This window comes from Enterobacter cloacae complex sp. CARB60, assembly GCF_036487345.1.
Classification (GTDB): Bacteria; Pseudomonadota; Gammaproteobacteria; order Enterobacterales; family Enterobacteriaceae; genus Enterobacter; species Enterobacter asburiae_D.
In genome coordinates, this window is record NZ_JAZKLC010000002.1 from 4238677 (window position 1) to 4354019 (window position 115343).

Below are 115343 nucleotides of genomic sequence, written 5' to 3' on the forward strand. Positions count from 1 at the left end.
CGCCCGCTGCAATTAATAAGCAGAGACTTTTTTTCATTTTATTTATCCTGTGATTTATCTGAATATAATGTCCGCGATCGTAACGGACGTTGCGCTAATTAAATGATCTGCTGGTTTGCCATAACTGCGAACATCGTTCTGCCAGCGCCTGAGCCGGATCCCAGGTGAGATGACGAAACGGAGCCCTGGCAGCCTCCAGCGCAACAGGCACTTCGGTACAGGCCAGCACCAGTTTTTGCGCGCCACGGGCAAACAGTGCGTTGGCCTGCAACGCCAGCAGCTCACCGCCCTCAACCAGCGCGCCACGCTTTACCGCGTAGCAGCCCGGTACAAACCATTGGGCTAGCTCCTCGGGGGTCGGCACGACGACCTCAATAGCCTGCGCGGCCAGTCGTTCCTGATACCAGCCCGCGTCCAGCGTGCCTTTAGTGGCAATGACGCCAACCCGCTGAGGTTTTTCATCAGCCTGCGACAGCGCGTCCAGCGTCGCATCAACGATATGCAGAATAGGAGCGCTGCTGGCTTCACTCAGCGCGTCGTACCAGTGGTGAGCCGTATTACAGGGGATTGCGATATGGCTTGCCCCCGCCTGGTTAAGTTTCTCGACAGCGTGAAGAAGCTGCGGCAAGGGCGACGGGCCCGTACCCGCCAGCGCGTTCTGGCGATCGGCAATTTGCGGTACATTCCAGACGACCGTTGGGATCTGCTGTTGATCGCTCTGCGCAGGCGTAGCCTCCAGCAGGCGACGCAGAAAATCCAGCGTCGCAAGGGGGCCCATACCTCCCAGCACGCCAAGCAGGAAAGGCTTAGCCATGCTCCAGCACCTGACGATAGCCAAATAGTCCTGCTGACCCACCCGTGTGGATAAAGACAATATTTTCATCCTGACGGAAATGCCCTTTGCGGATCAGATCGATAAGCCCGGCCATCCCTTTTGCGGAGTAAACCGGATCGAGCAGGATACCTTCATGGCGGGCCAGCAGCCTCAGTGCTTCAAGCGTGCCCTCCGTCGGCAAACCGTATCCGTCACCGACATAATCGCTGTTAGCGACTACCGCATGCCGCGACAGTTCCCCCGGCACGCCCAACAGATCCAGCGTTCTGGATGCCAGATTCCAGACGTTCTCTTCCTGTTTATCTTTGGGAGCCCGCACGCTGATGCCGAGCACCGGGATATGGCTGTTAGTGGCGGTGAACCCTGCGACCAGCCCCGCCTGCGTGCCGGTACTGCCCGTCGCATGGACAACGTGATCGATGCGCAAACGACGCTCTGATGATTGGTAAAGCAACTCCTCCGCGCACGCAACGTAGCCCAGCGCCCCGATGGGGTTCGAACCTCCGCCAGGGATAACGTACGGACGGTGGCCTTGTTCGCGAAGCGTTGCGGCGTACTCTTCCATCGCCTTTTGCATATCGGTACCGCCTGGCAGATGTGCGACAATCTCGCCGCCCAGAAGGGTATCCAGCAGCACGTTACCCGAGCGCTGATAATCCTCACCAAAATCAGTCACGCGTTTTTCCAGCAGCGCTTTTGCCTGCAGGCCAAGGCGTGCGGCACCGGCGATTGTTTGACGTACGTGGTTAGACTGGGTCGCGCCCTGCGTCACGATGACATCTGCCTTTTGCTGCAGAGCATCCGCCAACAGAAATTCCAGCTTGCGGGTTTTATTCCCGCCGCTTGCAAGGCCCGTTGCATCGTCGCGTTTTATCCATATTTTAGGCCCGCCTAATAATTGGGTTAAATTATTTAACGGTTCCAGTGGCGTAGGAAAATGACCGAGTGAAATTCGGGGAAAACGGGCCAGATGCATAAACGCTCCTTGCTAAAAAGGGGGCTTTATAAAAGTGAAATTCACTATACACATCTGACTAACACGGCTAATCAAAAATAATAAATAACGATTACTGGAAAATGAATAAGCAGGGAAAACGGGTTGATAAGGCCGCTATCTATTCTGTTCTGGAATGACTTACGGCAAAAAAGAATAACCCCTTTCGTCGGAAAGGGGTTAGTGGGACAAAATTACTGCGCGGTATTTTTTTTCGCTGCGCGCTTCGCTTTAGTCGCGGCGGCTATTTTCTGCGTTTTCGCGGAAGGTTTTTTCGCCGAGCGGGCTTCTTTCTTCGCCGCCTTCGGCTTCTGTTTCTTCTCGCCGCGGAAGGCGCTGTCCGGCTCGAAGTTTACCTTCTTGCCCGCCTGACGACGTTTACCGCCGCCCGGTTTACCGTTACCGCCTTTTTTCGCTTTCTCACGCTCGGTTTTGCCGACGTTACGCGGCGCGCGCTCGCTGGAGATCAGGCTGAAGTCGATTTTACGGTCGTCCATATTCACGGCTTCGACCTTCACTTCCACACGGTCGCCCAGACGATAGGTCTGGCCGCCAGATTCGCCAATCAGGCGCTGACCGACCTGGTCGAAGCGGTAGTAGTCGTTATCCAGGCTGGAGACGTGCACCAGACCGTCGATGAACAGCTCGTCCAGACGAACGAAGAAACCAAAGCCGGTCACGCTGGCAATCACGCCTTTAAAGACGTTACCCACCTGATCGAGCATAAAGTCACACTTCAGCCAGTCCGCCACGTCACGGGTTGCTTCATCGGCACGACGTTCGGCCATGGAGCAGTGCTGGCCCAGCTGCAGCATCTCTTCCATCGAATAGTGGTAGCCACCGGTTTCGGTGGTGTTCCCTTTATGGCCCTGCTCCTGCGCCAGCAGATACTTGATCGCACGGTGCAGAGAGAGGTCAGGATAACGACGGATCGGCGAGGTAAAGTGGGCGTAAGACTGCAGCGCCAGGCCGAAGTGTCCCCGGTTTTCCGGATCGTAAATTGCCTGCTTCATAGAGCGCAGCAGCATCGTCTGCAGCATTTCAGCGTCAGGACGGTCGCCAATGGACTCCAGCAGCTCGGCGTAATCGCGCGGCTCTGGCTTGTTACCGCCAGGCAGCTCCAGACCGAGTTCGGCCAGCACGGAGCGGAACGACGTAATGGCTTCCGTGGTCGGCTTATCGTGAATACGGAACAGCGCCGGTTCTTTGGCTTTTTCGACGAAGCGTGCCGCCGAGATGTTCGCCAGAATCATACACTCTTCGATAAGCTTATGCGCATCGTTACGCTGGGTCTGCTCGATACGTTCAATGCGGCGTTCTGCGTTGAAAATGAATTTCGCTTCTTCACTCTCAAACGAGATCCCGCCGCGCTCTTCGCGCGCCTGATCCAGCGTTTTGTAGAGGTTATGCAGCTCTTCGATGTGTTTGACCAGCGGCGCGTACTGTTCGCGCAGATCCTGGTCGCCCTGCAGCATATGCCAGACCTTGGTATAGGTCAGACGCGCGTGCGAGCTCATCACCGCTTCGTAGAACTTGTAGCCGGTTAAGCGCCCTTTGGTGGAGATGGTCATCTCGCAAACCATACAGAGGCGGTCAACCTGCGGGTTCAGGGAGCACAGGCCGTTAGACAGCACTTCCGGCAGCATCGGCACGACCTGCGACGGGAAGTAGACCGAGGTGCCGCGGCTGCGCGCTTCGTTATCCAGCGGGGTGTGCGGACGAACATAGTAGCTTACGTCTGCAATAGCGACCCACAGACGCCAGCCGCCGCCGCGTTTTTTCTCGCAGTAGACGGCGTCATCGAAGTCGCGGGCGTCTTCACCGTCGATAGTGACCAGCGGTAGATCGCGCAGATCCACGCGGCCCACTTTGGACTCTTCCGGAACTTCTTCGCGCAGGCTTTCGATCTGCTCTTCAACCGCTTTCGGCCAGATGTACGGAATTTCATGGGTACGCAGCGCCATATCAACGGCCATGGTAGTGCCCATATTGTCGCCAAGCACTTCGACGATTTTACCTACCGCTTTGGTGCGACGGGTTGGGCGCTGGGTGAGTTCCACCACCACCACAAAGCCCATGCGGGCACCCATTACCTCTTCAGGTGGGATCAAAATGTCGAAGCTCAGACGGCTGTCGTCCGGCACCACGAAGCCCACGCCCGCGTCGGTAAAGTAGCGGCCAACGATCTGGCTGGTTTTTGGCACCAGAACGCGTACCACGCGCGCTTCGCGACGACCTTTACGGTCAGCGCCCAGCGGCTGTGCCAGGATCTGGTCGCCGTGGATGCACATCTTCATCTGTTCAGATGAGAGGTACAGATCGTCTTTACGGCCTTCCACGCGCAGGAAGCCAAAGCCATCACGGTGACCAATGACGGTCCCTTTCAGGAGATCGAGGCGTTCTGGCAGCGCGTAGCACTGGCGGCGGGTAAAGACCAACTGCCCATCACGCTCCATCGCGCGCAGGCGGCGGCGAAGGGCTTCAATTTGCTCTTCACCTTCAATGTTTAATTCAACGGCAAGTTCTTCACGATTGGCGGGTTTTTCGCGTTTTGTTAAGTGTTCAATGATGAACTCGCGGCTGGGAATAGGATTCGCGTATTTTTCGGCTTCGCGTTCCTGGAAAGGATCATGTGACATGTCGGTTCCTCCGTTGTCAGCTCCGGTGGAAATTTTCTTCATTCCACCAGCAATAATTTATAAAGCGGTTGATTCTCTTCAACCAAATCGGCCAGCGTGTAGTTATCCAGTTCCATGAGAAAACTTTGCACAGCCTTAGAAAGCGCCTGTTTCAGGCGGCAAGCGGGCGTGATGTGGCAGAACTCGCTGCTGCAGTTCACCAGAGACAGCGGCTCCAGTTCACGTACCACATCGCCAACACGAATACTCTGTGCCGGTTTACCGAGACGGATCCCACCATTCTTCCCGCGGACGGCAGCAACGTATCCGGCACGACTAAGTTGATTGATTATTTTGACCATATGATTACGGGACACGCCGTAGACCTCTGTCACTTCAGAGATACTGGTCATCTTCCCCTCGGGTAACGACGCCATGTAAATCAGCGCACGTAAGCCGTAATCGGTGAAACTTGTTAACTGCACATCAACCTCAGGAAAAAAGGGAAAACGCGGTCAAACCGCAGAGATATTCATTAATGATGATAAACCAGCCAGATAGTTAGCGGCTAATTTATTTGACAGACGGGGCGAAAAAGCGGAGATACAGGAGCGTTCGCCGGATGGCGCGACGCTTATCCGGCCTACGGGTCACCCCGCAGGCCAGCATTCACGAAGATTATGCGTCGAACGGGTCGCGCAGGATCATCGTTTCAGTACGATCCGGGCCGGTAGAAATAATATCGATCGGCACTTCGGTCAGTTCTTCAATACGCTTGATGTAATCCAGCGCCGCCTGCGGCAGGCCGCTACGCTCTTTCACACCGAAAGTGGTCTCAGACCAGCCCGGCATGGTTTCGTAGATTGGCTCAATGCCTTCCCAATCGTCAGCAGCCAGCGGAGTGGTGGTCACTTCGCGGCCATCTGGCATACGGTAGCCTACGCAGATTTTCACTTCTTTCAGGCCGTCCAGTACGTCCAGCTTGGTCAGGCAGAAGCCAGACAGGGAGTTGATCTGCACTGCACGACGCACTGCAACCGCATCCAGCCAGCCGGTACGACGACGACGACCGGTGGTCGCGCCAAACTCGTTACCCTGCTTGCACAGGAACTCGCCGGTTTCATCAAACAGTTCGGTCGGGAATGGACCCGCACCCACGCGAGTGGAGTACGCTTTGATGATGCCCAGAACGTAATCCACATAACGTGGACCCAGGCCAGAGCCGGTCGCCACGCCACCTGCAGTGGTGTTAGAGGAGGTAACGTACGGATAGGTACCGTGGTCGATGTCCAGCAGCGTACCCTGCGCACCTTCGAACATGACGAAATCGCCACGCTTGCGCGCCTGGTCCAGCAGATCGGACACATCAACAACCATACCGGTCAGAATGTCAGCGATCGCCATGACGTCATCCAGCACTTTCTGGTAGTCAACAGCGTCAGCTTTGTAAAAGTTCACCAGCTGGAAATTGTGATATTCCATCACTTCTTTCAGTTTTTCAGCGAAGGTTTCTTTGTCGAAGAGGTCGCCCACGCGCAGGCCGCGACGCGCAACTTTATCTTCGTAGGCCGGGCCGATACCACGACCGGTGGTACCGATCGCTTTCGCACCGCGCGCTTTCTCACGCGCTACGTCCAGCGCCACGTGATAGTCCAGAATCAGCGGGCAGGCCTCGGAGAGCAGCAGACGCTCACGAACAGGGATACCACGGTCTTCCAGACCTTTCATCTCTTTCATCAGCGCAGCAGGAGACAGCACAACGCCGTTACCGATGATGCTGGTGACGTTATCACGAAGAATGCCTGATGGAATAAGATGGAGGACGGTTTTTTCACCGTTGATTACGAGAGTATGGCCTGCGTTGTGACCGCCCTGGTAGCGTACAACATATTTAGCCCGTTCAGTCAGAAGATCAACAATCTTCCCTTTACCTTCGTCACCCCATTGGGTGCCCAGTACGACGACGTTGTTACCCATTTTTTTCAAAATCACCGTTTGCTTAAAAATGGATTCTACCATCGCTTTTTCAGATATACAGCACTTTTTGACCTCAAAATACGCCGATTGCGCCTACTTTTTGATCAGCCAATCGTTTTCCTCAACATGTAGTAGATCACGATGCCCGCAACCACAAGACCTCCGCCGAAACGACGCAAAATATTATCCGGCAGTTGGCTCATCGTGGCGATCATTCGACGCCAGGCGCGCGGATAAAGCATCGGTCCAAGACCTTCCAGCACCAGAACCAAAGCCAGTGCGAGCCAGATCGTTGAATTCATTTTTATTCCTTATAAAAGAAAACCACCGCTCCGTTGAGAGCGGTGGTTTGAATACTCAAACGAGCCTGAGTTTATCGCGTTGCGTTAGTCGGCGTCTTCATATAACGGAAGAAATCGCTGTCCGGGCTGAGCACCATCACATCCTGGTTGCTCTGGAAGCTATTCTCGTAAGCACGCAGGCTACGGATAAAGGCGTAGAAGTCAGGATCCTGGCTGAAGGCATCAGCGAACAGCTTCGCCGCTTCGGCATCGCCTTCACCGCGCAGGATACGGCCCTGGCGCTCAGATTCCGCCAGCGTCTTGGTGACTTCATAGTCCGCTGCTGCACGCAGCTTCTCAGCCTCTTCCTGGCCCTGTGAACGGTGGCGACGGGCTACCGCTTCACGCTCGGCGCGCATACGGTTGTAAATCGCCTCGGACACTTCTACTGGCAGGTTGATCTGTTTGATACGCACGTCAACCACTTCGATACCCAGCGCAGCCATGCTGTTCGGGTTGATCACCGGCACTTTACCGTTGGTCTCCGCCTGAACGCGTTCAGCCGCTTTGGCAATCGCATCATCTGCTGCCGGCGTTGAAACTTCATCTTCCGTGCCCGCTGTACCGGAGTTCAGCGCATCGCGAACTTCCAGGGTCAGACGACCACGGGAGTCGGTCACGATGTCTTTCACATCCAGACGACCAATCTCGGAACGCAGACGGTCAGAGAACTTACGTTTCAGCAGCACTTCTGCCTGAGAAACGTCACCACCGCCCGTTGCCAGGAAGTAACGGCTGAAATCGCTGATGCGCCATTTAATATAGGAATCAACGATCAGGTCTTTCTTCTCTTTGGTCACGAAACGGTCGGCCTGGTTATCCATGGTCTGGATACGCGCATCAAGCGTTTTCACTGACTGAATGAACGGCACCTTGAAGTGCAGGCCCGGCTCGTAAATCACCGGACGTTTGTCACCATCACGCACGACGCTGCTGAACTGGAACTTAATCCCACGCTCGCCTTCTTTCACCACAAAGATCGAGGTATAAAGCGCGACCAGTACGATGACGATAATCGCAATAACTGACTTACGCATCCTTATTCCCCCTGACGCTGGTAGTCGTTACGCTGCGCGTTAGCACGGCGTTGGTCCATAATGTCACCATCGTTCGAAGAAGGCGTTGTGTTCGTGCTGGCGCTGCCTGTTGAGGCTGGCGGCAGACGCAGCAGGTTGTTCGCGCCGCTGGTGTCGCCTTTCGCTGCTGGTGCAGAACCGCCTTTCAGCATCTGATCCAGCGGCAGAACCATCAGGTTTCCGCCTTTACTGTCGTTAACCAACACTTTGCGGGTGTGGCTCAGCACTTTTTCCATGGTCTCGATATAGAGACGCTCACGGGTAATTTCCGGCGCCGCTTTATATTCCGGCAGGATCTTCGCAAAGCGAGCCACTTCACCCTGAGCTTCCAGGATGGTCTGCGTCTTATACGCGCGCGCTTCTTCCAGAATACGCTGCGCCTGACCGTTAGCGCGTGGCTGAACTTCGTTGGTGTACGCTTCTGCTTCACGGATGTACTGCTGTTCGTTTTCACGGGCAGCAATCGCATCGTCAAATGCGGCTTTCACCTCTTCCGGCGGACGCGCGGCCTGGAAGTTGACGTCCAGCAGGGTGATACCCATGTTGTACGGACGAATGGTCTCTTCCAGCTCGCGCTGGGTATCGCTACGAATAACGGTACGACCTTCGGTCAGGATACGGTCCATGGTGTATTTACCGATCACACCGCGCAGGGCGCTGTCAGTCGCCTGACGCAGGCTGTCATCGGCGCTGGTGACGCTAAACAGATAACGCTCAGGATCGGTCACGCGGTACTGCACGTTCATCTCAACGCGCACCACGTTTTCGTCAGAGGTCAACATAACGCCAGAGGCGGCCAGTTCACGGACGGATTCCACGTTTACCGCGGTCACGTCGTCAATGAAGGTCGGCTTCCAGTTCAGACCCGGCTCAACCAGATGGCTGAACTTACCGAAACGTGTGACCACGCCGCGTTCTGCTTCTTTAATGGTGTAGAACCCGCTGGCTGCCCAGATGATGACTACCGCAGCGGCCACGATGCCCACTACGCGGCCACCCATTGGCGGGCGCGAACTCTGAGTGGAATTGCCACCCGAGCCAGAACCTTTTCCTCCGCCAAGGCCACCAAGCTTCTTGCTCAGTTTGCGGAAGATATCATCCAGATCCGGCGGCCCCTGCTCGCGACCACCTTTGTTGCCATTTCCCTCAGAGTTGCCGCCAGGTTTGCTGCTTCCCCACGGGTCGCGGTCTTGTCCGTTATTACCGGGCTGATTCCACGCCATGTATATGCTCCATATTTGTTATGCAAGGGCGAATTATTCAGGCATCCCCTTTCTGATCAGACGATATAGTCGACCAGCGCAGGTTCTTGTTTACAGAGGCGACGCCAGTCAACGATCGGCATACGCACCTGCATCCCCACGCTGCCGTCATCCTCCATCCACTCTTTTTCTATCGCCTGAAGCTGATAAAACCGGCTGCGCAGCCTGCCTTCCTGTGGCGGCAGTCGCAGCGTGTGCTGAGCTACCTCACCGGAAAGACGTTCTGTCAAAGCCTGGAAAAGCAGTGGCACACCAATACCGGTCTGGGCAGAAAGCCAGACCCGAATCGGTTTGTTTTCTTCATCTCTGTCGATACGCGGTTCGAAATCGTCCAGCATATCGATCTTGTTCATGACCAACAGCGTAGGGATCTCATGGGCGTCGATCTCTTCGAGCACCACGTTCACCGCGTCGATGTTCTCCTGCACGCGCACGTCTGCCGCATCAATCACGTGCAGCAGCAGAGTCGCCTGTCGCGTCTCCTGCAGGGTGGCTTTAAACGCCGCCACCAGGTCATGCGGCAGGTGGCGGATAAACCCTACGGTATCCGCCAGCACCGTTTCACCAACGTCTGCAACGTCAATACGGCGCAGCGTAGGGTCCAGGGTCGCAAACAGCTGGTCTGCGGCATACACCTGGGCCTCGGTTATCTGGTTAAACAGGGTGGATTTACCGGCGTTGGTATAGCCCACCAGCGACACCGTCGGGATGTCGGCTTTCGTTCGCGCCCGACGTCCCTGTTCACGCTGTTTCTCTACCCGTTCCAGACGTGAGAGGATCTGGGTAATTCGGCCACGCAGCAAACGACGGTCGGTTTCGAGCTGGGTTTCACCCGGGCCGCGCAAACCAATCCCGCCTTTTTGTCTTTCAAGGTGTGTCCAGCCACGCACCAGACGCGTAGCCAGATGGCGCAGCTGCGCCAGCTCAACCTGCAGTTTCCCTTCGTGGGTACGTGCACGCTGAGCAAAAATATCTAAAATCAAACCCGTGCGATCGATAACACGGCATTCGCAAAGGGCTTCCAGGTTGCGCTCCTGGGCTGGAGACAGCGCATGATCAAACAACACGACTGACGCGCCGGTTGCTTTAACGGCATCCGCAATTTCGACTGCTTTACCTTCACCAACAAAATACTTTGGGTGCGGCGCTTTACGGCTACCGGTAATCACCTGCATTGCTTCGACACCGGCGGAAGAGACCAGAGATTCAAACTCCTGGAGGTCTTCCATATCTTTGTCTTGCGAAAAATAGATGTGTACCAGCACCGCCTGCTCACCGGCATCATAACGGTCAAACAAGCGTAAACCTCTCTAAAAAGATCAGCGGGGAACGCAGGATCCCTGGCTCCCCGTGTGGATAACAGTGCGAAACCTTATTCGGTTTCGTCGCTGTCCTGCGCCGGCGTTGAAGAGCCCTGCGCGCTGCCATGATGGTAGTTACTACCAGTGCCGCCGCCAGTGTTATTGCTGTGATGAGATACCGGACGGGACGGAACAACAGTAGAAATAGCGTGCTTGTAGACCATCTGACTGACCGTGTTTTTCAACAGAATCACAAACTGATCGAAAGACTCAATCTGACCTTGCAGCTTAATACCATTCACCAAATAAATAGAAACTGGAACACGTTCCCGACGCAATGCGTTCAGGAACGGATCTTGTAAAGATTGCCCCTTAGCCATTCTATCTTTTCCTTATATGCTTGTTTTGTACTTAGAACCTTGCGATTCTGAAAAATTGCGCACGATACGTCTCAATTGTACACATTCAGTGAGCGATATCACCAACAACCTCAATCACTTCGTTTAACGCCTGTTGCGGTTTTTCACTGTCTAACCAGTGAACGCCGTCCCAACCGCGCAACCAGGTGATCTGGCGCTTCGCTAACTGTCTCGTGGCGCAAACACCTCTATAAACCATTTCATCGTATGAAATCTCACCTTCAAGATACGACCACATCTGGCGGTATCCCACACAACGAATGGAAGGCATGTCCGTATGCAAATCTCCACGGGCAAATAGCGCCCGCACTTCTGCTTCAAAATCTGAAGCTAACATCTGATGAAAACGCTGCTCAATTCGCTGATGGAGCAGTTCACGGCTCGCCGGGGCGATGGCGAACTGATGCACCTGATACGGCAGAGCGTCTCCTGACGTTTGCGTCAGTTCCGTTAAAGTTTTACCCGAAATGAAAAAAACTTCCAGTGCCCGGGAAAGCCTTTGCGGATCATTTGGATGGATCCGTGCTGCCGCAACCGGGTCAATCTCCGCCAGTTGCTGATGCAAAACGTCCCAACCCTGCTCTGCCGCCTGCTGCTCAATTTTCGCTCTTACTTCCGGATCCGCGGATGGCAGAGGTGACAACCCCTCCAGCAACGCCTTGAAATAGAGCATGGTTCCGCCAACCAACAGCGGTATACGTCCCGCCGCCGTTATCTCGGCCATCTCGGCTAAGGCATCCCGGCGGAAATCCGCTGCGGAGTACGCCTGAGCCGGGTCGAGAATATCCAGCAAACGGTGCGGTGCCGCACGCAACTCTTCTGCGTCAGGCTTCGCCGTGCCGATGTCCATCCCTCGGTAGATGAGGGCGGAGTCGACGCTAATCAACTCTACAGGCAAAACTTTACGCAACTCAATGGCTAGCGCCGTTTTGCCGGAGGCCGTAGGGCCCATTAAAAAAATTGCCTTAGGCAGGCTCGCCTTACTTGCGTCAATCATGTTTCAGGGCGTTCATCGCCGTTTGTAAATCAACAGGTTGTAATAACCCACCCGGCGGCGTTTTCACCAGATGCGGACAGAGGCGTTCCACCTCCGCCAGCACGCTAATGGCCTGCGCCATACTCCACGGCGCGTGTTCGCTTGCCAGATGGCGGGCGATCCACTGCGCGGTGTTGGCAGCATCAAACGATGTTTGCTGCGCCAGGTAGCCTATCAGTTCAGGAATCAAGTTTTGTAAATTTTGTTGGCGTAAGGGTAAAGGCACTGCACGAATTGTCACATGTTGTGGTTCGAGCACAGTTTCAATACCCATTTGCGCCAGCTGCGGCTCGGCGCGCTGCAATACCCTTGTTTCCTCAGGGGATATTTTCAGGCGAACCGGAATTAACAACGGCTGCGCACAGGCTGCATTTTCGCCTGGCGTGAGCTGCACTTGCTTGAGCCAGCGTTCGGCGACCGGCAGTGCCAGCAGCATCAATTTGCCGTCACGCTCAAGCAGTGCCATATCCGGCGCGATAATCGTCAGCACCCGACCAAAACTCTGGCTATGGCCGTCCAGAGAAGGCTGAGCGGCCTGAATGTGCTCTTTATGCTCCACGGCTGGCGTTTCCAGCAGCTTGCGGTACAGCGCTCCCTGCTGCTTCTGATAGCCAGGCTGAGCATTCGGGTAGTTCGCGCCCGTTGGACGCGGTGCGCTCCCTGCCGGGGAGAAACGCGGGGCTTCCGGTTCACGCGCGACGGCAGGCTCCGCAAAATGGTTGCGCCCTGCCGCCACACGGTTTTCCGGCAGCGGACGCGGTGCAGGGGCGTCGTTCTCCAGCGGCAGCGTTGGCTCTGCCTGCTGCTGCAATACGGCGGCCACGCCCTGATAAATGAAGTCGTGAACCAGACGCGACTGGTGGAACCGCACCTCATGCTTGGCGGGATGGACGTTCACATCCACCTGATGGGGGTCGATTTCCAGATAAAGGACGAAAGCAGGCTGCTGATCGGCCCCGAGTTTGTCTTCGCAGGCCTGGCGAATCGCGTGATTGATGAGACGGTCGCGCATCATGCGGCCGTTTACGTAGCAATACTGGATCTCGGCAAACGCAGCACTGCTCGCGTTTGGATCGGCAACCCAGCCGCGTAAAGCCAGATCGCCGTGCTGCCACTCAATGGCCAGCGCCTGTTCCAGAAACGGCGTACCGCAGATCGCCCCCAAGCGACGCTCTTTCTGTCCACCTTCCGCCACCGCGCGGTACTGGCGCATCACCTTGCCGTTGTGGCTGAGGTTGATGGTGACATCGAAGCGGGCCAGCGCGATACGGCGAATGATCTCGTCGATATGGCCGAACTCGGTCTTCTCGGTACGCATAAACTTGCGTCGGGCGGGAGTGTTGTAGAACAGATCCAGGACTTCCAGCGTCGTGCCGACAGGGTGCGCTGCGGGTTTCACCGTCACATCCATATCGCGCCCTTCGGCGTAAGCCTGCCAGGCTTCCTGCTGTTCAGCGGTACGGGAGGTCAGCGTCAAGCGCGAAACCGAGCTGATACTGGCCAGCGCTTCACCGCGAAAACCGAGGCTAATAATCGCTTCCAGGTCATCCAGAGAGGCAATTTTACTGGTGGCGTGACGGGCCAGCGCCAGCGCCAGCTCGTCTTTTTTAATGCCACAGCCGTTGTCGCGAATGCGGATAAGCTTCGCGCCACCGCGTTCGATATCGATATCAATGCGGGTTGCGCCCGCATCGAGGCTGTTTTCCACCAGCTCCTTCACCACCGACGCAGGGCGTTCCACCACCTCACCGGCGGCGATTTGGTTCGCGAGCTGCGGCGGTAGAACCTGAATCGGCATGAATTCTCCTTAGTTGGTCGCGGTCATCTCACCCGGTAGCGCTGCACTGGCCGTCTGGGCAGCGCCGCTCTGCGGCGCGGACTGCAGCGGATGGGCATCAAAGTATTTACGCAGACCGTTATAAATCGCTTCGGCAATTTGCTGCTGATAGCTGTCGCTTCCCAACAGACGCTCTTCACCGTTGTTACTAATAAAGCCCGTCTCTACAAGGATGGACGGGATATCCGGCGATCGCAGAACGCCGAGGCTGGCATGTTCCGGACGACGCTTATGCAGCACGCCAATGCTTTGCAGCTGGTTCAATACGTTAGTGGCGACATCATACCCGACGCGCTGAGAATGACCGAACTGTAAATCCAGCACCGCCTGGCTGAGGTACGGATCGGACTGGCTGTTTGCCAGCACGTCGCCCGCGCCGCCTAACAGTTCAGACTGCTTCTCATGCTCTTCCAGCCAGTTGGCCATTTCGCTGTTGGCGCGACGGTTCGACAGCACCCAAACCGAGGCGCCGGTGGCGCTACGATTCGGTGCGGCGTCCGCATGAATGGAGACCAGGAAGTTCGCGTTTTGCTTACGCGCCACATCCGAGCGTCCCATTACGGAGATAAAGTAATCCCCGTCGCGGGTCAACACGCCTTTAAACATAGGGTCGTCATTGAGTAGCGAACGCAGCTTACGCGCGATAGCGATAGTCACGTTTTTTTCTCGCGTGCCGCCAGGGCCAATCGCCCCCGGATCTTCCCCACCGTGGCCCGCATCAATGGCGATAATCACTTTGTCACCGCTGACCGTCGCGCGTCGCGCGCTGGCCGCCGGACGCGTCACCGTATTGCTGCTGGTTGCCGCAGTAATGCGATCGTTCTGCGATTTAAACGGATTACGCGCAGGTTCAGCAGGACGCGGCGTATACACCGGTTCTTCCACGCGCTTCGCCACGACCGGCGGCGGTGGAGGCGGTGGCGGTGCGTCGGCATTGATGGTAAAGACCACCGTATAGTTCGCCCCATTTTGCTGCTTCACCGCCTTCGTTTTGCCCTTTTCGGTCAGATCGACCACCAGGCGTAACGACTGGCTATCCTGCGGCGTTCCCGAACGGATACTTTTCACCAGGTTGTTACCGCTGAACCGCAGCGGTAGCCCCTGGATCACGCCAGTTTGTTTGATATCCAGCGCCACGCTGTGGCTGTCTGGCTGTGAAAATGCATATTCAGGATCGCCCATGAAGCTGAACGTGATCCGGGCCTGGCTTTCGCCGTTTGATACCTGAATATCTGAGAGGTTTGCCGCCCCGGCCTGCGCGCACAGCAGCACGGTGGCAGCCAACAACCAACCTTTAACGCGATTTATCATCCCGTCATCCCTACGCTTAACCGGCCAGTCGCGCCAGTAAGGAACTGCCTGATGAGGAAACAGCACTGATGCGTGCCTCACGCCCTTGTGCCTGGTAATCTAAGTGAATTTCGACATCCGGGTCAGGCAGCACACCCGCACCTTGTTGCGGCCACTCCACCAGGCAAATGGCGTCGTTGGCAAAATAATCACGGATCCCCATAAATTCCAGCTCCTCAGGATCCGCAAGGCGGTATAAATCGAAGTGGTACACCATGAGATTTTCAAGGGTGTACGGTTCGACCAGCGTGTAGGTTGGGCTTTTCACATTCCCGTTATGCCCTAACGCCTGCAAAAAACCCCGGCTGAAGGTGGTTTTACCCGCACCTAAATCACCATACAGATAAATGACGGTTGCCCCCTGACAGGCCTGCGCCACGCGCTTGCCGAGTTCTAAAGTGGCTTGTTCATCAGGTAAAGGAATCGCTCGATTAGTCATTTTCTACGTCAATCACATCCGGGTTAACAACACGCCGCAGCGTGCAAAAAAGATCGGTGGCCAGCATACCGCGTGTACCGTAACGCGCGGCCAGTTTATCCGCCGCGACACCGTGGGCCACGCAGCCCGCGCAGGCTGCATCATAAAGGGGAAGTTTCTGTCCAAGCAATGCGCCAATGATGCCGGAAAGCACATCGCCCATGCCGCCGCTTGCCATGCCCGCATTTCCGGCATCAATAATGCCCTGCGTCTCGTCACTGGCGACAACGGTTCCTGCCCCTTTCAAAACAGCAACACCTCCGTAACGTTTTACCAGACGCTGAGCAGAAAGTAAGCGATCGCTTTCAATTTCTGCCACGCTGCAGTTAAGCAGGCGCGCGGCTTCGCCGGGGTGTGGCGTCAGAATGCGATTGTGACGCTTATCCGGATTTATTGCCAGAAGGTTAAGCGCGTCGGCATCCCACAGCATCGGTTTACGAAAATTCTCGACCTTTTGCAGGGCCTGTTTACCCCATGCCTGCTGCCCAAGCCCCGGGCCAATCACCACCACATCCGCCCATTCAAGGCTCTCTTCAAGCGCCTGGGGCGTAAGCTCGTGCACCATCAGCTCCGGTCGGGCTGTTACGATCGGCGCAATATTCTCAATGCGAGTGAGTACTCGCACTAATCCGGCACCGCTGCGCAGAGCCGCTTCGCCGGTCATGCGAATCGCACCTGCCGTACCATGGTCGCCGCCAATAATCACCAGCCTGCCGTGATCGCCCTTATGGGACGTCGGACGGCGCGGCGGAAGCCACGCAGCAAGCTGCGACGCATCAAAACGCGCGATGCGCATTTCCTGCCCGGCAAGCCAGCTCTCCAGCCCCAGCGCATTGTGGTGCAGCCCGCCAACGACGTCTCGCGCTTTACCGGTCAGTAACCCCGGCTTGAGGGCGATGAAGGTCACCGTATGGGCAGCCTGAATGACCGCCCCGGGCGTCGCGCCGGTTTGTGCAATCAGGCCAGAGGGAATATCCAGGGCGACTACCGGCGCGAAATGTCTGTTCGCGTGTTCAATAAGCGCGGCAATGTTCTCACGAGGCGCACTGCGTAGCCCGGTACCCAGCAGACCATCAACAATCAGATCCACCTCTTCTGGCCAGACGATATCAGGCGCATGAATCACACCGCCTGCGTTAAGCCACGCCTCCCGGGCTGCGCCAGCCTCTTCCGGCAGCGGTTTATCGCTCTCCAGGGCCAGCAACGTCACGCGGATACCTGCCGCAACCGCGAGACGGGCGACGACGTAGCCGTCGCCGCCGTTATTGCCGTGACCGCACAGAATCAGCCAGTGGGCGGCCTGCGGGTAGGCGCTCTGGGCAACGTTAAACGCCGCCTCACCCGCGCGCAGCATCAGTTCATAAAGGGTAATTCCGAGGCTGTCTGCGGCCTCTTTTTCGGCGCGCCGGAGGTCATCCGCATGCCAGATGGAATGTGGTATACTTGCGGGGTTTTTCTTCACCGTATGGTCCGTCATGTCACAGCCCCTCGATCTCAATGAATTAGCGCAAAAAATAAAACAGTGGGGTGCTGAGCTTGGCTTCCAGAAGGTGGGCATTACCGATACCGACCTCTCCGCCAGCGAGCCAAAACTGCAGGCCTGGCTGGACAAACAATACCACGGCGAAATGGAATGGATGGCGCGTCATGGCATGACGCGCGCCCGTCCTCACGAGCTTTTGCCGGGCACATTACGCGTCATCAGCGTGCGCATGAACTATCTACCCGCCAACGCGGCCTTTGCGCGCACGCTAAAAAATCCCTCTTTGGGTTACGTCAGCCGGTACGCCCTGGGACGTGATTACCATAAGCTCTTGCGTAACCGTTTAAAAAAACTCGGGGAAACTATTCAGCAGCACTGTGTTTCGCTGAATTTTAGACCCTTTGTCGATTCTGCGCCTATTCTTGAGCGCCCGATCGCCGAAAAAGCCGGGCTTGGCTGGACAGGTAAGCACTCACTTATCCTTAGCCGCGACGCCGGATCGTTCTTCTTCCTGGGTGAACTGCTGATTGATTTACCGCTGCCGGTAGACGGCCCGGTAGAGGAAGGCTGTGGTCGCTGTGTGGCCTGCATGACCATCTGCCCGACGGGTGCCATCGTCGAGCCTTACACCGTTGATGCGCGCCGCTGCATCTCCTACCTCACTATCGAACTGGAAGGAGCCATTCCCGAAGAGTTTCGACCGCTTATCGGCAACCGCATCTACGGCTGTGACGACTGCCAGCTGATCTGCCCGTGGAACCGCTATTCGCAGCTCACGGACGAAGAGGATTTCAGCCCGCGTAAGGCGCTGCACGCGCCCCAGCTGATTGAGCTGTTCGCCTGGACCGAGGCCTGGTTCCTGAAGGTGACGGAAGGTTCGGCCATTCGCCGTATCGGTCATCTGCGCTGGCTGCGTAATGTTGCCGTCGCGCTGGGGAATGCCCCGTGGGATGAAGCGAACGTGCGGGCGCTTGAAAGCCGTAGAGGTGAGCACCCACTTCTTGATGAACACATAGAATGGGCGATTGCGCAGCAAATTGAGAAGCGTAATGCCTGTACGATCGAGGTGCAGCTACCGAAGAAACAGCGTCTGGTGAGGGTGATAGAAAAAGGGCTTACGCGGGATGCCTGAACTATTCACAGCCTGTGAATAAAATTACAAACTCAAGCGCCATCTGGGCTGGAGAAGAGGTCAAGTGATCTCACTAACATTTTGAAATGAAAATTTATCCATTAAATACAGTGATTTAAAGGATTACTATTCACCCTGCTAAGTTTTAACCCTGTTAAGGTTAAGCGCGGTTTCTGTGGATAACTCTGTTCACAAGAGTATTTCAGAGACAATAGAAAACGTCCCCAACGAGTTTCTTCGCTGTGGATACTTTAGAGATTAAGAAGAATTTGGAGCGGGAAACGAGACTCGAACTCGCGACCCCGACCTTGGCAAGGTCGTGCTCTACCAACTGAGCTATTCCCGCTTGGGTGGTCCGTGCTTTAGAAGCACTTTCAAATTTTGGAGCGGGAAACGAGACTCGAACTCGCGACCCCGACCTTGGCAAGGTCGTGCTCTACCAACTGAGCTATTCCCGCTTGGGTGTTCTGGTGCTGGGCGTATCCGGAGATACTTTCAAATTTTGGAGCGGGAAACGAGACTCGAACTCGCGACCCCGACCTTGGCAAGGTCGTGCTCTACCAACTGAGCTATTCCCGCAAATCTGCACTGCTTTTGTTGCTGTCGTAACGTGTAATTCTCTGTCGTTACGGGAGGCGCATTATACGAGAAATCCTTTTAGCTGCAACCCCCCTTAAAGCGATTTTTTCGAAATTAAGTTCAAATGCTTATTTAATCGGCAAGCTGAACAATTTAACGACAAAAACCCGGCCACGCAAGGCGCCGGATCTCAAAATCACAGCTTTATAAAGTTTTCGCGGTAGTAGGAAAGCTCCGCCACGGACTCACGGATATCGTCCATCGCCTGGTGGGTCCCCTGCTTTTTAAAGCCGTCGAGGATTTCAGGCTTCCAGCGACGCGCCAGCTCTTTGAGGGTGCTGACATCCAGATAGCGGTAGTGGAAGTAAGACTCCAGCTCCGGCATGTACTTAAACAGAAAACGTCGATCCTGGCCGATGCTATTCCCACAGATAGGCGATTTGCCTGCCGGAACCCACTGTTTCAGGAACTCAAGCGTCGCCAGCTCCGCCTCACGGTCGCCGAACGTGCTCGCCTTCACGCGCTCCACCAGGCCACTGCCGGTGTGGGTGCGCACGTTCCATTCATCCATCAAAGCCAGCTGATCGTCGGACTGATGCACCGCAATCGTTGGCCCTTCAGCCAGGATATTCAGGTTGGCGTCCGTCACCAGAGTTGCAATTTCAATGATGCGATCGCGCTCGGGATCCAGCCCGGTCATTTCGAGATCGATCCAAATCAGGTTATTTTCATCCGCGCTCATGTTATTTTCCACCCTTCTCGCATAACCGGCAGTAGCAGGTTAACTAGTATTAATTAGAGTGTATCATAGAGGTTTTGCCCCTTACGGGCGACCAGGAGCCAGCGCGATTGAGTAAAAATAAACTCTCCAAAGGGCAGCAGCGCCGCGTAAACGCCAACCACCAGCGCCGTCTTAAAACCACTTCGGAGAAGCCAGATTATGACGACAACCTGTTTGGTGAAGCGACAGAAGGCGTAGTCATCAGCCGTTTCGGTATGCATGCCGATGTCGAATCCGCCGACGGGGATATTCACCGTTGCAATATCCGTCGTACCATCCGTTCACTGGTTACCGGCGATCGCGTGGTCTGGCGTCCGGGTAAAGAGGCCGCTGAAGGTGTCACGGTTAAGGGCATCGTTGAAGCCGTGCATGAACGCACGTCGGTGCTCACCCGCCCGGATTTCTACGATGGCGTAAAACCGATTGCCGCCAACATTAACCAGATCGTCATTGTTTCGGCGATTTTACCCGAGCTTTCGCTCAATATTATCGACCGATACCTTGTCGCCTGCGAAACGCTGCAGGTTGAACCGATCATCGTATTGAACAAAATCGATCTGCTGGATGACGACGGCATGGCCTTCGTGAATGAGCAGATGGATATCTACCGCAAGATCGGTTATCGCGTGCTGATGGTCTCCAGCCACACCAAAGATGGCCTTAAGCCGTTAGAAGAGGCGCTGACCGACCGTATCAGCATTTTTGCGGGCCAGTCCGGCGTGGGTAAATCGAGCCTGCTGAACAACCTGCTTGGCCTCCAGCAAGAGATCCTGACTAACGATGTGTCCAACGTCTCGGGTCTGGGCCAGCACACCACCACCGCCTCGCGTCTGTATCATTTCCCGCACGGCGGCGACGTGATTGACTCCCCAGGGGTGCGTGAGTTCGGTTTGTGGCATCTTGAGCCGGAACAAATCTTTAACGGATTTGTCGAATTCCATGATTATTTAGGCGCTTGTAAATACCGCGACTGTAAACACGATAACGACCCAGGCTGCGCTATCCGTGAAGCGGTTGAGAAAGGCGAAATCGCGGAAACCCGCTTCGAGAATTACCACCGTATTCTTGAGAGCATGGAAGACGTAAAAACGCGTAAAAACTTTTCTGATTCTGATAACTGACAACTAAGCTAAGCATCGCTAAAATCGTCCCCTTTTTTCAGGTTCCGGCGGCTTAACGCCGGATCAGGAACGACAAAACAATGGCCTGGAGGCTACCTTGTTAAACGCATTTAAACTTTCGCTTCAATACATTCTGCCAAAACTGTGGCTCACTCGCCTGGCGGGCTGGGGCGCAAGCAAACGCGCGGGCTGGCTGACCAAACTGGTCATCGACCTTTTCGTAAAATATTACAAGGTCGACATGAAAGAGGCGCAGAAGCCGGACACCGCCAGCTACCGCACCTTCAACGAATTCTTCGTGCGCCCGCTGCGTGACGAAGTGCGCCCGCTGAACACCGATCCTAACGTCCTGGTGATGCCAGCAGACGGCGTGATCAGCCAGTTGGGTAACATCGAAGACGACAAAATCCTGCAGGCGAAGGGCCACAACTACAGTCTGGAAGCGCTGCTGGCGGGTAACTACCTGATGGCGGATCTGTTCCGCAACGGTACGTTTGCCACTACCTATCTGTCACCGCGCGACTATCACCGCGTGCATATGCCGTGTAATGGTATCCTGCGTGAAATGATTTACGTCCCGGGCGACCTGTTCTCCGTAAACCACCTGACCGCGCAGAACGTGCCGAACCTGTTTGCCCGTAACGAGCGCGTCATCTGTCTGTTCGATACTGAATTTGGCCCTATGGCACAGATTCTGGTGGGTGCAACCATCGTAGGCAGCATTGAAACCGTCTGGGCGGGCACTATCACCCCACCGCGCGAAGGCGTGATCAAACGCTGGACCTGGCCTGCTGGTGAAGCGGAAGGCTCTGTGGCCCTGCTGAAAGGTCAGGAGATGGGGCGCTTCAAGCTGGGATCCACCGTGATCAACCTGTTTGCACCGGGCAAAGTGAAGCTGGCTGAACAGCTCCAAAGCCTGTCGGTCACCAAACTGGGCCAGCCGCTGGCGGTCTCTACCGAAACCTTCGTGACGCCAGATGCAGAGCCTGCGCCGTTGCCGGAAGAAGAGATCAAGGCCGAGCACGACGCCAGCCCGCTGGTTGACGACAAAAAAGACGAAGGCTAACAACAGAAGGATCGCTGACGTGCGCCCGATTATCGTTCTACTGATGGCCTGGTGCCTCAGCATGGGGGCGTACGCAGCGACAGCCCCCGACGCCAAACAGATAACCCAGGAACTGGAGCAGGCAAAAGCGGCCAAACCCGCTCAGCCAGAGACCGTCGAGTCGCTCCAGGCTGCCCTGAACGCGCTTGAGGAGCGGAAAGGCTCTCTTGAGCGCGCTCAGCAGTATCAGCAGGTTATCGACAACTTCCCCAAACTCTCGCAGACGCTGCGCGCGCAGCTCAATAACCTGCGTGACGAACCGCGCGATGTTCCTGCGGGCTTAACCTCCGATGCGCTAAACCAGGAGATCCTCCAGGTCAGCAGCCAGCTTCTGGAAAAGAGCCGCCTGGCGCAGCAGGAACAGGAGCGCGCGCGCGAAATCGCCGACTCGCTCAGCCAGCTTCCGCAGCAGCAAACCGACGCCCGCCGCCAGCTAAACGAGGTGGAGCGCCGCGTTGGCACGCAGTCTGGCAATTCAGCACAAAGCCAGGCACAAAATCTTGGGATTCAGGCTGAATCCGCCCGACTTAAAGCGCTGGTTGATGAACTCGAGCTGGCGCAGCTTTCTGCCAACAACCGTCAGGAGCTGTCGCGCATGCGCGCCGAGCTGGCGCAAAAGCAGAGCGAGCAGCTTGATGCCTACCTTCAGGCCCTGCGTAATCAGTTGAACAGCCAGCGCCAGCGTGAAGCCGAACGGGCGCTGGAAAGTACAGAACTGCTCGCTGAAAACAGCGAAAACCTGCCTGCCGGTATCAACGAACAATTCAGGGTCAACCGCGAGCTTTCTGCCGCGCTGAACCAGCAGGCGCAGCGCATGGATCTGGTTGCATCCCAGCAGCGTCAGGCCACCAATCAAACCCTCCAGGTTCGCCAGGCGCTCAACACCCTGCGCGAACAGTCACAGTGGCTGGGATCGTCGAACCTTCTCGGCGAAGCGTTGCGCGCCCAGGTTGCCCGTCTGCCGGAGATGCCGAAGCCGCAGCAGCTGGATACCGAAATGGCCCAGCTGCGCGTTCAGCGCCTGCATTTTGAAGATCTTCTCAACAAGCAGCCGCAAATCCGCCAGATCCGTCAGGCTGACGGACAGCCCCTGACCAGCGAGCAAAACCGTATTCTGGAAGCCCAGATGCGTACCCAGCGTGAACTGCTGAACTCTCTGCTCCAGGGCGGTGATACGTTGATTCTGGAGCTGACCAAGCTAAAAGTATCCAACAGCCAGCTGGAAGATGCGCTGAAAGAGGTGAACGAGGCTACGCACCGTTATCTCTTCTGGACGTCCGACGTGCGTCCGATGACCTTCTCGTGGCCGATTGAGATTGTCCAGGACCTGCGCCGCCTGATTTCACTGGATACCTTCAGCCAGCTGGGACAGGCCAGCGTGATGATGTTCACCAGCAAAGAGACCATTTTCCCGCTGCTGGGAGCGTTGATTCTGGTGGGCTTCAGCATTTACTCGCGCAGACATTTCACCCGTTTCCTGGAGCGTTCCAGCTCCAGGGTCGGGAAAGTCACCCAGGATCACTTCTGGCTGACGCTGCGCACCGTATTCTGGTCGATTCTTGTCGCCTCTCCGCTGCCGGTGCTGTGGATGACGCTGGGGTATGGCCTGCGGGAAGCCTGGCCCTATCCGCTCGCGGTAGCGATTGGCGATGGCGTCACCGCCACGGTGCCGCTGCTGTGGGTGGTCATGATTTGCGCCACCTTCGCGCGCCCTAATGGCCTGTTTATCACCCACTTTGGCTGGCCGCGTAATCGCGTTGCACGCGCCATGCGTTACTACCTGATGAGCATCGGGTTGATTGTGCCGCTGATAATGGCGCTGATCATGTTCGATAATCTCAACGACCGGGAATTCTCAGGCTCGCTGGGCCGCCTCTGCTTTATGCTGATATGCGGGGCGCTGGCTATCGTCACGCTCAGCCTGAAACGCGCGGGTATTCCGCTCTATCTGGATAAATCCGGCAGCGGTGAAAACATGTTTAACCGGCTGCTCTGGAACCTGCTGCTTAGCGCGCCGCTGTTTGCGATGCTGGCAGCCGCGGTGGGCTATCTTGCAACCGCGCAGGCGCTGCTGGCGCGGCTGGAAACCTCGGTGGCCATCTGGTTCCTGCTTCTGGTGGTGTACCACGTGATCCGCCGCTGGATGCTGATCCAGCGCCGCCGTCTGGCCTTCGACCGAGCCAAGCATCGCCGGGCTGAGATCCTCGCCCAGCGTGCGCGGGGTGAGGAAGAGCCAAACCACGTCAACAGTACGGAAGGCACGACGGAAGCGGACGAGGTCGAACTGGATCTGGATGCCATCAGCACCCAGTCTCTGCGCCTGGTTCGTTCCATCCTGATGCTGATTGCCCTCCTGTCGGTGATCTTCCTGTGGTCAGAGATCCACTCCGCGTTTGGCTTCCTTGAGAACATCTCTCTCTGGGACGTGACGTCCACGGTGCAGGGTGTTGAAAGCCTGGAGCCGATTACCTTAGGGGCGGTACTGATTGCCATTCTGGTGCTGATCATCACCACTCAGCTGGTGCGCAATTTCCCGGCGCTGCTGGAGCTGGCGCTGCTGCAGCATCTGGATTTAACCCCGGGAACGGGATATGCGATTACGACCATTACCAAATATCTGATCATGCTGTTTGGCGGGCTGGTTGGCTTCTCAATGATCGGCATTGAGTGGTCGAAGCTGCAGTGGCTGGTTGCGGCCCTTGGTGTAGGGTTAGGTTTTGGCTTACAGGAGATCTTCGCCAACTTCATCTCTGGCCTGATCATTCTGTTCGAAAAACCGATCCGCATTGGCGATACCGTAACCATCCGCGATCTGACCGGCAGCATCACGAAGATCAACACCCGTGCGACGACGATCAGCGACTGGGATCGGAAAGAGATCATCGTGCCAAACAAGGCGTTTATCACCGAGCAGTTCATCAACTGGTCGCTGTCAGACTCCGTGACTCGCGTGGTGCTGACGGTACCAGCACCGTCTGACGCCAACAGCGAAGAGGTCACCCAGATCCTCTACACCGCCGCAGAGCGCTGCTCGCTGGTAATCGACAACCCGGCGCCGGAAGTCTTCCTTGTGGATTTACAGCAGGGGATCCAGATTTTCGAGCTGCGTATCTACGCCGCCGAGATGGGACACCGTATGCCGCTGCGCCATGAGATCCACCAGCTGATTCTGGCGGGCTTCCGCGAGCACGGTATTGATATGCCGTTCCCACCGTTCCAGATGCGTCTGGAAAGCCTGGACGGGCGTAAAACGGGAAGAACGCTGACGTCAGCGACGCGTAAGCGCCCGGCGGGAAGTTTGTAACGCTGCTCCCCTCCCTTTCGGGAGGGGGATATTACTGCTACGCCACTTCTGCGACGTACGCCATCGCGCGTCGACGGTAATTCTCATAAATCCCCATCGCCAGCAGCGAGAAGAAGATAGGCCCGCCTACCATCCACAGCGCGCTGTTCCAGTCGTTGGCCTCAATTACCGGCTGAATAATGGTGAAGATGTTGGCAAACGCCACCACCAGCACCACCACCGTGGTGGCCAGCAGCGTTGCCGCGCGGGTTTTAAAAATCACAAACGGACGTTCAAGATCCTGCTTCGCCTTAAAGAACGGGAACGCCAGGGTCAGGAACAGGTACGGCAGCGTCATCGACACGTTTGCCATCAGGGTCAGCTTGTTGTAGAACGCAGACGCCGTATCGCCGCCAAATGACACCAGCAAAATGAACACGCACACCAGCAGACACTGCATCCACATGGCGTTGGCAGGCATGCCTGCTGTATTGAGCTGAGTCATACGTGCGGGCCACAGCGCTTTTGGCGTACCCTGAATAATCGCTTTCAGCGGCGAGTAGATCAGCGTGAAGAACGCACCGGTATACGCAAGGAACATCGACAGGCCGGTAATACGCGCGAACCAGACACCCATTACCGATGCCGCCTCGGGACTCAGGTTCATCGCCTGTCCCAGCGTCATCCCCAGGCTTTTCATCAGCACATAGGTGATGTTGCCAAGGTTAGTGGTGTTGTTGCTCAGCACCTGCTGCCAGTTGGTGCTGACGCCCCAGAGGAAAATCGCCAGCGAATAGCCGATGGAAATGACGATGGCGGCAAAAATAATGCCTTTCGCAAAGTTCTTTTCCGGATTCTCCGTCTTATCGACCAGGCCACCTACGGCTTCAATGCCGCCGTAAGCGAAGATGGCAAACACCACGAAGGAGAGCATGGCGAGCCCGGACTGGTAGCTCGGGTTCGGCGAGGAGGCAAAGTTCACCTCCTGCGCGAAGTGACCACCGTTCAGGCACAGGATAGCGATGCTCACCAGCAGCAGTACCAGATTCAACCCCATAACCGAGATCCCGCCCATGGCGGTAATCCGGGCAATTTTGTTGATGCCTTTAGACGCCACCAGGGTGACCACCACCATCCAGCATACCGCCAGAATCCCGACGACCTGCGTCGAGCTCAGGCCGGCTAAAGACCAGACCTGCGTTTTATCGGCACCGAAAAGAAACGTTGAGAACGGCACCCAGACTTTGGCCGCCGTACTGACCATCCAGACGACGTAGGATGAAAACCACATAAACGTGCCGATAAACGCATAGCGCGGCCCGACGCTGTTATTCATCCATGAGTAGATCCCGCCCTCTTCTTTCCGGTAAGCCGAGCCCATCTCCGCCATCATCAGCGCAAACGGGATAAAGAAGAACAGAGCAGAAATGATATAAAACGGCGTCGCGCTGTAGCCCATCAGATAGAACGCTGACGGGCTGTTGGCAAAGCCAAAGACTGAGGTAAATATCATCAGGATGAGCCCGGTGAGGGTCATCTTTTTGAGTGACTGGGACATAGAACCATCCAAATAGGAATTAAACTGCGCGGATGGTAGCAGAAGACCAGATGAATATTGTGGCTATGCGGGGCAAATTAAGAAAAAGACCCGTGTATAGAGAATGTGGCAGTTTTTAATGTTGTCGTGCTGAAATGGAAAGGTTAATTGACAGGAATGGTAGGCCGGGTAAGCGCAGCGCCACCCGGCATTTTATTAGGCGCGATCGACCGTAAAGGCAATCACATCGCCTAGCTGCTCTGCGCCAAGCGCCAGCATCACCAGACGGTCAACACCCAGCGCCACGCCGGAGCAATCCGGCAGCCCTGCTTTTAATGCTTCAAGCAGATTAACATCAATAGGCTGCTGCGGCAGACCGCGTGCGGTGCGCTTGCGGTTATCCTGCTCGAACCGCTGCTGCTGCTCGCGGGCATCAGTCAGTTCGTGGAAGCCGTTCGCCAGCTCGATGCCTTTGTAATAGACCTCAAAACGCTCTGCCACACGATGATCTTCGGTACTGATCTGCGCCAGTGACGCCTGGCTTGCCGGGAAGTGATAGACAAACGTCGGACGATCTTTGCCAATCTGCGGTTCAACGCCAAAAGTAAACAGCAGCTGCAGCAGCGTGTCGCGATCCTCTTCGGTATCCGCCACGTTGCTCAGATCCAATTTTGCCGCCACTTCGCGCAGCTGGGCTTTGTCCGCCGACAGCGGATCGATTTCCAGATGGCGCTGGAAAGCCTGCTGATAGGAGAGCGTTTCGGCTTCTGAACAGTCCAGGACCTGCTGCAGCAGATCGTCCACCTCATTCATCAGGCGGTACATATCATAATGCGGGCGGTACCACTCCAGCATGGTGAATTCCGGGTTGTGGTGACGACCCATCTCTTCATTACGGAAACTGCGGCACAGCTGATACACCGGACCACATCCCGCCGCCAGCAGGCGTTTCATGTGGTATTCCGGGCTGGTCATCAGATACAAATTCATGCCCTGAGAGTGGCCGGGGCCAACAAAACGGGTTTCAAACGGGACCAGATGAATATCCGTTACCGTTGCCTGACTCATGCACGGCGTTTCCACCTCCAGGACTCCGCGGTCGGCAAAGAAACGGCGGATCTCCGCCATAATTGCTGCGCGTTTTAACAGATTAGGGATGGATGCGCTCGGCTGCCAGGTGGCCGTTTCGCTCATGAGTTGTTCTCCGATTTCAGACAAGGGCACGAAGTCTACTCGTTAGCAGGGGCAGAGACAAATTTTGCGCAGTAAAAAAGCGCATTTCATTTAGGTGAGTAATTACGTGACGTAATTCATCAATCTTCATGATAAATCGCCTGACAGAACAGCAAAAAAATCGAACACGTCAAATTTCCCTGACATCTACACGGTTATACTGCTTTACCCATAAAGGAGCAGTGGAAACGCTTTCGCAATCGTCCTTTTGGACGGGTGAACTACCTTTAGTTTGTCGCGTTGCGAAATAACAAAAATCTGGAGGAATGTCGTGCAAACTTTTCAAGCCGATCTTGCCGTAATAGGCGCTGGCGGGGCTGGATTACGTGCTGCGATTGCTGCAGCACAAGCTAATCCCAACGCTAAAATCGCATTGATTTCAAAAGTCTATCCAATGCGTAGTCACACAGTGGCAGCAGAAGGAGGGTCCGCCGCCGTTGCGCAGGATCATGACAGCTTTGAATACCATTTCCACGACACGGTTGCAGGGGGCGACTGGCTTTGCGAACAGGATGTCGTTGACTACTTTGTGCATCATTGTCCAACGGAAATGACCCAGCTTGAACAGTGGGGATGTCCGTGGAGCCGCCGTCCGGACGGCAGCGTCAACGTTCGACGCTTTGGCGGAATGAAGATTGAACGCACCTGGTTCGCCGCCGATAAAACCGGCTTCCACATGCTGCACACCCTGTTCCAGACCTCCCTTCAGTTCCCACAAATTCAGCGCTTCGATGAACATTTCGTCCTCGACATTCTGGTCGATGACGGTGAGGCGCGTGGCCTGGTGGCGATGAACATGATGGAAGGCACGCTTGTCCAGATCCGCGCGAAAGCCGTGGTGATGGCAACAGGCGGCGCGGGCCGCGTTTATCGCTACAACACCAACGGCGGCATCGTCACCGGCGACGGCATGGGCATGGCGCTCAGCCACGGCGTACCGCTGCGCGATATGGAGTTCGTGCAGTATCACCCAACCGGCCTGCCGGGCTCCGGCATTCTGATGACGGAAGGCTGCCGCGGTGAAGGCGGTATTCTGGTCAATAAAAACGGCTACCGCTATCTGCAGGATTACGGCATGGGCCCGGAAACCCCGCTCGGCGAGCCGAAGAACAAATACATGGAACTCGGCCCGCGCGACAAAGTCTCTCAGGCCTTCTGGCACGAGTGGCGCAAAGGCAACACCATCTCCACGCCGCGCGGCGATGTGGTCTATCTCGACCTGCGTCATCTGGGCGAGAAGAAACTGCTGGAACGTCTGCCGTTCATCTGCGAGCTGGCGAAAGCTTACGTCGGCGTCGACCCGGTGAAAGAGCCGATTCCGGTGCGTCCAACCGCGCACTACACCATGGGCGGGATCGAAACCGACCAGCAGTGCGAAACCCGGATTAAAGGCCTGTTCGCCGTCGGCGAGTGTTCCTCTGTCGGTCTGCACGGTGCTAACCGTCTCGGGTCTAACTCGCTGGCAGAGCTGGTCGTCTTTGGCCGCATGGCGGGCGAGCGCGCGATGGAGCGAGCGGCTACCGCAGGCGAAGCCAACGGTGCCGCGCTGGATGCGCAGGTCGCAGACGTTGAAAAACGCCTGAAAGATCTGGTGAACCAGGAAGGCAATGAGAACTGGTCGAAGATCCGCGACGAGATGGGCCTGTCGATGGAAGAAGGCTGCGGTATCTACCGTACCCCTGAGCTGATGCAAAAAACCGTCGACAAGCTGGCGGAACTGCAGGAGCGCTTCAAGCGCGTGCGCATCACCGACACCTCCAGCGTATTCAACACCGACCTGCTCTACACCATCGAGCTGGGCCACGGTCTGAACGTCGCGGAATGTATGGCGCACTCTGCGCTGGCGCGTAAAGAGTCCCGTGGGGCCCACCAGCGTCTGGACGAAGGCTGTACCGAACGTGACGACGTCAATTTCCTGAAACACACTCTCGCCTGGCGCGATGCGGATGGCACCACACGTCTGGACTACAGCGATGTGAAAATCACCACGCTGCCGCCGGCAAAACGCGTGTACGGTGCAGAAGCAGAAGCCGCCGAGAAGAAGGAGAAGGCGAATGGCTGAGATGCAAAAAATGAAAGTTGAAGTGGTGCGCTACAATCCGGAAGTGGACGCCGCACCGCACAGCGCTTTCTATGAAGTGCCTTATGACGAGCAAACCTCCCTGCTGGATGCGCTCGGCTATATCAAAGATAACCTGGCGCCAGACCTGAGCTACCGCTGGTCCTGCCGCATGGCGATTTGCGGATCCTGCGGCATGATGGTCAACAAGGTGCCAAAGCTGGCCTGTAAGACCTTCCTGCGCGAATACACCAAAGGCATTAAGGTCGAAGCGCTGGGCAACTTCCCGATTGAACGCGATCTGGTGGTCGATATGACCCACTTTATCGAAAGCCTGGAAGCCATTAAGCCGTACATCATCGGCAATCCGCGCACGCCGGATCAGGGTCCCAATACCCAGACCCCGGCGCAGATGGCGAAATACCATCAGTTCTCCGGCTGCATCAACTGCGGTCTTTGCTACGCCGCCTGTCCACAGTTTGGCCTGAACAAGGAGTTCATCGGCCCGGCCGCCATTACCCTGGCGCACCGCTATAACGAGGACAGCCGCGACCACGGCAAAAAAGAACGTATGGCGCAGCTTAACAGCCAGAACGGCGTCTGGAGCTGTACCTTTGTGGGTTACTGCTCCGAAGTTTGTCCGAAGCACGTCGACCCGGCCGCCGCAATTCAGCAGGGTAAAGTAGAAAGCTCGAAAGACTTTCTTATCGCTACCCTGAAACCACGCTAAGGAGTGCATGATGACGACTAAACGCAAAGCCTATGTGCGGCCTGTGCCGTCCACCTGGTGGAAAAACCTGCCGTTTTATCGCTTCTACATGCTGCGTGAAGGCACGGCGGTACCGGCGGTCTGGTTCAGCCTTGAGCTGATGTACGGCGTTTTTGCCCTCAAACACGGTCCGGAAGCCTGGGCCAGCTTTGTCGGTTTCCTGCAAAACCCGATCATTGTGGTTCTGAACCTGATCGTGCTCGCGGCCGCGCTGCTTCATACCAAAACCTGGTTTGAGCTGGCGCCAAAAGCGGCGAACATCATCGTAAAAGGCGAGAAAATGGGGCCAGAGCCGGTGATTAAAGGGCTCTGGGCAGTGACGATTCTGGTCACTGTGGTCATTCTGTTTGTCGCACTGTTCTGGTAAGGAGACACCTGTGATCAATCCAAATCCAAAACGTTCTGACGAGCCGGTCTTCTGGGGCCTGTTTGGCGCAGGCGGCATGTGGAGTGCCATCATCGCCCCCGTCATCATCCTGCTGGTCGGCATTATGCTGCCGCTGGGGCTGTTCCCGGGCGATGCGCTGAGCTACGAGCGCGTGCTGGCGTTCGCGAGCAGCTTTATCGGCCGCGTGTTCATCTTCCTGATGATCGTCCTGCCGCTGTGGTGTGGTCTGCACCGTATTCACCATGCGATGCATGACCTGAAAATCCATGTCCCGAGCGGTAAATGGGTGTTCTACGGTCTGGCGACCATCCTGACCGTGGTGACGCTGATTGCCGTGGTCACCATCTGACGCTTCTGGCCCGCCATCCGGCGGGCCTTTTATTTCTGCATCTTCCCCACCAGCCACTGGGCAAACTCGCGCATCGCGGGCGTTTCTGTCCGTGACTGTAGCCTTGTCAGCCAGTAGCTGCCGAGGTCAATCTGCGTTGCAAACGGCTGCACGATGCGCTCGCTGCTGAGTAAATGGGTAAACATGTCGACAGGCGCAATGGCAATCCCTACGCCTGCCTGCGCGGCTTCCAGCATGGTCACGGACGAATCAAACACCATCACCCGGTGCGTCGGCGAGGGAGGATGTTCACCCGCTGCCTGCATCCACGCAGCCCACTCGTCGCGTCGGTAGGAGCGCAGCAGGGTAAACTTCAGGATATCTGCCGGGCTTTTGAGAACTGAGGCAATCTCGGGTGTACAGAGCGGAGACAGTGGCGCAGGGCAAAGGAATTCCGCATCGGTTCCATGCCACGCGCCGCCACCGTAGCGAATGGTGTAATCCAGCCCTTCAGCCGCCGGATCGACGCGATTGTTATGGGTAGAAAGCTGAAGATCAATATGCGGATAGGAGCGGCGAAAGTCCGCGAGCTGAGAGAATAAAATACCCGTAGCAAAGGTCCCTACCACACCTATTTTGAGCTTCTCCTGAGCGCGCTGGCTGGCAAAGCGATCCAGCATTCCGGCGATACGATCGAACGAGTCATTCAGCACCGGCAGCAAATTCTCGCCTTCGGTGGTCAACATCAGCCCACGCGAAACGCGGACAAACAGCTGGCAGTTAAGGTGCTGCTCCAGCGCCTTAACGTGCTGGCTAATCGCGGAATGGGTGACGTTCAGCTCGATAGCGGCATGCGTAAAGCTGAGGTGCCTGGCAGCAGCTTCAAACGCCCGCAGGGAATTAAGAGGAAGATAGCTGCGCGTCATGACCTCGTCCGTTAGAAAAATTAACAGCTAATGCTAAATTTAACCGTTTGTCAGCCATAGTCAAATCCAACAGACTACAGCGGTCTGACGGGCCCGGACACTCCCTTGAACTGCTATTACGGAAGATAAATGATGATGACAAAATCCCTTTGCTGCGCCCTGCTGCTCAGCACCTCCTGCTCGTTATTGGCTGCCCCGATGTCAGAAAAACAGCTGGCTGAGGTGGTGGAACGGACCGTTACGCCGCTGATGAAAGCGCAGGCCATTCCGGGTATGGCGGTGGCGGTGATTTATCAGGGTCAGCCGCACTACTTTACCTTCGGTAAAGCCGATGTTGCGGCAAACAAACCTGTCACCCCACAAACCTTGTTCGAACTGGGTTCTATAAGTAAAACCTTCACCGGCGTACTGGGTGGCGATGCCATTGCTCGCGGTGAAATATCGCTGGGCGATCCGGTGACCAAATACTGGCCTGAGCTGACAGGCAAGCAGTGGCAGGGGATTCGCATGCTGGATCTGGCAACCTATACCGCAGGTGGTCTGCCGTTACAGGTACCGGATGAGGTCACGAATAACGCCTCTCTGCTGCGCTTTTATCAAAACTGGCAGCCGCAGTGGAAGCCAGGTACCACGCGTCTTTACGCCAATGCCAGCATCGGTCTTTTTGGCGCGCTGGCGGTCAAACCTTCCGGCATGAGCTATGAGCAGGCCATAACGACGCGGGTCTTTAAGCCACTCAGGCTGGACCATACCTGGATTAACGTTCCGAAAGCGGAAGAGGCGCATTACGCCTGGGGATACCGTGATGATAAAGCGGTACACGTTTCGCCAGGCATGCTCGACGCTGAAGCCTATGGCGTAAAAACCGACGTGCAGGATATGGCAAGCTGGGTGATGGTCAACATGAAGCCGGACTCCCTTCAGGATGCGTCACTCAGGCAAGGCATTGATCTGGCGCAGTCTCGCTACTGGCGCTTGGGGGCCATGTATCAGGGGTTAGGCTGGGAAATGCTTAACTGGCCGGTCGATGCTAAAACCGTGGTAGAAGGTAGCGACAATAAGGTGGCGCTGGCGCCGTTGCCCGCGAGAGAAGTGAATCCTCCGGCGCCTCCGGTAAAAGCCTCATGGGTGCACAAAACCGGCTCAACCGGCGGGTTTGGCAGCTACGTGGCCTTTATTCCTGAAAAGCAGCTCGGCATTGTGATGCTGGCGAATAAAAGCTATCCGAACCCGGCACGCGTTGAGGCGGCATACCGTATCCTCGACGCGCTCCAGTAAAACATTGCCGGGTGGCGCTAACGCTTACCCGGCCTACAAAATCCACGGGGTGGCCACCCGGCGAAATACACCGCGCAAAAACCACATTTTCCTTGCCGTCATCTACACTTAACAAAAAACAGTAAGGAAACTCCTATGCGCATTCTGCCTGTTATCGCCGCGGTGACAGCCGCGTTTTTAGTGGTTGCCTGCAGTTCCCCTACCCCACCGCCTGGCGTTACCGTCGTCACGCCTTTTGATGCACAACGCTTCCTTGGAACATGGTATGAAATCGCGCGCCTCGACCATCGGTTTGAGCAGGGCTTAGAGAAGGTCACGGCGAATTACAGTCCGATGGATGATGGCGGTATTCAGGTGATCAACAGGGGCTATAATCCCGACCGGGAGATGTGGCAACAGTCTATTGGGAAAGCGTACTTCACGGGCGACCCGCGACGGGCCGCGCTCAAAGTCTCTTTCTTTGGCCCGTTTTATGGCGGCTATAACGTGATCGCGCTCGACAGAGAGTACCGGCACGCGCTGGTCTGCGGGCCGGATCGCGACTATCTGTGGATACTTTCCCGCACGCCAACGATTTCGTCAGAAATGAAACAGCAGATGCTGGACGTCGCGACCCGGCAAGGGTTTGATGTGTCAAAACTTATCTGGGTAAAACAACCCCATTAGTGGGTGCTGAGCTTCAGCCCAACGATTCCGGCTACAATCAAGGCGAGGCTGGCGATACGCGCCAGACTCGCTGACTCTCCCAGCAGCAGAATGCCGGTGATGGCGGCCCCTACCGCACCAATACCCGTCCAGACGGCATAAGCCGTTCCCACAGGCAGCGAGCGCATCGCCCAGGATAACAGGACAATACTCACGATCATCGCGGTGACGGTAATAACGCTGGGCGTCAGACGGGTAAATCCGTGGGTGTACTTGAGACCAATTGCCCATACCACTTCGAGCAGGCCAGCAATAAAAAGAATGATCCAGGACATTTCAGGCTCCTTAACTTAATTCAAGTTGGGGCCGTCCCCGGTGAAAGAAACGCTTACGGGTCGTCCCGTAAGGCAGAGATTACGCCCCATATTGTGGTTAGCGTGCTATTTTTTTTCAATCATTTTTTGCTGAACACGTTAAGGCAAGAAATAGCCGCAGTATGGCGCGTAGTTCCGGCATTTAGCACTCATCCGACTTCTCTATGATGATGTGCTTTCTGATGGCAGGAAGCCAAACCACTAGCCGACTGCGAATAATATATGTTCAAAATTCTTTTGATTGACCGTTGTCACTTCACCCGTACGGGGTTTGAAGCATGGCTCAATCATTCCGGTTTGTTCCCGGGACACTACGTTGTGACCGGGCTGAATAATCTGTTCCTTGCCAGAGAGCACATTCTGCAATGGAAACCCACGCTGGTTATCGCTGACCTGTACGGCTTCAGGCAGGATATTCACCATTTTCAGCAGCTCTCGTCCTTGCTCAACGCCAGTGAACGCTTACCGTTTATTTTGCTGCAATCGGGAGAGGACCATGGCATGACAGACTGGCTCGGCCAGTTCCCGGTGTGGTCGTCGTTATTGAAAAACGCCAGTCTCGGACAAGTGGCAACGGTTATCAATGAGGCATTGATCTCGCGCTCATACGCTGAAAGGCCAACAGCGGCCGCCCCCCTGCTCACCCGGCAGGAAGAGAAGGTACTGACATTGTGGATGGACGGCGCGAGCAATCAGAAGATTGCCGCTCACCTGAGTATCAACGGAAAAACGGTTTATACCTACAAGCGCAATATCCGCATGAAACTGCATATGGATACGCGTTTCTCTCCGTTTTTATCCCTGCAGGAAGTCGAGAATTGACGGTACGGTGAGAGTGCCGTGCCGTACCGTCCATACTTTTAGTTCTGGGCTTTCGTTGCTGCACCGGAAATAGCACTACCACCGTCGGAGATATCTTCCCCTACGCCGCGGGTGGTATTACATGCAGTCAACACTGTGGAAAGCACAAGGACAGAAAAGATCGCTGCAATTGTTTTCTTAACCATAATATCTTCCTTTTATAGCCAAAGTTGTTTTGTGTATAGCAACTTAAGAATAGACAAGATCCCGTCGTTTGACGGAAAAGGAAGCATTTTTAGGAAAATTAGACGGTTTTAGCTGGCAGCGTGAGAAATGATATGGCCGAGATCCTGGATATCTTCACCCACGCCGCGCGCGGTGTTACACCCGGAAAGCATTGCGCTGGAGAGCGCTAACAGAAGCAGAATTTTAACGGTACGTTTCATCATCCCTGCCTGCAAAAATCAGGCGCAGCGGGCGCTGCGCCTTCAATCATAACGTAAATTACTTCACGCGGGATACGTATTCGCCGGAGCGGGTATCCACTTTGATCACTTCGCCAGTCTGTACGAACAGCGGCACTTTAACCACTGCACCGGTAGACAGTTTGGCTGGTTTACCGCCGGTACCTGCGGTATCACCTTTCAGGCCTGGATCGGTTTCAACGATTTCCAGTTCTACGAAGTTTGGTGGGGTCACAGCGATAGGCTGGCCGTTCCACAGGGTCACGATGCACTCAGCCTGATCCAGCAGCCATTTAGCGCTGTCACCTACCGCTTTCTCATCAGCAGACAGCTGTTCGAAAGTGGAGTTGTTCATGAAATGATAGAACTCACCGTCGTTGTACAGATAGGTCAGGTTCATATCAACAACATCAGCGCCTTCAGCAGAGTCAGTAGACTTGAAGGTTTTCTCAACACGGGTACCGGTCAGCAGACGGCGCAGCTTAACGCGTGCGAATGCCTGGCCTTTACCTGGTTTAACGAATTCGCTGGCTTCAACCGCGTACGGTTCGCCGTCCATCATGATTTTAAGACCAGCACGAAAATCGTTGCTATAGTACGTTGCCATAAGGCCCTCTAAATTTGTTAACTGGTAGCTAAGCCACAAAATGGCGCATATTGTAACCCTAAACACCCCGTCCAGAGAAGATTGGTTATCGCAACTTGCCGATGTAATCACCAGTCCTGATGAATTGCTGCGTCTTTTAGACCTCGATCAGCACCCAGAGTTGCTTGCAGGCCGCGAGGCAAAGCGCCTTTTCGCCCTGCGCGTTCCCCGTGCGTTTGTGGCGCGAATGGAGAAAGGCAACCCCAACGATCCGCTATTAAAACAAACGCTTACTTCGCAGGATGAGTTTGTCACCGCACCGGGTTATAGCACCGATCCGCTGGAAGAGCAGAACAGCGTGGTGCCGGGTTTACTGCACAAGTATCTCAACCGTGCCCTGCTGCTGGTAAAAGGCGGCTGCGCGGTAAATTGTCGTTATTGCTTCCGTCGGCACTTCCCTTACGCCGAAAATCAGGGCAATAAACGCAACTGGCAGGTCGCACTGGACTATATCGCCGCCCATCCGGAGCTGGATGAGATTATTTTTTCCGGCGGCGACCCGCTGATGGCGAAAGATCATGAGCTGGACTGGCTGCTGACCGAGCTTGAAGCCATTCCGCATATTAAGCGCCTGCGCATTCACAGCCGTTTACCGATTGTCATTCCGGCGCGGATCACGGACGGCCTGGTGTCGCGCCTGGAGCAGTCCCGCTTGCAGGTGCTGCTGGTGAACCATATCAACCACGCAAACGAAATTGACGATGCGTTTCGCGCGGCGATGGCGCGGCTGCGTAAAGCGGGCCTGACGCTGCTGAACCAGAGCGTGCTGCTGCGCGGCGTGAATGACAGCGCTCGCGTGCTGGCAGATTTGAGCAATGCGTTGTTTGATGCGGGCGTGATGCCCTATTACCTGCACGTGCTGGATCGCGTTCAGGGCGCGGCCCATTTCATGGTGACGGATGAAGAAGCCCGGAAGATTATGCGTGAACTGTTAACGCTGGTTTCAGGCTATATGGTGCCGAAGCTGGCACGCGAGATTGGCGGAGAGCCGAGCAAGACGCCGCTGGATTTGCAGCTGCGGCAGCAGTAAAAAGGCAGGTGGCGCTACGCTTACCTGCCCTACGGGGTCCGGGCGCAGCGCCATCAGCACGTTAACTCAGTTTGGGCACTTGTAGACCTGGCCGTTCATCTGGCTGGCGGTCGGCACGAAGCTGGACAGCATACTCTGCGTTGGGCTGCTCACGCCGTAAATCACGTTGCCGCCCATTGCCGCCGCCTGGTTACGCAGGGCATTCGCCGCACCGCGCATAGAACCACCTTCTTCGCCATGCTGACCTGACATCCAGTTACTTTGCTCACCGGTTGCCGTGCCTAACAGCTGGCATTCACTGCCAGGCTTATCTTCCACAAAGCGAACGCCCTGGCCCGCTGCCGACAGCTCATTGCTGGAGCTACAACCCGCCAGCAGCAATGCTGCCCCTACGATCCCTGCACAGACTTTTACGCGCATGTTATTCCTCGTTTTCAATAAGCTGGACAGTAGTTGTCCGTGTGTAAATCTTATACCTAAAAGATGACCAAAAGAAAAACCCCCGAGCATTTCTGCCCGGGGGTTTTTCACATTCTACGACGTAGAACGCACGATTACATCATGCCGCCCATACCGCCCATGCCGCCCATGCCAGCAGCACCTAAGTCAGGTGCATCGCCTTTAGGCAGGTCGGTTACCATGCACTCGGTAGTGATCATCAGACCCGCTACAGATGCCGCGTACTGCAGAGCAGAACGGGTCACTTTCGTTGGGTCCAGGATACCGAAGTCGATCATGTTGCCGTATTCTTCAGTTGCCGCGTTGTAACCGTAGTTACCTTCGCCCGCTTTCACGTTGTTGGTCACAACAGATGGCTCTTCACCGGCGTTGGACACGATCTGACGCAGAGGCGCTTCCATTGCGCGCAGCGCAACTTTGATACCCACGTTCTGATCTTCGTTCTGTGCGGTCAGGCCTGCCAGCTTAGCGGCAACACGCACCAGCGCAACACCACCACCAGCCACCACGCCTTCTTCTACCGCAGCACGGGTCGCGTGCAGGGCATCGTCAACGCGTGCTTTTTTCTCTTTCATTTCAACTTCGGTCGCCGCACCAACTTTGATTACCGCAACGCCGCCAGCCAGTTTCGCTACGCGCTCCTGCAGTTTTTCACGGTCGTAATCGGAAGTTGCTTCTTCGATCTGCTTACGGATCTGACCAACGCGGCCCTGAATAGCGGCTTCTTCACCCACGCCATCGATGATGGTGGTGGTGTCTTTGTTGATCACAACGCGTTTCGCCTGACCCAGGTCTTCCAGGGTCGCTTTTTCCAGCTCCATACCGATCTCTTCAGAGATTACGGTACCGCCGGTCAGGGTAGCGATATCCTGCAGCATCGCTTTACGGCGATCGCCGAAGCCAGGTGCTTTAACCGCAGCCACTTTCACGATGCCGCGCATGGTGTTAACCACCAGGGTCGCCAGCGCTTCGCCTTCAACGTCTTCAGCGATAATAACCAGCGGCTTGCCTGCTTTCGCAACGGCTTCCAGCACTGGCAGCATTTCGCGGATGTTGGAGATTTTCTTGTCAGCCAGCAGGATGAACGGGCTTTCCAGCTCAACAGCGCCAGTCTCTGGCTTGTTGATGAAGTATGGGGACAGGTAACCGCGGTCGAACTGCATACCTTCAACCACGTCCAGTTCGTCTTCCAGGCCGGTACCGTCTTCAACGGTGATCACGCCTTCTTTACCGACTTTGTCCATCGCTTCAGCGATCAGTTTACCTACGGTTTCGTCGGAGTTAGCGGAGATGGTACCAACCTGAGCAATGGCTTTAGAGTCAGAGCACGGTACGGACAGCGCTTTCAGTTCTTCAACAGCGGCAGTGACGGCTTTGTCGATACCACGTTTCAGATCCATTGGGTTCATGCCCGCAGCCACGGCTTTCAGACCTTCGGTGATGATCGCCTGCGCCAGTACGGTCGCGGTGGTGGTACCGTCGCCTGCAGCGTCGTTCGCTTTAGAGGCAACTTCTTTCACCATCTGCGCGCCCATGTTTTCGAACTTGTCTTCTAGCTCAATTTCACGTGCTACAGAAACACCATCTTTGGTGATGGTTGGCGCGCCGAAGGATTTATCCAGCACTACGTTACGGCCTTTCGGGCCCAGGGTCACTTTAACTGCATCTGCCAGTACGTTTACGCCGCGGAGCATTTTTACACGAGCGTCGTTACCGAATTTTACGTCTTTAGCTGCCATGTTCTTATTTCCTCAAATTCTCGTGCGTAAATTACGCTTCAACAATTGCCAGAATGTCGCTCTCGGACATGATCAACACTTCTTCATTGTCGATCTTCTCGGATTTCACGCCGTAGCCATCGTTGAAAATTACGATGTCACCAACTTTAACGTCCAGTGGCTGCACAGTTCCGTTTTCCAGGATGCGGCCCTTACCGACAGCGATGATTTCGCCACGCGTTGATTTGGCTGCTGCAGAACCGGTCAGAACGATGCCGCCAGCAGACTTGGTTTCAACTTCTTTACGTTTGACGATCACACGATCATGTAACGGACGAATACTCATTGATAGCTCTCCTTTGAGAAAGTCATTATCAGTTATGGATGACGCCGGCCCGCATGCGGTTTTCCGACTAGTGCCCTGAGAGATGGGGATAGCTTTTTCCCCCTTCAAGGGGGAGTCGAAAAAAAAATTTGCGAAAGTGTTACCATCGCCTCTCTTTTGGTACGGGCAGGGCGATGTCAATGAGTGGACTCAAGCAGGAGTTGGGGCTGGCGCAGGGCGTTGGACTGCTCTCAACCTCCTTGTTAGGTACGGGCGTGTTTGCCGTACCCGCACTGGCGGCGCTGGTGGCTGGAAATAACAGCCTGTGGGCGTGGCCTGCGCTGATTGTACTGGTTTTCCCGATAGCCATTGTGTTTGCCATCCTGGGGCGGCATTTCCCCAGCGCGGGCGGCGTGGCGCACTTTGTCGGCCTGGCCTTTGGCTCGCGGCTGCAGCGCGTCACCGGCTGGCTGTTTCTCTCCGTCATTCCGGTTGGCCTTCCTGCGGCGCTGCACATTGCGACCGGCTTTGGTCAGGCGCTGTTTGGCTGGCATAACGAGCAGTTATTGCTGGCCGAACTGGGTACGCTGGCTATCGTCTGGTGGGTAGGCTCTCGCGGAGCCCGCTCCAGCGCCAACCTGCAGACGCTGGTTGCGGTGCTGATTGTTGCACTCGTTGCCGCTATCTGGTGGGCGGGCGATATCACAATCAAGGAAATTCCCTTCCCGGCGGTGACAGACGTCGACCATTCACAGCTTTTCGCCGCGCTTTCCGTCATGTTCTGGTGTTTTGTAGGCCTGGAGGCCTTTGCTCATCTGGCGTCGGAGTTTAAGCAGCCTGAGCGAGATTTCCCCCGCGCGCTGATGATAGGCCTGCTGCTGGCAGGTACGGTCTATTGGGCGTGTACCGTGCTCGTATTACACTTCAACGCGTTCGGTGCGGATCTCGCTGCTGCTGCATCGCTGCCGGGTATCGTGGTTAAACTGTTCGGCGTGAAGGCGCTGTGGATCGCCTGCGTCATTGGCTATCTGGCCTGTTTTGCCAGCCTGAATATTTATATCCAGAGCTTTGCCCGGCTGGTGTGGTCGCAGGCGCTCGACAAACCCGAGAATCGCCTCGCGCGCCTGTCTAAACGCCAGCTTCCGCTGAATGCCCTGAATGCCGTACTGGGCTGCTGCGTGCTGAGCACGCTGTGTATTTACGCACTGAAAATCAATCTGGACGCGCTGATCGTCTACGCCAACGGCATTTTCATCATGATCTACCTGCTGTGCATGCTGGCGGGATGTCGCTTGCTGAAAGGTCGCTATAAAGCACTGGCGGTCGTCGGGGGCGTGCTTTGCCTGCTGTTGCTGGCGATGGTGGGATGGAAGAGTGTGTACGCGATAGTCATGCTGGCAGGGCTGTGGCTGTTTTTGCCAAAGCGCGGTGCGCTCCCGAAAGCCCGGTAAGCGAAGCGCCACCGGGCAACAAAATCACCGATCGTCTTTATGGTCTAAACGGTCGTGCTGTTCATCCTTACGCTGATACTCCCCTTCAAATGTATCGCCAGGCCCGGTGCTGAACCCGCCCCCCGGCATACGGCTAAAGCGCAGATGCGGCAGCAGCTTCATGGTCAGGTGTTTTTGCACCGGCGGCAGAAGCAGCAGAAGGCCAAGGAAGTCGGTGAAGAACCCCGGCAGGATCAGCAGCAGCCCCGCAATAATCAGCGATACGCTTTTGATCATCTCCGCTGCCGGGCTTTCGCCTGCGGCCATCTTCTCCTGCATTAACAGGAAATTTTTGAAACCCTGATTACGCACCAGCGACATGCCGATGACGGAGGTGAAAATTACCAGAATCAGCGTCAGCAGGACGCCCAGCACATGGGCAACCTGGATGAAAATGGAAATCTCAATGTAAACATAGAGAAAGAAAGCAATAAACGGTATCCAGCGCACTGGCATCTCCTGTGTGGCAAGGGCCGTCGGGCCCCTGTCTGAATGTGTTCGCGACGCGCGTTTGTATGAAATGGTGACGGTTAGCGAAAATTCAATCAGTTTGCACGGATATTTTTTTTGGAAATATTAAAGCGGTGACCCATTTCACAGATTAATAATTATCATGTAATCGGCTCGATAATAAGTGATCCAGCTTACGGCAATTCGCTATCATCAGCATATGATCTCGAGCATCTGGCTGATTGAGGGAATAATCGTCGGCCAGAAAATATTCAAAACCACATAAATACTGTGTGTTTAGTACAATCCATCGGCAGCTTGAAAAGAAGGTTCACATGTTAAACAACATTCGTATCGAAGAAGACTTGTTGGGTACCAGGGAAGTTCCAGCGGATGCCTACTACGGTGTTCACACTCTGAGAGCGATTGAAAACTTCTACATCAGCAACAGCAAAATCAGCGACATCCCTGAGTTTGTCCGTGGCATGGTGATGGTGAAGAAAGCCGCAGCGCTGGCCAACAAAGAGCTGCAAACCATTCCTAAAAGCGCGGCAAATGCGATTATCGCGGCCTGCGATGAAGTGCTGAACAACGGCAAATGCATGGATCAGTTCCCGGTTGACGTCTATCAGGGCGGCGCGGGTACCTCCGTCAACATGAATACTAACGAAGTACTGGCAAACATCGGCCTGGAGCTGATGGGTCACCAGAAAGGTGAATACCAGTACCTGAACCCGAACGACCACGTTAACAAATGCCAGTCCACCAACGACGCCTACCCTACCGGCTTCCGTATCGCGGTGTATGCCTCTGTGGTGAAGCTGGTGGATGCGATCAACCAGCTGGGCGATGGCTTCCAGCGTAAAGCGGTTGAGTTCCAGGACATCCTGAAAATGGGTCGTACCCAGCTGCAGGACGCGGTGCCGATGACGCTCGGCCAGGAATTCCACGCGTTTAACGTGCTGCTGAACGAAGAGACTAAAAACCTGCTGCGCACCTCCGAGCTGCTGCTGGAAGTGAACCTGGGCGCAACCGCCATCGGTACGCGTCTGAACACCCCGGACGGCTATCAGCAGCTGGCGGTACAGAAACTGGCTGAAGTCTCTAACCTGCCGGTTGTGCCTGCAGAAGACCTGATTGAAGCGACGTCCGACTGCGGCGCCTACGTCATGGTACACAGCGCCCTGAAACGTCTGGCAGTGAAACTGTCCAAAATCTGTAACGACCTGCGCCTGCTCTCTTCCGGTCCGCGCGCTGGCCTGAACGAAATCAACCTGCCAGAACTGCAGGCGGGTTCGTCCATCATGCCAGCCAAGGTGAATCCGGTTGTGCCGGAAGTGGTGAACCAGGTTTGCTTCAAGGTCATCGGCAACGATACAACCGTGACCATGGCCTCTGAAGCGGGTCAGCTGCAGCTGAACGTGATGGAGCCAGTGATTGGCCAGGCGATGTTTGAATCTATCCACATCCTGACGAACGCCTGCTACAACCTGCTGGAAAAATGCATTAACGGCATCACAGCGAATAAAGAAGTCTGTGAGGGTTATGTCTATAACTCCATCGGGATCGTCACCTACCTCAACCCGTTCATCGGTCACCACAACGGTGACATCGTCGGTAAGATTTGCGCCGAAACCGGTAAGAGCGTACGTGAAGTAGTGCTGGAGCGCGGGCTGTTGACCGAAGCTGAGCTGGACGATATCTTCTCGGCCCAGAACCTGATGCACCCGGCATATAAAGCAAAACGATATACCGATGAAAGCGAACAGTAACCGTTCAGGCTAGGCTTCTTAAGGCACGTCACTTGTGACGTGCCTTTTTTCTTTTTAGGCGTTACCAAAATACAACAATTCAATATCAACTTGTTAATAAGCAAGGAAGGTCCTTATGTTTGGAGCAGAACTCGTCATCGTCTTGTTGGCGATTTATTTGGGAGCAAGACTCGGGGGTATCGGCATCGGTTTTGCCGGCGGTCTCGGGGTGCTCGTTCTTACCCTTATCTTTCAGATTAAACCCGGCGCAATCCCGTTTGACGTTATCGAAATCATCATGGCCGTTATTGCCGCTATCGCCGCCATGCAGGTGGCAGGCGGTATGGACTACCTGGTGAGCCTGGCGGAGCGTATGCTGCGCCGCCATCCAAAATACATTACCTTCCTTGCCCCGCTGGTGACCTGGTTTATGACCATTCTCGCCGGTACGGGCCACACCGCTTTCTCTACGCTGCCGGTGATTACCGAAGTGGCGAAAGAGCAGGGTATCCGTCCGTCTCGTCCGCTCTCTATTGCCGTCGTTGCGTCCCAGATTGCGATTACCGCCTCGCCGATTTCCGCTGCGGTGGTTTTCTTCGCCGGTATCCTTGAGCCGATGGGCGTGAGCTACCTGACGCTGCTGGCGATCTGTATCCCGGTGACGCTGATTGCGGTGATGATCACCGCCGTGCTGTGTAACTTCCTCGGCGCCGAACTGAAAGACGATCCGGTTTATCAGGAACGCCTTGCCAAGGGTGAAGTGAGACTGCGCGGCAGCCAGGTCTTCGAACTGAAGCCGCACGCGAAACGCTCCGTGCTGCTGTTCCTGATCGGTATTGTCGCCGTCATGTTCTACGCGACCGCCATCAGCGATACCGTGGGCCTGATCCAGAACCCGGTTCTGCCGCGTAACGAAGCGATTGTGGTGTTTATGCTGACCATCGCGACGCTGATTAGCATCACCTGTAAAATTGATACCAGCGAAGTGCTGAACGCCAGCACCTTCAAATCCGGTATGAGCGCCTGCGTGTGCGTACTGGGCGTGGCGTGGCTCGGTGATACCTTCGTGAAAGCGCACATCAGCGATATTCAGACCGTAGCAGGCGACCTGCTGCACAACTACCCGTGGCTGCTGGCTGTGGTGTTGTTCTTTGCCGCTACCCTGCTTTACTCCCAGGCGGCGACCACCAAAGCGCTGATGCCTGCGGCACTGATGCTGGGCGTTACGCCACTGACCGCGATTGCCTCTTTCGCGGCGGTTTCTGCCCTGTTCGTTCTGCCAACCTACCCAACCCTGCTGGCGGCGGTGGAGATGGACGACACCGGCTCAACCCGTATCGGTAAATATGTGTTTAACCACGCGTTCCTTATCCCGGGCGTGGTCGCCATTTCACTTTGCGTGATCCTCGGCTTTATCATTGGCGGCGTGGTGCTGTAAACGGTGAGTGGTTGTAAAAATAGTTAAAATCGGGCCGCTCTGCGGCCCGTTTCATTAATGACCAACCGCCTTGCGTGATATAGTGACCCTTTCGTGATGAGGAGGTCGACTTGTGAACACGCCTGATGCTGTTGTCGTACTGTGTACCGCCCCTGATGAAGCCTCTGCCCAGGATCTCGCCGCCAAAGTGCTGGCCGAAAAACTGGCAGCCTGCGTGACGCTCCTCCCCGGCGCCACCTCCCTTTATTACTGGGAAGGCAAGCTGGAGCAGGAGTACGAAGTCCAGATGCTGCTGAAAACCAATCGGGCGAACCAGCAGGCGCTGCTTGACTGCCTCAAATCTCATCATCCTTACCAAACCCCGGAACTGCTGGTCTTGCCAGTGGTTCATGGCGATAACGACTATCTCTCATGGCTCAACGCTTCCTTACGCTGATCCTGCTGCTGTGCAGCACGTCAGCTTTTGCCGGGTTGTTTGACGCGCCCGGCCGTTCGAACTTCATCCCTGCCGACCAGGCGTTTGTTTTCGATTTTCAGCAAAACCAGCACGATCTCAATCTTACCTGGCAGGTGAAAGAGGGTTATTACCTCTACCGCAAGCAGGTGAGCATTACCCCTGCCCAGGCAAACGTGGGCGCATTACAGTTGCCCGCTGGCGAGTGGCACGAGGACGAGTTCTACGGCAAGAGTGAAATCTACCGCCAGCGCTTAAGCGTCCCCGTCACGGTGAATCAGGCGGATAAAGGCGCTACGCTGACCGTCACCTATCAAGGGTGCGCGGATGCCGGATTCTGCTATCCGCCGGAGACGAAGGTTGTTCCGCTCAGCGAAGTGAAAGCGGCTGCTGCCGTTTCCACTCCCCCCCTGGACGAGAAGAGCGAAGACCGCGCAGACCTTCCGTTCTCAGCGCTCTGGGCCTTATTGATTGGCATTGGCATTGCCTTTACCCCCTGCGTACTGCCGATGTATCCGCTCATCTCTGGCATCGTGCTGGGCGGTAAGCAACGGCTTTCCACCGCACGCGCCCTGCTGTTAGCCTTTATTTACGTGCAGGGTATGGCGTTGACCTACACTGCCCTTGGCCTTGTGGTTGCCGCTGCCGGGTTACAGTTCCAGGCTGCGCTTCAGCATCCTTACGTCCTTATTGGCTTGTCGATTGTCTTCATACTGCTGGCACTGTCGATGTTTGGCCTGTTTACCCTGCAGCTACCGTCTGCGCTGCAAACTCGCTTAACGCTAATGAGTAACCGCCAGCAGGGTGGCTCGCCGGGTGGGGTATTCGCGATGGGAGCCATCGCCGGTTTGATTTGTTCCCCTTGCACCACCGCACCGCTGAGCGCCATCCTGCTCTATATCGCCCAGAGCGGCAATATGTTGCTCGGCGGCGGAACGTTGTATCTGTATGCCCTGGGCATGGGACTGCCGCTGATTCTGGTCACGGTTTTCGGCAATCGACTGCTGCCGAAGAGCGGCCCGTGGATGGAAACGGTGAAAACCGCATTTGGCTTTGTGATTCTGGCGCTGCCGGTGTTCCTCCTTGAGCGTATCCTCGGCGACGCCTGGGGCCTGCGCCTGTGGGCGATGCTCGGCGTAGCATTCTTTGCCTGGGCGTTTATCGTCAGCCTGGGGGCGAAACGGCCATGGATGCGGCTGGTGCAAATCCTGCTGCTGGCTGCCGCGCTGGTGAGCGTACGCCCTCTGCAGGATTGGGCGTTCGGCACACCGGTGAGTCAGACGCAAGCGCATCTGAACTTCACCCAGATTACAAACGTGGATGAACTCAACAGCGCCCTGGCAGAGGCAAGAGGCAAACCGGTGATGCTCGATCTCTATGCAGACTGGTGTGTCGCCTGTAAAGAGTTTGAAAAATACACCTTTAGCGATCCGCAGGTGCAAAGCGCCCTGAAAGAGACCGTTTTGCTCCAGGCGAACGTGACAGCCAATAATGCGCAGGATAAGGCTCTGCTGAAGCAGCTTAACGTGCTCGGGCTGCCAACCATTCTGTTCTTCAATCAACAGGGCCAGGAGCAGCCAGAACAGCGTGTAACCGGGTTTATGGATGCAGCGGCATTTAGCGCGCATTTGCGCAATCGCCAACCGTAAACAACACTTTAAACGGGACAAACCGTTGGGAATAGCGGAGGAGATAACCGTGCAACGTGAAGACGTACTGGGACAAGCCCTGCAACTACTTGAGATTCAAGGGATCGCCAGCACCACGCTTGAGATGGTAGCCGACCGTATCGATTATCCTCTGGATGAACTTAAGCGCTTCTGGCCGGATAAAGAGGCGCTACTCTATGATGCCCTGCGCTATCTCAGCCAGCAGGTTGATATCTGGCGCAGGCAGCTGATGCTGAATGAAGAACTGACTGCAGAGCAAAAGCTGCTGGCGCGCTATACCGCCCTGACGGAATGCGTCAGCAACAACCGCTATCCGGGCTGCCTGTTTATTGCGGCCTGTACGTTCTATCCCGATCCCGACCATCCTGTCCACCAGTTGGCGGAGCAGCAAAAACGGGCAGCGCATGACTTTACCCACGAGCTGCTGACCACGCTGGAGGTCGATGATCCGGCGATGGTGGCGAAACAGATGGAGCTGGTGCTGGAAGGTTGCCTCAGCCGCATGCTGGTGAACCGTAGCCAGGCCGATGTGGATACCGCGCACCGACTGGCGGAAGATATTCTGCGCTTTGCTCAGTGCCGTATGGGCGGGGCGTTGACGTAAGCGAATCTGTTAAATTTGCCGTATTCGACGCGTAAACCATCAGATTGCCGCAAAGTTAAGCAACTGAACAGCTTTTCCCGAAATAATGTTGACGATAAGGCGCGATTGCGGTTTAATGCGCTCCGTTGCCCGGATAGCTCAGTCGGTAGAGCAGGGGATTGAAAATCCCCGTGTCCTTGGTTCGATTCCGAGTCCGGGCACCACTATTTAAAGAACCCAGCCTATGGCTGGGTTTTTGCTTTTCTGCGTTTATAAATCCCTTCTTTGTATTCTTGTTTCTCTTTATCGTGGGATCCGCTTGTCTAGCCTGTGGATTTTGTAGGCCGGATAAGGCGAAGCCGCCATCCGGCATGATTTCTGACGCACAAAGCAAAAAACCCCGCACCTTACGGTACGGGGTTCTTCTAATTGATGCCTGGCAGTTCCCTACTCTCACATGGGGAGACCCCACACTACCATCGGCGCTACGGCGTTTCACTTCTGAGTTCGGCATGGGGTCAGGTGGGACCACCGCGCTAAAGCCGCCAGGCAAATTCTGTTAAATCTGTATCAGGCTGAAATTGATTGTCTGTCTCTCGTCGCCGAAACAGCTTCGGCGTTGTAAGGTTAAGCCTCACGGTTCATTAGTATCGGTTAGCTCAACGCATCGCTGCGCTTACACACCCGACCTATCAACGTCGTAGTCTTCAACGTTCCTTCAGGACTCTCAAGGAGTCAGGGAGAACTCATCTCGGGGCAAGTTTCGTGCTTAGATGCTTTCAGCACTTATCTTTTCCGCATTTAGCTACCGGGCAATGCCATTGGCATGACAACCCGAACACCAGTGATGCGTCCACTCCGGTCCTCTCGTACTAGGAGCAGCCCCCCTCAATTCTCCAGCGCCCACGGCAGATAGGGACCGAACTGTCTCACGACGTTCTAAACCCAGCTCGCGTACCACTTTAAATGGCGAACAGCCATACCCTTGGGACCTACTTCAGCCCCAGGATGTGATGAGCCGACATCGAGGTGCCAAACACCGCCGTCGATATGAACTCTTGGGCGGTATCAGCCTGTTATCCCCGGAGTACCTTTTATCCGTTGAGCGATGGCCCTTCCATTCAGAACCACCGGATCACTATGACCTGCTTTCGCACCTGCTCGAGCCGTCACTCTCGCAGTCAAGCTAGCTTATGCCATTGCACTAACCTCCTGATGTCCGACCAGGATTAGCTAACCTTCGTGCTCCTCCGTTACTCTTTGGGAGGAGACCGCCCCAGTCAAACTACCCACCAGACACTGTCCGCAACCCGGATTACGGGTCTACGTTAGAACACCAGCCATTAAAGGGTGGTATTTCAAGGTCGGCTCCACGCAGACTGGCGTCCACGCTTCAAAGCCTCCCACCTATCCTACACATCAAGGACCAGTGTTCAGTGTCAAGCTATAGTAAAGGTTCACGGGGTCTTTCCGTCTTGCCGCGGGTACACTGCATCTTCACAGCGAGTTCAATTTCACTGAGTCTCGGGTGGAGACAGCCTGGCCATCATTACGCCATTCGTGCAGGTCGGAACTTACCCGACAAGGAATTTCGCTACCTTAGGACCGTTATAGTTACGGCCGCCGTTTACCGGGGCTTCGATCAAGAGCTTCGCGTTGCCGCTAACCCCATCAATTAACCTTCCGGCACCGGGCAGGCGTCACACCGTATACGTCCACTTTCGTGTTTGCACAGTGCTGTGTTTTTAATAAACAGTTGCAGCCAGCTGGTATCTTCGACTGATTTCAGCTCTACCCGCAGGGGCTTCACCTACATATCAGCGTGCCTTCTCCCGAAGTTACGGCACCATTTTGCCTAGTTCCTTCACCCGAGTTCTCTCAAGCGCCTTGGTATTCTCTACCTGACCACCTGTGTCGGTTTGGGGTACGATTTCGTGTTACCTGATGCTTAGAGGCTTTTCCTGGAAGCAGGGCATTTGTTACTTCAGCACCGTAGTGCCTCGTCATCACACCTCAGCGTTAAAAGAGTTCCGGATTTACCTAAAACTCCCGCCTACATGCTTAAACCGGGACAACCGTCGCCCGGCTAACATAGCCTTCTCCGTCCCCCCTTCGCAGTAACACCAAGTACAGGAATATTAACCTGTTTCCCATCGACTACGCCTTTCGGCCTCGCCTTAGGGGTCGACTCACCCTGCCCCGATTAACGTTGGACAGGAACCCTTGGTCTTCCGGCGTGCGGGCTTTTCACCCGCATTATCGTTACTTATGTCAGCATTCGCACTTCTGATACCTCCAGCACCCCTCACAGGACACCTTCAACGGCTTACAGAACGCTCCCCTACCCAACAACGCATAAGCGTCGCTGCCGCAGCTTCGGTGCATGGTTTAGCCCCGTTACATCTTCCGCGCAGGCCGACTCGACCAGTGAGCTATTACGCTTTCTTTAAATGATGGCTGCTTCTAAGCCAACATCCTGGCTGTCTGTGCCTTCCCACATCGTTTCCCACTTAACCATGACTTTGGGACCTTAGCTGGCGGTCTGGGTTGTTTCCCTCTTCACGACGGACGTTAGCACCCGCCGTGTGTCTCCCGTGATAACATTCTTCGGTATTCGTAGTTTGCATCGGGTTGGTAAGCCGGGATGGCCCCCTAGCCGAAACAGTGCTCTACCCCCGAAGATGAGTTCACGAGGCGCTACCTAAATAGCTTTCGGGGAGAACCAGCTATCTCCCGGTTTGATTGGCCTTTCACCCCCAGCCACAAGTCATCCGCTAATTTTTCAACATTAGTCGGTTCGGTCCTCCAGTTAGTGTTACCCAACCTTCAACCTGCCCATGGCTAGATCACCGGGTTTCGGGTCTATACCCTGCAACTTAACGCCCAGTTAAGACTCGGTTTCCCTTCGGCTCCCCTATACGGTTAACCTTGCTACAGAATATAAGTCGCTGACCCATTATACAAAAGGTACGCAGTCACACCACGAAGGTGCTCCCACTGCTTGTACGTACACGGTTTCAGGTTCTTTTTCACTCCCCTCGCCGGGGTTCTTTTCGCCTTTCCCTCACGGTACTGGTTCACTATCGGTCAGTCAGGAGTATTTAGCCTTGGAGGATGGTCCCCCCATATTCAGACAGGATACCACGTGTCCCGCCCTACTCTTCGAGTTCACAGCCTGTGTGCTTTCGTGTACGGGACTATCACCCTGTACTGTGCGACTTTCCAGACGCTTCCACTAACACACAAGCTGATTCAGACTCTGGGCTGCTCCCCGTTCGCTCGCCGCTACTGGGGGAATCTCGGTTGATTTCTTTTCCTCGGGGTACTTAGATGTTTCAGTTCCCCCGGTTCGCCTCGTTAACCTATGTATTCAGTTAACGATAGTGTGACGAATCACACTGGGTTTCCCCATTCGGACATCGCCGGGTCAAAGGTTCATATCACCTCGCCGGCGCTTTTCGCAGATTAGCACGTCCTTCATCGCCTCTGACTGCCAGGGCATCCACCGTGTACGCTTAGTCGCTTAACCTCACAACCCGAAGATGTTTCTTTCGATTCATCATCAAATTGCGAAAATTTGAGAGACTCGAACACACATAACATGTGTGTCGTTTCAATTTTCAGCTTGATCCAGATTTTTAAAGAGCAAATATCTCAAACGTCACCCGAAGATGAGTTTTGAGATATTAAGGCAGGTGACTTTCACTCACGAACCAGCAAGTGGCGTCCCCTAGGGGATTCGAACCCCTGTTACCGCCGTGAAAGGGCGGTGTCCTGGGCCTCTAGACGAAGGGGACACTGAAGTCTCAATCGCAAGACGCCTTGCTATTTACTTTTCATCAGACAATCTGTGTGAGCACTACAAAGGCAGGTTCTTTAAGGTAAGGAGGTGATCCAACCGCAGGTTCCCCTACGGTTACCTTGTTACGACTTCACCCCAGTCATGAATCACAAAGTGGTAAGCGCCCTCCCGAAGGTTAAGCTACCTACTTCTTTTGCAACCCACTCCCATGGTGTGACGGGCGGTGTGTACAAGGCCCGGGAACGTATTCACCGTAGCATTCTGATCTACGATTACTAGCGATTCCGACTTCATGGAGTCGAGTTGCAGACTCCAATCCGGACTACGACGCACTTTATGAGGTCCGCTTGCTCTCGCGAGGTCGCTTCTCTTTGTATGCGCCATTGTAGCACGTGTGTAGCCCTACTCGTAAGGGCCATGATGACTTGACGTCATCCCCACCTTCCTCCAGTTTATCACTGGCAGTCTCCTTTGAGTTCCCGGCCGAACCGCTGGCAACAAAGGATAAGGGTTGCGCTCGTTGCGGGACTTAACCCAACATTTCACAACACGAGCTGACGACAGCCATGCAGCACCTGTCTCAGAGTTCCCGAAGGCACCAATCCATCTCTGGAAAGTTCTCTGGATGTCAAGAGTAGGTAAGGTTCTTCGCGTTGCATCGAATTAAACCACATGCTCCACCGCTTGTGCGGGCCCCCGTCAATTCATTTGAGTTTTAACCTTGCGGCCGTACTCCCCAGGCGGTCGACTTAACGCGTTAGCTCCGGAAGCCACTCCTCAAGGGAACAACCTCCAAGTCGACATCGTTTACGGCGTGGACTACCAGGGTATCTAATCCTGTTTGCTCCCCACGCTTTCGCACCTGAGCGTCAGTCTTTGTCCAGGGGGCCGCCTTCGCCACCGGTATTCCTCCAGATCTCTACGCATTTCACCGCTACACCTGGAATTCTACCCCCCTCTACAAGACTCTAGCCTGCCAGTTTCGAATGCAGTTCCCAGGTTGAGCCCGGGGATTTCACATCCGACTTGACAGACCGCCTGCGTGCGCTTTACGCCCAGTAATTCCGATTAACGCTTGCACCCTCCGTATTACCGCGGCTGCTGGCACGGAGTTAGCCGGTGCTTCTTCTGCGGGTAACGTCAATTGCTGAGGTTATTAACCTCAACACCTTCCTCCCCGCTGAAAGTACTTTACAACCCGAAGGCCTTCTTCATACACGCGGCATGGCTGCATCAGGCTTGCGCCCATTGTGCAATATTCCCCACTGCTGCCTCCCGTAGGAGTCTGGACCGTGTCTCAGTTCCAGTGTGGCTGGTCATCCTCTCAGACCAGCTAGGGATCGTCGCCTAGGTGAGCCGTTACCCCACCTACTAGCTAATCCCATCTGGGCACATCTGATGGCAAGAGGCCCGAAGGTCCCCCTCTTTGGTCTTGCGACGTTATGCGGTATTAGCTACCGTTTCCAGTAGTTATCCCCCTCCATCAGGCAGTTTCCCAGACATTACTCACCCGTCCGCCGCTCGTCACCCGAGAGCAAGCTCCCTGTGCTACCGCTCGACTTGCATGTGTTAGGCCTGCCGCCAGCGTTCAATCTGAGCCATGATCAAACTCTTCAATTTAAGTTTGATGCTCGTGAATTAAACTTCGTAATGAATTACGTATGTTCACTCAGAGACTTGGTATTCATTTATTGTCCGAAGACATTAAGAATCCATGTCACTTTGAGTGCCCACACAGATTGTCTGATAAATTGTTAAAGAGCAGTGCAACGCGGCTTTCGCTCACCGTTGCGAGGTGGCGTATATTACGCTTTCCTCTTTCAGAGTCAACCCGTTATTTCAGGATTTTTTCTCTTCAACCGAACCGCTTGTTGTGTGAAGTGATTCACATCCGCCGTGTCGATGGAGGCGCATTATAGGGAGTTCTCAGCGGGCCGCAACCGCTAAATGACAGAAAAATGACTGACTGCTGCATTCCACAGCAAAACCCCGCCTTATACCCATTTATGCACAAAGTTATCCACAATCATGAGCGGATCGCGATGCGATCCTACGAATTGAGCGGGAAGATCAACTATACTAGCGGCAAATACTCTCCTCAGTGCAGGCCCACCCTCATGACCACACAACGCCTCGCCCGTGACTGGCGTCTCCCTACCGCAGGAGTGATGCTGCTGGCAATCCTTTTTGCCGGTTTTACCCTGCATGCGCACTGGAACGCTTTTATCCAGTGGTGTCTCGCCACACAAATTACGCTGCACCGCTATCTGGTGATGTATTTGCTGCAGCTTAATAACCACCAGTACAGCGGCGGATTATGGCTGTTAACGGGCGCTTTCCTTTATGGCGTTCTTCACGCCATCGGACCCGGGCACGGAAAATTCATTGTGACGACCTATCTGACCACCAATAAGGAAAGCGAGCTGGCCGCCCGGGTCGTCCCTTTTCTGGGTAGCCTGATGCAGGGCGTCAGCGCCATTCTGTTTGTCTTTATTCTGGCGGTGGGGTTTAACCTCGCCTCAGGGGATATCAGTACCAGCCGCTGGTACGTGGAGAAGATTAGCGCAGTGCTTATCGGCGCATTTGGTGCATTCGTCATTTACCAGGCGCTGAAAAGCCTGCGCCCGCGCAGGATGACTATCTCCGCCATCAAGCCGCTTCATCAGCATGACGAACATTGTGGCTGCGGCCACCACGGCGTGGGGGCAAACCTGACGCAAGGTGACTGGAAAACGCGCCTGGGTGTCATTCTGGCGATCGGCGCACGCCCGTGCAGCGGGGCGATCATGATTCTGATGTTTTCGAACGCGCTGGGCATTGTCACCTGGGGGGTGGCCGCAGTCATGACTATGTCTTTGGGAACCGCGCTCTCTATTGTGGGGCTTTCACTTGCAGTACGTTACGCCCGCGAGCGCACGGTGAGCTGGTTCGGAGAAAGCGCCTCATTAAGATGGCTCGTACCGGCAGTCAAAATAGCCGGAGGGATAGTCCTGATCCTGTTCGCGACGGTGCTGTTCCTGACGGTGATCCCCGTCAGCGCCAATGGCGACTACATCGCTGCTGGATGCTAATAAAAGAAAACCCGCCGTTGGCGGGTTTTCTTTTATTACTCGTTGATGCGTGGATGCTGGTCCACCAGTCGGGAGCGTTTTTTCTGCAGCTCTTCAATCTCTGCGTCAATATCCTCAATCTTCTGCTCTACGTTATCGTAGTGCTCACGCAGGATCTCTTTCGCTTCCTGGATATCAGACGCCGCAGGCGTTGCACCTTTCAGAGGACGATTCGCCGTCTCCTTCATGGTAATACCGGTAATCAAACCAATCACCGCGATCACCATCAGGTAATAAGCCGGCATCATAAGGTTCTGCGTACTCTCTACCAGCGAGGCGGCAAGCGTCGGGGTCAGACCGGCAATCAGCACCGAGATGTTAAAGGCCGCGGCCAGCGCGCTGTAGCGAATGTGGGTCGGGAACATCGCAGGCAAGGTGGAGGCCATCACCCCGATAAAGCAGTTAAGGATCACCGCCAGCATCAGCAGACCTGCAAAAATCAGCCCCAGCACATCACTGTTAATCAGTATGAATGCCGGAATGGCCAGAGCGAACAGCGCAACGCTTCCCAGAATAATGAAAGGTCGACGGCCAAAACGGTCACTCAACAGGCCCATAATTGGCTGCACAAACAGCATACCCACCATGATGGCGATAATAATCAGCACACCGTGATCTTCCGAGTAGTGCAGGTTATGCGACAGATAGCTCGGCATGTAGGTCAACAGCATGTAGTAGGTCACGTTGGTCGAAATCACCAGACCAATACAGGTCAGCAGGCTGCGCCAGTGCTTAGTGGCAATCTCTTTGAACGACACCTTCGGACCATCCTGCAGCCCTTCGCGGTCACCCTGTTCCAGTTTTTCGACGTGCTGCTGGAACGCGGGCGTCTCCTCAAGCGCATGACGCAGGTAGAGACCAATAATCCCCAGCGGCAATGCCAGGAAGAACGGAATACGCCAGCCCCAGTCGAGGAAGTTATCTTCACCCACCACGGTTGAAATCAGCACCACCACGCCCGCGCCCAGGACAAACCCGGCAATAGAGCCAAAGTCCAGCCAGCTTCCCATAAAACCGCGCTTACGGTCCGGGGAATATTCGGCGACGAAGATCGAGGCACCTGTGTATTCACCACCCACGGAGAAGCCCTGAGCCATCTTACAAATCAGCAGCAGAATCGGTGCCCAAATGCCGATGGTGGCGTAAGACGGTATAAGGCCGATACAGAATGTACTGATCGACATAATGACGATGGTGATGGCAAGGATTTTCTGGCGACCATATTTATCGCCGAGCATACCGAAGAACAGACCGCCCAGCGGGCGAATCAGGAAGGGAACGGAGAACGTACCCAGTGCGGCAATCATCTGCAGGCTGGGATCGGCCCCGGGGAAAAACACTTTACCTAACGCATAGGCCACAAAGCCGTAGACACCAAAATCGAACCATTCCATCGCATTACCGAGCGAGGCTGCGGTAATGGCTTTACGCAGCTTTGCGTCATCAATAATGGTGACGTCGCGAAGCGTGATGGGTTTAATCTTTTTCCTTCTTAGCATAGCTATCCTCGTTGACTCGGCCCTGTCTGTTTCACAGTCCAGTTTGCGTTCTGTGAACCATGGGATCCGCTCCATGCGAATCGCCTTATTCAAGCGTAGCAGGTTTACTTACATTGACGTTTTACGTCGATACAACCGAACCTGTTGACGCCTGCCTGGGCAGTTAATGACCTTTTTACCCTACCAGCGTTTATATGTGTGATCAACTTCACACATATTTTAGCGTCCGGTCAACTCAGTCAAATTTTTGTCAAGGAGTGCCAATAAGTACTTCCTTAACCCACCTAAAGAACATCCTCACGCACGTCATTATTTCTTTCTTAACAGAAAAACAAACCACGTTAATTCACATCGGCTTTACATAAATTTCCATCAACAGGAACCGGCCTCAAGTTTTACATTGAATATGTGACAAAGATAACTAAAACGATGTTTTATTTTCATTGAATCGCTATTCCAATGATCGCATGATAAATCCGAATACCGTGTTTTATGTGTTTCTGAATGAGGTTAATCGAGAGCACGCATTTAATTATGTTGCTGGTTTATCGAAAAAAAACCGCATGCGATAAGAGCAATACATTGAATTTATTGACTAATTTTTAACACCTATCCCCCGTCCTGCGGGATCCGATGTGAGGTTTGTCCATGAAGATTAAAGCCACGATAGAACGCATACCTGGCGGTATGATGCTGGTTCCGCTGGTGCTGGGCGCGATCCTGAATACCCTTGCTCCCGATACCGGAGCTTATTTTGGCGGTTTCACAAAAGGCATGATAACAGGCACGGTCCCCATTCTTGCCGTCTGGTTTTTTTGTATCGGCGCATCCATTAATTTGCGGGCAACGGGTACCGTATTACGGAAATCCGGCACGCTGGTGATAACCAAAATAGCCGTAGCCTGGGCGGTAGCAATGATATGCGCGATGTTCATTCCGGAGGATGGAATTCAGACCGGCTTCTTCGCGGGTTTATCGATCCTGGCGATTGTCTCGGCGATGGATATGACTAACGGCGGATTGTACGCCAGCCTGATGAACCAGTACGGGACGAAAGAAGAGTCCGGCGCATTTGTGCTGATGTCTCTGGAGTCCGGCCCGCTGATGACGATGCTGATCCTGGGGTCTGCTGGCCTGGCCTCGTTTGAACCCCACCACTTCGTCGGCGCGATCCTGCCCTTCCTGATCGGCTTCGCGCTTGGCAATCTCGATCGCGATCTGCGTGATTTCTTCAGCAAAGCCACGCCGGTGCTGATCCCGTTCTTCGGTTTCGCACTGGGGAACACCATTAATTTGAAGGTCATTCTCGATACTGGCCTGCTGGGTATTGTGCTGGGTGTCGCCGTGATCGTCATCACCGGTATTCCGCTGATTATTGCCGACCGCGTAATCGGAGGAGGAAACGGCACAGCGGGCGTCGCCGCCTCTTCAGCCGCAGGTGCTGCCGTCGCAAACCCGGTGATTATTGCCCAAATTAACCCGGCCTTCGAACCGGTGGCCGCTTCAGCGACGGCGCTGGTTGCCGCCAGCGTGATTGTCACCGCGATTCTGGTGCCCATCATTACCGCGCTGTACGCGAAACGCTACGGGAATATGCAAGAGATCCAGCCTGAACCGAAACCAATAGAAATGAATCATTAACACACCGCACCAAACCATCCCCTCTCCTCTGCGGGGAGAGGGTTAGTGAGGGGTAAGGGATTTACCCAAAAATCTCTTCCACCATTGCGTCCACCAGCCGTTTTGCCGAACAGAGCCTCGGCATACCCAGCGCGACGGTCTGCCAGTTTTGCGTCACTGACCAGCTCACCGGATGTTGATCCGCCTGACACCAGTCCCCAAGCCATCCCAGCATGTCTTTGTGATCGATCAACCCCGGAGAGGCCGGGGTTGTCAGCCACTGGTGATAGAAATGGCGGGTCGTGGGGGAGGCATTTATGCCCTGCGCCAGATAGTTAGCCGCCATGCTGCGCAGGTTATCCTTAAGCATTGCCGCCACATCCTCATTCGCGAGGCGGCATGCATCACCAAATGCCCCCCAGCGCAGCTCTTCCAGCACGATAAAACAGCGCCCGGCCAGCGACCAGCCATCATAATGCCCGGCCCGCCAGCGGGTAAAAATCTGCTCACTGTGCTCGCCCGCCTGCACCGTAAGCCCGCGCTGGGTCAGCGCCTTTTCTTTATATGCTGCACGTTGGGTAAAATGAGAGGCGAGTTCAGCGTATTGCTGCATCAGCCCAGGGGATTGCGGAGCGCGCGGGTGCGTCTGCTGGCGCAAAGCAATCAGCTTCTCTGCCATCAGCGTCAGCGCGAGATGACCTGGGTCAAGCATGCCGGCCAGCTTTTCCGCCAGCCCCAGGCGCAGCGCCGTATTTTCATTGAGCATCCCCGCCATCGCCCAGGGGCGCAACCGGGTATGAGTCATGATTTCCTGAGTCAAACGCTCACGAAACTGCAGCTGTTGTGGTCCCAGGTGGGAATGACGCGCCGCGTCTCCCCCCTGCACCAGATCGACCATAAATTTTGGATTAATACACTCCAGCGTTCTCCCGGGGCCATCCAGTAGTGGTGTTGTCATGGTTGCTCTGCCGCGAATAGTGTTTGAATATCATCGCGTAACAGTCGGGTATCTTCCTGTATCCACGTCGCAGTAGTGATACTTTGCTTCAACAACTGGCAGAGCGCTCGGGTCGAATGCTCATTCTGTTGACGCACTGCGAGGCTATCACGCAAGCTTTCCTGTAAGCCGGTCAGGCACAGCGAAAATTCTGCAAAGAACGTTGCCATCCCTGCCGTAACAGAGACATCGACCTGCGCGGACAAAGCTTTACGTATTTGTTCACAAAACTGTTCAATATGTTGCTTAAATTTGTCATGGAGCTGCGCAATGTCGATAACATAGCGCGTGCGCGTTTCCACATAATCATCCCAGCCCCAGCCCGGATTATTGAGCCAGCGAGAGACCGTTTCACGCATGCTTCCCCCGCCAGAGGCCTGGCCAGCCTGGCTGTCATCTTCCGCAATCGCATCGTTAAACAGCGCCCGCGTATTGAAGTTAAGCTGGCTCGCCTGAAACGCCGGGAAACTGATTCGCGCCCGAAAACCCGAATGGCTCAGATGCTCTTTAATACGCGTTTCGATGGGGCGCATGGCTTCGTTCAGGGAACGCGCCAGCGTAGACTCAAGCTGGTCGAAGCGTAGCGCCAGCTCACGGGCGATCTTCGTCTGCGCATCCAGCATGATAAGCTCGCAGGAGGCGCGGATTTTACTCAGCGCGATTTGCGCCTGCCCTTCATCGTCCAGCACCAGCTGCTTCAGCGATTGCAGCTCGTCATCGCGCCGGTTCCGTCGATCGATGCCTGCCAAATCAAGAATATGGTGCGCGCTAAACACATCCCCAATCGCCTGGTGAAGGGCCGTTTTCTGGGCCCCCATAAAGTCCACGGTGGCGTTCAGCGCCTCCTCAACCTCATGTTTCACCTCATCGCTCACCACGCTCTGGCGCGTCTGCAGAAGCGCCATGTCCTCTTCCAGACGTGCGATGTTCAGTTCAAGCGCCTCAAACGCCACCGTCAGCCCCTGATAACGGAAGTCGAGATACTCCCGGGCATTTTGTGCGTAGTTGAGCAACTTATGCGAGGCCGAACGTAAAGCGTATAGCGAGGCATTGGCATAGGCGGCGTAAATCAGCTTGCGGATCGGTTGTTCAAAGAGCGAATCTTCCCAAAGCAGATCGGCAGAATGACGAACATGCTCGATATCGTCCAGGTCCGCCGTACGCCAGCGACGCCCAAGCGCAGCTTCGGCAAAATCCTGCACCCAGGGTTGCTCCTGATGATCCGGCAGCTGTCCGTGGGTATTCATCTCGTAGCGAGCGCGGTTCGCCAGATATGCCCACATGGATGAAACGGGGTAGATCTGGCCAGGCGAAATATTGCCTTTCATTAAGGTGCCGGAGATCATCGCCCGGATCTGCTCTTCATCGTCGCTATTGCGATCTTTCTGATCGAATTTATTGACCAGCGCATACAGCGGCACGGATTTTCCCGCCGCGGAAATGGCCTGGCGGACTTCTTCATCAGAGATGGATTTAAGCTGGGTATAATCCATCACGGCCAGCACCGCCGACGCGCGGGACAACTGCTCGCTGAGCATTTTTTGCAGATGCGGCTGTCCGGCCTCATTCGGCCCGGGCGTATCGAGCAGGGTCAGCTGTCCAAGGTGAGCATCCAGACCCGCAAGATGCACGAACTCCACTTCAATCACCGGAATATGTTCGATGGCGGCATATTCAGAGAAGGGAAACTCCACGCCTAACGCCTGGGAAAGTCTCACCAGGTCGTTAAGGCTTTTCAGACAATGAAATATCGGCTGCGCGCCCAGGTGATGCTTCTCAAACGCTTCTCCTTTTTCAATGCGCTCCAGCAGCGTATTCATGTCTTTATCAATTTCCAGACGCTGGGCCAGTTTCCCGCGATCGTAATCGCATAGCTTTTTCTGGAGCAGTTGAATCAATTCATCAATCGGCGAGGCATGTGAGAAATGCAGCACCGGATCCTTCTGGCCAGGCGTATGGCGAATAAGGGTAGGTAGCGCCGTCATCGGACGATTGCGGTTCGGCAACACTTCGGTACCCACAATCGCATTAATGGTGGTCGATTTCCCCGCTTTCATGGTGCCAACAATAGCCAGGACCATTTCCAGCCGGGTTATTTTCCGTAATTCATTATTCAGCATCGCCTGCTGCGCTTCGACACCGCGCGCACTAAAATGCAAAGGTAAAACGTTGTTCTTTTCACCCGTAATGGCAGCCGCTGTGCTCTCCAGCATTGCAGTCGGCATTGATTTCAACGTATCAAGGTTTTGCAGGGCGAGCTGTAACAAACGCTCAGCTTCCTGGCTTAATTCAAAAATGGTCTGTGTGTGCATGATAAAAGCCTTTCCTTAACGCAAATTTATTACTTTTATTAAGCCACTGGTATTAATTATGTTGTTCAGGCTTATATGATCACGTGTGGAAAACATGTTCGCCGAAATATAACTGATTGATGATAATCAGAAATAATTCGCTATCCTTGCATGGCGTGTATAGCTTCCCTCCTGGCCTGATGGCCAAAAGAAAAAAGCGTAGCCCAATTTTAAGAAACTTCAGGATATATCATCATTATTTACCCACCTAAAAAGAGAGGTAATACGCCCCTGCCATAAGATATGTATGGCAGCGAAGTCAGGAGATAAATAACAATGTGTCGCTTCACCTTATCCGAAATGGAGGAGCGTAGCAATTTGCCGCAATAAAATATTCGATATATTTAGCACCCATTCTTTCCACCGTGTTAATGACGTAAGCATCGCTTAACTGACTGACAGGAAGTGTCACTCCCAATACGCTTTTTGCATTTTTTTAATTCACAATATCACCGACAATCGTGTGGATTTGCGCTATACTTGCCGCCTTTTTCGGCACGCTGCCGTCATTTAGCTGGCACTTTCCAGCGCGTTTACACTTTTTTGAGGATACCGATATGTCACTCCCACACTGCCCAAAATGCAATTCTGAATACACCTATGAAGATAATGGCATGTTCATCTGCCCGGAATGCGCTCACGAATGGAATGATGCCGAACCATCACACGATGCTGATGCACTTGTCGTAAAAGATGCGAACGGCAATCTGCTGGCGGACGGCGACAGCGTAACCGTGGTTAAAGACCTGAAAGTGAAAGGCAGTTCTTCCATGCTGAAGATTGGCACCAAAGTGAAGAATATCCGTCTGGTTGAAGGCGATCACAATATCGACTGCAAAATTGACGGCTTCGGTCCGATGAAGCTGAAATCAGAGTTCGTGAAAAAGAACTGATTTCTCTTTTTTGTAGGCCGGATAAGCGCAGCGCATCCGGCAAAATCGCCCGGTGGCGCTTCGCTTACCGGGCCTACAACAGCTAAACTTAATGGGCTTCTCTTACGTGAGGTAAAGATTATGCCGTTAAGTCCCTACATCTCTTTCGCCGGTAACTGTGCAGAGGCCACCGCCTTCTACCAGCAGGCCGTCGGCGCAGAACTCCTCTATAAAATCACCTTCGGCGAAATGCCAAAAAGCGATAACAGCGATGAAGGCTGTCCGTCCGGCATGCAATTTCCGGATTCGGCTATCGCTCACTCCAACGTTCGCATTGCGGGCAGCGATATCATGATGAGCGACGGGATGCCGCCGGGCAGCAACGCGCAGTACGCGGGTTTCACGCTGGTTCTCGATACCCAGGACGTTAATGAAGGCAAGCGCTGGTTCGACAACCTCGCCGCGGGCGGGAATATCGAAATGGCCTGGCAGGAAACCTTCTGGGCACACGGTTTCGGTAAAGTCACCGATAAATACGGCGTGCCGTGGATGATCAACGTCGTTAAGCAACACCAAACGTCGTAGGCCGGATAAGCGCAGCGCAGCCGGCAACAGCGCCCGGTGGCGCTGCGCTGACCGGGCCTACGGTAATTGTCATCAAACCCCCCTCAACTCTTCAAACTCTCGCAACCCAGACTTAACCCAAATGTCACATTGATGCGCCAGCATGAGGCCACATTTATCGTGAGGCCCAGCACATGCAAACCGTCATCCGCGTCGAGAAACTGAGCAAGACCTTCAATCACAATAAGGCTCTGCATGCCGTTGATCTGACCGTCCAGCAGGGCGAAATGGTGGCGCTGCTGGGGCCATCCGGTTCAGGCAAATCCACCCTTCTGCGTCATTTAAGCGGCCTTATCACCTGCGATAAAACGCCGGAAAGCCACGTCGAGCTGCTGGGCAATACCGTGCAGCGCGCGGGGCGTCTCGCCAGCGATATCCGCAAGAGCCGCGCCCAGACGGGCTACATCTTCCAGCAGTTCAACCTGGTGAACCGCCTGACGGTGCTGGAGAACGTGCTGATTGGCGCGCTCGGCAGCACTCCGTTCTGGCGCACCTGTCTGCGCTGGTTCTCCCCTTCCCAGAAGCAGGAAGCCTTACAGGCGCTGACCCGCGTCGGCATGGCGCATTTCGCCCACCAGCGCGTCTCCACCCTGTCCGGTGGACAACAGCAGCGCGTCGCCATTGCCCGCGCCCTGATGCAAAAAGCGCAAATCATTCTCGCTGACGAACCCATTGCCTCGCTGGACCCGGAGTCCGCCCGCATCGTGATGGAGACCCTGCGCGACATTAACCAGAACGACGGCATCACCGTGGTGGTCACGCTGCATCAGGTGGATTACGCCCTGCGCTACTGCGAACGCATTGTCGCCCTGCGTCAGGGTCATGTGTTCTTTGATGGCGCGAGCCATCAGTTTGATAACGAACGTTTTGACCATCTCTACCGCAGCATTAACCGCGTCGAAGAGAACGCGCAGGCTGCTTAATTAAACCCGATCCGAGGAAAGTACATGAGCTACAAAGCCGTTGCCGCGCTGGCCTTTACCAGCATGTTCAGCCTCAGCACCCTGTTAAGCCCGGCGTACGCGGAAGAGCAGGAAAAAGCGCTGAACTTCGGCATTATTTCGACGGAATCACAGCAGAACCTGAAGCCTCAGTGGGAACCGTTCCTGAAAGATATGGAAACCAAGCTGGGGATCAAAGTGAACGCCTTCTTCGCCCCGGACTACGCGGGCATCATCCAGGGGATGCGCTTTAACAAAGTGGACATCGCCTGGTACGGCAACCTCTCCGCCATGGAAGCGGTAGACCGCGCGAACGGCCAGGTCTTTGCCCAGACCGTCGCGGCAGATGGTTCCCCGGGCTACTGGAGCGTGCTGATCGTGAATAAAGACAGCCCGATCAACAACCTCAACGACATGCTCGCCAAACGCAAAGAGCTGACCTTCGGCAACGGCGACCCGAACTCCACCTCCGGTTACCTTGTCCCTGGCTACTACGTCTTCGCCAAAAACAACGCCTCCGCCAGCGACTTCAAACGCACGGTGAACGCCAGCCACGAAACCAACGCCCTGGCCGTGGCCAACAAGCAGGTGGACGTTGCCACCAACAACACCGAGAACCTCGACAAGCTGAAAACCTCAGCGCCGGACAAGCTGAAAGAGATCAAGGTTATCTGGAAATCGCCGCTGATCCCGGGCGACCCGATTGTCTGGCGTAAAAACCTCTCTGAAAGCACCAAGGACAAGGTGTACGACTTCTTTATGACCTATGGCAAAACGCCGGAAGAGAAGGCCGTCCTGGCGCGTCTGGGCTGGGCACCGTTCCGCCCGTCAAGCGACCTGCAGCTGGTCCCGATTCGTCAGCTGGCGCTGTTTAAAGAGATGCAGGGCGTGAAGGACAACAAAGGGCTGAAGGACGAGGAGAAGACCAGCAAAGTGGCCACCATTCAGGCCCAGCTGGAAGACCTCGACCGCCTGACCGCCGCGCTCGGTGCAATGACCAGCGTGAATAAAGCGGTGCAGTAGTGCCTTTCTCCCTCTCCCTGTGGGAGAGGGCCGGGGTGAGGGCATCAGCGCGCACATGTCCCCCTCACCCTAACCCTCTCCCTCAAGGGAGAGGGGACTAAACCCAAAGGAGCCAACATGCAAACCATCACCCTCCCACCGCCGAAGCGCAGCTGGTTCTCGCTCATAAGCTGGGCCATCCTGCTGACGGTGCTGATTATCTCCTGGAAGGGCGCGGAGATGGATCCGCTGCTGCTCTTCAAAGACGCGGGCAACATGGCGACCTTCGCCGCCGACTTCTTCCCGCCGGACTTCAGCCAGTGGCAGGACTATCTCAGCGAAATGGCAGTCACCCTGCAAATCGCCGTCTGGGGCACAGCCCTTGCCGTCGTTCTCTCTATTCCATTTGGCCTGATGAGCGCCGAAAACATCGTGCCGTGGTGGGTGTATCAGCCGATGCGTCGCCTGATGGACGCCTGCCGCGCCATCAACGAAATGGTCTTTGCGATGCTGTTCGTGGTCGCCGTCGGCCTGGGTCCGTTCGCCGGCGTGATGGCACTGTTCATCCACACCACCGGCGTGCTCTCCAAGCTGCTTTCCGAAGCGGTCGAAGCCATCGAACCCGGCCCGGTGGAAGGCATACGCGCAACGGGCGCCAACAAAATCGAAGAGATCCTTTACGGCGTTCTGCCGCAGGTGATGCCGCTGCTGATCTCCTACTCCCTGTACCGCTTTGAGTCCAACGTCCGCTCCGCGACCGTGGTCGGCATGGTGGGCGCAGGCGGGATTGGCGTCACCCTGTGGGAAGCGATTCGCGGTTTCCAGTTCCAGCAAACCTGCGCCCTGATGGTGCTCATCATCGTTACCGTCAGCCTGCTGGATTTCCTCTCTCAACGTTTGCGTAAGCACTTCATCTGAGAAGCGAGGCTTTGTTTTCTATGCACTTATCCAGACATCCGACCAGTTACCCGACCCGCTGGCAGGAGATTGCGGCAAAACTCGAAGTGGAGCTGCGCACGCACTACCGCTGCGGGGACTACCTGCCCGCCGAGCAGCAGCTTGCCGACCGCTACGAGGTGAACCGCCACACCCTGCGCCGCGCCATTGACCAGCTGGTCGAGCGCGGCTGGGTCCAGCGACGTCAGGGCGTGGGCGTGCTGGTGCTGATGCGCCCGTTCGACTACCCGCTAAACGCCCAGGCGCGCTTTAGCCAGAACCTGCTGGACCAGGGCAGCCACCCGACCAGCGAAAAGCTGCTCTCGGTATTGCGCCCGGCCTCCAGCCACGTGGCGGACGCGCTGGGCATTCAGGAGGGCGATAACGTGATTCACCTGCGCACCCTGCGCCGCGTTAACGGCGTGGCGGTGTGCCAGATAGATCACTACTTCGCGGACCTCGCCCTCTGGCCCGTGCTCCAGCATTTCTCCAGCGGCTCGCTGCATGATTTTCTTCAGGATGCGGCAGGCGTTGCGCTCAAGCGCACCCAGACGCGCATCAGCGCCCGTCGCGCGCAGGCGAAAGAGAGCAAGGTGCTCGAAATCCCCAACATGGCCCCGCTGCTCTGCGTACGCACCCTCAACCACCGTGACGGCGAGATCAACGCGACGGAGTACTCCGTCAGCCTGACCCGCGCCGACATGATCGAATTCACCATGGAGCACTAAATGCACTTCGACACCGCCACCCGTCAGCGCTGGATGCGCGTGCTGACCCACAGCCAGCCTGCCGCGCTCTCTGCCCGCATGAGCGCCCTTAGTCTGTCACCCGATTACGTCACCCTCCGCGCCCCGGAGATCGGCCTCGTTCAGATCCAGGCGCGCATGGGCGGCACCGGCGAGCGCTTCTTCGCCGGAGACGCCACCCTCACCCGCGCCGCGATCCGCCTGAACAGCGGCACGCTGGGCTACAGCTACGTGCTGGGGCGCGACAAAGCGCACGCCGAGCGCTGCGCGGTGATCGACGCGCTTTTACAGGAACAACCCTATTTCCAGACGTTAATGGAAACCCTTATTGCCCCGCTGGAATCCGACCGCGCCGCGCGCATTGCCGCACGTCAGGCCGAAGTGAACGCAGCCGGGTCGACTTCTTTACGCTCGTTCGCGGAGACAACGCATGACGCTTCAACCTGCTTTTACCCTGGCCGTCCAGGATGCCCAACACAGTTTTCGTCGCCTGCTGAAGGCCATGAGCGAGCCGGGCGTGATCGTCTCGCTGCACCAGCTCTCCCAGGGCTGGCTGCCGCTGAACCTGGCGACCACCAGCGTGCTGCTGACGCTTGCCGATAACGACACCCCGGTGTGGCTCTCGGGCGCGCTGTCGAACGATATCGCCAGCCAGAACCTGCGTTTTCACACCGGTGCGCCGCTGGTCGATCAGCCCCAGCAGGCGGTTTTTGCCGTGGCCGACGAGCAAATCAGCCATGAGCAGCTTAACGCCCTGAGCGAAGGCAGCGCCGTCGCCCCGGAAACCAGCGCCACGCTGATCCTGCAGGTCTCCAGCCTGAGCGGCGGCCGCATGCTGCGCCTGACCGGCGCAGGCATCGCCGACGAGCGCATGGTCGCGCCGCAGCTGCCGGAGTGCATCATTCACGAGCTGACCGAACGCCCGCACCCGTTCCCGCTGGGCATTGACCTGATCCTCACCTGCGGCGAGCGCCTGCTGGCGATCCCGCGGACCACCCACGTGGAGGTGTGCTGATGTACGTTGCCGTCAAAGGGGGCGAGAAGGCCATCGCCGCCGCCCATGCGCTACAGGCGCACAGACGACGGGGCGATGAACGGCTTCCCGAGCTGAGCGTGGCCCAGATTGAGCAGCAGTTAACCCTCGCCGTCGACCGCGTGATGACCGAAGGCGGCATTGCTGACCGCGAGCTGGCGGCGCTGGCCCTGAAGCAGGCCAGCGGCGATAGCGTGGAAGCCATCTTCCTGCTGCGCGCCTACCGCACCACGCTTGCCAAACTGGCGGTGAGCGAGCCGGTCAATACGGCGGAGATGCGCCTGGAGCGCCGCATTTCTGCCGTTTATAAAGACATTCCCGGCGGCCAGCTGCTTGGCCCGACCTACGACTACACCCATCGCCTGCTGGATTTTACCCTGCTGGCGAACGGCGAAGCGCCGCAGCTGAGCACCTCCGACGCCGAACAAGAACCGTCTCCGCACGTCTTCAGCCTGCTGGCAAAGCAGGGCCTGGCGAAGGCGGAAGAAGATTCTGGCGCGCAGCCGGATGACATCACCCGCACGCCGCCGGTTTACCCGTGCTCGCGCTCGTCCCGCCTGCAGCAGCTGATGCGCGGCGACGAAGGCTATCTGCTGGCGCTGGCCTATTCCACCCAGCGCGGCTACGGGCGCAACCATCCGTTTGCGGCCGAAATTCGCAGCGGCTACATCGACGTTGAAATCGTGCCGGAAGAGCTGGGATTTGCCGTAAACGTCGGCGAACTGCTGATGACCGAATGCGAAATGGTCAACGGCTTCGTCGCGCCCGAAAATGAAGACCCTCACTTTACCCGCGGCTACGGGCTGGTGTTCGGCCTCGGCGAGCGCAAGGCCATGGCGATGGCACTGGTCGACCGCGCCCTGCAGGCGCCGGACTACGGCGAGCACGTTGCGGGCCCGGCGCAGGACGAAGAGTTCGTGCTGGCCCACGCGGATAACGTTGAGGCCGCCGGCTTTGTCTCGCACCTCAAGCTGCCGCACTACGTCGATTTCCAGGCCGAACTGGAACTGCTGAAACGCCTGCAACGGGAGCGCGCCAATGGCTAACTTAAGCGGCTACAACTTTGCCTATCTTGATGAGCAAACCAAACGCATGATCCGCCGCGCGATACTTAAAGCGGTGGCCATTCCGGGCTATCAGGTGCCGTTCGGCGGCCGCGAAATGCCGATGCCCTACGGCTGGGGCACGGGCGGTATTCAGATCACCGCCAGCGTGATCGGCGAGGCGGACGTGCTGAAGGTTATCGACCAGGGCGCGGACGACACCACCAACGCCGTGTCGATCCGCAGCTTCTTCCAGCGCGTCACCGGCGTCACCACCACCGAAAAAACGGAAGACGCGACGCTGATCCAAACCCGTCACCGCATCCCCGAAACCCCGCTGGCTGAAGATCAGATTTTGATTTTCCAGGTGCCGATCCCGGAGCCGCTGCGCTTTATCGAGCCGCGCGAAACGGAAACCCGCACCATGCACGCGCTGGAGGAGTACGGCGTGATGCAGGTGAAGCTGTATGAGGATATCGCCCGCTTCGGCCATATCGCCACCACCTACGCCTACCCGGTGAAGGTCAACGGGCGCTACGTCATGGACCCGTCACCGATCCCGAAATTCGATAACCCGAAGATGGACATGATGCCTGCCCTGCAGCTGTTCGGCGCCGGGCGCGAAAAACGCATCTACGCCGTCCCGCCTTACACCCGCGTGGAAAGTCTCGATTTCGACGATCACCCGTTTACGGTGCAGGAGTGGGACGAGCCGTGCGCCATCTGCGGATCCCAACATAGCTATCTGGACGAAGTGGTGCTGGACGACACGGGCAAACGGATGTTTGTCTGCTCCGACACCGATTACTGCCGCCAACAGAGCGAGGCGAACGGCCAATGAAACCGCTGCTTTCGGTTAACCACCTGACCCACCTGTATGCGCCGGGCAAAGGCTTTAGCGACGTGTCGTTCGAGCTGTGGCCGGGCGAGGTGCTGGGGATCGTCGGCGAGTCCGGCTCCGGCAAAACCACCCTGCTGAAGTCCATCTCTGCGCGCCTGACGCCGCAGAACGGCGACATTCTGTATGAGGGCCAATCCCTTTACGGCATGAGTGAAGCCGAGCGCCGCCGCCTGCTGCGCACCGAGTGGGGCGTGGTGCATCAGCACCCGATGGACGGCCTGCGCCGTCAGGTCTCCGCCGGGGGTAACATCGGCGAACGCCTGATGGCCACCGGCGCGCGCCACTACGGCAACATCCGCGCCACCGCCCAGCAGTGGCTGGAGGAAGTTGAAATCCCCGCCTCGCGCATCGACGACCTGCCGACAACCTTCTCCGGTGGGATGCAGCAGCGCCTGCAGATTGCGCGCAACCTGGTCACCCACCCGAAGCTGGTGTTTATGGATGAACCCACCGGCGGGCTGGACGTCTCCGTGCAGGCGCGCCTGCTCGACCTGCTGCGCGGTCTGGTGGTGGAGCTGAACCTTGCGGTGGTGATTGTCACCCACGATTTAGGCGTTGCGCGCCTGCTGGCGGACCGTCTGCTGGTGATGAAGCAGGGTCAGGTGGTGGAAAGTGGGTTAACCGACCGGGTGCTCGACGATCCACACCATCCGTACACCCAGCTGCTGGTGTCGTCCGTATTGCAGAACTGAGGTTGCTGTTGCCGGGTGGCGCTTCGCTTACCCGGCCTACGAACACCGCACCCGGCAAAATGAACACCGCACCTGTAGGCCGGGTAAGGCGAAGCCGCCACCCGGCAAAACGAACACCGCACCTTGTAGGCCGGGTAAGCGAAGCGCCACCCGGCAAGAAAACGCCACGAGGCCAACATGATCCACGTACAAAACGTAAGTAAGACCTTTGTGCTCCACCAGCAAAACGGCGTGCGCCTGTCGGTGCTGCAAAATGCCTCGTTAGAGGTCAGCAGCGGCGAATGCGTGGTGCTGCACGGCCATTCCGGCAGCGGAAAATCCACCCTGCTGCGCTCCCTGTACGCTAACTACCTCCCGGACGAAGGCCATATTCACATTCGCCACAATGATGAGTGGGTCGATCTGGTGCAGGCGCCCGCGCGTAAAGTGCTGGAAGTGCGCCGCACGACGATCGGCTGGGTGAGCCAGTTTCTGCGGGTGATCCCGCGGATCTCCGCCCTGGACGTGGTGATGCAGCCCCTGCTGGATCTCGGCGTGCCGCGCGAAGCCTGCGCCGCCAAAGCCGCCAGCCTGCTGACGCGCCTCAACGTGCCAGAACGCCTGTGGCACCTTGCCCCGTCGACCTTTTCCGGCGGCGAGCAGCAGCGCGTCAATATCGCCCGCGGGTTTATCGTCGACTACCCGATTTTACTTCTGGATGAACCCACCGCCTCGCTCGACGGTAAAAACAGCGCGGCCGTGGTGGAGCTGATCGAACAGGCCAAAGCGCGCGGCGCGGCGATCGTCGGGATCTTCCACGACGACACCATACGCAGCCGCGTGGCGGACAGATTGCACCCGATGGGGACAAACGCATGATTATCAACAACGTCAAGCTGGTGCTGGAAAACGAAGTCGTTGATGGCTCGGTTGAAGTCCATGAAGGCGTTATTCGCGCCTTTGCCGAAACTCAGAGCCGTGCCCCTGAAGCGATGGACGGTGAAGGCGGCTGGCTGCTGCCGGGGCTGATTGAGCTGCATACCGACAATCTGGACAAATTTTTCACCCCGCGCCCGAAGGTGGACTGGCCCGCCCATTCGGCGATGAGCAGCCACGACGCGCTGATGGTCGCCAGCGGCATCACTACGGTGCTGGACGCGGTGGCGATTGGCGACGTGCGCGACGGCGGCGACCGCCTGGAGAATCTGGAGAAGATGATCAACGCCGTGGAGGAGACGCAAAAACGCGGCCTCAACCGCGCCGAACACCGTCTGCACCTGCGCTGCGAGCTGCCGCACCACACCACCCTGCCGCTGTTTGAAAAGCTGGTCGGGCGCGAGCCGGTCTCGCTGGTCTCCCTGATGGACCACTCGCCGGGGCAGCGTCAGTTCGCCAACATCGAAAAGTATCGCGAATACTATCAGGGCAAATATTCTCTCAGCGATGCGGAGATGGCCCGTTACGAAGAAGAGCAGCTGGCGCTTGCGGCGCGGTGGTCGCAGCCGAACCGTCTCAGGATTGCCGCGATGTGTCGTGACCGCAATATCGCGCTGGCCAGCCATGACGACGCCACGCAGGATCACGTGCTCGAATCCCACCAGCTTGGCGTCGCGATCGCCGAATTTCCCACCACGTTCGAGGCGGCTGAAGCCTCCCGCAGGCACGGCATGAACGTGCTGATGGGCGCGCCGAACATCGTGCGCGGCGGCTCGCACTCCGGCAACGTCGCGGCAAGCAGGCTCGCCTCCCTTGGCCTGCTGGATATTCTCTCGTCCGACTACTACCCCGCCAGCCTGCTGGATGCGACGTTCCGGGTGGCGGACGACGAAGGCAACAGCTTTACGCTGCCGCAGGCGATTCGCCTGGTGACGAAAAATCCGGCCAGCGCGCTTAACCTTCACGATCGCGGGGAAATCGCCGAGGGTAAACGTGCGGACCTGGTGCTGGCCCACCGCAAGGGCGAGCACGTTCATATCGACCACGTCTGGCGTCAGGGAAAAAGGGTGTTCTGATGGGAAGGCTCATCTGGTTAATGGGGCCCTCCGGCTCCGGTAAGGACAGCCTGCTGTCCGCCTTACGGCAGCGGGAACATCCGCAGCTGCTGGTCGCGCACCGCTATATTACCCGCGCGGCCAATGCAGGGAGTGAAAACCATATCGCCCTGAGCGAGCAGGAGTTTTTCATCCGTGCCGGGCAAAACCTGCTGGCGCTGAGCTGGCATGCAAACGGCTATTACTATGGGATCGGCATTGAGACCGATCTGTGGCTGCATGCGGGCTTCGACGTGCTGGTTAACGGCTCACGTGCGCATCTGCCACAAGCGCGCGCCCGCTACGAGGCGGCCCTGCTGCCGGTCTGTCTGCAGGTTTCGCCGGACGTCCTGCGCAGCCGGTTGCAGAGTCGGGGGCGTGAATCAGCCCGTGAGATCGACCAGCGGCTTGATCGCGCGGCCCGCTATGCCCCGTCCGACTGTCACATCCTCAATAACGACGGAAGTTTGCTACAGTCAGTCGATACCTTTTTATCGCTTATCCGTCAGAAGGAGAAACAGCATGCCTGACTGCCAGCTTCGCCCCGCTACCGCCGACGATGCGCAGAGCGTTTACGCTCTGATCTGCGAGCTTAAGCAGGCAGAGTTCGATCGCCAGGCGTTTCACGCGGGCTATCTTGCCAATCTGCAGGATCGCAACATGCGCTACCAGCTTGCGGAGAGTGAGGGACAGGCCATCGGCATGATCGGTCTGCACATGCAGTTTCACCTCCATCACGCGCGCTGGATCGGCGAGATCCAGGAGCTGGTGGTGATGCCGCAGGCGCGCGGGTTAAAGGTGGGAAGCAAGCTGCTGGCCTGGGCGGAAGAGGCGGCACGGCAGGCCGGCGCGGAGCTAACCGAACTTTCCACCAGCGTGAAGCGCACCGACGCGCACCGTTTTTACGTGCGTGAAGGATACTCGCAGAGCCATTTCCGATTCACCAAACCGCTGTAGAGGTGCGTTATGAGTTTGACCATCACGTTGACGGGAACCGGTGGCGCCCAGCTGGTGCCGGTCTTTGGCTGCGACTGCGCGGCGTGCCGCCGGGCGCGCCTGCAGGACAACTATCGCCGTCGCCCCTGTAGCGCGGTAGTTAAATTCAACGATGCGGTGACGCTGCTGGACGCGGGCATTCCGCACCTGATGGACGACTGGCCCGCAGGCAGCTTTCAGCAGTTTTTGCTGACCCATTACCATATGGATCACGTTCAGGGGCTCTTCCCCCTGCGCTGGGGCGTTGGCGCGACGATTCCGGTTTACGGTCCGCCGGACGAAGCGGGCTGCGACGACCTGTTTAAACATCCGGGGATTCTGGATTTCAGCCACACGGTCGAACCGTTTGTGATGTTTGAACTTCAGGGGCTGCGGGTCACGCCGCTGCCGCTCAACCATTCAAAACTGACCTTCGGGTATTTGCTGGAATCGGCCCACAGCCGCGTGGCCTGGCTTTCCGACACCGCCGGGCTGCCGGAAAAAACGGTGAAGTTCCTGCTCAACAATCAGCCGCAGGCGATGATTATCGACTGCAGCCATGAACCGCGCGACGAGACGCCGCGAAACCATTGCGACTTAAATACCGTGATGGCGTTAAACGAGGTCATTGGCTGCCAACAGGTGATCCTGACGCACGTCAGCCATCAGTTTGACGTGTGGATGATGAATAACCCGCTGCCGCAGGGCATTGAAGCGGGCTATGACGGGATGGTTTTGGTACTCGACTAGTTTTGCCGGGTGGCGGCTGCGCCTTACCCGGCCTACGGTCCAGGGTTTTGTAGGCCTGCGTAAGCGAAGCGCCACCAGGCTTTAGCCTCGATCGTAATCGTCTTCTAACCTGCGCTCATCTTCTTCTAACCGACGGCGATCGTCATCCAGCTGACGCTGACGTTCATCTAAACGGCGACGTCTGTCTTCAAGCTGCCGACGACGATCGTCGTACTGTCGGCTGTCGATTTGGCGGCTGCGGTCATAACGATCGTCATTATCATCGCTGCTGCGGCTGCTGCTGGGATTATAGGCATCGTTGATCGCCTGCTGAATGTTGCCAATAGCATCATCAACAATATCGGCATGAGCCAGTTGGCTGGTAAGTGACAGCAGACCGAATAACAGAGCAGTTGAGTAACGTTTCATAAGGCCAGACTCGCAGGTGAACTGGCTTTACGATAATGAACGGCGGGAGGGCGGGGTAGCGGAGGAATCTCAAATTCAGTTGTGCCCAGGGTCTTCCATCAGCTGATTCGCACGCTGTTTATTTTCTGCAACCAGTACAATGCCATAACATTTTTGATCCGGTGAATGGCTCCAGATACGATCTTCGGGTATACACCCTCCGTCATAGATAACCTTGCTACCATCATAAGGCCAAAATGCTCCCTGCTCGGTATCGAGAACAAATACAGCGATTTGGTCAGACTCGCGGGCAATTTTCTGCCAGAGCATCTTCCCACCCTCATATTGTTCAAAGTCGCTGACAAGCGTCACGCCGCACTGTAATACCAGGGCTTCATACAGACGCGTTGCCAGTCCCTTGTCGCGCTCGGCGGGATCAACGCATATACCTTCTACCTGAATAACATTGGCATCTTCCCAACAGCGCTCGACTGCGATGATATCTTTACCCAAATGCGTTTTACGTTGTAAATCCAGGGCAGCAACAACCCGATGCCGAGGTACACCATCGAAGGTTTCGACATCCGCTTCAATAATCGCAGCCCTTGGCGTCTGGCTATCAAAAATGACATGTAACACTCGCCCGGAGAGTTCGAATTCATCAACGAACTTGAACGACCTTGCTACGGTCTTTGGGCTGTAAGTTGTAGGCATCACAATCATTTGTGAGTCCCCTCTTGTAAGTACCGGCATAGTTCCCTTTATATCCCAATCTGCCAAATTTTGCGCAGGTTAGCATCCCCCGGTTTACTCACGCTCTTGATGAATTCCTAAATATCACTACTTATAAACAGACCTTCCGCAGCGCCTGCGCCAGCTGCGCCCGCGTAAACGGCTTACGCAGTAACTGGACGTCCGGCAGCTGCGGGTTGTGCGCGGGCCGTAAATCCTGGCCGCTGATCAGCAGCACCGGAAGCTGCGGATAATGACTGCGCACATGGTTAATCACCTCGGCTCCGCTGAGGCTGCCGGGCAGCATCAGGTCGCTGATAAACATGCCAATATCCGGCGACGCCGCCAGCATGCTCAGCGCCTGCTCGCCGTTGTCCGCTTCCAGCGTCAGGTAACCAAGCTGATGAAGCTGCTCGCACAGGGTCTGACGGACATCCGCCTCATCTTCCAGCACCAGGACCAGCCGCTCGCTATCGACGGAGGCGGTGGCTGACAGCGCTTCATCAGCAGCAGCGGCAGGCAGCACCGAGCGCGGGAGGTGAAGCCGGACGGTCGTTCCCTGCCCCGGCGCGCTTTCAATCTCCACGCGACCGCCGGACTGACGCACAAAGCCGTAGACCATCGAGAGCCCTAACCCGCTCCCGCTTCCGGTCTGCTTGGTGGTGAAGAACGGTTCAAAGACCCGGGATTTCACCTCCTGCGACATACCGCTGCCGCGGTCAATCACTTCCAGCGCCACCATATCCTGCCTGCGCCCGTCGCTGCGGGTAACACGCTGATTCCAGGTCCGAATTTTTATCACCCCGCTTTGCCCTTCCATCGCATCGCGGGCGTTCATCACCAGGTTGATGATGGCGTTTTCCAGCTGGCTGACGTCTATCCAGGCAGGCCAGGCCGGGGTTTGCGCTTCAATCTCCAGGGTCAGGGTGGCAGGCAGGGAGTGGCGCATCAGTTCCCGGAGGTTCTCCAGAAGCGGCAGCATCTCTACCGCATGCGGCGTCAGGGATTGCTTGCGGGAAAACGCCAGCAGGCGCTGGGTCAGTAAGGCACCACGCTCGGCCGCCTTCAGCGCCCGGGTAATGCGCGGCGCGTCTTTTGATTCGGGGTCGGTAAGCTCAAGGCTGCCGATGATCACCGCCAGCAGGTTGTTAAAATCATGCGCCAGACCGCCGGTCAGCTGTCCGACCGCCTTCATTTTCTGGCTGTGCAGCAGCGCCTCTTCCAGCCCCTGACGCTCAACGCGGTCGATCTCCATCTGCGTGGTTTTCTCTTTTAGCAGGCGCGTGGTGTGCTCAAGCGAGGCGGTATTGCGGGCAAAAACGTTAAACGCGCGCGCCAGCTCGCCCAGCTCATCGCGCCGCTGGAGGGCGGGAACGGAAACATCCTGTTCGCCGTGAGCAAGACGCGACATCGCCCGGGAAATGGCCGTCAGGTTAGAGGCCAGATTGCGGTAGATATACCAGCAGGCGCACCCGGTAATAATCAGCGCCAGGACGGCGAAGATGCTGATAAACACGCTGATGGATTGCAGCTCGTGATGGCTCTGGGCAGTGCGAAGGCGGGAGGCCTGCGCCACCTGCCCGACGTACTGATTAATGTCACCGTTGAGGATCGCCACCAGCGCCTTGATGTGGAACATATACCAGCTTATCGCCAGATCGCTCTCTTCCAGCTGCTTCGACAGCGGGGCGAGCTTGCCTAGCTCGGCATTAAAATCAGGCAGAACCCCCTTCACAACCGGCTGTAGGGCATTTCGGGGCAGCGTTGCGGCCACTGCGTCCAACTGATGAACGGTCGCGCGCGGCGAAGGGGTGTCGATGGCAGCGGCAATCAGCCGGTCCATCTCCATCAGCTGCTGCGCATCCGGTACGTTGCTGCCATAGCGGCGGTTGATGTCCTGCAGATGACGCAGGTAGCTCTGGCTTTGATACAGCGAACTCAGCAGCGCGTTACGCTCCAGATGGCGTCGCTGTCCGCGCTCAAGCATCTCCGTCACGCTCTGCTGTAGCTCATTGCTTCGTTGAATAATGCGCGCCACCAGCGCCGGCTCCTGCTGCGCCAGCGGCGCATCCGCAAGCTGTTCCAGCGAGCGGTGCAGCGCCATTTGCGTCTGTTTCAGGCGCTCGGCTTCGCCTTTGTACTCCAGCGCCCCCACAACCTGCGAGAGCCGCACCGCCGCCGTCGCCACGTTGGCGGTATCGCGGGCCAGGTTCATGCTGCCGGTCATGTCATCCAGCGTTTGCTGCTGAACCTGCTCCTGGATTTGACTGGCGTGACGAAAGCCGAGCACCGCCACGCCGCTCACCATCAGCGTAACGGCGACCACCAGCAGATTGAAAATCAGCAGGCGGCCTCGGGCGCTGGCGAAGAAGGGGGGACGGCGTGATGGCATGGGTTTGGGCTCCTGTGCGGTTTGGTGCCCTCACCCTGCCCCTCTCCCACCGGGAGAGGGAAAAGGAAAATGTGATGGCGATTAGCTATTCATAACTATGACAAATATGAACAGCTTCTGACATTTTGCATTTACGCACCTGTGATGAAGTGCAGATATCGGCATTCGCAGGAGATCCGCCATGAGCAGAACCCCGGTATTAGAGATGCGCAGCATTGCCAAAACGTTTGGCAGTTTCCACGCGCTCAAGGGTGTAGATTTGACGGTCTTTCCCGGAGAGATCCACGCGCTGATGGGGGAAAACGGCGCGGGAAAAAGCACGCTGATGAAAATCCTCGCGGGGGCCTATACCGCTACCAGCGGCGAGATCCTGATCGACGGTCAGCCGTTTCACATCAAAGGGCCGAAAGATGCGCTGGCCGCAGGCATTACCCTGATTTATCAGGAGATGCAGCTCGCGCCCAACCTGACCGTTGCCGAAAATATCTTTCTCGGCAGCGAGCTGTCGCGCGGCGGGATGGTCCAGCGCAAAGAGATGGCCGCCCAGGCGCAGGCGGTGATTGAGCGCCTCGGCGCACAGTTCAGCGCCACCGACCTCGTGATGAAGCTGACCATCGCCGAGCAGCAGCAGGTGGAAATTGCCCGCGCGCTGCACCGCAACAGCCGCATTCTGGTGATGGATGAACCCACCGCCGCCCTCTCCTCGCGGGAAACGCACCGCCTGTTTGAACTGATTTTGCGCCTGCGCGATGAAGGGATGGCGATCATCTATATCAGCCACCGCATGGCGGAAGTGTATGAACTCTCTGACCGCGTCAGCGTGCTGCGCGACGGGCAGTACGTCGGCAGCCTGACGCGCGACAAGCTGAATGCCTCCGAGCTGGTGCGCATGATGGTGGGCCGCCCGTTAAGCGACCTGTTCAATAAAGAGCGTGATATTCCCCTCGGCAGCCCGCGCCTCAACGTCCACCACCTCACCGACGGTAAAAAAGTACAGCCGTGCAGCCTGCAGGTACGTTCCGGCGAAATCGTCGGGCTGGCGGGCCTGGTCGGGGCCGGACGCTCCGAGCTGGCGCAGCTCATCTTCGGCGTGCGTAAAGCCACCGGCGGCATGATTGAGGTCGACGGCGAGCCGGTGGTGATCCACTCCCCGCGCGCGGCCATCGAAAACGGCATCGGTTTTCTCACCGAAAACCGCAAGGAGCAGGGGCTGTTTCTGGAGCTGGCGGCGCAGGAGAACATCACCATGGCGACGCTGGAGCGCGACGCCACATTCGGCATGCTAAACCGCAAAAAAGCCCAGTCGATTTCCGATGACGCAATCGCCCTGCTCAACATCCGCGTGCCGCATTCGCAGGTGCGCGCGGGGGGGCTGTCCGGCGGCAATCAGCAAAAGCTGCTGATCTCCCGCTGGGTGGCCATCGGCCCGCGCATTCTGATTCTGGACGAACCCACGCGCGGCGTGGACGTCGGCGCGAAAAGCGAGATCTACCGCATCATGAACCAGATGGCGCGCAAGGGAGTGGCGATTTTAATGATCTCCAGCGAGCTGCCGGAAGTGGTGGGCATGAGCGATCGGGTGTACGTGATGCGGGAAGGCAGTATTGCGGGTGAACTTCACGGGCGCGACATCTCTCAGGAAAACATCATGACGCTGGCAACCGGCGTGAACGACACTCATCATCAGGCGGTGCAATCATGACACATTCAACCAGTCCGCAGCAGGTGGCGAAATCCGCCTCCGCAAAAAAAATGCTGATGAGCGATCTGATGCAAACGGTCGGTATCCTGCCGATTCTTATCCTGATTGTGGCGGTATTTGGTTTTATCGCGCCTAACTTCTTCACCGAGAGCAACCTGCTCAACATTACCCGCCAAGCGTCGATCAACATCGTGCTGGCGGCGGGAATGACCTTCATCATTTTAACCGGCGGGATTGACCTCTCCGTGGGCTCGATTCTGGGCACTACGGCGGTAGCGGCGATGGTGGTGTCGCTTATCCCTGAATTTGCCATGCTCTCGATTCCTGCCGCGCTGATGCTCGGCATGGTGCTGGGGCTGTTCAACGGCGCGCTGGTGGCCTTTGCCGGGCTGCCACCGTTTATCGTGACGCTCGGCACCTATACGGCGCTGCGCGGTGCGGCTTATCTGCTGGCGGACGGCACGACGGTCATTAACTCCAACATCAGCTTCGAGTGGATCGGCAATAACTACCTTGGCCCGATTCCGTGGCTGGTGGTGATCGCGCTGGCGGTCATTGCTATCTGCTGGTTCATCCTGCGCCGCACTACGCTCGGCGTACACATCTACGCGGTGGGCGGCAACATGCAGGCGGCGCGCTTAACGGGCATTAAGGTCTGGCTGGTGCTGCTGTTTGTCTACGGCATGAGCGGCCTGCTCTCGGGCCTCGGCGGCGTGATGAGCGCCTCGCGCCTCTACAGCGCCAACGGTAACCTCGGCATGGGTTACGAGCTGGATGCGATTGCGGCGGTGATCCTCGGCGGTACCAGCTTCGTCGGCGGGATCGGCACGATCACCGGCACGCTGGTCGGCGCGCTGATCATCGCCACCCTCAATAACGGCATGACGCTGATGGGCGTCTCCTACTTCTGGCAGCTGGTGATCAAAGGGGCGGTGATCATCATAGCGGTGCTGATCGACAAATACCGTACCCGACACCATCAAAGTGCATAACAACAAAACCCTACAGCTTCGAGGAAAACCATATGCGTTTGAAACCGTTAGTGACCGCGCTCTGTGCTGGCGCGCTGCTGGCCGCAACACCGTTTGCGCAGGCAAAAGATCTGAAGTCCATCGGCGTAACGGTGGGCGACCTGGCTAACCCGTTCTTCGTGCAGATCACCAAAGGTGCCGAGCTGGAAGCGCGCAAGCTGGCTGGCGATAACGTCAAAGTGACGCTGGTCTCCAGCGGCTACGATCTGGGCCAGCAGGTGGCGCAGATCGATAACTTCATCGCCGCGAAGGTGGACATGATCATCCTCAACGCCGCGGATTCCAAAGGGATCGGTCCGGCGGTGAAGCGCGCGAAGGACGCCGGGATCGTGGTCGTTGCGGTTGACGTGGCGGCGGAAGGGGCTGATGCCACCATCACCTCCGATAACACCCAGGCGGGCGAAATGGCCTGTAAGTACATTACCGACCGCCTGAAAGGCAAAGGCAACGTGGTGATCATCAACGGACCACCGGTCTCTGCGGTGCAAAACCGCGTGGAAGGCTGCCAGACGGAATTCAAAAAACATCCGGATATCAAGGTGCTCTCGGATAACCAAAACGCCAAGGGCAGCCGTGAAGGCGGTCTGGAAGTCATGACCTCCCTGCTGGCGGCCAATCCGAAGATCGACGGCGTGTTTGCGATTAACGATCCGACCGCGATCGGCGCCGATCTGGCCGCGAAGCAGGCTCAGCGCAACGAGTTCTTTATCGTCGGCGTGGATGGATCGCCTGACGGTGAGGAAGCGCTGAAGCGCGAAAACTCCCTGTTTGTCGCAACCCCGGCGCAGGATCCGCAGGTGATGGCGGCAAAAGCGGTGGAGATCGGCTATGACATTCTACAGGGCAAACCTGCGCCGAAAGCGCCGGTGCTGATCCCGGTGACGATGATCGATAAAAAGAACGTCGGCACGTATAAGGGTTGGACGGTTAAGTAACGATTGTGCGGCCCGATGCCCCCTCACCCCGTCCCTCTCCCCAACGGGGCGAGGGTGTTCACGTTCCCTCTCCCCTTTGGGGAGAGGGTTAGGGTGAGGGGTAAGGTTTTGCAAAAATTCCAGGAGTCCCCATGAAACGCTCCGACATCAATGAAATTCTCGGCCACACGCGACAGTTCTTCTCCATGCACGACGTGCATCTCCCGCCGTTTGCCAGCTTTCCGCCAACAAAATGGCAGCAGCTTGACCAGGCCGCATGGCAGGAGGTGTTCGACCTCAAGCTCGGCTGGGACGTGACGGCGTTCGGCGGCAACAGCTTTGCCGCCGAGGGTCTGACGCTGTTTACCCTGCGCAACGGCTCGCCAAACGGCGTGCCCTATGAAAAAGGCTATGCCGAAAAAATTATGCACGTGCGCGACGGCCAGGTGACGCCGATGCATTTTCACTGGCGTAAGCGAGAAGACATCATCAACCGGGGCGGCGGGAACCTGATTGTAGAATTGTGGAATGCCGGTGCACATGAAGAGACGGAAAACACCGACGTGACGGTCACCGTCGACGGCTGCCGTCAGACCCACGCGCCCGGCAGCCAGCTGCGCCTCACGCCAGGGGAAAGCATCTGCCTGACGCCCGGTCTGTACCACAGCTTCTGGGGCGAACGCGGCTTCGGCGACGTTCTGGTTGGGGAGGTGTCATCGGTAAACGACGACGAGCACGATAACCACTTTTTGCAGCCCGTTGCCCGCTATAACAACATCGAAGAAGACGAACCGGCGCTGCTGGTGCTGTGCAACGAGTACAACCTGTTTCGGATATAAGGGGTGAATGATGCCATTGATTTCTCTTGCCGACGGTCTGGAGCACGCCAGGGCGCATCGCTACGCGCTGGGCGCGTTCAACGTTCTCGACTCCCACTTCCTGCGCGCGCTGTTCGCCGCCGCGAAGCAGGAACGCTCGCCGTTTATTATCAATATCGCCGAAGTGCATTTTAAGTACGTGTCGCTGGATTCGCTTGTCGAAGCGGTTAAGTTCGAGGCCGCCCGTCACGATATTCCCGTGGTGCTCAACCTCGACCACGGCCTGCATTTCGAGGCGGTCGTGCGCGCCCTGCGCCTGGGGTTCAGCTCGGTGATGTTCGACGGCTCTACGCTGAGCTACGAGGAAAACATTCGCCAGACGCGGGAGGTGGTGAAGATGTGCCACGCGGTGGGCGTGTCGGTGGAGGCGGAGCTGGGCGCGGTCGGTGGAGATGAAGGCGGCGCGCTGTACGGCCATGCGGATGAAGCGTGCTTTACCGACCCGCAGCGGGCGCGTGAATTTGTCGATTCAACCGGCATTGACGCGCTGGCGGTTGCCATCGGCAACGCGCACGGCAAATACAGGGGCGAGCCGAAGCTTGATTTCCCGCGCCTGGACGCCATTCGCCAGCAGACGGGGCTGCCGCTGGTTTTACACGGCGGCTCCGGGATTAGCGATGCCGACTTCCACCGCGCCATCGCGCTGGGCATTCACAAAATCAACTTCTATACCGGCATGTCGCAGGCCGCGCTTGCCGCCGTTGAGCAGCGCATGACAAACCGCCAGCCGCTGTACGATGAGTTTGCTGAGCTGCTGCTGGGGATAGAAGAGGCGATAACGGATACGGTCGCCGAACAGATGCGCATCTTCGGCAGCGCGGGGCAGGCATGATGGAACGCAAAGGCATCATCGCCGCAGGCAACATGCTGGTGGATCACGTCCACCAGATCGTGCAGTGGCCGGAGCGCGGCTGGCTGGCGGAAATTACCCACAGCGAACGCTCAACTGGCGGCGCACCGCTCAACGTGCTGCTGACGCTGGCGAAAATGCACGTTGGCCTGCCGCTGCAGGCGGTGGGGCTGATTGGCGAAGACGGCGACGGAGATTACATTCTGGCGATGCTCGACCAGTACCACGTCAACCGCCAGCGCGTACAGCGCACCACCTTTGCGCCGACCTCCATGTCGCAGGTGATGACCGATCCCAGCGGACAGCGCACCTTTTTCCACTCGCCGGGCGCCAACCGCCTGCTGGATCTTCCCGCCTTCGATCGCTTAGACGGATCGATGAAGATCTTCCATCTCGGCTACCTGCTGCTGCTCGACAGCCTGGATATGCCCGATGACGAATTTGGCACCCGCAGCGCGCGGCTGCTGGCGCAGATGCGCGACCAGGGGTATGAAACGTCGCTCGATCTGGTGTCCCGCAAGGGCGACTCACGCTACCAGCCGCTGGTGCTCCCTGCCCTGCGCCATCTGGATTATCTGGTGATTAACGAGCTGGAAGCCGGTGAGTTTAGCGGGCTTGAGATGCGCGACGACAGCGATGCGCTGAACATGGCCCATATCGCCGACGCCGCCGCGCAGCTGCTGGCGGCAGGCGTTCGCCAGCGGGTGGTGATCCACTGCCCGGAAGGCGCATGGGGTGAAGCACACGGCGAAGAAGGTGGCTGGATCCCATCCCGGTCGCTGCGGCAGGAAGAAATTGTTGGCAGTGTGGGTGCAGGTGATGCTTTCTGTGCTGGGTTCCTTTTCGGTTGTCATGAACATTGGCCCCTTAAGCGCAGCGTTTCCCTGGCGCATGCCTGTGCACGAGCAAGCTTACTTTGCGCAAATGCCATTGATGGCGCGAAGACGCTGGAGGAGCTGAAAACGTACCTTGAGGATAATTCAGCCCCTACCTGAATTAAGGGTAAAGGGAAATATAACTTTATCGTAAATCACCCTGCAAGCGGCGCTATATCTCTGCTGCAATATACATGTCTAAAATTTAAGCAGATCAATTGTCGAACATTCATCTTAATCATATTTAAAGTTTAAGACTCATCTGCCGTTTTTCCTTGCGTTATCCATCTGTCATCTTCACTTACCCTTAAGATGTATATACACCTGGATAACAACATTAATTTACCATAAGGAAAAACCATGAAGCATAAAATTATGCTACTAACGGCATTGTTATTCTCCGGCATAACACATGCCGCAGTAACTGAATTAAGTGACACGCAACTATCGCAAATTAATGGTAAAGGAAACGGCCTTGTTACTAACCCTGTGTTCCCAATACCTAAACCAACAACCCCAACCAACCCTTGGACTGGGATAAAGTTTCCGAAATACTCCAGTCTGACGTTGACCGACTCCGGCAGCATAAAAAAACCTCTTGAAGGGTTTGATACCATCACCGGAACAAATTTTGTTGGCATGCACTATATGAATATGATTCATAACTTCGGCGTCGATGAAGATAGTCGAAATTACGTATTGCACAGCCAGGACTTCGTCAACGGCCCGACCACGATTACCGATACCGGCAACGGTAAAAAATATTCGGTCGTTGGTGATGTGTGGCGCTACGCGCGCAGTACTGAAGGCCGTTTCGAAGCAGCGAAATCATCGGTTGTTGAAGAGTATTATCGTGTTGTGAACACCGATGGGACCTTATCGAACCAGGCACTGCGCTGGACAAAATGGAACCGCGACATCAACATGACAAAGTGGTGATTTAAATGATGTCGAGAGTGGCTGGCGTCGTTGCGCCATTTATATTTGTTACGATTGCGCATGCTGACATTCTCAGACTGAACAACGGAGACAATATCACTGGAGATATTGTCTCCTTTAAAGATGGCGTGTGTGTTTTTAGCACACCCTATGGTTCAAGTCTGCGGATCAGCGCTGATCAAATAAAAACGATAGACACCGATAAGCAGTATGCAGTGACGTTTAAAAATGGTGACAGAATCACGGGACTCCTTAAGTCAGATAGCAATCATTCAGCATCCATTGTGCGAAAAGATAACGTATATCCCATTTCCTTTCCGGATGTGACCCATTTCGACGTCGTCAGAAAAGACAATAGTCGAATAGCCAACATAGAGAAAAAGCAGGAGGAGTATAGCGCGCCCATTAGTTATCTTTCCGACTATACGGTTCTGCTTAATCACGGGGAAACTGACGTTGATTTCGGTTTCAAATACCGCACATGGAAATCCACGTCCTCATTGCCGCAGCAGGGGCCTTATCAGGTTTCCAGTTATTCGATTAAAAAACTTTATTTTTATGTTTCGCCAAAATTCGGTATTACCGACAGGCTTAGCGTCTGGTTGAACGTACCCTGGACCTACACAAAAATCGAAGATGTTTCGAGTAATGCCTGGACCCGGGATGCCTCTCAGGGCCATATCGGCGACATATCGGCCGGTATCCAGTATCTGCTATTGAAAGAGAACAATGATCATCCATCCTTGACGGGCTCACTTGCCGTCAATACGCCGACCGGGCGCAAAAAATACGTCTCAGACCTGGACGCCTGGAAGCAACCGCTGAATAACAGCGAAGGCTACTGGAGCCTGACGCCCTCCCTGACGTTTGTGCGGATTACGGATCCCGTAACCTTTTTTGGCGGTATCTCATACGAAAAAACGTTTGAGACCAGTAAAGGTGGGGAGCGAATTAAAGCAGGCGATACCGCCACGGCATTCCTGGGTACCGGCTTCGCACTCAATAATGTTAGTTCGCTGGGTAGCAGATTTACCTATAGCTGGTCAGATAATATGAAGTACGAGGGGCGCACCATGAAAGGCACCAGCCAGGAATCTGAATCGCTGGCATTTTACTTCTCTTATCTGCTATCACCGCGTTTCAGCATTACGCCTGAAGTCTCCTTCCCACTGGAGACAACGGGTTCAACGTTCGGCGTCAGCATGACAAGGAACTTCTGATGAAAAGGTCAGCAGCATGCTTATTGTTACTGGCCTTTCATGCGCAGGCCTATAACACAACCATGAAAGGCTGGATGCACTTGCGTACAGACGGAATTGTTCGCCAGACGACGGATTTTTCATGCGGGCCAGCAGCTCTGTCGCTCCTGCTAAATATCCGTTTTTCACTGGAGATTAAAGAGATAGATATCATTTCAGATATTATCTATCGCGCTGAGCCAGGGACAGAAGCGGAGAAACTGCAATCAGGTTTTTCCCTTCTCGATCTGAAAAATGCGGCTCAGCGTATAGGTTTCCAGGCAAAAGGCCTCCGATATGACGTTAATGAACCCCTGACGATTGACCAACCCATGATCATCCCCCTGGAAGGGGAAAAGTATTCGCATTTTGTGGTGATCACCGCCATTTATAATGACACTGCAGAAATTCTCGACCCCGAAACAGGACGAAAATCGATGCCATTGTGGCGTCTTAAATCAGAGTGGAAAGGTTACGCATTAAAAACGGTGGGATTGATAAAACCATAGTATTACGCCGCTTTCTCACTATGGGAAACGTCGGTGGCAAACACATAGCCCAACCCACGGATGGTTTTGATGAGCGCGGGCTGATGCGGGTTAGCCTCGATCTTCCGGCGCAGGCGCATGATCAGCACGTCAATCGTGCGGTCGAACACGTCGGCGCTTTCGCTGTGGGTCAGCTCAAGCAGACGATCGCGGCTCAGCACCCGGCGGGCATTTTGCGTGAGCGCCAGCAGCAGGCCGTACTCGCCCTGGGTTAAGGGCACGGTATTCCGCTGCGGATCGCTCAGCTCGCAGCGGGTGGTATCAAGCGTCCATCCGTTAAAAGCAATGCCCGCGACGGGCGCTGCGGGGGCTTCTGCGGCAAGCACGCCGGTACGGCGCAATACCGCTTTAACGCGGGCGACCACCACGCGCGGGTTGAACGGTTTGCCAATATAATCGTCGGCCCCCATCTCCAGCCCTACCACCACGTCTGACTCACTGCCCAGCCCGGTTAACATCACAACCGGTAGCGCCGGTCGCTGCTTTTGCAGCTGCAGCAGAACCTGCAGGCCGTTGATATCCGGCAGCATCATGTCCAGCAGCACAAGCGCGATATTCGGCTCCTGTTGTACCTGCCGCAGTGCATCCTGGCCGTTATGGCAGACAAGCACGCTAAAGACGTGCTCGCTCAGCACGTCCTGAAGCAGTTCGCAGACTGCCGTATCGTCATCAACCACCAGAATCGCCGGTTTCATCGTATGCTTCCGTCAGGGGATTATGTTAAGTCTGAACCATTCTGCCGTCGGCTCCAGTCAAATGGTTTTTTCAGTGACGGAAATTCAACCCATGTCACATCCGCTGCCCTGTCGACACGTCAATTTTGACGATTGGCTGTTTTTTGTCAGGGTTTTCACCGCGAATGGGCCGTAAAGTCAGGGTATACCCATACGAAAAACATGGCATAGAAGCTGCATAGTGGGTGCGAATGATTCGATTAACTGGAGCAGACTGATGAAAAAAGTCGTCACGGTTTGCCCTTATTGTGCCTCAGGTTGCAAGATCCACCTGGTGGTCGATAACGGCAAAATCGTCCGGGCAGAGGCCGCACAGGGGAAAACCAACCAGGGCACGCTATGCCTGAAAGGTTACTACGGCTGGGATTTTATTAACGATACCCAAATCCTCACCCCGCGCCTGAAAACCCCAATGATCCGCCGCGAGCGCGGCGGCAAGCTGGAAGCCGTCAGCTGGAGCGAGGCGCTGGATTACGTCGCTACGCGCCTTAGCGCCATCAAGGCCAAATATGGCCCGGATGCGATTCAGACCACCGGCTCTTCACGCGGGACGGGGAATGAAACCAACTATGTGATGCAAAAATTCGCGCGCGCCGTTATTGGAACCAATAACGTCGACTGCTGCGCTCGCGTCTGACACGGCCCATCGGTTGCAGGTCTGCACCAGTCGGTCGGTAACGGCGCAATGAGTAATGCCATCAACGAGATAGATAATACCGATCTCGTCTTCATCTTTGGTTATAACCCGGCGGATTCTCACCCTATCGTCGCGAACCACGTTATTCGCGCCAAACAGAATGGGGCGAAAATTATCGTCTGCGATCCGCGTAAAATTGAAACCGCGCGCATTGCGGATATGCACATCGCGTTGAAAAACGGCTCGAACATCGCGCTGTTGAACGCCATGGGGCACGTAATTATCGAGGAGAATCTGTACGACCAGGCGTTTGTCGCCACCCGTACGGAAGGCTTTGAAGAGTATCGGAAAATTGTCGAAGGCTATACGCCAGAGTCGGTGGAAACGATCACCGGCGTCAGCGCGCAGGAGATCCGCCAGGCGGCACGGATGTACGCAGCAGCGAAAACCGCCGCTATCCTGTGGGGCATGGGCGTGACCCAGTTCTACCAGGGTGTGGAAACCGTGCGTTCCCTGACCAGCCTCGCCATGCTGACCGGCAATCTGGGTAAAGCGCACGTCGGCGTCAACCCGGTACGCGGTCAGAATAACGTCCAGGGCGCGTGCGATATGGGCGCGCTGCCGGACACCTATCCTGGCTACCAGTACGTGAAGTTCCCGGAAAACCGCGCCAAGTTCGCGAAAGCCTGGGGCGTGGAAAGCCTGCCGGAACACACCGGATATCGCATCAGCGAGCTGCCGCACCGCGCGGCGCACGGCGAAGTGCGTGCGGCCTACATCATGGGTGAAGATCCGCTCCAGACCGACGCCGAGCTGTCTGCGGTGCGCAAAGGATTTGAGGATCTCGAGCTGGTGATTGTCCAGGATATCTTCATGACCAAAACCGCGGCGGCGGCGGATGTGATTCTACCGTCGACCTCCTGGGGCGAGCATGAAGGCGTCTATACGGCGGCGGACCGCGGCTTCCAGCGCTTCTTTAAAGCGGTCGAGCCGAAGTGGGATTTGAAAACGGACTGGCAGATCATCAGCGAAATCGCCACCCGCATGGGCTACCCGATGCACTACAACAACACTCAGGAGATCTGGGACGAGTTGCGCAGCCTGTGTCCGGACTTCTACGGCGCCACCTATGAAAAAATGGGTGAGCTGGGGTACATCCAGTGGCCGTGCCGCGATGAGTCCGAAGCCGACCAGGGGACGTCGTATCTTTTTGAAGAGAAGTTCGACACCCCGAACGGGCTGGCGCAGTTCTTCACCTGCGACTGGGTCGCGCCAATCGATAAGCTCACCGATGAGTATCCGATGGTGCTCTCCACCGTGCGTGAAGTGGGCCACTACTCCTGCCGTTCAATGACGGGTAACTGCGCCGCGCTGGCGGCGCTGGCGGACGAACCGGGCTACGCGCAAATCAACACCGCCGACGCGCAGCGCCTGGGTATTGAGGACGAAGCGCTGGTGTGGGTGAACTCGCGCAAAGGGCGGATCATCACCCGTGCGCAGGTCAGCGATCGTCCGAACAAAGGGGCGGTCTATATGACCTACCAGTGGTGGATTGGCGCCTGCAACGAGCTGGTAACGGAGAACTTAAGCCCGATAACCAAAACGCCGGAGTATAAATACTGCGCCGTGCGCGTGGAGCCGATTGCGGATCAGCACGCAGCGGAACAGTATGTGATCGACGAATATAACAAGCTGAAAGCCCGACTGCGCGAAAGCGCTATGGGGTGAAGCCGTTAATTCATCGTTGAATAAAGGGAGTGAGATATTCACTCCCTTTTTATTTATGCTTAATATATTAATAATATCAATTATTATTCTGGAAACCGGCTCGCAGAAATAATGTAATTTTCGCGAAAAAGAATTACATCTTTGCATTTTAATTCAGAGGGATAAGATGTGCGGCGGGTGCTTAAGACTTTCTGTCTTGAGCATTGTTGAGGGACAGAAAGTAGGAAGCCCCGGGAAATTTTCATTTACCCGAGGCTACTCCCTCAACAACCAACAGGTTGAGAGTAGCCTCTTATTCTTTTTTTGACAAGGAGTAAAAGGCATGACGCCATTAAAAACTGCGTTAGGCATCGTCTTTATTATTTGCCTGACGATAGTGATATTTACCTTTATTACTCGCGGCAGGCTCTGCGAGTTTTCAATAAAGAGTGAGCATCAGGAGGTGGCGGCTAAATTAGCCTGCAACGCAGGCTAACCTCTACGGGCGGAACATGGGTTCCGCCCGGCTTGTAGGATGCTGAGGTCTTAATGCACCCATTTTTTTCTTCCGCCACCGCGATTATACTGCGCGGCGTGTACCCAGATGATAAGAATCCATGAAACCCATTTTTCTGTTGTTATTCTTTTTAACCTCGTGCGTCTACGCGGATGAGATAGGCAGCCAGTATCAGAAGCAGGCGGAAGCCGGCGATGCCCGCGCCCAGTATTATCTTGCTGATACGTACTTCAGTTCCGGTGACAGCAAGCAGGCAGCGCTGTGGGCAGAGAAAGCCGCAAAAGGCGGCGATGTTGACGCCATGGCGCTGCTATCACAAATCCACTTTACGCAGGGCGATTACGCACAGGCCAAAGCCCTGGCGCAACAGGCAAACATTGCTGGCAGCAAGCGCGGCGCGATCATGCTGGCACGCGTGCTGGTGAACACCCAGGCGGGGAAAACCGACTATCCGCAGGCCATTAAACTGCTGCAAACGGCGACCGAGGATATCGACAGCGACTCCGCGGTTGATGCGCAACTGCTGCTGGGGCTGATTTATGCCAACGGCGTTGAAGTGGCGCAGGATGACGCTCAGGCGGCTGCGTGGTTTAAGCGCAGTTCGTCTCTGTCGCGTACGGGATATGCAGAATACTGGGCTGGGATGCTGTTCCAGCAGGGCGAGAAAGGCTTTATCACACCTAATAAACAGAAAGCGCTGTACTGGTTGAACCTGAGCTGTACGGAAGGGTTTGATACGGGATGCGAAGAGTTTGATGCGTTGAGCGGAGAATAAAGTGCCGGGTGGCGGCTTCGCCTTACCCGGCCTACAAAACCCGTAGGCCCGGTAAGCGCAGCGCCACCGGACTTAGGATGTTACTGGTCAGCCGTCTTATCAAAGCGACCCAGCACCTCGCGTTCATACGCCAGCGCTTTTTTACGGTCGAATTTGTGTTCCCACTTGGCGATAACCAGCACCGCCAGGGCATTCCCCACCACGTTCAGCGCCGTACGCGCCATGTCGAGGATACGGTCCACACCGGCGATAAATGCCAGACCTTCCAGCGGAATACCGACGCTGCCGAGCGTCGCCAGCAGCACCACGAAGGAGACGCCCGGAACGCCTGCAATACCTTTGGACGTCACCATCAGCGTCAGCACCAGCACGATCTCCTGCCACAGAGACAGGTCAATGCCGTACAGCTGCGCAATAAAGATAGCGGCGATACTCTGGTACAGCGTCGAACCATCCAGGTTAAAGGAGTAGCCGGTCGGTACCACGAAGCTGGTAATAGAGGCAGGCGCGCCGTAGGCTTCCATCTTTTCAATGATACGCGGCAGCACGCTCTCAGAGCTTGCCGTGGAGTACGCCAGAATCAGTTCATCTTTCAGGATACGAATCAGGATCCAGATGCTCAGCCCGCACAGGCGCGCCACGATCCCCAGCACCACCAGCGCGAAGAACAGAATGGCGAAATGCACCAGGAGCACCAGCTTCGCCAGCGGCCACAGGGAAGCAAAACCGAAGTTCGCCACGGTGACGGCGATAAGCGCAAACACCCCTACCGGCGCGTAGCGCATCACCATGTGGGTCACTTTAAACATGGTTTCGGAGATAGAGCGGAACACGGTCACCAGCGGTTCGCGATGCGTCGCTGGCAGAGAAGAGAGTCCCAGACCAAACAGCACCGAGAAGAAGATGATAGGCAGCATCTCGCCCTTCGCCATCGACGCCACGATGTTGGTCGGCACCAGCGACAGGATAGTGCCCATCAGGCCATGCGCGTGGCTCTGCACGTCAGCGGTCGTACTTTGGTATTTCGAAATATCCACCGTTGCCAGCTGCGACATATCAATCCCGGAACCCGGCTGGAACACGTTCGCCAGCGTGATACCGAGGATAATCGCAACCGTAGTGATCACTTCGAAATAGATAATGGTTTTCGCACCAATACGGCCTAACTGCTTCGCATCGCCGACGCCCGCAATACCGACAACCAGCGTCGAGATCACAATCGGCACCACAATCATCTTGATCAGATGAATAAAGATATCCCCTGCCGGTGAGAGCAGGTTCGCAATCAGCCATTCGCGGCTGTCGCTGTGATAGTGGAGGTAACTGCCCAGCAAGATGCCCAGCACAAGGGCGATTAAGATCTGCCAGGCAAGGCTGACTTTAACGTTTTTCATAGAAACTGACTTCCTCAATGAAGCGCCTTATTCACTCAAACTGCATGAATATGGAGACATACTGAAAGGGTATGAATTGTGTTGCGTTGGTTTATGGGATTTTTTAACGCGGCGTATGAGTATCATTTGCGCGACCTGTTGCGCAAGCCTTAAAGAACGACGCGTTTCACTCACAAAAGCGACGATGACGGGAGTTTGTTCTAATTCTGATAAATAACCTTTTGTTATAAAAAAGCTTTTTTAAACATAAATGTGAATAATCGTCAGCATAAATTATTTTCCTTCAAAGTTTCATTCGCTCATTTTTCATACTCTTCAAACAATGCGTGATCTGTAGCCCAAATACTAAACAAAGCTTGTAAAGCCCCTACAATTAACGTTTTTGCGACATATTATTAACATCTTACAAGGAGAAAAAAAGCCATGAGCCAAATCCACAAACATGACATTCCCGCAAATATTGCGGACCGTTGCCTGATCACCCCGGAGCAGTACCACGAGAAATATCAGCAATCTATCACCGCCCCGGACACCTTCTGGGGCGAACAGGGCCATATCCTTGACTGGATCAAACCTTATCAGAAGGTGAAGAACACCTCCTTTGCGCCCGGCAATGTCTCCATTAAATGGTATGAAGATGGCACGCTGAACCTGGCGGCGAACTGCCTTGACCGTCACCTTGCCGAGCGCGGGAACGAGACGGCCATTATCTGGGAAGGCGATGATGCCTCCCAGAGCAAACACATTACCTATAAAGAGTTGCACCGCGACGTGTGCCGCTTCGCCAACGTCCTGCTGGAAAAAGGCATTAAAAAAGGCGATGTGGTCGCTATCTATATGCCGATGGTGCCGGAAGCGGCGGTGGCCATGCTGGCCTGCGCGCGTATCGGCGCGATTCACTCGGTGATTTTCGGCGGGTTCTCGCCAGAAGCGGTTGCGGGTCGTATTGTCGATTCAAGTTCAAAACTGGTGATCACCGCCGATGAAGGCGTGCGCGCCGGACGCGGTATCCCGCTGAAGAAAAACGTCGACGAAGCGCTGAAAAACCCGAACGTCAAAACGGTCAGTAACGTCATCGTCCTGAAGCGTACCGGCGGAAAAATCGACTGGAACGAAGGGCGCGACCTGTGGTGGAGCGACCTGATTGAAAAAGCGAGCGACCAGCATCAGCCGGAAGAGATGAACGCAGAAGATCCGCTCTTCATTCTTTATACCTCCGGCTCAACCGGTAAGCCGAAAGGCGTGCTGCACACCACCGGCGGCTATCTGGTCTATGCGGCCACCACCTTCAAATACGTTTTCGACTACCATCCGGGCGACATCTACTGGTGTACCGCCGACGTGGGCTGGGTCACCGGACACAGCTACCTGCTGTACGGCCCGCTGGCCTGTGGCGCAACAACGCTGATGTTTGAGGGCGTACCAAACTGGCCGACCCCGGCGCGCATGTGTCAGGTGGTCGACAAACACCAGGTCAACATTCTCTACACCGCGCCAACGGCGATCCGCGCATTAATGGCGGAAGGCGATAAAGCCATCGAAGGCACGGACCGTTCTTCATTGCGCATCCTCGGTTCCGTGGGTGAGCCAATCAACCCGGAAGCCTGGGAGTGGTACTGGAAGAAAATCGGCAACGAGAAATGCCCGGTGATGGACACCTGGTGGCAGACCGAAACCGGCGGCTTCATGATCACCCCGATGCCGGGCGCCACGCAGCTGAAGGCCGGTTCCGCAACCCGTCCGTTCTTCGGCGTGCAGCCTGCGCTGGTGGATAACGAAGGCAACCCGCTGGAAGGCGCCACCGAAGGCAACCTGGTGATCACAGACTCCTGGCCGGGTCAGGCGCGTACCCTGTTCGGCGATCACGATCGCTTCGAGCAGACCTATTTCTCGACCTTTAAAAACATGTACTTCAGCGGCGACGGCGCGCGTCGTGACGAAGACGGCTATTACTGGATAACCGGGCGCGTGGACGACGTGCTGAACGTCTCCGGCCACCGTCTGGGCACCGCTGAGATTGAATCGGCGCTGGTGTCGCATCCGAAGATTGCCGAAGCCGCCGTTGTCGGTATTCCGCACAACATCAAAGGCCAGGCGATTTACGCCTACGTCACCCTGAACCACGGCGAAGAGCCGTCGCCAGAGCTGTATACCGAAGTGCGCAACTGGGTCCGTAAAGAGATTGGCCCGCTGGCGACGCCGGACGTGCTGCACTGGACCGACTCGCTGCCGAAAACCCGCTCCGGCAAAATTATGCGTCGTATCTTGCGCAAAATCGCGGCAGGAGACACCAGCAACCTCGGCGATACCTCAACGCTCGCGGATCCTGGCGTGGTGGAAAAACTGCTCGAAGAGAAGCAGGCCATCGCGATGCCTTCCTAGCGTTTTCTCCCTCTCCCCGTGGGAGAGGGCCGGGGTGAGGGCATCAGACCGCACCTTCCTCCCCTCACCCTAACCCTCTCCCCAAAGGGAGAGGGGACTAAAAACAAACCTACCTTACCTTTGGAGACTCTGTGATGAATAACGATATTTGTCAGCAGATAGAGAATAGTGCGCACTACAGGGAGCTCGTCGATAAGCGGCAACGGTTTGCCTTCATCCTTTCCATCATCATGCTGGTTATCTACGTCGGCTTTATTCTGCTGATCGCCTTTGCCCCGCACTGGCTGGGCACCCCGCTGCACGAGGGGACCAGCGTGACGCGCGGCATTCCGATTGGTATTGGCGTGATTGTGATTTCATTCCTGCTGACCGGCGTCTACGTCTGGCGCGCGAACGGTGAATTCGATCGTCTTAACAGAGAAGTCCTGCGTGAGGTAAAAGCATCATGAAGCGAGTTCTGACGGCGCTCGCCGCCACACTTCCCTTTGCCGCCCACGCGGCGGATGCCATTACCGGCGAGGTCCAGCGCCAGCCAACCAACTGGCAGGCGATTATTATGTTCCTGATTTTCGTCCTGCTGACGCTCTATATCACCTACTGGGCGTCGAAACGCGTGCGCTCCCGTAATGATTACTACACCGCAGGCGGCAACATTACCGGCTTCCAGAACGGGCTGGCGATTGCGGGTGACTTTATGTCCGCCGCCTCGTTCCTCGGGATCTCCGCGCTGGTGTACACCTCCGGCTATGACGGCCTGATCTACTCCCTCGGCTTCCTCGTCGGCTGGCCGATCATCCTGTTCCTGATTGCCGAGCGCCTGCGTAACCTGGGCCGCTATACCTTCGCAGACGTGGCCTCGTACCGTCTGAAGCAGGGGCCGATTCGCACCCTCTCCGCCTGCGGCTCGCTGGTGGTGGTGGCGCTGTATCTGATTGCGCAGATGGTGGGCGCGGGTAAATTGATCGAACTGCTTTTCGGCCTGAACTACCACATCGCGGTGGTGCTGGTTGGCGTACTGATGGTGATGTACGTGCTGTTCGGCGGCATGCTGGCGACCACCTGGGTGCAGATCATCAAAGCGGTTCTGCTGCTGTTCGGCGCCAGCTTTATGGCCTTTATGGTGATGAAGCACGTCGGCTTCAGCTTCAATAACCTGTTCACCGAAGCGATGGCGGTCCACCCGAAAGGAGAAGCGATCATGAGCCCGGGCGGGCTGGTGAAAGACCCAATATCGGCGCTCTCACTGGGTCTAGGACTGATGTTCGGTACCGCGGGTCTGCCGCATATCCTGATGCGCTTCTTTACCGTGAGCGATGCGCGAGAAGCGCGCAAAAGCGTCTTCTACGCCACCGGTTTCATGGGTTACTTCTATATCCTGACCTTTATCATCGGCTTTGGCGCGATCATGCTGGTGGGGGCGAACCCAGCCTTTAAAGACGCGGCGGGCGCGCTGATTGGCGGTAACAACATGGCGGCGGTGCACCTGGCCGACGCGGTGGGCGGTAACCTGTTCCTCGGCTTTATCTCCGCCGTGGCCTTCGCCACCATTCTGGCGGTGGTTGCAGGGCTGACGCTGGCCGGCGCGTCTGCGGTGTCGCATGACCTCTACGCCAACGTCATCCGCAAAGGCGCGAGCGAGCGCGACGAGCTGAAGGTCTCGAAAATCACCGTGCTGGTGCTGGGCGTAGTGGCGATTCTGTTAGGCATTCTGTTCGAGAAGCAGAACATCGCCTTTATGGTGGGGCTGGCCTTCTCGATTGCGGCAAGCTGTAACTTCCCGATCATCCTGCTCTCCATGTACTGGTCGAAACTGACCACCCGTGGCGCAATGATTGGCGGCTGGCTGGGGCTGCTGACGGCGGTGATCCTGATGATTCTGGGCCCAACCATCTGGGTGCAGATCCTCGGTCACGCCAGCGCTATCTTCCCGTATGAATACCCGGCGCTGTTCTCTATCGCCGTGGCGTTTATCGGCATCTGGTTCTTCTCGGCCACCGACAACTCGCCGGAGGGTAACCTGGAGCGTGAGAAATTCCGCGCCCAGTTTATCCGCTCTCAAACGGGATTAGGTATCGATCAGGGTCGTGCACATTAATCGACTGACCTCCCCGGCCGCACTGGCCGGGGAAATTAAAACATCACCCACGCCACCAGCGGCGCAATCAGCACCATCACCACGCCTGAGAGCATCATCACCAGGCTCGCGACAACGCCCTCCTGCTGACCCAGCTCATACGAACGTGCCGTGCCCGCCCCGTGCGACGCCGCGCCAAACCCTGCCCCTTTTGCCATCCCTTCACGGATCGACAAGCGCAGGAATAGCATATCGCCGACCGCCATACCGAACACGCCCGTCACGACAACAAACAGCGCTACCAGATCCGGCTGCCCGCCGAGCGGTTTAGCCGCCGCCAGCGCAAACGGCGTGGTTACCGAACGCACGGCCAGGCTGCGCTGAATTTCATCGGGCAGCGTAAACAGCCGCGCCAGCCAGACCGAGCTACAGACCGCCACCACCGTTGCGGTGAGCACGCCCGCGCTGAGCGACATCCAGTGGCGTTTGATAATCGCCAGGTTGTCGTAAACGGGGACGGCAAAGGCGATGGTCGCCGGGCCGAGCAGCCACAGCAGCCAGTGGGATTCACCAATGTAGTTTTGCCAGGAGATATGGCCGAAGACCAGCATCATCACCAGCAGGATCGGCGTGAAGACCAGCGGCATCAGCGGCAGGGCGTGAAAGCGGCGATACAACCGCTTGTTGGCAAAGTAGATAATTAGCGTGGCAAGCAGGCACAGCACGCTAACCTGAAAGTTAGTCATGTTTGTGCCTGCTGATTTCAAAGCGATACACTTTATCCACCACCCAGGCGGTCGCCCCCAGCACCATCAGCGTACTCAGCGCGATAACGGCAAAGATTCGCCAGCCGTCCACCATCAGCAGCTGCGCGTAGTTCACCACCGCCACCACGGCAGGGACAAAGAACAGCAGCATCTCCGCCAGCAGCCAGCGCGCCCCGGCGCGCACCCAGTTAAGGGGGATCACGCGACACAGAATAAGCGTCAGCATCAGCAGCATCCCGACAAGGTTGGCAGGCAGCGGCAGATGCAGCCAGCCGACAAGATATTCCGCGAAAACAAACAGTCCCGCATAGAGCAGTACCTGAACCGGGACCTGGAGTCGTTGCACAACGGCAGGCGTAACACGGCTTAACGCCACGGCCATGAAGGGTTTCCTCAAAAATGAGACGAGGCGCCAGTATAGAGACCGCACGGTGTGGACTGAAATGAATTAAAATCATCAAAGGTATAGTTTCGAGGAATAATCATGGACATAAGAACGCTGCGCTATTTTGTCGAAGTGGTTCGTCAGCAAAGTTTTACCCGCGCAGCGGAGAAGTTGTTTGTTACCCAGCCAACCATCAGCAAGATGCTGAAAAACCTCGAAGATGAACTGAACTGTACCCTGCTGATCCGCGACGGGCGCAGGCTGCTGCTGACCGACACCGGACGCGTGGTGTTCGAACGCGGGCTGGCGATTCTGGCGGAGTTCCGCCAGCTGGAAGCGGAGCTGGACGATATCAACCATCTGACCAAAGGGGTGCTTCGCCTCGGCATTCCGCCAATGGTGGGGATGATGATGGCCGGGCCGATTAGCCTGTTTCGCCAGCGCTATCCCGGCGTTGAGCTGAAGATTTCGGAGTTTGGTGGGTTAACCGTCCAGCAGGCCGTCACCAACGGCGAGCTTGACGTGGCAATGACCGCCCTTCCCGTTGAGGAAGAGAGCGGTCTGGCAACGCTTCCGCTCTTTAGCCACCCGCTGTGCGTGCTGGTTCCCCGCTCCGGCGACTGGCTGAAGAGAGACTCGGTGAGGCCTGAACTGCTCGGCGAGCACCCTCTGCTGATCTACAACGAAGATTTCGCCCTCAGCCGCCAGCTGATGACGCTGTTTAGCCAACATGACGTCAAGCCGCGCATTGCGGTGCGTAGCGGACAGTGGGATTTCCTGGCGGCGATGGTGCAGGCAGGCGTGGGGATTGCCATTCTGCCGCAGCCGATTTGCGAGCGTCTGGATAAAAACACGCTGCGCTGGATCCCGCTGGAGAGCGACCTGCACTGGCAGCTGGGGATGATCTGGCGTGAAGGGGTGTATTTATCGCACAGCGCGCAGGCGTGGCTGCAGTGTTGTGAGGGGTTTTGGGTGCCCTCACCCTAACCCTCTCCCACAGGTAGAGGGAACCGATCGAGCACGTAGGCCCGGTAAGCGCAGCGCCACCGGGCAAAACAGCGCTACTGATTCTCTATCAACAACGCTTCCAGCAGGTCCAGATCGTGCAGCAGCTTTTGCAGCGTTTCGTTGCTGATCTGCCGCGTGGCGCGCAGGTGATACAGCTCGGCACGCTCGGAGCGCAGCGCCGCCAGGCGGAACCGGCGCTCCAGGTTCTCTTCCTGCAGCGAGCTTTCCACGTCGTTACGCCCGTCCGCGCGGCGGCGCAGGTTACCAATCACGCGGGAACTCACTTCCGTAAGCAGCTGGTTATCGATGTTCTCTTCCGCATCCGCAGCCAGACGCTCTTCCATTTTCTGAATCGCGACAATTGCCACCTCGGCGGTAGCCGCCCTGGCAATACGCTCCTCTTTATGCTGCTGGGTCGAATCACCGGCATCAATATGCTGGAGTAAAATCGGCAGCATAATCACGCCGACAAACAGGGAGAACAGAATCACGCCCGCCGCCAGGAAGACCAGCTCGTAGCGCGCCGGGAAGACGTCGCCCGTAGGCAGCAGCAGCGGAATGGAGAGCACACCGGCAAGGGTGATCGCCCCGCGGACGCCCGCAAAAGAGGCGATCAGCAGTTCACGCGTTGTCCACGAGCCGAACTCCATCGGCTTTTTCTTCAGGAAACGTGCGCTGAAGTTTTTCATCGTCCACAGCCAGCCGAAACGCACCAGCATCAGCGCCAGGTAGATCAGCACGATATCGGTAAACAGCATCCAGACCTCAACGTTCGGGTCGGCTTCGGCCGCCACCAGCGAGGATTCCAGAATGCCCGGGAGCTGCAGGCCCAACAGCAGGAACACCATGCCGTTAAAGACAAATTCCAGCATGGCCCAGGTGCTGTTGGCACGCAGACGCATGGCCAGCGGCGCGCGGCGCATTACGCCGGAACGGGTGATGGTCATCCCTGCCGCCACCGCTGCCAGAATGCCCGACACGCCGATATGTTCGGCAATCAGATAAGAGGCAAACGGCAGCAGGAACAGCAGTACGATCTGCGTAGCGGGTTCATCGCCGCCCCAGCGGCTGAGGAAGCGCAATGAGCGGCCGTACAGCCAGCTCACCACGAAGCCGGCGAGAATACCGCCAATCGCCACCTTGAAGAACTCCAGCGTCGCGCCGCCGACGGTAAAGACCATCGTGCCCATCGCAACGGCCACGGCAAACTTCAGGGCGACCAGGCCGGAGGCGTCATTCATCAGCGCCTCACCCTGTAAAATCCCCATGATTTTCTTCGGAATACGGCCTTCACCCACGATGCCGGACAGCGCCACGGCATCGGTTGGCGACAGCACGGCGGCCAGCGCAAAAGCCGGTATTAATGGAATACCCGGTACCGCCCAGTAGATCAGAAAACCAATCCCGACCACGGTGACCACCACCAGCGCCAGCGCCAGGCCGAAGATCTCGCGCCCGTGCTCAAGGAATTCCCGCGTGGGCGTTTTCCAGCCATCGGCAAACAGCAGCGGCGGGATAAACAGCACGAGGAACAGTTCGGGGTCAAATTCCACGTGCAGGCCAAACGTCGGCCACGCCAGCAGCGCGCCGATGGCAATTTGCATTAATGGCAGGGGGACCTGAAAGGGCAGTACGCGTGTAACCACCCCGGATAGTGAGACCACAAGGGTCATGATGAGTATTGTGAAGAAGATTTCCATGCGTTCCCTGTTTGCTGTGTTGCTTATGTACTCCGGAAGGCGTCGTGCCTTTTATTCTATCTTCACCAGAGTAACGCAAAAGGCAACAGGATGAGTCCTGAAAATAAAAACGGGCGGCCAGAGCCACCCGTTTTCGCATCAAAGGACAACTTAGATTGCCCAGCCGCCCGCGTAGAACGCCACCAGCGCAACGGCGATAATCACGGTGCCGATATTCAGCTTGCGCCATTCACCGGAAACCAGACGACCAATCACCAGCGACGCGAAGCCGATCATAATGCCGGTCACGATGTTACAGGTCAGCACGATGAAGACCGCGGTAATCAGGCCAGACATGGCGTCCACGAAGTCCGCAAAGTCGATTTTCGCCACGTTGCTCAGCATCAGCAGGCCAACGTACATCAGCGCCGGTGCGGTCGCATACGCCGGAACCAGATAGGAGAGCGGAGAGAGGAACAGGATCAGCATGAACAGCACGCCGACGGTGATCGCCGTCAGGCCGGTTTTACCGCCTGCCGCCGTACCCGCTGCGGATTCGATGTACACCGCCGCAGGCGCCGCGCCCACCAGGCCAGAGAAGACGCTGCTCAGGGAGTCAGTGGTCAGCGCTTTGCCGCCATCAATAATCTGACCGTCTTTATCCAGCAGGTTCGCCTGACCGGCCACCGCACGAATGGTGCCGGTCGCGTCAAACACGGCGGTCATCACCAGCGCCAGCACGCTTGGCAGGATCACCGGGTTCAGCGCGCCAACGATATCCAGGCTGCCAATCAGGGAGTTGCCTTTGTCATCGCTCAGCGACGGCATGGCGAAGATACCGGAGAAGTGTACGGTTGGATCGAAAAGCAGGCCGACAACGGAAACACCGATAATGGTCAGCAGAATGCCGCCCGGGACCTTCAGTTTTTCCAGACCGATAATCACCGCCAGGCCGATCAGCGACATAATCACCGGGAAGCTGGCGAAGTGGCCCAGCGCCACCGGCAGACCGTCCAGCGGGTTCTTGATGACCAGACCGACGCCGTTGGCGGCGATCAGCAACAGGAACAGGCCGATGCCGATACCGGTGCCGTGCGCCACGCCCTGCGGCAGGTTGCGCAAAATCCAGCTACGGATGCCGGTCGCTGAAATCACGGTAAACAGCACGCCCATCAGGAACACGGCACCCAGCGCAACCGGTACGCTGATGTGCTGACCCAGCACCAGGCTGAATGCGGTAAACGCGGTCAGAGAGATAGCGCAACCAATCGCCAGCGGCAGGTTCGCCCACAGGCCCATCACGATGGAGCCCACACCGGCCACAAGGCAGGTCGCCACAAAGACAGCCGCTGGCGGGAAGCCTGCTTTACCCAGCATGCCCGGCACAACGATGACGGAATACACCATCGCCAGAAACGTTGTCAAACCGGCAACGATCTCCTGGCGCACGGTGCTGCCGCGAGCCGAAATTTTAAACATGGCGTCAAGTGAACCGCCAGTACGCGCAGATGGCGTAGACATAGAAAACATCCCCTGAGAGTTTTTTAGGAAGTCCGTAAGCGAGGTGGAGACGCCACTGCCAGCTAGACGTCAAATCCTTGTGTTGCGTTTGTGACGAAAGGGCGCCACAAAAAAAGCAAACGTTTAGCTCCGCGCTTACAAACGGGTGGTCAAATTAAGGCAAACGATTATCTAGCGTAATCCCCGCCCTTTTCAACTGAACTTTCTCGTTTTTCGCTAAAATTCACTTATGACGCTGAAGAAATAAACAGAGTATGCGCAAACGTTATCGTCTATGCGCAATTTGTTTACATTTCAATCCTCACCCGGGATAGATAACGGCCCACCCTGTTGCAGCGTTTTTTGCCAGCCAGGGCTGTTCTCAACCTTTGTCTTCCATGCCTGAATATGCGGCAGATTAGCGATACCGCCGCGCGCCAGCAGCGCAAAGATCGGAAAGCTCATCTGAATATCGGCCATGCTGAGCGAATCCCCGGCAAACCAGCTGTTTTCAGCAAGATGTGACTCAATAAAGCGCGCATGGGTTTCCAGCTGACGGTTGAGATACGCTTTCTGCACCCCCTGCCCCAGCGCTTTACCCAGAGTTCTGATACCAAACGGCACCGGCGGCTTGCCGAGGCTGTTGAAGACCAGCTTCATTAACAGCAGCGGCATCAGCGATCCTTCGGCGTAATGCAGCCAGAAGCGGTACTGCACCTTATGCGCCGGATCTAAAGGCTTAAGGCGTGACTCGGGATCGTACGTTTCCTGGAGATACTCCAGAATGGCGCCGGACTCGGCCAGAATCAGCCCATTGTCTTCGATGACCGGTGATTTACCCAACGGATGCACCTTTTTGAGCGCCTCCGGTGCCAGCATGTTCTTTTCACGCTGGTAGTGAACGATCTCATAAGGCAGGTCGAGTTCTTCCAGCGCCCAAATCACGCGGTGCGAGCGTGACTGGTTAAGGTGGTGTACCGTGAGCATGGTTTTCTCCTGTTATTCATACTTTTTAACTATAGAAAATTGAACAACACCGCGAAAAAAATTCGTCTAAAAAACGGTCAGACAGGCTGGCGAAAAAACGGGTCTTGCATAGAATTAAAGTGTCAGCACAATCCGGAACCTCACCAACCAGCTCGACACGAGGGGTACTGACGTCGGGGGAAACCCTCCCGTGAACCAGCGGGATAGAGTGAAAGACAAAGACCGGGAAAAACTAAAGCGCCCTTATGTGGCGCTTTAGTTCTTTATGTACTCGAGGGGTTTTGCCGGGTGGCGGCTGCGCCTTACCCGGCCTACATTTTACGGTCTGGTAGGCCGGGTAAGCGAAGCGCCACCCGGCGAATGGGCTACACGCACGCTCAATCCTCTTCCAGCAGCCGCGCCCCCGTCCCCTGCTCGCCCAGCCTGTCGCCGGGGTTACGCAACGGACAATCGCTACGCGACAGGCAGCCGCAGCCGATACAGCCATCCAGCTCGTCACGCAGGGCGACCAGCGTATGAATACGCCTGTCCAGCTCTTCACGCCACTGGGACGACAGCTCTTTCCACTCTTTCGGGCTCAGCGTGTGACCTTCCGGCAGCACGCCAAACGCCTCGCCGATCGTGGCCAGGGGAATTCCGATTCGTTGCGCAATTTTGATAATCGCCACGTAGCGGAGCACGTCGCGGGTATAGCGACGCTGGTTGCCGCCGTTACGGATACTCTTGATTAACCCTTTGCTTTCATAGAAGTGGAGCGCCGATACCGCAACGCCGCTTCGCTTTGCCACTTCACCGGGGGTTAACAGCGCTTTAATTCGCGGCAATCTCTTTTCCATAAAACCTCTTTACCTCAAGTTAACTTGAGGAATTATACTCCCCCGCAGAGAAAACGACGAATTAACCGAGATAGTTGTATCTACAGAGGGGCAACCTTATGTCGCATCAGCAGATTATTCAGACACTTATTGAATGGATTGATGAACATATCGACCAACCGTTGAACATTGATGTGGTCGCTAAAAAGTCGGGCTATTCAAAATGGTATTTACAGAGAATGTTCCGCACGGTCATGCATCAGACGCTGGGGGAGTACATTCGCCAGCGCAGGCTGCTGCTGGCGGCTCAGGCGCTACGCTCAACGCAGCGGCCCATTTTTGATATCGCGATGGATCTTGGCTATGTATCGCAACAAACCTTTTCCCGCGTGTTTCGCCGCGAGTTTGACCGCACGCCGAGCGACTATCGCCACCAGTTGAATTGATCACCCTCAGTGCAAAGGCTGCTGCTGCCAGGTCATAAATTCCTGGGGCGGCATCGCTTTCGCGAAGTGCCATCCCTGACAAAACTGGACGCCGCGCTTCAACAGCCAGCTTACCTGCTCTGCCGTCTCTACCCCTTCCGCAATGGTTTTCAGCCGCAGGCTTTGCGCCATCTCGATAATATGCTCGGCGATCAGGTGGCTGGTGCTGTTGGTCGTTAGGGTATCGATAAACGATTTATCGATTTTCAGAATATCCACGTTCAGCGAGTAGAGGTTGTGCAGGTTCGAATAACCGGTTCCGAAATCATCGATCGCGACTTCATATCCCGCCTGACGGAAAGCCTGAATCACCGGCGTGGTTTTTGGCACATCAATAAAACCGCGTTCCGTCACTTCTATTTTGATTTGCTGCGCACGGACGGCGTAGTGGTGAGCCTTATCCGAAATCATGGCGATCAGCCGCGAGGAGTGGAAATCCGTGGCCGACAGGTTAATCGAAATATAGAGATGCGGATGCTCGGCGAGGAAATGGCCCAGATCGTTGAACACTTCCTCAACGACATAGTCCGTAATCCGCTCGCTCATTCCCTCATTTTCCGCCAGCGGAATAAACTCAGCCGGGCTCATCACCTGCCCGTTAAAACCAGGCCAGCGTAACAACGCCTCCGCGCCCACGCACTGGTTATTCTTGATATCAATAATCGGCTGATAGTGCACGCAAAGCTGTCTTTTGTTCAGCGCCCGGTGCAGTAAGCGCCCCGGTGAATTGAGCTCACGATGGGTACGGGACCATACCAGCAAAATAATAATGCTGCAGATCATGCCCAGCGGCAGCGTCAACGTCGCCTGGTGATAAAGCGTTTCATAAAAGCGTTTATTCGATGTCGACACAATGGCCGCAATAGGTCTTTTGGGGGATGTTACGATCGTATAAAAGCGGTTATCTTTTTGAAATACTGATTCCTTATCCCGAATCATCGAATTTAATAAAGAAACATTGGCTTTCTGGCTGACGGAAAAGAAAGCATTGGTTACCGTGTCGTACACGCCCCAGGAGAGAGAATGATCCGCGGACATGACTTCGCTGTATGAAAGCGGGTTGACGACCACCACATAATTTCCGCGCTGCATATATGTCATTTTATAGCCAGTATAAAATGGGGTATCGCGATAATAATAGATAGCGACGTCAGGTTTACGCGTGTAATTAGCGACAGGGATGGCGTAAGGGTGATCCGGTGTAAAAACGGTCGAACAAAGAAAATTCTGACCTTCAGCGTAAATTAAATCGGCGACAAACAGGCGGCCACGAACAACGTTCAGCATATATTGACGATGTCCCGGCGTGCAAAGCTCACCTCGATATTTTTCAGCCTCGTCCCGGGCCAGATCAACCTGTTGAATAACCAGTTCTGTTTTGTCTAAAGCCAGTTCAGCAAATGTGCGTAGCTGGGCGCTTGTTTCAGACACGGCTCGTAGCTGGGCAAACCATAGCGCAAGCATCACCGGTAGCATAACTACCATGATGATCCCTACCACCCTGAGCATTTTGCGCCGCGCGCTACGATTCATTTCCCGCCCTATATCCCTGCATGTTGTACGCCTGTAGTAATGAAGGCCGGATGCTTTGTTAAACAGGTGATTACGTTGCATGAATCATGCGAAGTTAGCAACTGACTTTTAGTATTAAAAATCTTAAATTTCGTTATGACGATAATATTTTTCCGTAAGCTAAACTATAAGTATTCGTTCCGTTTCAATTAAGGAAAATAATTATCCAGCCCGCAATGGCGGTGGGAAGATAACACAACAGGCGATTGTTGATTAAGCCAAACGTCTGACAGCATGAAAAAAGTACAGCTTCATCATGACGTTTTATGCTATTTGCTCTGGGGCATTGTGTTCGTTGATTTATAAATAATCAGTCTGTGCCTCAATATTTTCAGGATCGCCTGAGAATAACCCTCTCTTATAAAAACCGAATTTGCGGTCTCCCCACCTGCCCGAAGGGCGTTTCCGCCGCGCTGTGGGTCCGTCCCCTCATGCGCCGAAGGCAGAACCAGCCTGCACTCTCGCCTTTCCGAAGGAATAAAATTCTCTTTTTTGCTGGCACAGATGCTGGCGAATAAATCAACAAATGTGATATAGTTCACACATATTTTGTAACGAGAAACACTGTTTCAGTCAGTTCGTCTGTTTTGTAGAGGATGGGTTCTATGGCAACCATTACTACCAGCATGGTTCTCCTGCGCTGGCCTTTGTTGAGTGCGGTACTGATGTTTTTAGCCAGCACGCTGAACATTCAGTTTCGTAAATCTGACTATGCGGGTCTTGCTGTCATCAGCACCCTGCTGGGGCTGGGAGCTGCCTGCTGGTTTGCAACGGGTCTGCTTGGCATCACCCTGCTGGATATCGCCGCCGTCTGGGAAAATATTAAAGTGGTGATGGTTGAGGCGATGAGCCACACGCCGCCAGACTGGCCGATGGTGATTACCTGATCCCTTACGGAATAAAAAAACCCAGACGATGGTCTGGGTTTTTTGTTTTAAGTACCTGGAAATCAGAACGGAATGTCGTCGTCGAAATCCATTGGCGGTTCGTTAGACGGCGCCGGAGCAGACTGCTGCTGCGGACGAGACTGTGCGCCACCGCTGAACTGGTTGCCGCCCTGCGGCTGCTGAGGCTGACCCCAACCGCCCTGCTGCTGGCTCTGACCGCCACCTGCTGGTGCACCACCGCCCTGACGGCCACCCAGCATCTGCATGGTACCGCCCACGTTAACCACGACTTCAGTGGTGTACTTCTCAGCACCGGACTGATCGGTCCATTTGCGGGTACGCAGCTGGCCTTCGATATAGACCTGAGAACCTTTACGCAGATACTCACCGGCCACTTCTGCCAGTTTGCCAAACAGCACTACGCGGTGCCATTCGGTCTGCTCTTTCATCTCACCGGTCGCTTTATCACGCCAGGATTCGGAAGTAGCCAGCGTAATGTTGGCAACTGCGCCACCACTCGGCATGTAGCGTACTTCCGGGTCCTGGCCCAGATTACCGACGAGAATCACCTTGTTTACGCCTCTGCTGGCCATGTTCGTGTCTCCTGAATACGTTTCTTAATAGTGTAAACGCGCGAGTGTACCATTTCCAGACGCCACTTTGATAGTTGCGTAGCATCTTCCAGAGTTCGCGCGCGAACGGAACATTGTTACACAGCCAATCAGAAAATGCATTCCAATACTGTATATTCAAACAGGTCAAATTGTGTCATAATTAGCCGTTTCTGACAGCCGTTTGTCCTTCAAACAAATCAGGCAATCCGTGTTCCAACCGGGAAAGGTGAATGGATAAGATCGAAGTTCGGGGCGCCCGCACCCACAATCTCAAGAATATCAACCTCATAATCCCTCGCGACAAACTCATTGTCGTGACCGGGCTTTCGGGGTCTGGCAAATCCTCACTGGCTTTCGACACTTTGTATGCCGAAGGACAGCGTCGTTACGTTGAATCACTCTCTGCGTACGCGCGTCAGTTCCTGTCGCTGATGGAAAAACCGGATGTCGACCATATTGAAGGGTTGTCCCCTGCTATCTCTATTGAGCAGAAGTCCACCTCGCATAACCCGCGTTCAACGGTCGGTACCATTACCGAAATTCACGACTACCTGCGTCTGCTGTATGCCCGCGTGGGCGAGCCGCGCTGCCCGGACCATGACGTCCCGCTGGCGGCCCAGACCGTAAGCCAGATGGTGGATAACGTGCTGTCGCAGCCGGAAGGCAAACGCCTGATGCTGCTGGCGCCGATCATTAAAGAGCGAAAAGGCGAACACACCAAAACGCTGGAAAACCTGGCAAGCCAGGGCTATATCCGCGCCCGTATTGACGGCGAAGTGTGTGACCTGTCCGATCCCCCCAAGCTGGAGCTGCAGAAGAAGCACACCATCGAAGTGGTGATTGACCGCTTTAAGGTGCGTGACGATCTCGCCACGCGTCTGGCGGAATCCTTTGAAACCGCGCTGGAGCTCTCCGGCGGCACGGCCGTGGTCTCCGACATGGATGACCCAAAAGCGGAAGAGCTGCTCTTCTCCGCCAACTTTGCCTGCCCGATTTGCGGCTACAGTATGCGCGAGCTTGAACCGCGCCTGTTCTCCTTTAACAACCCAGCGGGTGCCTGCCCGACGTGTGACGGCCTGGGCGTTCAACAATATTTCGACCCGGACCGCGTCATTCAGAACCCGGAGCTGTCGCTGGCGGGCGGTGCCATTCGCGGCTGGGACAAGCGTAACTTCTACTACTTCCAGATGCTGAAATCGCTGGCAGAGCACTACAAGTTCGACGTTGAAGCCCCGTGGGCCAGCCTGAGCGCGAACGTGCACAAAGTGATCCTGTTCGGTTCCGGCAAAGAGAACATCGAGTTCAAGTACATGAACGATCGCGGCGATACCTCCGTGCGTCGCCACCCGTTCGAAGGGGTGCTGCACAACATGGAGCGCCGCTACAAAGAGACCGAATCCAGCGCGGTGCGCGAGGAGCTGGCGAAGTTCATCAGCAACCGCTCCTGCGCCACCTGTGAGGGCACGCGTCTGCGCCGCGAAGCGCGCCACGTGTTTGTTGAAAACACCGCGCTGCCGACCATCTCAGACATGAGCATCGGCCACGCGATGGACTTTTTCAACAACCTGAAGCTCTCCGGCCAGCGCGCGAAAATCGCCGAAAAAGTGCTGAAAGAGATTGGCGATCGCCTGAAGTTCCTGGTGAACGTCGGCCTGAACTACCTGACGCTTTCACGCTCGGCGGAAACGCTCTCCGGCGGTGAGGCCCAGCGTATCCGTCTGGCGAGCCAGATTGGCGCGGGCTTAGTCGGCGTAATGTACGTGCTGGATGAGCCGTCTATCGGCCTGCACCAGCGCGACAACGAGCGTCTGCTCGGGACGCTGGTCCACCTGCGCAACCTCGGCAACACGGTGATCGTGGTCGAGCACGACGAAGATGCGATCCGCGCGGCTGACCACGTCATCGACATTGGCCCAGGCGCTGGCGTACACGGCGGCCAGGTGGTCGCGGAAGGCACGCTGAAGGACATCATGGCGGTGCCCGAGTCGCTGACCGGCCAGTTCATGAGCGGCAAGCGCAAGATTGAAGTGCCGAAACAGCGCGTCGCGGCAGATCCTGAAAAAGTGCTGAAGCTGACCGGCGCGCGCGGCAACAACCTGAAAGACGTCACCCTGACGCTGCCGGTTGGCCTGTTTACCTGTATCACCGGCGTGTCCGGTTCCGGTAAATCGACGCTGATCAACGATACGCTGTTCCCGATTGCGCAGACGGCGCTGAACGGCGCGACGCTGGCCGAGCCTGCACCGTACCGCGACATTCAGGGGCTGGAGCATTTCGATAAGGTTATCGACATTGACCAGAGCCCGATTGGCCGTACCCCGCGCTCTAACCCGGCGACCTATACCGGCGTCTTCACGCCAGTACGTGAACTCTTCGCGGGCGTGCCGGAATCACGCTCGCGCGGGTATACGCCGGGACGTTTCAGCTTTAACGTGCGCGGCGGTCGCTGCGAAGCGTGCCAGGGCGATGGCGTGATCAAGGTTGAGATGCACTTCCTGCCGGATATCTACGTGCCGTGCGACCAGTGCAAAGGCAAGCGCTATAACCGCGAAACGCTGGAGATTAAGTACAAAGGCAAGACCATCCACGAAGTGCTGGATATGACCATCGAAGAGGCGCGCGAGTTCTTTGACGCCGTCCCTGCGCTGGCGCGTAAGCTGCAGACGCTAATGGACGTCGGCCTGACCTACATTCGTCTGGGACAGTCTGCCACCACGCTGTCCGGCGGCGAAGCGCAGCGCGTGAAGCTGGCGCGTGAGCTGTCAAAACGCGGCACCGGTCAAACGCTCTACATTCTGGACGAGCCGACCACCGGCCTGCACTTTGCCGACATCCAGCAGCTGCTCGAGGTGCTGCATCAGCTGCGCGATCAGGGCAACACTATCGTGGTCATCGAACATAACCTGGACGTGATTAAAACCGCGGACTGGATTGTCGATCTCGGCCCGGAAGGCGGCAGCGGCGGCGGTGAAATTCTCGTCTCCGGTACGCCAGAGACCGTTGCAGAGTGCGAAGCCTCGCACACCGCGCGCTTCCTTAAACCGTTGCTGTAATTGTCACACGGAGAGTTGCTGTCGGGTGGTTTCCGGCAGCAGCTCAACCGCCTGCTGATAGGACGCGTCCACCAGGTAGTAAATCTGCGAGCCTGGAATCGATCCGTCCAGATAAACGGTGCTCCAGTGCGCCTTATTGAGGTGCTTGCTCGGCCTCACGTCATCATGCTGCTGGCGTAGCAAATCCGCCAGTTCAGGGCTGGTTTTCAGCGACGCCGCCGGACGGCCCTCCACCTCTTTCACCATCGCAAACAGCACATCACCCACCTTAATCTGCGTGGCTTTCCAGTCGCTGTGGACGCTCTGCTCCGCGCCGGGCTTGCTCATGCAGTACTGAAGTATCTCCGAAATTGTCATCTTTATTCCCCTTGTAGCGTGGCGATAATTTTACGCGAACCACCGTGAATGCGATGCTCTCCCAGCCAGATCCCCTGCCACGTTCCCAACATCAGCCGCCCGTTGTGAACCGGCAGCATCAGCGATACGCCCAGCAGAGAGGATTTAATATGCGAAGGCATGTCGTCTGCCCCCTCATAGTCATGCTCATAAGGCGCGTTGTCCGGGACGCTCTTCAGAAAATGGTGCTCCATGTCGGACCGGACGGTGGGATCGCAATTTTCATTAAGCGTGAGAGAGGCGGACGTGTGCTGAAGCAGCAGATGCAGCAAACCCGTTCTGACGCGCGACAGGTCGCGGAGTTGCCCGATGACTTCATCCGTCACCAGGTGAAATCCGCGTGGTTTTGCGCTTAAGGTCAGAGTCTGTTGGTACCACATGTGCTGCTCCGTGATGAAAGATGAATCTTTCTAAGTGTGCAGCAAGAAGACGAAAGGTAAAACCCGCAGCAGCGAGATTTGATTAAAAAAGAGTCAAACCCGCTGCCGAGTACTTAATATTCCGAATTGACGATCACCTCTTCGCCAAACTTTCCGGCCATCGGCAGCGGTCGATACGTGGAGTTAGAGGCCCGTAATACCCTGATCCCTCTGGCACCCACGTCATGCGCGGCGGTAATGTCGTTATCTGAATCGCCGTAGAATACTTTGATATTTTTCTTTTCCAGCCACTGGGTTTTGGTGTTTTGCCCTTCTTTGTCACCGGCAAAAATTACCGGATTCATGCTGGTCGCCGGGATCTGGAAATCATCCTGCAGCGTTTTAGAGACGGTTTCCGTTTTGGTCTGACTGCGGCCGGTCACGAAATAAATGCTGTCACCGCGCTTCACGTGCATGGCAATAAGCGCACGGGCAACCTCTTTCGGGATGCTAAATTCGTCCCAGCCGTTATTCATTTTTTCCCAGAATTCCGGGTTCTTCAGATACGCTTCGCTGTCTGGTGAATACGTTTTCTTCCCGCGCCAGAAGCCGGGGCTTGAGAACAGCACGGTATCGTCAATGTCGAAGCCCACGGCCATTGGCGCACGGCCCATCAGGCTGTTTTCGATTTGGGCTACGGAAACCCAGTGAATGGGCGCCTGCTCGGCGAGAATGGCGGCGGTGGTGCCGGTATAAAGCGGCGTCGGGGCAGAAGCTCGCGCGACGACGGCGCTATTAAGCGAGAACAATAAGCAGGCGGCGCTGAGCGCCAGTGTGATCTTGCGCATATTTTCCCCTGAATATTCAGTTTGTTATCGTTTTAATTTGAGCGGATGGTCAAAAAACTATCCGACCATAACGCCAGCGGGGGGTGAAGGGAAGGAGTTTTTGCTTATGAAGCTGAATAAAAAGAAGACGATCACAAAGCGCAGAAGAAACGTGTAGGCCCGGTAAGCGAAGCGCCACCGGGCAATGATTGGCACCGGCGCAAACAAAAAAGCCGGGTGGCGGCTGCGCCTTACCCGGCCTACATATAGCATGCAAGTAAGTGAATACTTACATCACAGCTGCAAACGCCTGCGCCACGCGATGAACGTTGCTGGCATTTAGACCCGCCACGCACATACGGCCGCTGGCGATCAGGTAGACGCCGAACTCTTCGCGCAGGCGATCGACCTGTGCCGCACTCAGTCCGGTATAGCTGAACATCCCGCGCTGCTTGAGCAGATAGTCGAAGTTATGTCCCGGCACGGCCTCTTTCAGGACGTTAACCAGCTCCTGACGCATCGACAGTATGCGCTTACGCATGGATTCCACTTCGGCAAGCCAGTTGGCTTTCAGCTGTGCATCACCCAGAACCGTGGCCACCACCTGCGCGCCAAAATTTGGCGGGCTGGAGTAGATGCGGCGCACCGTCGCCTTCAGCTGGCCCAGCACGCGGCCGGCAGCTTCGGCGTCTTCACACACCACGGACAGACCGCCAACGCGTTCACCGTACAGGGAGAAGATTTTAGAGAAGGAGTTGCTGACCAAAACAGGCAGCCCGGCGCTGGCCACGGCGCGAATGGCGTATGCATCTTCTTCCATGCCCGCGCCAAAGCCCTGGTAGGCAATGTCGAGGAACGGGATCAGATTACGCGCCTTCAGTACCTCAATCACCGCATCCCACTGGGCATTGGTGAGATCCGCCCCGGTCGGGTTATGGCAGCACGGATGCAGCAGGACAATGCTGCGCTCCGGCAGGGTGTTCAGTTTTTCCAGCAGCGCTTCAACGCGCACGCCGTTAGTTTCGCTGTCGAACCACGGATAGGTCGCCACCTTAAAGCCAGCGCCCTCAAAGATCGCAACGTGGTTTTCCCACGTTGGGTCACTCACCCACACGCCTGAATCCGGGAAGTATTTTTTCAGGAAGTCTGCACCTACTTTCAGCGCACCCGAGCCGCCCAGCGTCTGGATGGTCGCCACACGTTTTTGCGCGAGCACCGCGTGATCGGCGCCAAACAGCAGAGGCGCAATAGTGCTGCGGTAGCTATTTAACCCTTCCATCGGCAGATAGAGCGATGCGCCGTGTGGAGCAGCGTTCAGACGCGCTTCGGCTTCGGCAACGGCTTTCAACTGAGGAATAATGCCATCCTCGTTGTAATACAAACCGATGCTCAGGTTCACTTTGTCGCTGCGAGGATCTTCTTTAAAACGCTCCATTAAGGAGAGGATAGGGTCGCCGGCATAGGCGTCAACTTTCTGAAACACGCGATGAGTCTCCGGAATTCGATGAGGCAGGGATTTCAACAATAAACCGGAAGTGGAAGAAGGTCGAGAGCGATATCAGCCCGACCACGGGATATGTTGGCAAATTTGATCGATGCGCTCAGACAGAGAACCCCGCACGCGCAAAAAGGGGATCTTTCGCTGTGTTAGCTCAGCTTCATACCATACCTGCTGTCGACGGCGAAACGCCTCGCCTTGCCGGGTGCCATCCTGCACAAAAGGAAATTCATCGCCGCAGAGTACGACCAGAGCGTAGTCTCGTTCGGCTAACGCCATGAGTTCCTGCGGCGCGCTGCCAAACCGATCGAGCGTATAGAACAGGGTGGTTAAAGGTGAGGTATCACATACCAGGTAAGGAGCGGTGCAGGCTAATTCCTCTCTGCGCACCTGCTCCCGGGCAATATGCAGCAGATCGTCCTTCTCCAGTACGCCGTTCTTCGCCTCCCAGTGTTCACGGCCAAACTCTGCAACGTACGGAACGTTCAAGGTCTGCGAGAGGGTCTGGGAAAGCGTGCTTTTTCCCGTCGATTCGCCGCCTAATAAGCAGATACGAAAAACAAAGCTGCGATAAACCTCAGGAGACATCATCTGACGGTAACGGTAAACATCAGAGCGTATGCGTGTTCCTGACGGGGCTTCCGGCCCCTGTGGACGCTGAAGACGTATGTGTGTAACCGGCTGCCTGAAACGCTGGCTCAACACCGCGGCAAAGCCGTCACCGTAGTCTTCGGCGGTAAATACCGCCCGTGGCTGACAATGCAGAACATCTTCACATAGCGTGGCAACGTAATGACGATGCAGATCGGCGTCAGCGTCGTTCGGTGGGGGCGGAGCAATATCGTACGACGCCATCACCTGCGGAGAAAGCACAAGATGGCGGCATTGCGGGAAGCGCATCTTTAGCCAGTTAAGCCGTTTTTCAGGTTCATAACCGCGTATTTCCGGCACCGAATAGCTAATGACAAAGACCGTCTCGCACTGCTCAAGAGCCGCATTGATAAGCGCTTCATGACCTGAATGCAAAGGTGCGAATTTGCCCACAACCAGGCCGCTGGCATAACGCTTCATTGCGCGCGGATCTCCTTACGCCACTGATACAGTCCATGCCATGCATTAAACCAAAACAGCAGATATAACCCGGCGGTCAGATGCAGGTCCCTCATCGCATACAGCGGTACCGCCAGCGTGTTAACGGCGATCCAGACGTACCAGTTTTCCAGACGTCGCCCCATCAACATAAACTGAGCAAGAACGCTGAATGTCAAAATGATGGAGTCCAGCCAGGGAGCCCAGGCATTGGTGTAGAGATGCAATATCAGTCCGTACACCGCCGCCACGCTCATGGCACAGGCCAGGAGAATAAAAAAATGCCCCGGTCTGGTACGCCGAACGGGCAATACGTCCCCGCTATTGCCTTTAAGCCAGTGCAGCCAACCGGTTATACTCGTGATAATGAAGAAGAATTGAAGCGTAACGTCAGCGTAAAGCTGCACTGAATAAAAGACCCATGCGTAAAGCCCGCAGCCTATGATGCCAATCCACCACGTATGGATGTTGTTTCTGGCGGCCAGCCAGACGGAGAGCGCATAGGCAATACAAGCAGCGATTTCTGAAGGGGACATTATCCTTCCCTGGAATGAAATGTTAGTCGATGTATTTCATCGCTACCCTTGACGTCAGGCGCGTGATAAGTTCGTAAGCGCTCACTTTCGTGATTTCAGCAATGCGCTCAACGGGCAGCCCCTCACCCCACATCACCACATCGTCGCCCGCTTTATCCTGCGCGTCAGGCCCGAGGTCAACGCAAATCATGTCCATCGCCACGCGGCCAACAATCTTCACCTCGCGACCGTTGACCAGAACCGGCGTACCCGACGGTGCGGCGCGCGGATATCCGTCACCATAGCCCATCGCCACCACGCCGAGACGGGTATCACGCTCGCTGATCCATGTGCCGCCGTAGCCCACCGGCTCACCCGCTTTATGGTCACGTACGGCAATCAGGTTAGAGACCAGCGACATGACCGGCTGGAAGCCAAAGTCCGGCCCCCAGGGTTTGTTCTCCAGCGGCGACA

105 protein-coding genes, 5 tRNA genes, 3 rRNA genes and 1 pseudogene (2 of these 114 only partly in view) are annotated in these 115343 nt (G+C 56.2%); 56 read left to right on the forward strand and 58 right to left on the reverse strand.

Features of this window, described 5'->3' with window-relative positions:
* From V4835_RS21400 to nnr, 16 genes are all read right to left on the reverse strand, one after another.
* Positions 1-37, reverse strand: the beginning of a protein-coding gene (locus tag V4835_RS21400; protein ID WP_331413640.1) for a taurine ABC transporter substrate-binding protein. Its footprint begins 971 nt before the window's first position; 37 of the gene's 1008 nt are visible here — the first part of the coding sequence; it begins with the start codon at positions 35-37; its stop codon lies off the left edge, out of view.
* Positions 38-94: 57 nt separating this feature from the next.
* Positions 95-814 (reverse strand): aspartate/glutamate racemase family protein, encoded by a 720-nt coding sequence (locus V4835_RS21405; protein WP_331413642.1) that lies wholly within the window; start codon positions 812-814, stop codon positions 95-97.
* On the reverse strand, positions 807-1811 hold the full coding sequence (locus V4835_RS21410) for a D-cysteine desulfhydrase (protein WP_010427488.1): 1005 nt from the start codon (positions 1809-1811) through the stop codon (positions 807-809). The genes V4835_RS21405 and V4835_RS21410 overlap by 8 nt, the downstream gene beginning before the upstream one ends.
* 212 nt (positions 1812-2023) lie before the next feature.
* Complete coding sequence (rnr, locus tag V4835_RS21415; RefSeq protein WP_063144097.1) at positions 2024-4468, reverse strand: ribonuclease R; 2445 nt, start codon at positions 4466-4468, stop codon at positions 2024-2026.
* A 38-nt stretch (positions 4469-4506) separates the two neighbouring features.
* On the reverse strand, positions 4507-4932 hold the full coding sequence (gene nsrR / locus V4835_RS21420) for a nitric oxide-sensing transcriptional repressor NsrR (RefSeq protein ID WP_111965420.1): 426 nt from the start codon (positions 4930-4932) through the stop codon (positions 4507-4509).
* 193 nt (positions 4933-5125) lie between these two features.
* Positions 5126-6424, reverse strand: coding sequence for an adenylosuccinate synthase (locus V4835_RS21425; RefSeq protein WP_331414154.1), 1299 nt, complete (start codon positions 6422-6424; stop codon positions 5126-5128).
* A gap of 104 nt (positions 6425-6528) precedes the next feature.
* A complete protein-coding gene (locus V4835_RS21430; protein WP_003855996.1) occupies positions 6529-6726 on the reverse strand; it encodes a DUF2065 domain-containing protein in 198 nt (65 codons plus the stop codon).
* A gap of 71 nt (positions 6727-6797) precedes the next feature.
* Positions 6798-7802, reverse strand: a complete 1005-nt coding sequence (gene hflC / locus V4835_RS21435; RefSeq protein ID WP_023334250.1) for a protease modulator HflC — start codon at positions 7800-7802, stop codon at positions 6798-6800.
* Positions 7803-7804: 2 nt separating this feature from the next.
* Positions 7805-9064, reverse strand: coding sequence for an FtsH protease activity modulator HflK (hflK, locus tag V4835_RS21440; protein WP_023310137.1), 1260 nt, complete (start codon positions 9062-9064; stop codon positions 7805-7807).
* Positions 9065-9120: 56 nt separating this feature from the next.
* On the reverse strand, positions 9121-10401 hold the full coding sequence (gene hflX, locus V4835_RS21445) for a ribosome rescue GTPase HflX (RefSeq protein WP_023310136.1): 1281 nt from the start codon (positions 10399-10401) through the stop codon (positions 9121-9123).
* 74 nt (positions 10402-10475) lie between these two features.
* Positions 10476-10784: an RNA chaperone Hfq gene (gene hfq, locus V4835_RS21450; RefSeq protein ID WP_063144098.1), complete on the reverse strand. Its 309-nt coding sequence runs from the start codon at positions 10782-10784 to the stop codon at positions 10476-10478.
* 85 nt (positions 10785-10869) lie between these two features.
* Positions 10870-11820, reverse strand: coding sequence for a tRNA (adenosine(37)-N6)-dimethylallyltransferase MiaA (gene miaA / locus V4835_RS21455; RefSeq protein ID WP_063144099.1), 951 nt, complete (start codon positions 11818-11820; stop codon positions 10870-10872).
* Positions 11813-13657 carry a DNA mismatch repair endonuclease MutL gene (mutL, locus tag V4835_RS21460; RefSeq protein WP_331413644.1) on the reverse strand — a complete coding sequence of 615 codons (1845 nt, stop codon included), beginning with the start codon at positions 13655-13657 and terminating at the stop codon, positions 11813-11815. The genes miaA and mutL overlap by 8 nt, the downstream gene beginning before the upstream one ends.
* Positions 13658-13666: 9 nt before the next feature.
* Positions 13667-15007, reverse strand: coding sequence for an N-acetylmuramoyl-L-alanine amidase AmiB (gene amiB / locus V4835_RS21465; RefSeq protein ID WP_063144101.1), 1341 nt, complete (start codon positions 15005-15007; stop codon positions 13667-13669).
* A 16-nt stretch (positions 15008-15023) separates the two neighbouring features.
* Complete coding sequence (gene tsaE / locus V4835_RS21470) at positions 15024-15485, reverse strand: tRNA (adenosine(37)-N6)-threonylcarbamoyltransferase complex ATPase subunit type 1 TsaE (RefSeq protein WP_013095283.1); 462 nt, start codon at positions 15483-15485, stop codon at positions 15024-15026.
* A complete protein-coding gene (gene nnr, locus V4835_RS21475; RefSeq protein WP_331413646.1) occupies positions 15478-17001 on the reverse strand; it encodes a bifunctional ADP-dependent NAD(P)H-hydrate dehydratase/NAD(P)H-hydrate epimerase in 1524 nt (507 codons plus the stop codon). The genes tsaE and nnr overlap by 8 nt, the downstream gene beginning before the upstream one ends.
* Here nnr and queG point away from each other — a divergent pair.
* Positions 17000-18139 (forward strand): tRNA epoxyqueuosine(34) reductase QueG, encoded by a 1140-nt coding sequence (queG, locus tag V4835_RS21480; RefSeq protein ID WP_331413647.1) that lies wholly within the window; start codon positions 17000-17002, stop codon positions 18137-18139. The two genes, nnr and queG, sit on opposite strands and share 2 nt — an antisense overlap.
* A 270-nt stretch (positions 18140-18409) precedes the next feature.
* On the opposite strand, the gene V4835_RS21485 is transcribed toward queG, so the two are convergent.
* From V4835_RS21485 to orn, 4 genes are all read right to left on the reverse strand, one after another.
* Positions 18410-18485, reverse strand: a tRNA-Gly gene (locus V4835_RS21485).
* A gap of 36 nt (positions 18486-18521) precedes the next feature.
* A tRNA-Gly gene (locus tag V4835_RS21490) sits at positions 18522-18597 on the reverse strand.
* A gap of 45 nt (positions 18598-18642) precedes the next feature.
* Positions 18643-18718, reverse strand: a tRNA-Gly gene (locus V4835_RS21495).
* A 196-nt stretch (positions 18719-18914) separates the two neighbouring features.
* Positions 18915-19460: an oligoribonuclease gene (gene orn / locus V4835_RS21500; RefSeq protein ID WP_023310130.1), complete on the reverse strand. Its 546-nt coding sequence runs from the start codon at positions 19458-19460 to the stop codon at positions 18915-18917.
* Between the two features lie 107 nt (positions 19461-19567).
* Here orn and rsgA point away from each other — a divergent pair, with 107 nt between their 5' ends.
* The 3 genes from rsgA (at position 19568) to mscM (ending at position 25029) form a co-directional block, all read left to right on the forward strand.
* The gene (gene rsgA / locus V4835_RS21505; RefSeq protein ID WP_023334242.1) at positions 19568-20620 is read left to right on the forward strand and encodes a small ribosomal subunit biogenesis GTPase RsgA; all 1053 of its coding nucleotides are present in this window, start codon (positions 19568-19570) and stop codon (positions 20618-20620) included.
* A 97-nt stretch (positions 20621-20717) separates the two neighbouring features.
* Positions 20718-21686, forward strand: coding sequence for an archaetidylserine decarboxylase (asd, locus tag V4835_RS21510; RefSeq protein WP_063144106.1), 969 nt, complete (start codon positions 20718-20720; stop codon positions 21684-21686).
* A gap of 19 nt (positions 21687-21705) precedes the next feature.
* Entirely contained in the window at positions 21706-25029 is a 3324-nt protein-coding gene (gene mscM, locus V4835_RS21515) for a miniconductance mechanosensitive channel MscM (RefSeq protein ID WP_063144107.1), read from the forward strand.
* A 37-nt stretch (positions 25030-25066) separates the two neighbouring features.
* Here mscM and yjeM read toward each other — a convergent pair whose 3' ends face one another.
* Positions 25067-26566, reverse strand: a complete 1500-nt coding sequence (gene yjeM, locus V4835_RS21520; protein WP_331413650.1) for a glutamate/gamma-aminobutyrate family transporter YjeM — start codon at positions 26564-26566, stop codon at positions 25067-25069.
* Between the two features lie 195 nt (positions 26567-26761).
* Positions 26762-27739 (reverse strand): elongation factor P--(R)-beta-lysine ligase, encoded by a 978-nt coding sequence (gene epmA / locus V4835_RS21525; protein WP_331413652.1) that lies wholly within the window; start codon positions 27737-27739, stop codon positions 26762-26764.
* Between the two features lie 310 nt (positions 27740-28049).
* Here epmA and frdA point away from each other — a divergent pair, with 310 nt between their 5' ends.
* The 4 genes from frdA to frdD are packed head-to-tail and all read left to right on the forward strand — an operon-like array spanning position 28050 to position 31343.
* Complete coding sequence (gene frdA / locus V4835_RS21530) at positions 28050-29840, forward strand: fumarate reductase (quinol) flavoprotein subunit (RefSeq protein WP_063144110.1); 1791 nt, start codon at positions 28050-28052, stop codon at positions 29838-29840.
* The gene (locus tag V4835_RS21535; RefSeq protein ID WP_023310124.1) at positions 29833-30567 is read left to right on the forward strand and encodes a succinate dehydrogenase/fumarate reductase iron-sulfur subunit; all 735 of its coding nucleotides are present in this window, start codon (positions 29833-29835) and stop codon (positions 30565-30567) included. The genes frdA and V4835_RS21535 overlap by 8 nt, the downstream gene beginning before the upstream one ends.
* A gap of 10 nt (positions 30568-30577) precedes the next feature.
* Positions 30578-30973 (forward strand): fumarate reductase subunit FrdC, encoded by a 396-nt coding sequence (frdC, locus tag V4835_RS21540; protein WP_029739890.1) that lies wholly within the window; start codon positions 30578-30580, stop codon positions 30971-30973.
* A 10-nt stretch (positions 30974-30983) separates the two neighbouring features.
* Positions 30984-31343, forward strand: a complete 360-nt coding sequence (gene frdD, locus V4835_RS21545) for a fumarate reductase subunit FrdD (protein WP_000609653.1) — start codon at positions 30984-30986, stop codon at positions 31341-31343.
* A 29-nt stretch (positions 31344-31372) separates the two neighbouring features.
* Here frdD and ampR read toward each other — a convergent pair whose 3' ends face one another.
* Positions 31373-32248 (reverse strand): LysR family transcriptional regulator AmpR, encoded by an 876-nt coding sequence (ampR, locus tag V4835_RS21550; RefSeq protein ID WP_331413653.1) that lies wholly within the window; start codon positions 32246-32248, stop codon positions 31373-31375.
* A 132-nt stretch (positions 32249-32380) separates the two neighbouring features.
* On the opposite strand from ampR, the gene blaACT reads away from it, so the two are divergent.
* Both blaACT and V4835_RS21560 read left to right on the forward strand, forming a co-directional pair.
* Complete coding sequence (gene blaACT / locus V4835_RS21555; protein ID WP_331414155.1) at positions 32381-33526, forward strand: ACT family cephalosporin-hydrolyzing class C beta-lactamase; 1146 nt, start codon at positions 32381-32383, stop codon at positions 33524-33526.
* Positions 33527-33661: 135 nt separating this feature from the next.
* Positions 33662-34192 carry a lipocalin family protein gene (locus V4835_RS21560; RefSeq protein ID WP_045888999.1) on the forward strand — a complete coding sequence of 177 codons (531 nt, stop codon included), beginning with the start codon at positions 33662-33664 and terminating at the stop codon, positions 34190-34192.
* On the opposite strand, the gene sugE is transcribed toward V4835_RS21560, so the two are convergent.
* Entirely contained in the window at positions 34189-34506 is a 318-nt protein-coding gene (sugE, locus tag V4835_RS21565; protein ID WP_008502938.1) for a quaternary ammonium compound efflux SMR transporter SugE, read from the reverse strand. The genes V4835_RS21560 and sugE overlap by 4 nt on opposite strands.
* Before the next feature lie 261 nt (positions 34507-34767).
* Here sugE and V4835_RS21570 point away from each other — a divergent pair, with 261 nt between their 5' ends.
* Positions 34768-35367, forward strand: a complete 600-nt coding sequence (locus V4835_RS21570) for a helix-turn-helix transcriptional regulator (RefSeq protein WP_063144114.1) — start codon at positions 34768-34770, stop codon at positions 35365-35367.
* Between the two features lie 38 nt (positions 35368-35405).
* Here the strand turns inward: V4835_RS21570 and ecnB are convergent, their stop codons facing one another.
* From ecnB to efp, 3 genes are all read right to left on the reverse strand, one after another.
* Positions 35406-35552 carry a lipoprotein toxin entericidin B gene (ecnB, locus tag V4835_RS21575; protein ID WP_063144115.1) on the reverse strand — a complete coding sequence of 49 codons (147 nt, stop codon included), beginning with the start codon at positions 35550-35552 and terminating at the stop codon, positions 35406-35408.
* A gap of 108 nt (positions 35553-35660) precedes the next feature.
* Positions 35661-35792 carry an entericidin A/B family lipoprotein gene (locus V4835_RS21580; RefSeq protein WP_047346103.1) on the reverse strand — a complete coding sequence of 44 codons (132 nt, stop codon included), beginning with the start codon at positions 35790-35792 and terminating at the stop codon, positions 35661-35663.
* Between the two features lie 58 nt (positions 35793-35850).
* Complete coding sequence (efp, locus tag V4835_RS21585; RefSeq protein WP_010427766.1) at positions 35851-36417, reverse strand: elongation factor P; 567 nt, start codon at positions 36415-36417, stop codon at positions 35851-35853.
* Between the two features lie 40 nt (positions 36418-36457).
* Between efp and epmB the strand changes: the two genes are divergently transcribed.
* Positions 36458-37486, forward strand: a complete 1029-nt coding sequence (gene epmB, locus V4835_RS21590) for an EF-P beta-lysylation protein EpmB (protein WP_331413657.1) — start codon at positions 36458-36460, stop codon at positions 37484-37486.
* A gap of 66 nt (positions 37487-37552) precedes the next feature.
* Here the strand turns inward: epmB and V4835_RS21595 are convergent, their stop codons facing one another.
* The 3 genes from V4835_RS21595 to V4835_RS21605 all read right to left on the reverse strand — a co-directional run bounded on the left by V4835_RS21595 (position 37553) and on the right by V4835_RS21605 (position 40009).
* Positions 37553-37906, reverse strand: coding sequence for a DUF4156 domain-containing protein (locus tag V4835_RS21595; RefSeq protein ID WP_023310115.1), 354 nt, complete (start codon positions 37904-37906; stop codon positions 37553-37555).
* Between the two features lie 134 nt (positions 37907-38040).
* Entirely contained in the window at positions 38041-39684 is a 1644-nt protein-coding gene (gene groL / locus V4835_RS21600; RefSeq protein ID WP_029742112.1) for a chaperonin GroEL, read from the reverse strand.
* Between the two features lie 31 nt (positions 39685-39715).
* Positions 39716-40009: a co-chaperone GroES gene (locus V4835_RS21605; RefSeq protein ID WP_003855929.1), complete on the reverse strand. Its 294-nt coding sequence runs from the start codon at positions 40007-40009 to the stop codon at positions 39716-39718.
* Between the two features lie 179 nt (positions 40010-40188).
* Between V4835_RS21605 and yjeH the strand changes: the two genes are divergently transcribed.
* Positions 40189-41439 (forward strand): L-methionine/branched-chain amino acid transporter, encoded by a 1251-nt coding sequence (yjeH, locus tag V4835_RS21610; protein ID WP_331413659.1) that lies wholly within the window; start codon positions 40189-40191, stop codon positions 41437-41439.
* A 24-nt stretch (positions 41440-41463) separates the two neighbouring features.
* Here the strand turns inward: yjeH and V4835_RS21615 are convergent, their stop codons facing one another.
* Positions 41464-41928 carry an FxsA family protein gene (locus V4835_RS21615; RefSeq protein WP_032651318.1) on the reverse strand — a complete coding sequence of 155 codons (465 nt, stop codon included), beginning with the start codon at positions 41926-41928 and terminating at the stop codon, positions 41464-41466.
* Positions 41929-42263: 335 nt separating this feature from the next.
* Here V4835_RS21615 and aspA point away from each other — a divergent pair, with 335 nt between their 5' ends.
* The 6 genes from aspA (at position 42264) to V4835_RS21645 (ending at position 48048) form a co-directional block, all read left to right on the forward strand.
* A complete protein-coding gene (gene aspA / locus V4835_RS21620) occupies positions 42264-43700 on the forward strand; it encodes an aspartate ammonia-lyase (protein ID WP_003855923.1) in 1437 nt (478 codons plus the stop codon).
* A 115-nt stretch (positions 43701-43815) separates the two neighbouring features.
* Positions 43816-45117, forward strand: coding sequence for an anaerobic C4-dicarboxylate transporter (locus tag V4835_RS21625; protein WP_023334226.1), 1302 nt, complete (start codon positions 43816-43818; stop codon positions 45115-45117).
* Between the two features lie 112 nt (positions 45118-45229).
* Complete coding sequence (gene cutA, locus V4835_RS21630; protein WP_063144118.1) at positions 45230-45553, forward strand: divalent cation tolerance protein CutA; 324 nt, start codon at positions 45230-45232, stop codon at positions 45551-45553.
* On the forward strand, positions 45529-47220 hold the full coding sequence (locus V4835_RS21635; RefSeq protein WP_063144119.1) for a protein-disulfide reductase DsbD: 1692 nt from the start codon (positions 45529-45531) through the stop codon (positions 47218-47220). Before cutA ends, V4835_RS21635 begins: the two co-directional genes overlap by 25 nt.
* A gap of 49 nt (positions 47221-47269) precedes the next feature.
* Complete coding sequence (locus V4835_RS21640; protein WP_063144120.1) at positions 47270-47845, forward strand: transcriptional regulator; 576 nt, start codon at positions 47270-47272, stop codon at positions 47843-47845.
* 127 nt (positions 47846-47972) lie between these two features.
* A tRNA-Phe gene (locus V4835_RS21645) sits at positions 47973-48048 on the forward strand.
* Between the two features lie 210 nt (positions 48049-48258).
* Here the strand turns inward: V4835_RS21645 and rrf are convergent.
* From rrf to V4835_RS21665, 4 genes are all read right to left on the reverse strand, one after another.
* A 5S ribosomal RNA gene (gene rrf / locus V4835_RS21650) occupies positions 48259-48374 on the reverse strand.
* 73 nt (positions 48375-48447) lie between these two features.
* A 23S ribosomal RNA gene (locus tag V4835_RS21655) occupies positions 48448-51353 on the reverse strand.
* Positions 51354-51545: 192 nt separating this feature from the next.
* Positions 51546-51621: transfer RNA gene (locus V4835_RS21660), tRNA-Glu, on the reverse strand.
* Positions 51622-51706: 85 nt separating this feature from the next.
* A 16S ribosomal RNA gene (locus V4835_RS21665) occupies positions 51707-53246 on the reverse strand.
* Together the 16S, 23S and 5S rRNA genes with 1 tRNA gene alongside form the textbook arrangement of a ribosomal RNA operon.
* Before the next feature lie 497 nt (positions 53247-53743).
* On the opposite strand from V4835_RS21665, the gene V4835_RS21670 reads away from it, so the two are divergent.
* A complete protein-coding gene (locus V4835_RS21670) occupies positions 53744-54697 on the forward strand; it encodes a nickel/cobalt transporter (protein ID WP_063144943.1) in 954 nt (317 codons plus the stop codon).
* 35 nt (positions 54698-54732) lie between these two features.
* Here V4835_RS21670 and proP read toward each other — a convergent pair whose 3' ends face one another.
* The gene (gene proP / locus V4835_RS21675; RefSeq protein WP_063144944.1) at positions 54733-56235 is read right to left on the reverse strand and encodes a glycine betaine/L-proline transporter ProP; all 1503 of its coding nucleotides are present in this window, start codon (positions 56233-56235) and stop codon (positions 54733-54735) included.
* A gap of 648 nt (positions 56236-56883) precedes the next feature.
* Between proP and kdgT the strand changes: the two genes are divergently transcribed.
* Positions 56884-57876 carry a 2-keto-3-deoxygluconate transporter gene (gene kdgT / locus V4835_RS21680; protein WP_331413663.1) on the forward strand — a complete coding sequence of 331 codons (993 nt, stop codon included), beginning with the start codon at positions 56884-56886 and terminating at the stop codon, positions 57874-57876.
* 61 nt (positions 57877-57937) lie between these two features.
* Here the strand turns inward: kdgT and V4835_RS21685 are convergent, their stop codons facing one another.
* Both V4835_RS21685 and crfC read right to left on the reverse strand, forming a co-directional pair.
* The gene (locus V4835_RS21685; protein WP_331413664.1) at positions 57938-58813 is read right to left on the reverse strand and encodes a diguanylate cyclase regulator RdcB family protein; all 876 of its coding nucleotides are present in this window, start codon (positions 58811-58813) and stop codon (positions 57938-57940) included.
* The gene (crfC, locus tag V4835_RS21690) at positions 58810-61164 is read right to left on the reverse strand and encodes a clamp-binding protein CrfC (RefSeq protein ID WP_331413666.1); all 2355 of its coding nucleotides are present in this window, start codon (positions 61162-61164) and stop codon (positions 58810-58812) included. The genes V4835_RS21685 and crfC overlap by 4 nt, the downstream gene beginning before the upstream one ends.
* A 596-nt stretch (positions 61165-61760) precedes the next feature.
* Between crfC and V4835_RS21695 the strand changes: the two genes are divergently transcribed.
* The 16 genes and pseudogenes from V4835_RS21695 to phnP all read left to right on the forward strand — a co-directional run bounded on the left by V4835_RS21695 (position 61761) and on the right by phnP (position 73727).
* Complete coding sequence (locus V4835_RS21695; protein WP_023334217.1) at positions 61761-62096, forward strand: zinc ribbon domain-containing protein YjdM; 336 nt, start codon at positions 61761-61763, stop codon at positions 62094-62096.
* 120 nt (positions 62097-62216) lie between these two features.
* Positions 62217-62660, forward strand: coding sequence for a VOC family metalloprotein YjdN (gene yjdN / locus V4835_RS21700; RefSeq protein ID WP_331413670.1), 444 nt, complete (start codon positions 62217-62219; stop codon positions 62658-62660).
* Between the two features lie 173 nt (positions 62661-62833).
* Positions 62834-63622 (forward strand): phosphonate ABC transporter ATP-binding protein, encoded by a 789-nt coding sequence (gene phnC, locus V4835_RS21705; protein ID WP_023334215.1) that lies wholly within the window; start codon positions 62834-62836, stop codon positions 63620-63622.
* A gap of 24 nt (positions 63623-63646) precedes the next feature.
* A complete protein-coding gene (phnD, locus tag V4835_RS21710) occupies positions 63647-64663 on the forward strand; it encodes a phosphonate ABC transporter substrate-binding protein (protein ID WP_063144949.1) in 1017 nt (338 codons plus the stop codon).
* Between the two features lie 117 nt (positions 64664-64780).
* Entirely contained in the window at positions 64781-65560 is a 780-nt protein-coding gene (gene phnE, locus V4835_RS21715; RefSeq protein ID WP_331413673.1) for a phosphonate ABC transporter, permease protein PhnE, read from the forward strand.
* A gap of 20 nt (positions 65561-65580) precedes the next feature.
* The gene (gene phnF, locus V4835_RS21720; protein WP_063144951.1) at positions 65581-66306 is read left to right on the forward strand and encodes a phosphonate metabolism transcriptional regulator PhnF; all 726 of its coding nucleotides are present in this window, start codon (positions 65581-65583) and stop codon (positions 66304-66306) included.
* A pseudogene (phnG, locus tag V4835_RS21725) lies at positions 66307-66758 on the forward strand (phosphonate C-P lyase system protein PhnG).
* A complete protein-coding gene (gene phnH, locus V4835_RS21730; RefSeq protein WP_096150964.1) occupies positions 66755-67339 on the forward strand; it encodes a phosphonate C-P lyase system protein PhnH in 585 nt (194 codons plus the stop codon). The pseudogene phnG and the gene phnH overlap by 4 nt, the downstream one beginning before the upstream one ends.
* Complete coding sequence (locus tag V4835_RS21735; RefSeq protein ID WP_331413677.1) at positions 67339-68403, forward strand: carbon-phosphorus lyase complex subunit PhnI; 1065 nt, start codon at positions 67339-67341, stop codon at positions 68401-68403. The genes phnH and V4835_RS21735 overlap by 1 nt, the downstream gene beginning before the upstream one ends.
* Positions 68396-69241 (forward strand): alpha-D-ribose 1-methylphosphonate 5-phosphate C-P-lyase PhnJ, encoded by an 846-nt coding sequence (locus tag V4835_RS21740; protein ID WP_063144955.1) that lies wholly within the window; start codon positions 68396-68398, stop codon positions 69239-69241. The genes V4835_RS21735 and V4835_RS21740 overlap by 8 nt, the downstream gene beginning before the upstream one ends.
* Complete coding sequence (phnK, locus tag V4835_RS21745) at positions 69238-69993, forward strand: phosphonate C-P lyase system protein PhnK (RefSeq protein WP_331413679.1); 756 nt, start codon at positions 69238-69240, stop codon at positions 69991-69993. Before V4835_RS21740 ends, phnK begins: the two co-directional genes overlap by 4 nt.
* A 177-nt stretch (positions 69994-70170) precedes the next feature.
* Positions 70171-70851 (forward strand): phosphonate C-P lyase system protein PhnL, encoded by a 681-nt coding sequence (gene phnL / locus V4835_RS21750; RefSeq protein ID WP_331413680.1) that lies wholly within the window; start codon positions 70171-70173, stop codon positions 70849-70851.
* A complete protein-coding gene (gene phnM / locus V4835_RS21755) occupies positions 70848-71984 on the forward strand; it encodes an alpha-D-ribose 1-methylphosphonate 5-triphosphate diphosphatase (protein WP_331413682.1) in 1137 nt (378 codons plus the stop codon). Before phnL ends, phnM begins: the two co-directional genes overlap by 4 nt.
* Complete coding sequence (phnN, locus tag V4835_RS21760) at positions 71981-72532, forward strand: ribose 1,5-bisphosphokinase (RefSeq protein WP_331414156.1); 552 nt, start codon at positions 71981-71983, stop codon at positions 72530-72532. Before phnM ends, phnN begins: the two co-directional genes overlap by 4 nt.
* Positions 72525-72959 carry an aminoalkylphosphonate N-acetyltransferase gene (phnO, locus tag V4835_RS21765; protein WP_331413683.1) on the forward strand — a complete coding sequence of 145 codons (435 nt, stop codon included), beginning with the start codon at positions 72525-72527 and terminating at the stop codon, positions 72957-72959. Before phnN ends, phnO begins: the two co-directional genes overlap by 8 nt.
* 9 nt (positions 72960-72968) lie before the next feature.
* Positions 72969-73727 (forward strand): phosphonate metabolism protein PhnP, encoded by a 759-nt coding sequence (gene phnP, locus V4835_RS21770; RefSeq protein ID WP_331413684.1) that lies wholly within the window; start codon positions 72969-72971, stop codon positions 73725-73727.
* An 81-nt stretch (positions 73728-73808) separates the two neighbouring features.
* Here the strand turns inward: phnP and yjdP are convergent, their stop codons facing one another.
* The 3 genes from yjdP to V4835_RS21785 all read right to left on the reverse strand — a co-directional run bounded on the left by yjdP (position 73809) and on the right by V4835_RS21785 (position 77238).
* Entirely contained in the window at positions 73809-74135 is a 327-nt protein-coding gene (gene yjdP, locus V4835_RS21775; protein WP_063144961.1) for a DDRRRQL repeat protein YjdP, read from the reverse strand.
* A 75-nt stretch (positions 74136-74210) separates the two neighbouring features.
* Positions 74211-74837 (reverse strand): GNAT family N-acetyltransferase, encoded by a 627-nt coding sequence (locus V4835_RS21780; RefSeq protein WP_331413687.1) that lies wholly within the window; start codon positions 74835-74837, stop codon positions 74211-74213.
* 121 nt (positions 74838-74958) lie between these two features.
* The gene (locus V4835_RS21785) at positions 74959-77238 is read right to left on the reverse strand and encodes an ATP-binding protein (protein WP_331413689.1); all 2280 of its coding nucleotides are present in this window, start codon (positions 77236-77238) and stop codon (positions 74959-74961) included.
* A 181-nt stretch (positions 77239-77419) separates the two neighbouring features.
* On the opposite strand from V4835_RS21785, the gene V4835_RS21790 reads away from it, so the two are divergent.
* The 9 genes from V4835_RS21790 to V4835_RS21830 all read left to right on the forward strand — a co-directional run bounded on the left by V4835_RS21790 (position 77420) and on the right by V4835_RS21830 (position 86174).
* Positions 77420-78940: a sugar ABC transporter ATP-binding protein gene (locus V4835_RS21790; protein ID WP_331413690.1), complete on the forward strand. Its 1521-nt coding sequence runs from the start codon at positions 77420-77422 to the stop codon at positions 78938-78940.
* The gene (locus V4835_RS21795) at positions 78937-79932 is read left to right on the forward strand and encodes an ABC transporter permease subunit (protein WP_063144964.1); all 996 of its coding nucleotides are present in this window, start codon (positions 78937-78939) and stop codon (positions 79930-79932) included. The genes V4835_RS21790 and V4835_RS21795 overlap by 4 nt, the downstream gene beginning before the upstream one ends.
* 32 nt (positions 79933-79964) lie before the next feature.
* The gene (locus V4835_RS21800) at positions 79965-80906 is read left to right on the forward strand and encodes an ABC transporter substrate-binding protein (RefSeq protein WP_021242935.1); all 942 of its coding nucleotides are present in this window, start codon (positions 79965-79967) and stop codon (positions 80904-80906) included.
* Between the two features lie 131 nt (positions 80907-81037).
* The gene (locus V4835_RS21805) at positions 81038-81724 is read left to right on the forward strand and encodes a D-lyxose/D-mannose isomerase (protein WP_063144965.1); all 687 of its coding nucleotides are present in this window, start codon (positions 81038-81040) and stop codon (positions 81722-81724) included.
* A 10-nt stretch (positions 81725-81734) separates the two neighbouring features.
* Positions 81735-82595 (forward strand): ketose 1,6-bisphosphate aldolase, encoded by an 861-nt coding sequence (locus V4835_RS21810; RefSeq protein ID WP_331413694.1) that lies wholly within the window; start codon positions 81735-81737, stop codon positions 82593-82595.
* Complete coding sequence (locus tag V4835_RS21815) at positions 82595-83608, forward strand: carbohydrate kinase family protein (protein ID WP_331414157.1); 1014 nt, start codon at positions 82595-82597, stop codon at positions 83606-83608. The genes V4835_RS21810 and V4835_RS21815 overlap by 1 nt, the downstream gene beginning before the upstream one ends.
* Positions 83609-83848: 240 nt before the next feature.
* Positions 83849-84427 (forward strand): hypothetical protein, encoded by a 579-nt coding sequence (locus V4835_RS21820; protein WP_331413696.1) that lies wholly within the window; start codon positions 83849-83851, stop codon positions 84425-84427.
* A gap of 17 nt (positions 84428-84444) precedes the next feature.
* Positions 84445-85647: a transporter gene (locus tag V4835_RS21825; protein ID WP_331413699.1), complete on the forward strand. Its 1203-nt coding sequence runs from the start codon at positions 84445-84447 to the stop codon at positions 85645-85647.
* A complete protein-coding gene (locus tag V4835_RS21830) occupies positions 85647-86174 on the forward strand; it encodes a C39 family peptidase (RefSeq protein WP_331413701.1) in 528 nt (175 codons plus the stop codon). Before V4835_RS21825 ends, V4835_RS21830 begins: the two co-directional genes overlap by 1 nt.
* A 2-nt stretch (positions 86175-86176) precedes the next feature.
* Here V4835_RS21830 and V4835_RS21835 read toward each other — a convergent pair whose 3' ends face one another.
* Complete coding sequence (locus V4835_RS21835) at positions 86177-86908, reverse strand: response regulator (RefSeq protein ID WP_063144968.1); 732 nt, start codon at positions 86906-86908, stop codon at positions 86177-86179.
* A 256-nt stretch (positions 86909-87164) separates the two neighbouring features.
* Between V4835_RS21835 and fdhF the strand changes: the two genes are divergently transcribed.
* From fdhF to V4835_RS21850, 3 genes are all read left to right on the forward strand, one after another.
* Positions 87165-89312 (forward strand): formate dehydrogenase subunit alpha, encoded by a 2148-nt coding sequence (gene fdhF, locus V4835_RS21840; protein ID WP_331413703.1) that lies wholly within the window; start codon positions 87165-87167, stop codon positions 89310-89312.
* A gap of 322 nt (positions 89313-89634) precedes the next feature.
* Positions 89635-89787, forward strand: a complete 153-nt coding sequence (locus tag V4835_RS21845; RefSeq protein WP_042719158.1) for a Hok/Gef family protein — start codon at positions 89635-89637, stop codon at positions 89785-89787.
* A 121-nt stretch (positions 89788-89908) separates the two neighbouring features.
* Complete coding sequence (locus tag V4835_RS21850; RefSeq protein WP_331413705.1) at positions 89909-90583, forward strand: tetratricopeptide repeat protein; 675 nt, start codon at positions 89909-89911, stop codon at positions 90581-90583.
* Between the two features lie 80 nt (positions 90584-90663).
* Here V4835_RS21850 and gltP read toward each other — a convergent pair whose 3' ends face one another.
* Positions 90664-91977 (reverse strand): glutamate/aspartate:proton symporter GltP, encoded by a 1314-nt coding sequence (gene gltP / locus V4835_RS21855; protein ID WP_023310067.1) that lies wholly within the window; start codon positions 91975-91977, stop codon positions 90664-90666.
* A gap of 423 nt (positions 91978-92400) precedes the next feature.
* On the opposite strand from gltP, the gene acs reads away from it, so the two are divergent.
* The 3 genes from acs to actP all read left to right on the forward strand — a co-directional run bounded on the left by acs (position 92401) and on the right by actP (position 96454).
* Positions 92401-94359, forward strand: a complete 1959-nt coding sequence (gene acs, locus V4835_RS21860) for an acetate--CoA ligase (RefSeq protein ID WP_063144971.1) — start codon at positions 92401-92403, stop codon at positions 94357-94359.
* Positions 94360-94493: 134 nt separating this feature from the next.
* Positions 94494-94808: a DUF485 domain-containing protein gene (locus V4835_RS21865; protein WP_063144972.1), complete on the forward strand. Its 315-nt coding sequence runs from the start codon at positions 94494-94496 to the stop codon at positions 94806-94808.
* Positions 94805-96454 carry a cation/acetate symporter ActP gene (gene actP / locus V4835_RS21870; RefSeq protein ID WP_063144973.1) on the forward strand — a complete coding sequence of 550 codons (1650 nt, stop codon included), beginning with the start codon at positions 94805-94807 and terminating at the stop codon, positions 96452-96454. Before V4835_RS21865 ends, actP begins: the two co-directional genes overlap by 4 nt.
* Positions 96455-96489: 35 nt before the next feature.
* Here the strand turns inward: actP and V4835_RS21875 are convergent, their stop codons facing one another.
* Together V4835_RS21875 and V4835_RS21880 are read right to left on the reverse strand one after the other, a co-directional pair.
* Entirely contained in the window at positions 96490-97179 is a 690-nt protein-coding gene (locus V4835_RS21875; protein ID WP_331413708.1) for an LrgB family protein, read from the reverse strand.
* Positions 97172-97582, reverse strand: a complete 411-nt coding sequence (locus tag V4835_RS21880) for a CidA/LrgA family protein (RefSeq protein WP_021242769.1) — start codon at positions 97580-97582, stop codon at positions 97172-97174. The genes V4835_RS21875 and V4835_RS21880 overlap by 8 nt, the downstream gene beginning before the upstream one ends.
* 102 nt (positions 97583-97684) lie before the next feature.
* Here V4835_RS21880 and V4835_RS21885 point away from each other — a divergent pair, with 102 nt between their 5' ends.
* The gene (locus V4835_RS21885) at positions 97685-98572 is read left to right on the forward strand and encodes a LysR family transcriptional regulator (protein WP_331413709.1); all 888 of its coding nucleotides are present in this window, start codon (positions 97685-97687) and stop codon (positions 98570-98572) included.
* 74 nt (positions 98573-98646) lie between these two features.
* Here V4835_RS21885 and V4835_RS21890 read toward each other — a convergent pair whose 3' ends face one another.
* The 4 genes from V4835_RS21890 to soxR form a co-directional block, all read right to left on the reverse strand.
* Positions 98647-100293, reverse strand: coding sequence for a Na+/H+ antiporter (locus V4835_RS21890; protein ID WP_063144976.1), 1647 nt, complete (start codon positions 100291-100293; stop codon positions 98647-98649).
* A 150-nt stretch (positions 100294-100443) separates the two neighbouring features.
* A complete protein-coding gene (gene ghxP / locus V4835_RS21895) occupies positions 100444-101793 on the reverse strand; it encodes a guanine/hypoxanthine transporter GhxP (RefSeq protein ID WP_331413712.1) in 1350 nt (449 codons plus the stop codon).
* A gap of 294 nt (positions 101794-102087) precedes the next feature.
* Positions 102088-102759, reverse strand: a complete 672-nt coding sequence (locus V4835_RS21900; protein WP_331413713.1) for a glutathione S-transferase family protein — start codon at positions 102757-102759, stop codon at positions 102088-102090.
* Between the two features lie 377 nt (positions 102760-103136).
* Complete coding sequence (soxR, locus tag V4835_RS21905) at positions 103137-103595, reverse strand: redox-sensitive transcriptional activator SoxR (protein ID WP_023331806.1); 459 nt, start codon at positions 103593-103595, stop codon at positions 103137-103139.
* A 98-nt stretch (positions 103596-103693) separates the two neighbouring features.
* On the opposite strand from soxR, the gene soxS reads away from it, so the two are divergent.
* The gene (soxS, locus tag V4835_RS21910; RefSeq protein ID WP_013095071.1) at positions 103694-104020 is read left to right on the forward strand and encodes a superoxide response transcriptional regulator SoxS; all 327 of its coding nucleotides are present in this window, start codon (positions 103694-103696) and stop codon (positions 104018-104020) included.
* A 6-nt stretch (positions 104021-104026) separates the two neighbouring features.
* Here the strand turns inward: soxS and V4835_RS21915 are convergent, their stop codons facing one another.
* Positions 104027-105592 carry an EAL domain-containing protein gene (locus V4835_RS21915; RefSeq protein ID WP_331413714.1) on the reverse strand — a complete coding sequence of 522 codons (1566 nt, stop codon included), beginning with the start codon at positions 105590-105592 and terminating at the stop codon, positions 104027-104029.
* Positions 105593-106236: 644 nt separating this feature from the next.
* Here V4835_RS21915 and V4835_RS21920 point away from each other — a divergent pair.
* Positions 106237-106518, forward strand: a complete 282-nt coding sequence (locus tag V4835_RS21920; RefSeq protein WP_008503385.1) for a YjcB family protein — start codon at positions 106237-106239, stop codon at positions 106516-106518.
* A 62-nt stretch (positions 106519-106580) separates the two neighbouring features.
* Here the strand turns inward: V4835_RS21920 and ssb1 are convergent, their stop codons facing one another.
* Positions 106581-107111, reverse strand: a complete 531-nt coding sequence (gene ssb1 / locus V4835_RS21925; RefSeq protein ID WP_023310055.1) for a single-stranded DNA-binding protein SSB1 — start codon at positions 107109-107111, stop codon at positions 106581-106583.
* A 251-nt stretch (positions 107112-107362) separates the two neighbouring features.
* On the opposite strand from ssb1, the gene uvrA reads away from it, so the two are divergent.
* Positions 107363-110185 carry an excinuclease ABC subunit UvrA gene (gene uvrA / locus V4835_RS21930; RefSeq protein ID WP_063144980.1) on the forward strand — a complete coding sequence of 941 codons (2823 nt, stop codon included), beginning with the start codon at positions 107363-107365 and terminating at the stop codon, positions 110183-110185.
* A gap of 3 nt (positions 110186-110188) precedes the next feature.
* Here uvrA and V4835_RS21935 read toward each other — a convergent pair whose 3' ends face one another.
* The 7 genes from V4835_RS21935 to alr all read right to left on the reverse strand — a co-directional run.
* Entirely contained in the window at positions 110189-110542 is a 354-nt protein-coding gene (locus V4835_RS21935) for an MmcQ/YjbR family DNA-binding protein (RefSeq protein WP_023310053.1), read from the reverse strand.
* 2 nt (positions 110543-110544) lie between these two features.
* Positions 110545-110961 (reverse strand): secondary thiamine-phosphate synthase enzyme YjbQ, encoded by a 417-nt coding sequence (locus tag V4835_RS21940; protein ID WP_331413717.1) that lies wholly within the window; start codon positions 110959-110961, stop codon positions 110545-110547.
* A 113-nt stretch (positions 110962-111074) separates the two neighbouring features.
* Positions 111075-111788, reverse strand: coding sequence for an acid phosphatase AphA (gene aphA, locus V4835_RS21945; protein WP_059347291.1), 714 nt, complete (start codon positions 111786-111788; stop codon positions 111075-111077).
* 268 nt (positions 111789-112056) lie between these two features.
* A complete protein-coding gene (tyrB, locus tag V4835_RS21950) occupies positions 112057-113250 on the reverse strand; it encodes an aromatic amino acid transaminase (protein ID WP_331413718.1) in 1194 nt (397 codons plus the stop codon).
* 75 nt (positions 113251-113325) lie between these two features.
* Complete coding sequence (locus V4835_RS21955; protein WP_331413719.1) at positions 113326-114336, reverse strand: AAA family ATPase; 1011 nt, start codon at positions 114334-114336, stop codon at positions 113326-113328.
* Positions 114333-114890 carry a nicotinamide riboside transporter PnuC gene (gene pnuC / locus V4835_RS21960; protein WP_331413720.1) on the reverse strand — a complete coding sequence of 186 codons (558 nt, stop codon included), beginning with the start codon at positions 114888-114890 and terminating at the stop codon, positions 114333-114335. Before pnuC ends, V4835_RS21955 begins: the two co-directional genes overlap by 4 nt.
* A gap of 22 nt (positions 114891-114912) precedes the next feature.
* A protein-coding gene (alr, locus tag V4835_RS21965; protein ID WP_331413721.1) for an alanine racemase crosses the window boundary here: on the reverse strand, positions 114913-115343 show its 3' portion. Its footprint extends 649 nt past the window's final position; only the last 431 of its 1080 coding nucleotides appear in the window; the start codon falls outside the window, past its right edge; the stop codon is at positions 114913-114915.

Coding starts and splice junctions, on each gene's coding strand:
- V4835_RS21685 (WP_331413664.1), bottom strand. CDS start 58,813: ATGACAACACCACTACTGGATGGCCCCGGGAGAACGCTGGAGTGTATT.
- phnD (WP_063144949.1), top strand. CDS start 63,647: ATGAGCTACAAAGCCGTTGCCGCGCTGGCCTTTACCAGCATGTTCAGC.
- V4835_RS21915 (WP_331413714.1), bottom strand. CDS start 105,592: ATGAATCGTAGCGCGCGGCGCAAAATGCTCAGGGTGGTAGGGATCATC.
- V4835_RS21560 (WP_045888999.1), top strand. CDS start 33,662: ATGCGCATTCTGCCTGTTATCGCCGCGGTGACAGCCGCGTTTTTAGTG.
- kdgT (WP_331413663.1), top strand. CDS start 56,884: ATGAAGATTAAAGCCACGATAGAACGCATACCTGGCGGTATGATGCTG.
- V4835_RS21405 (WP_331413642.1), bottom strand. CDS start 814: ATGGCTAAGCCTTTCCTGCTTGGCGTGCTGGGAGGTATGGGCCCCCTT.
- V4835_RS21850 (WP_331413705.1), top strand. CDS start 89,909: ATGAAACCCATTTTTCTGTTGTTATTCTTTTTAACCTCGTGCGTCTAC.
- aphA (WP_059347291.1), bottom strand. CDS start 111,788: ATGCGCAAGATCACACTGGCGCTCAGCGCCGCCTGCTTATTGTTCTCG.
- V4835_RS21900 (WP_331413713.1), bottom strand. CDS start 102,759: ATGCTCACGGTACACCACCTTAACCAGTCACGCTCGCACCGCGTGATT.
- V4835_RS21595 (WP_023310115.1), bottom strand. CDS start 37,906: ATGCGCGTAAAAGTCTGTGCAGGGATCGTAGGGGCAGCATTGCTGCTG.
- V4835_RS21740 (WP_063144955.1), top strand. CDS start 68,396: ATGGCTAACTTAAGCGGCTACAACTTTGCCTATCTTGATGAGCAAACC.
- ampR (WP_331413653.1), bottom strand. CDS start 32,248: ATGACGCGCAGCTATCTTCCTCTTAATTCCCTGCGGGCGTTTGAAGCT.
- V4835_RS21570 (WP_063144114.1), top strand. CDS start 34,768: ATGTTCAAAATTCTTTTGATTGACCGTTGTCACTTCACCCGTACGGGG.
- aspA (WP_003855923.1), top strand. CDS start 42,264: ATGTTAAACAACATTCGTATCGAAGAAGACTTGTTGGGTACCAGGGAA.
- ssb1 (WP_023310055.1), bottom strand. CDS start 107,111: ATGGCCAGCAGAGGCGTAAACAAGGTGATTCTCGTCGGTAATCTGGGC.
- V4835_RS21810 (WP_331413694.1), top strand. CDS start 81,735: ATGCCATTGATTTCTCTTGCCGACGGTCTGGAGCACGCCAGGGCGCAT.
- V4835_RS21880 (WP_021242769.1), bottom strand. CDS start 97,582: ATGGCCGTGGCGTTAAGCCGTGTTACGCCTGCCGTTGTGCAACGACTC.
- crfC (WP_331413666.1), bottom strand. CDS start 61,164: ATGCACACACAGACCATTTTTGAATTAAGCCAGGAAGCTGAGCGTTTG.
- V4835_RS21820 (WP_331413696.1), top strand. CDS start 83,849: ATGAAGCATAAAATTATGCTACTAACGGCATTGTTATTCTCCGGCATA.
- V4835_RS21625 (WP_023334226.1), top strand. CDS start 43,816: ATGTTTGGAGCAGAACTCGTCATCGTCTTGTTGGCGATTTATTTGGGA.
- gltP (WP_023310067.1), bottom strand. CDS start 91,977: ATGAAAAACGTTAAAGTCAGCCTTGCCTGGCAGATCTTAATCGCCCTT.
- yjeH (WP_331413659.1), top strand. CDS start 40,189: ATGAGTGGACTCAAGCAGGAGTTGGGGCTGGCGCAGGGCGTTGGACTG.
- phnP (WP_331413684.1), top strand. CDS start 72,969: ATGAGTTTGACCATCACGTTGACGGGAACCGGTGGCGCCCAGCTGGTG.
- epmB (WP_331413657.1), top strand. CDS start 36,458: ATGGCGCATATTGTAACCCTAAACACCCCGTCCAGAGAAGATTGGTTA.
- actP (WP_063144973.1), top strand. CDS start 94,805: ATGAAGCGAGTTCTGACGGCGCTCGCCGCCACACTTCCCTTTGCCGCC.
- yjdN (WP_331413670.1), top strand. CDS start 62,217: ATGCCGTTAAGTCCCTACATCTCTTTCGCCGGTAACTGTGCAGAGGCC.
- efp (WP_010427766.1), bottom strand. CDS start 36,417: ATGGCAACGTACTATAGCAACGATTTTCGTGCTGGTCTTAAAATCATG.
- frdC (WP_029739890.1), top strand. CDS start 30,578: ATGACGACTAAACGCAAAGCCTATGTGCGGCCTGTGCCGTCCACCTGG.
- V4835_RS21800 (WP_021242935.1), top strand. CDS start 79,965: ATGCGTTTGAAACCGTTAGTGACCGCGCTCTGTGCTGGCGCGCTGCTG.
- V4835_RS21875 (WP_331413708.1), bottom strand. CDS start 97,179: ATGACTAACTTTCAGGTTAGCGTGCTGTGCCTGCTTGCCACGCTAATT.
- ecnB (WP_063144115.1), bottom strand. CDS start 35,552: ATGGTTAAGAAAACAATTGCAGCGATCTTTTCTGTCCTTGTGCTTTCC.
- acs (WP_063144971.1), top strand. CDS start 92,401: ATGAGCCAAATCCACAAACATGACATTCCCGCAAATATTGCGGACCGT.
- phnK (WP_331413679.1), top strand. CDS start 69,238: ATGAAACCGCTGCTTTCGGTTAACCACCTGACCCACCTGTATGCGCCG.
- yjdP (WP_063144961.1), bottom strand. CDS start 74,135: ATGAAACGTTACTCAACTGCTCTGTTATTCGGTCTGCTGTCACTTACC.
- V4835_RS21830 (WP_331413701.1), top strand. CDS start 85,647: ATGAAAAGGTCAGCAGCATGCTTATTGTTACTGGCCTTTCATGCGCAG.
- phnH (WP_096150964.1), top strand. CDS start 66,755: ATGACGCTTCAACCTGCTTTTACCCTGGCCGTCCAGGATGCCCAACAC.
- phnM (WP_331413682.1), top strand. CDS start 70,848: ATGATTATCAACAACGTCAAGCTGGTGCTGGAAAACGAAGTCGTTGAT.
- tsaE (WP_013095283.1), bottom strand. CDS start 15,485: ATGACTAATCGAGCGATTCCTTTACCTGATGAACAAGCCACTTTAGAA.
- sugE (WP_008502938.1), bottom strand. CDS start 34,506: ATGTCCTGGATCATTCTTTTTATTGCTGGCCTGCTCGAAGTGGTATGG.
- groL (WP_029742112.1), bottom strand. CDS start 39,684: ATGGCAGCTAAAGACGTAAAATTCGGTAACGACGCTCGTGTAAAAATG.
- V4835_RS21785 (WP_331413689.1), bottom strand. CDS start 77,238: ATGCCATCACGCCGTCCCCCCTTCTTCGCCAGCGCCCGAGGCCGCCTG.
- hflC (WP_023334250.1), bottom strand. CDS start 7,802: ATGCGTAAGTCAGTTATTGCGATTATCGTCATCGTACTGGTCGCGCTT.
- phnF (WP_063144951.1), top strand. CDS start 65,581: ATGCACTTATCCAGACATCCGACCAGTTACCCGACCCGCTGGCAGGAG.
- V4835_RS21890 (WP_063144976.1), bottom strand. CDS start 100,293: ATGGAAATCTTCTTCACAATACTCATCATGACCCTTGTGGTCTCACTA.
- epmA (WP_331413652.1), bottom strand. CDS start 27,739: ATGAGCGAAACGGCCACCTGGCAGCCGAGCGCATCCATCCCTAATCTG.
- V4835_RS21425 (WP_331414154.1), bottom strand. CDS start 6,424: ATGGGTAACAACGTCGTCGTACTGGGCACCCAATGGGGTGACGAAGGT.
- V4835_RS21845 (WP_042719158.1), top strand. CDS start 89,635: ATGACGCCATTAAAAACTGCGTTAGGCATCGTCTTTATTATTTGCCTG.
- phnO (WP_331413683.1), top strand. CDS start 72,525: ATGCCTGACTGCCAGCTTCGCCCCGCTACCGCCGACGATGCGCAGAGC.
- hfq (WP_063144098.1), bottom strand. CDS start 10,784: ATGGCTAAGGGGCAATCTTTACAAGATCCGTTCCTGAACGCATTGCGT.
- rnr (WP_063144097.1), bottom strand. CDS start 4,468: ATGTCACATGATCCTTTCCAGGAACGCGAAGCCGAAAAATACGCGAAT.
- V4835_RS21940 (WP_331413717.1), bottom strand. CDS start 110,961: ATGTGGTACCAACAGACTCTGACCTTAAGCGCAAAACCACGCGGATTT.
- nnr (WP_331413646.1), bottom strand. CDS start 17,001: ATGACGGACCATACGGTGAAGAAAAACCCCGCAAGTATACCACATTCC.
- V4835_RS21430 (WP_003855996.1), bottom strand. CDS start 6,726: ATGAATTCAACGATCTGGCTCGCACTGGCTTTGGTTCTGGTGCTGGAA.
- V4835_RS21535 (WP_023310124.1), top strand. CDS start 29,833: ATGGCTGAGATGCAAAAAATGAAAGTTGAAGTGGTGCGCTACAATCCG.
- V4835_RS21835 (WP_063144968.1), bottom strand. CDS start 86,908: ATGAAACCGGCGATTCTGGTGGTTGATGACGATACGGCAGTCTGCGAA.
- V4835_RS21790 (WP_331413690.1), top strand. CDS start 77,420: ATGAGCAGAACCCCGGTATTAGAGATGCGCAGCATTGCCAAAACGTTT.
- V4835_RS21805 (WP_063144965.1), top strand. CDS start 81,038: ATGAAACGCTCCGACATCAATGAAATTCTCGGCCACACGCGACAGTTC.
- amiB (WP_063144101.1), bottom strand. CDS start 15,007: ATGATAAATCGCGTTAAAGGTTGGTTGTTGGCTGCCACCGTGCTGCTG.
- V4835_RS21865 (WP_063144972.1), top strand. CDS start 94,494: ATGAATAACGATATTTGTCAGCAGATAGAGAATAGTGCGCACTACAGG.
- hflK (WP_023310137.1), bottom strand. CDS start 9,064: ATGGCGTGGAATCAGCCCGGTAATAACGGACAAGACCGCGACCCGTGG.
- mutL (WP_331413644.1), bottom strand. CDS start 13,657: ATGCCGATTCAGGTTCTACCGCCGCAGCTCGCGAACCAAATCGCCGCC.
- phnE (WP_331413673.1), top strand. CDS start 64,781: ATGCAAACCATCACCCTCCCACCGCCGAAGCGCAGCTGGTTCTCGCTC.
- V4835_RS21605 (WP_003855929.1), bottom strand. CDS start 40,009: ATGAGTATTCGTCCGTTACATGATCGTGTGATCGTCAAACGTAAAGAA.
- V4835_RS21885 (WP_331413709.1), top strand. CDS start 97,685: ATGGACATAAGAACGCTGCGCTATTTTGTCGAAGTGGTTCGTCAGCAA.
- orn (WP_023310130.1), bottom strand. CDS start 19,460: ATGAGCGCGGATGAAAATAACCTGATTTGGATCGATCTCGAAATGACC.
- phnC (WP_023334215.1), top strand. CDS start 62,834: ATGCAAACCGTCATCCGCGTCGAGAAACTGAGCAAGACCTTCAATCAC.
- miaA (WP_063144099.1), bottom strand. CDS start 11,820: ATGATTGACGCAAGTAAGGCGAGCCTGCCTAAGGCAATTTTTTTAATG.
- proP (WP_063144944.1), bottom strand. CDS start 56,235: ATGCTAAGAAGGAAAAAGATTAAACCCATCACGCTTCGCGACGTCACC.
- V4835_RS21815 (WP_331414157.1), top strand. CDS start 82,595: ATGGAACGCAAAGGCATCATCGCCGCAGGCAACATGCTGGTGGATCAC.
- soxS (WP_013095071.1), top strand. CDS start 103,694: ATGTCGCATCAGCAGATTATTCAGACACTTATTGAATGGATTGATGAA.
- V4835_RS21695 (WP_023334217.1), top strand. CDS start 61,761: ATGTCACTCCCACACTGCCCAAAATGCAATTCTGAATACACCTATGAA.
- V4835_RS21920 (WP_008503385.1), top strand. CDS start 106,237: ATGGCAACCATTACTACCAGCATGGTTCTCCTGCGCTGGCCTTTGTTG.
- uvrA (WP_063144980.1), top strand. CDS start 107,363: ATGGATAAGATCGAAGTTCGGGGCGCCCGCACCCACAATCTCAAGAAT.
- V4835_RS21795 (WP_063144964.1), top strand. CDS start 78,937: ATGACACATTCAACCAGTCCGCAGCAGGTGGCGAAATCCGCCTCCGCA.
- V4835_RS21410 (WP_010427488.1), bottom strand. CDS start 1,811: ATGCATCTGGCCCGTTTTCCCCGAATTTCACTCGGTCATTTTCCTACG.
- V4835_RS21955 (WP_331413719.1), bottom strand. CDS start 114,336: ATGAAGCGTTATGCCAGCGGCCTGGTTGTGGGCAAATTCGCACCTTTG.
- phnL (WP_331413680.1), top strand. CDS start 70,171: ATGATCCACGTACAAAACGTAAGTAAGACCTTTGTGCTCCACCAGCAA.
- ghxP (WP_331413712.1), bottom strand. CDS start 101,793: ATGTCTACGCCATCTGCGCGTACTGGCGGTTCACTTGACGCCATGTTT.
- yjeM (WP_331413650.1), bottom strand. CDS start 26,566: ATGTCCCAGTCACTCAAAAAGATGACCCTCACCGGGCTCATCCTGATG.
- V4835_RS21670 (WP_063144943.1), top strand. CDS start 53,744: ATGACCACACAACGCCTCGCCCGTGACTGGCGTCTCCCTACCGCAGGA.
- queG (WP_331413647.1), top strand. CDS start 17,000: ATGTCACAGCCCCTCGATCTCAATGAATTAGCGCAAAAAATAAAACAG.
- V4835_RS21780 (WP_331413687.1), bottom strand. CDS start 74,837: ATGATTGTGATGCCTACAACTTACAGCCCAAAGACCGTAGCAAGGTCG.
- V4835_RS21935 (WP_023310053.1), bottom strand. CDS start 110,542: ATGACAATTTCGGAGATACTTCAGTACTGCATGAGCAAGCCCGGCGCG.
- V4835_RS21580 (WP_047346103.1), bottom strand. CDS start 35,792: ATGAAACGTACCGTTAAAATTCTGCTTCTGTTAGCGCTCTCCAGCGCA.
- V4835_RS21635 (WP_063144119.1), top strand. CDS start 45,529: ATGGCTCAACGCTTCCTTACGCTGATCCTGCTGCTGTGCAGCACGTCA.
- soxR (WP_023331806.1), bottom strand. CDS start 103,595: ATGGAAAAGAGATTGCCGCGAATTAAAGCGCTGTTAACCCCCGGTGAA.
- V4835_RS21735 (WP_331413677.1), top strand. CDS start 67,339: ATGTACGTTGCCGTCAAAGGGGGCGAGAAGGCCATCGCCGCCGCCCAT.
- blaACT (WP_331414155.1), top strand. CDS start 32,381: ATGATGACAAAATCCCTTTGCTGCGCCCTGCTGCTCAGCACCTCCTGC.
- pnuC (WP_331413720.1), bottom strand. CDS start 114,890: ATGTCCCCTTCAGAAATCGCTGCTTGTATTGCCTATGCGCTCTCCGTC.